This window comes from Luteimonas sp. BLCC-B24 (assembly GCF_028550595.1).
GTDB lineage: Bacteria > Pseudomonadota > Gammaproteobacteria > Xanthomonadales > Xanthomonadaceae > Luteimonas.
Map to the genome: position 1 here is coordinate 57,672 of NZ_JAQQGN010000008.1, position 98,060 is coordinate 155,731.

The window sequence follows — 98,060 nt, forward strand, 5'->3', positions numbered from 1 at the left end:
GAAGCTCTGGTCGATCTTCAGCGCCTGGATCGGAAACCGGTGCAGGTAGGACAGCGCGGAGAACCCCGTCCCGAAGTCATCCAGCAACGCCGTCACCCCGTGGCCGCGCAGGGTTTCCAGCATGCGCAGCGCGCGCGGCGCATCGTCGAGCAGCGCCACCTCGGTGATCTCGATGCGCAGCCGGCGCGGATCGGCGCCGGCGTCGTCGACCAGCGCGAGCAGCCGCTCGACGAAGTCGTCGGAGCGGAAGTGGCGCGGCGAGACGTTGATCGAGACGTAACCGCTGCTCGCATCGCCGGCCATGCGCCGGACCACTTTGCGGTACATCAGCCAGTCGACCTGCTCGATCAGGCCACTGTCCTCGCCGACACCGATGAACTCGGTCGGCGGCAGGATGCCGTGCACCTCGTGGCGCCAGCGCAGCAGCGCCTCGTGGCCGACCACGGCGCCGTCGGCCAGGCGCACGATCGGCTGGAACACCGGTTCGAACGCGTCCTGCAGGATCGCCCGGCGCAGATCGGCTTCGAGATCCAGCAGGCGCGTCGCCTCGGCGCGCATCGCCTCGTCGAAGCGTTCGCTGCGATCGCGGCCGCAGGCCTTGGCGCGGTACATCGCCGCATCGGCGTCGCGCAGCAGGCCGTGGCCGTCGACGTAATCGGGATGCGACATCGCGATGCCGATGCTGGCCGACGGGTACAGCTCACGCCCGGCCACCCAGATCGGCCGCGCCAGCGCTGCGAGCAAGGCGTCGGCGGTCGCTTCGGCGATCCCCGGATCGTCGACTCCCCCGAGCATGACGGCGAACTCGTCCCCCCCGAGCCGGGCGACGAGATCCTGCGGACCGAGCATGGCCGAGATCCGCTGCCCGATCTCGACCAGCATCGCATCGCCGGCCGCATGCCCGACGCTGTCGTTGACCAGCTTGAAGCGGTCCAGATCGAGAAACAGCACCGCGAACGGCGCGCGCGCGCCCTCGGTGTCCGGCTGCAGCGCGCGGGTGAGCCGCTCGAGCAGTTGCAGCCGGTTGGGCAGACCGGTCAGCGGGTCGTGGCGCGCCTGGTGGACCAGCCGCTGCTGGGCCCGGACGCGCTCGCCGATCTGCGCCCGCAGTTCGCGATTGGCGTCCTCGAGTTCGCGGGTGCGCGCCTCCACGCGGAATTCCAGCTCCGCATGCGCGGCCTTCAGCGCGTCCTGCGCGCGCTTGCGCTCGAGCGCGCTGTCGATGTGATGGGCCACGAAGGTCAGCAGGGCCTGGTCGCTGGGTGCGAACCCGATCTCGGGGTCGTAACTCTGCACGGCGATCACGCCGACGGGCCGGTCGTCGCGCGTCAACGGCACGCCGAGCCAGCATTGCGCGCGCGAGCCGCGACTGCGCACGTCGCCCCGGGTTTCCAGCAGCAGGATGCTCTCGCGCCGCGCGAGCAGTGGCTGGCCGCTGGCGATGACGTATTCGGTCAGGCCGTCGGCCAGCGGCCGGGTGCGCCGCACGGCGTCGCGTTCGTCGACCGAATACGGAAACTCGAGATGCTGCCCGTCCGCGCTGAGCATTGCGATGTAGAAGTTCCGCGCATACAGCAGCTCGCCGACGATGGCGTGCAGGTCGGCGTAGAACCGCTCCAGACTGCCGGCCGCGATCGACAGCTCGCTGATCCGGTACAGCGCACGCTGCAGGGTCTCGGCGCGTGCCCGCTCGGCGATCTGTGCCTGCAGGCCGTAGTTGGCCTCCTGCAGTTCGAGGGTGCGCGAGGCGACCCGGCGTTCGAGCTCGGCCTGGGCCTGCTTGCGATCGAGCGCGGTGAGGATGTGCTGGGCGACGAACTCGAGCAACGCACGGTCGTCGTCGGTGTAGCGGCCGGGCAGGTCGTAACTCTGGACGACGATCGCGCCGCAGACATGGCCGTCGCGGCGCAGCGGCACGCCCAGCCAGTCCGCGCTGTCGGGGCCGTTCAAGAATTCGGCGTCGCGCACGCCGTGGCGCCGGCGCAGTTCGGCCGACGGTCCGAGCATCGGCTGGCCCTCGCGCAGCAGCGCGGTCGTCAGGCTGTGCGGCATCGTCTCGAGCGCCAGCTCCTCGTCCGGATCCGCCGTCCACGGGTCGCGCTCGTCGACGAAATACAGGAAGCGCATCGTGTCGCGCAGATCGTCGTAGAGCACGATGTAGAAGTTCTCGGCCGTGGTCAGGCCGCCGACCACGCGGTGGATGCGGCGCAGCACCTCGTCCATTTCCAGCGTGGAACCGGCGAGATCGGCGATCTCGTAGAGCGCCTGCTGCAGGCGCTCGGAGCGACGCAGCTGGTCGAGGCGCAATTCCGCATGCAGCGTGTCCATGGCGCTGGCGGCCGCGTGCAGGACGAGCGCGAGCCAGGCCGCCTCCGCGGCGCCTTCGGCCGGCGCGTCGAGCGCGGCCGCCAGATACAGATCGTCCCGGCGCAGCACGCGCAGGCCGGGCGTGGCGTCGTCGCCCGCGGCCTCGTCGTCCGCGGACGCGACGCGCGCGTGCAGCGCGGGCGTGGCGGCCGCCGTGCCCAATGTGCCGCAGCCCAGCAGGGCGCATCGCCAGTACAGCGCCGCGGCGACGCCGGAGGGCGCAGTCTCGACGATCGGGCGCAGACGCGCGTCCACGTCGACGGGCGACTGCCGGACAGCCGTCGATAGGCGATGACGTGCGGACACGATATTCCCGGATCTCCCTTCCCCCGCGGCAGCATACCCAAATCCGGCACCCGCGCCGCGGCCGCGACCCCGTTCGCGCCGCCCGGACGTTGACCCGGACATGTCTGCGTCCGCGCCCCTGCCCCGGGTTCACCGAGCCCCCGAACGCGTCTTCCCGGCGCTCCGGCCAGCACGTACCCTGCCCGCCATGGACGATTCCGCCAGCGCACAGGCAACTCCCGGCGACGATGCCTTGATGCTGGCCTTCGCCGCGGGCGATGCAGCGGCGTTCGAGGTCCTGTACCACCGGCATCGCGACCGGCTCTACCGTTTCCTGGTGCACCAGTTGCGCAGCCCCGCGCTCGCCGACGATGTCTTCCAGGACGTCTGGCAACGCGTGATCGCCTCGCGTGAGAGCTGGCGTCCGGACGCACTGTTCACGACCTGGCTCTACCGCATCGCCCACAATCGCCTGGCCGATCACTGGCGCGCAGCGCGTCATCGCCCACCCGCACCGGACGATGCCGATGCCCGCACCGCGGCGATCGTCGATCCGGACACGCCCGAGCGTCAGGCGGATGCGTTCGAACAACGTCGACGCCTGCACCGCGCCCTCGACGCCCTGCCGGACGAACAGCGGGAAGTCGTGCTGCTTCGCCTCGAACAGGCGCTCTCGCTGGAGGAGATCGGCGAGATCACCGGCGCCGGGCGCGAGACCGTCAAATCGCGCCTGCGCTACGCCATGGACAAACTTCGCGCGATGCTGAACCCATGAGTCACCGTTCCCACACGCCTCTGGACTCCGACGAGCGCGCCCTCGCCGCGCGGCTGGCGGCCGACGCGACGGCGTCGCCGTCGCCGGCGGTCGATGCGTCGATCCTCGCGGCGGCACGGGCCGCGGTCGCACCCGAGACCGGCCCGCGCCCCGCAGTGGCCGATGTCGCGCCGCGGGCTGCGTCGTCGCAGCGGCGTCCGCATCGACGCTGGCCCGTCGGCGCCGGCGTGGCGGCGGCGCTGCTGGTCGCCGTCGGTGTCGCCTGGCAGCTGCGTCCCGCGCCGGACACGCGGCCGGAGCCGTGGTCGGAAGATCCGGCCCCTGCAGCCGCCCGCATCGCGCCGGCCCCGGCGGCAGATGTGCCCGCCTTCGCCGAGCCCGGCGCCGATCACTCCCCCACCTTCGACACCGCGTCGGTGGAATCGCCGGCAGCCGCGCCGCCGGGCGGCGCCGAAGCGGATGACGGGCACGCGCTCACCAGGGCCGCCGCCCCTGCACCGGCGCAGGCCGCGACGCAGGCGGATTCCGTGCCCGCCGCCGAGACTGCGCGCGTGACCGCATCCGGCGCCGATCCGGTTCCCGCGCCACCCGTGTCCGCCCGGGCGGACGCGGCGCCCGAGGCCGCGAGCGCCGCGCCCGCCGCGCCGCGCAGCGAGGCGACCCTGCGCCGCGCCGCGCCGTTGCACGAGGTCCACGACGCCCCCGATCACGACGAGCCGCCGGCCACAGCCGATTCGCCCCAGGTGCGCGCCGCATGGCTGGACCGCGTGCGCGAACTCCTCGACACCGGCGACATCGCCGCGGCGCGTGCCAGCCTGGCCGAGTTCCACCGCCGCCATCCGGACGCGGACCTGCCGCCCGACCTGCGCGCGCTGCTGGATTGACGCGCCCGTGCCGCTGGACACCCTGGCCGCGCCGGCCAGCCACATGCTCGAGATCAAGCACAGCCGCTTCGTCGCGCATGCCGCGCCGGTCGAGCACGAGGACGGCGCACTGGCGTTCCTCCGCGATGTCCACGTCGCGGACGCCACCCACAACTGCTGGGCATGGCGGGTCGGCGACCAGTACCGCTCGAGCGACGACGGCGAACCGGCCGGCACCGCGGGCCGGCCGATCCTCGCCGCGATCGACGGCCAGGGCTTCGATCGCATCGCCGTCGTCGTCGTGCGCTGGTACGGCGGCGTCAAACTCGGCGCGGGCGGCCTGGTGCGGGCCTACGGCGGCTGCGCGGCCGAGTGTCTGCGCACCGCCACGCGTCGGCCGTTGATCGAACTGGCGCGCCTCACGTTGCGCGCCCCCTTCGATGCGCTCGGCAGCGTGCACACCGCGTTCGCCGCGCTGCACGTGCGCAAACTCTCGGAGACCTTCGACGCCCGCGGCGCCGTGCTGGACATCGAACTGCCGCGCACGGACGTGGCGGACTTGAAAACGCGCCTGCGCGATGCCACTCGTGACCGGGTCGAGTTCGCTCCCGCCGCGGACGATGCCCCCTGATGGCCTTCCGATCTCCGCGTGCCCCCGATGCCGGTCAAGCCAAGGCGCCCGTCACCGCACTGAAGATGTTGTGGCCGTTCGTGATGCGCCAGCGCGGGCTGTTCGCCGCCTGGCTGATCGCGCTCGCGTTGTCGTCGGTGGCCACGCTGAGCCTGCCCGTCGCGGTGCGCGGCATGATCGACCAGGGTTTCGCCGATCCGGCGCGCATCGATGCGACCTTCGCCGTGCTGCTGCTGGTGGCGGTCGCGCTGGCGCTGTTCACCGCGGCGCGCTTCTTCTTCGTGTCGCTGCTGGGCGAACGTGTGGTGGCCGATCTGCGCACGCGGCTCTACGCGCATCTGCTCGACCTCGACCAGGCGTTCTTCGAGCGCAACCGCAGCGGCGATCTGGTCTCGCGCCTGAGCGCCGACACCGAACTGTTGCGCTCGGTGGTCGGCTCGACGATGTCGGTCGCACTGCGCAGCACGGTGATGGTACTGGGCAGCATGGCGATGCTGGTGGTCACCAGCCCGCGCCTGGCCGCCTTCACGCTGATCGGCATTCCGCTGTTCGTCCTGCCGCTGGTGCTGGGCGGCCGGCGCCTGGAGAAGATCTCGCGCCAGAGCCAGGACCGCATCGCGGATGCGAACGCGCTGGCCAACGAAACGCTGGGCGCCATCCGCACGGTGCAGGCGCACGCGCGCGAGCCCTACGAGCGTGACCGCTTCGGCGGTGCGGTCGCGGTGTCGGTGGCCACCGCGCGCCGGCGGATCGGCCTGCAGGCCATCATCACCGCGGTGGCGATCACGCTGATCTTCGGCGCGGTGACGGCCGTGTTGTGGTCGGGCGCGCACGACGTGATCAGCGGCGACATGACCGCCGGCACGCTGGGCCAGTTCGTGCTCTACGCGCTGTTCGGCGCCGGCTCGGTCGGCGCGCTGGCCGAGGTGTGGAACGAACTGCAGCGCGCGGCCGGCGGCATGGGCCGGATCTCCGAACTGCTGGTCGAAACGCCCGGCATTCGCGGCCCCTCGCAGCCCGGCACCGCGCTGGCGAAAGCCCGCGGCTCCCTGGCCTTCGAGGACGTCACTTTCCATTACCCCACGCGTCCCGACAGCCCGGCGCTGGATGGTTTCACCCTGCACGTCGCGCCCGGCGAGACGGTGGCGCTGGTCGGGCCGTCGGGCGCGGGCAAGAGCACGGTGCTGTCGCTGCTGCTGCGCTTCCACGACCCCGAACAGGGCGCCGTGGCGATCGACGGCATCGACCTGCGCTCGCTGCCCCCGGACGAGGTGCGTGCGCAGATCGCACTGGTCGCGCAGCAGCCGACCATCTTCGCGACCACGGCGCGCGACAACATCCGCTACGGCCGGCTCGACGCCAGCGACGCCGAAGTCGAAGCCGCCGCGCGGGCCGCGGAGGCGCATGCGTTTCTCGCTGCGCTCCCCGAGGGTTACGACGCGCAGCTCGGCGAACGCGGCGCCCGCCTGTCCGGCGGCCAGCAGCAGCGCATCGCGATCGCGCGGGCGCTGCTGCGCGACGCACCGATCCTGTTGCTCGACGAGGCCACCTCCGCGCTCGATGCCCAGAGCGAACACGCCGTGCAGCAGGCGCTGGCGCGACTGATGGAGGGACGCACCACGCTGGTGATCGCGCACCGTCTGGCGACCGTACTCAAGGCCGACCGTATCGTGGTGATGGATGCCGGCCGCATCATCGCGCAAGGCACGCACGCCGAACTGATCGCACAGGGCGGGCTCTACGCGGAACTCGCGCGGTTGCAGTTCATCGACTGAGCCTGCGTCGACCCTCGTAGGCGCGCGATGGGCGCTGTGGGCGACGCCGCTTCGCGCGCAAGCGCGCTCCTACACGTTGTCCTGGTCTTGGTCTTAGTTTTGGCTTTGGCTTTGGCTTTGGCGTTTGATTTGAATCGAGCCGTAAAGCGAGCCGAGCATCGCAGGGCGGCGGGGTCGAAGAGCAGCCCATGTCTGAGCGCAGCGAGTTTGGGCTGCGTGCCCCGCTACCCGAGAAGCGCAGGGAACCGCCGCGGCTGTATCGCGGCGGATCGCGTCCGGCGAAGGGACCTTTTGGTTCCTTTTGGGTCCATCCAAAAAGGGACTCGCACGCGCAGCGGGCGAAAGCCCTGCACTTGCTTTCGCTTCTTCGCTCGTCGCTTTGCGACTTTGATATTCGAAGCAAAAGATCAACCGCAGGAGCGAAGATCAAAGACAGGGCTTCCGCGCTGTCGCGCGGCTTACTTTTGTCTTGGCAAAAGTAAGCAAAACCGTCTTCGCCGGACGCGAGCCGATGCGATGAAGCCGCATCGGTTCCCTCCGCTCCTCGCCTGACGCGGCACGCAGCCCAAACTCGCTACGCTCAAACATGGGCTGCTCTTCGGCCACGCCAGGCTCCGGTGCTCGGCTCGCTTTACGGCTCTATTGAAGTCAAAAGCTGGAAGCCAAGGCCAGAGCCAGAGCCGAAGCGAACGCCGAAGCCGAAGCGGAAGCGGAAGCCGAAGCAAACGCCGAAGCCGAAAAACAAATCCAAAGCGGAAAGGCGGAAGCCTGAGCAACAACGAAAGCCAGGCAGAGGCGCGACTACTTCGTAGAAACCCCGGCCGTCCGAAACCCACCCAAGGCGTCCACAAACGCCGGCGCCAACGCCAGCGATCCGAACACGCCGTGCTGCGTGCCACTGAGCACCCGCAACATGTGCCCGCGCCCGCCCGGCAGACGGCCCATCGGTTGAAACGCGACATCGCGCGCCTTCGCGATCAGGTCGCGCTCGGACTGGAATACCGGCGTCAGCCAGCGGCTCCAGAACTGGTACATCGCGACGTGCCGGCGACGCACGCGGGCATACGTGGCCAACGCATCCGGAAGTGCTTCCGCGCGCAAGGCATCACGCAAGGCTTCGGCGTCGAGCAGGGCCATGTTGACGCCCTGTCCCAGCTGCGGGCTCATCGCGTGCGCAGCGTCACCGAGCAGCACCCAGCGGCCGCGGTGCCACTGGCCCAGCGAGACGTCGCGATACGTCGCGCCTGCCAGCTGGGCATGCGTGGTGGTCGTGGCGAGCAGCGCGGACGCTTCGGGCCAGAGGGACGTCACCGTGTCGCGCCAGTCCTCGAGCGCGGCTGCCTGCCAGCCGTCGAAGGCCGCGACCGGCAGGCTCCAGAAGAAGCTGAGCCGCGGCGTCGCGTCGCCCGGCCGCGTGCCGACGGGCAGCAGACCGATCATCCGGCGCGCGGCGACGTAGCGCTGGCGCAGTTCGGCGGGATGCGGCCAGTCGCGCGCGTCGAGCAGGCACCACAGCGCGCCCCACGGATACACCGCGTCGCGGCGCACGCGGCCGATCCGCGCGCGCAGACGTGAGGCCGCGCCGTCCGCCGCCAGGACCAGGTCGAACGGGCCGTACCGGGCACCACCGGTCGCGCGCAGCCAGCGATCGTCGGCGTCGTCCGGACCCTCGATGGTGACCCCGGCGTGCAACTGCACGGACTCGGCGCGCGCCTGATCGAGGATCGAGAACAGCGCGCCGCGCTGCATGCCGATGCCGCACAGGCGGGGGTCGAGACCCGCATAGCGCATGTCCATGACCGCACGGCCGCAAGGGGTGTCGCCGTAGAGCCGATCGACACGCGCGCCGTGCGACAGCACGGCGCCCAGCAATTCCATCCGCCACAGCACCTGCAGCCCGGTGGGCTGAAGCAGGAAACCGGCGCCGACCGGCCCCGGCTCGGGCGCGCGTTCGAAGACCTCGACCCGGTGTCCGTCGCGCGCGAGCAGCACGGCGGCGGCCTGGCCGGCCGTGCCGTAACCGACGATGGCGATACGCAGTGGCGTCATAGGGGCTCCCGGGCGGGGCGCCAGCATAGCGGCGATGCCGGGCGAGCCGCCGCGACCGGAGTGCGCGCCGCATGAAACGGGCCGCCCCGTGACCGGCGCGGCCCGCTTTACGTGGACGCGAGCGTGCTCAGTGCTGCGGACGCGCGTCCACCGCCGGCTCGCGGGGCGGCGCGTCGAGACCCAGCCGCGGATCCGGCCGGTCGAGCTTGTCACCCAGCATCCGTCGCACGATCACGAAGAACACCGGGATCATCAGCAGGCCCAGGAACGTCGCGAACAACATGCCGCCGATCACGCCGGTGGCGAGTGCGTGGCGGGCGTTCGCACCCGCACCGCTGGACAGCGCCATCGGCGTGACGCCCATGATGAAGGCGAACGAGGTCATCAGGATCGGCCGGAAACGCAGGTTCGCCGCCTCCACCGTGGCATCGCGCAGGGTCTTGCCCTCCTTGTACTGCTGCACGGCGAACTCGACGATCAGGATCGCGTTCTTCGCCGCCAGCCCGATCACCGTGACCATGCCGATCTTGAAGAAGATGTCGTTCGACAGACCCGGGCGCAGCATCGTGAAGAGCACCGCGCCGAGGATGCCCAGCGGCACCACCAGCAGCACCGCCACCGGGATCGACCAGCTCTCGTACAACGCCGCCAGACACAGGAACACCACCACCACCGACAGCACCAGCAGCAGCGTGGCCGCATTGCCGGCGATGATCTCCTGGTAGGACAGGCCCGCCCAGTCGTAGCCGAAGCCGGCCGGCAGATCGTTCTCCACGAACTGCTCCATCGCCGCCATCGCTTCGCCCGAACTGCGGCCCGGCGCCTGGGCGCCGACGATGTTCACCGCCGCATAGCCGTTGTACCGGGTCAGCGACGGCGTGCTGGCGCCCCACTCCGGGTTCACCACCGTGCTGAGCGGAATCATCGTCGGCGTGCCGTCGGCATTGGTCGACATCGCACTCGGGGTGTAGAAGCGGCCGATCGAGCCCGGATCGGTGCGGTACTGCGCGTCGGCCTGCATGTTGACGCGCTTGATGCGCCCTTCGGAGACGTAGTCGTTGACGTAGACCGGCGCCAGCATCAGCTGGATCGCGCTGTAGATGTCGGTCACCGACAGCCCCATCGACTGCGCCTGCACCCGGTCGACGTGCAGCCTGAGCTGGGGCGCATCCTCGAGCGTGTTCGGGCGCACGCCCTGCAGCACGTCCGGCTTCTGCGCGGCGAGGCCGAGCAGCTGGTTGCGCGCCTGCTGCAAGGCCGCGTGGCCGGCGCCGGTGCGGTCCTGCAGGTACATGTCGAAGCCGCCGAACTGGCCCAGTCCCTGCACCGTCGGCAGATTCACGACGAAGATCGTCGCGTCGCGGACGCCCTGCAGCGCGCCGTTGGCCTCGCCGAGGAAGCCGTTGATGTCGACGTCGCGCTCGGCCCAGTCCTTGAGCTTGATGAAGCCCATGCCGACGTTCTCGCCCTGGCCGACGAAGCTGAAACCGGCGACCTGCAGCATGCTCTCGTAGGCGGGGTTCTGTTCCAGGCGCGCGCGCACGTCCTCGAACACCGCGTTCGTGCGCTGCAGGGTGGACCCCGGCGGCAGCTGCACGATCGCCAGCGCGTAGCCCTGGTCTTCCTCGGGCAGGAAGCTGCCCGGCAGGCGCACGTAGAGGAACCCGCAGACGACCACCAGCACCACGAACACCGCCATCCAGCGTGGCGCATGCCGCACCGCGCTGCCGATGTGGCCGACATAGGTGCGGTTCACGCGTTCGTAGTATCTGTTGAACGTGCGCACCACCACGTTGTCGCGGCGTTCGCCCGGCGGTGCATGCTGCTTGAGGAAGGTCGCGCACAGCGCGGGCGTGAAGCCCAGTGCGAGGAACGCCGAGAACGCCATCGAGATCGCGATGGTGATCGCGAACTGCTTGTAGATCTCGCCCGAGGCCCCGCCCTGCAGCGCGCTGGGAATGAACACCGCCGCCAGCACGACGGTGATCGCGACCACCGCGCCGGTGATCTGCTCCATCGCCTTGATGGTCGCCTCGCGCGGCGGCAGATGCTCTTCGGCCATGATGCGCTCGACGTTCTCGATCACCACGATCGCGTCGTCGACCACGATGCCGATCGCCAGCACCATCGCGAACAGCGTGAGCTGGTTGACCGTGAAGCCGAGCAGGCTGAGGCCGAGGAACGTGCCCAGCAGCGCGATCGGAATGACCAGCGTGGGAATGATCGTCGCGCGCAGGTTCTGCAGGAACAGCAGCATCACCAGGAACACCAGGATCACCGCCTCGATCAGGGTCTTGACGACTTCCTGGATCGACAGCGTCACGAAGGTGGTGCTGTCGAACGGCGTGAACCACTCGATGTTGGAGGGAAACGAGGGCTGCAGCTCGTCCATGCGCGCGCGCACCGCCTCGGCCACGGTGAGGGCATTGGCGCCGGGCAGCAGCTGGATCGCGAACGCGCCGGTGGGCTGGCCGTTGTACTTGGTGTCGAAGCCGTAGCCGGACGCTCCGATCGCCACGCGCGCGACGTCCTTCAGGCGCACGGTGGCGCCGTCCTGATCGGCGCGCAGGATGATGTTCTCGAACTGCTCCGGCGTGCTGAAGCGCCCTTCGGCCGACACGGTGGCGGTGAAGCCCTGTCCCGCAGGCGCCGGGTCCGAGCCGATGGAGCCGGCGGCGAACTGCACGTTCTGGCCGCGCACCGCGGCCATCACCTGCGAGGCGGACATGCCGTAGCCCTGCAACTGGTCCGGATTGAGCCAGATGTTCATGGCGTACTCGGAACCGAACTGCTGGGTGCTGCCGACGCCCGGCACGCGCGCGATCTGCTCGAGCACGCGCGAGCCGATGAGGTCGTTGAGCTGGTTGCGGGTGACCGTGGGGTCGTCCGAGCGCAGGCCCACGACCATCAGGAAGCCGGCATTGGCCTTGGCGACGACGACGCCCTGCTGCACGACTTCACTGGGCAGGCGCGGCGTGGCCAGCGAGACCTTGTTCTGCACCTGCACCTGGGCGATGTCGGCGTCGGTACCGGTCTCGAACGTCAGAGTGACACTGGCGCGACCCGACGAACTGGAGGTCGAGCTGAAATACAGCAGGTTGTCGATGCCGGTGAGCTGCTGCTCGATGACCTGGGTGACCGCACGTTCGGTGGTGTCGGCGCTGGCGCCGGGATAGGTCGCCGAGACGGTGACCTGCGGCGGTGCGACGCTCGGGTAGGACTCCACGCCCATGTTCAGCAGCGCGATCACGCCCGAAAGCGAGATCAGAATGGAGACGACCCAGGCGAAGACCGGGTGGTTGATGAAGAACTTGGGCATGACGGTTCAGTCCTGCGCGTCGGTCGCTGCGGGGGCCTGACCTGCGGCGTCCTGCGTCGGGGCCTCGGGCACGTTCACGTCCGTCGCCGGCGCGCCGTTCCCGCCTGCAGGCGCGGCCCCGGCGGCTGCCGCTGGCGTGGCCTGGGCCTGCTCCGGCGCCCACGGCTTGGGCGCGACCACCGCATCGGGGCGCGCCTTGGGCACGCCGCTGACGATCACGCGGTCACCGGCGGCCAGGCCTTCGCTGATCACCCACTGCCCGTTCTGCGCACGGTCGGTGCGCACGTTCTTGCGCACGACGACGTCGCCATCGCCGGCCACCAGCACGTAGGCGGTGCTGGCATCCCGCAGCACGGCCGCCTGGGGCACCAGGAAGACGCCGCTCTGCTGCCCCATGTTCGCGCGCAGCGTGACGTAGACCCCCGGCAGCAGGCGCCGTCCGGGGTTGGGCAGCGTCGCGCGCAGCTGCACCGCGCCCGACGACGGGTCGACGATGTCGCCTGAGAAATCGAGCGTCGCGCGCTGGTCGTGAACCGTGCCGTCGGGCAGCACGATCTCGACTTCGCCGGCGCCGGCCGCGCGATCGAGCGGCATCGCGCGGATGCGGTTGAAGTCGGCCGCGCTCATCGAGAAATTGATGTAGAGCGGATCGATCTGGTCGACCGTGGTCAGCAGCGTGGCCTCGCCCTGCCCGACCAGCGCGCCCTCGGTGACCTGCTGCTTGCCGGCGCGGCCGCTGATCGGCGCGCGCACGGTCGCGTAGCCGAGGTTGATCTGCGCGGACTGGGTCGACGCGCGCGCGGCCTGCAGCGCGGCCTCGGCGCTGCGTTCGGCGGCGAGCGCGTTGTCGAGGTCCGACTTCGAGATGAAGTTGGTCGGTGCGAGCTGGCGGGCACGGTCGGCCGCGCTCTTGGCGTTGACGTAGTTCGCCTGGGCCTGGGCCTGGGCGCCCTGTGCGGTGCCCAGCGCCGCCTGCAACTGCGCCGGATCGATGCGGAACAGCACATCGCCTTCCTCGACGTCGCTGCCTTCCTGGTAGACACGACGCTCGAGCACGCCGGGGACGCGCGCGCGGACGTCGGCACTGCGGAACGGCGCGAGCCGTCCGACCAGTTCCTGCTCGAGCGCCACCTGCGTCGGCTGGACGGTGAGCACGCCCACTTCGGGCGGCTGTGGTGCGGCCTGTTCGGGTTGGGCGCTGCACGCGGAAAGCGCCGCGGCGAGCACGGCGAGAGTCAGGAATCGACGCATGGGAGAGGCCTGGAAAACGGGGGGAAAGGCGACACGGGGTATTTCTATACCGGCGAGTATAGCAAATTCAGTTTGGACCGGCCCCGTGAAGAAGGTCATGCCCCACGACCACGGACGAAACGGGTGTACGTGGCCTGCGAACCTTGCTCATCCCGTGAATCGGATTCATACTCGCGCCTCCTCCCTGTTCAGCCGACGCGATGTCCAGCGTTTCGACCGTCATCGCGCGCCGCCAGCGCGACATCGCCCGGCGCGAGCAGGCGATGCTCGATGCCGCCCAGGCCTTGATCCAGCGCGACGGCCTGCTGTCGCTGCAGATGGCGCGGGTGGCGGAGGAAAGCGGCTACGCGATCGGCACGCTGTACAAGCATTTCGCGAGCAAGGAAGACCTGCTGGTGACGCTGGCCACGCGCAACAGCCTCGACCGTGTGGAGCTGTTCGAACGCGCGGCCACCTGGTCCGGCGGCACGCGCGAGAAGATGCTCGCCGTGGTGCTGGCGGACCTGCTGATCATGCGCGAGCAGCCCGAGCACTTCCGCCTGGCCCAGTTCGTCTGGACGGAAGTCGTCTGGGGCGCCGCGTCCTCCGATTCCCGGCGTCGCGCGCTCGATGCCTGCCGGCCGCTGAGCGACCTGATCGAGGGCATCGCCCGCGAGGCCCGCGCGCGCGGTGACCTGCCCGCGGATTGCCGCCTCTCGCCCACCGCGCTGACGATGGGGCCGTGGCTGATGACCATCGGCATGCATACGCTGGCGCAGCAGCAGGGCATGCTGGATCCGAAACTGGTCCGGGACCCGTATCGCGAGCTCGTCCAGCAACTGCAGTACCTGCTCAACGGCTACGGCTGGCAGCCGCTGTTCGACACCAGCGACGAGGGCGCACTCGATCGCCTGGTGGCCCATGTCAGCCATGCCGTCTTCGGCACCGACTGGGCGAGCATCGCCCCGACCACTCCCGCTTTCCTACCCTGACGGAACTCCGATATGTCCCGGACGCCCCCTCCCGCGCGCAAGCCCCGCCCCGGCCTCCGCCTGCTCGTCGTACTGCTGATCACCGGCGTACTGTTCGGCGGCGTGTTCCTGGCCAAGGCCGTCATGAGCCGCGGCATGAACGAATTCTTCGACAACATGCCGCAGCCGCCGGTGGCGATCACCACCTTCGACGCCGAGGCCCAGGCGTGGTCGACGCCGCTGGATGCGGTGGGCACGCTGGTCGCGGTCAACGGCACCGACGTCACCACCGAGGCCGGCGGCGTCGTGCGCAGGCTGTCGTTCGAACCGGGCCAGCCCGTGCGCGCCGGCACCGTGCTCGCCGAGCTCAATACCGACAACGAGCTCGCCGTGCTGCGCGCCAGCGAAGCGGCGGCCAAGCTCGCGGCCGTGCAGCGGGACCGCTGGCAGGCGCTGGGCCGCGACCAGCTGGTCTCGCAGGCCGAGGTCGAGGAGCGCAGCACGCAGGCCGCCACCGCGCTGGCCGATGTCGAGGCGCAGCGTGCCCTGATCGCGCAGAAGACCATCCGCGCACCGTTCGACGGCGTGCTCGGCATCCGCAAGGTCAACCTGGGACAGTTCATTTCGCCCGGCACCGCCATCGTGAGCCTGCAGCAGCTCGATCCGATCTTCGTCGACTTCGCGCTGCCCGAGCAGCAGCTGCCGCTGGTCACCGACGGGGCCACGGTGCAGGTGACCATCGATGCCCTGCCCGATCGCCGCTTCGAGGGCCGCATCACCGCCATCGAACCGGCCGTCGACGCCGGCACGCGCAATTTCATGGTGCAGGCCACGCTCGCCAATCCCGACGGCGCACTGCGCCCCGGCGCGTTCGCGCGCGTGAACCTGGCCGTCGGCGGCGAGCAGCCGGTGGTGGTGATTCCGCAGACGGCGGTGAGCTTCAACCCCTACGGCAACGCGGTCTACGTGGTCAGCGAGCGCCCCGCCGATGCCGAAGGCGGCAACGCCACGGCCGAGGGCGAGAGCGACGGCCCGACCCTGATCGTGCGCCAGCGCTTCATCACCACCGGCGCGACGCGCGGCGACCTGATCGCGGTGACCGACGGCCTCAAGCCGGGCGAGCGCGTGGCCACCAGCGGGCTGCTCAAGCTCCGCAACGATGCCGTGGTCACCATCAACAACCGCGTGCAGCCGAGCGCCGACGACGCGCCGACCCCGCAGAACCGCTGACCGTCGCGCGTTTCTCGCGCCCCGCTCCCTGACCCGCGCCGCACGGCGCGGGGGAGACCGAGATGAAATTCACCGACATCTTCATCCGCAAACCGGTGCTGGCGATCGTCGTCAGCCTGTTCATCCTGCTGTTCGGCCTGCGCGCGTTCTCCGAGCTCAACGTGCGCCAGTATCCCGAGCTGCAGAACGCGGTCGTCAACGTCAGCACGACGTACTTCGGCGCCGACGCCGACCTGATCCAGGGCTTCATCACCACGCCGCTGGAACGCGAGGTCGCCAGCGCCGAGGGCATCGACTACATCACGTCCACCAGCTCTGCCGGCGTGAGCGTGATCCAGGCCTACATCCGCCTCGACTACGATCCCAACGAAGCGCTCACCCAGATCGCGGCCAAGGTCAACAAGCTGCGCAGCGAACTGCCGGCCGAGTCGGAAGATCCGGTCATCGACCTGCAGCAGGGCCAGCAGGTCGCGGCGATGTACGTCTCGTTCGCCAGCGAGCAGCTCAACGACAACCAGATCACCGACTACCTCACCCGTGCGGTCGAACCTCGGATCGCGACGATCCCCGGTGTGCAGCGCGCCGAGATCATGGGACCGGGCGCGTTCGCGATGCGGGTGTGGCTCAAGCCTGATCGCATGACCGCGCTCGGCGTGACCGCCAGCGACGTCTACGCCGCGCTGCAGTCCAACAACGTGCTCTCGGCACTCGGTTCGACCAAGGGCCAGATGGTGTCGGTGGATCTCACCGCACGCACCGACCTGCGCACGCCCGAGGAATTCCGCGCACTCGTCGTGCGCGAGGCCGATGGTGCGATCGTACGGCTGGGCGACATCGCCGACGTGGTGCTGGGCTCGGAGAACTACGGCTCGTCGGTGCGCATCAACGGCGATGCGGCGACCTTCATGGGCATCTTCGTCTCGCCCGACGCGAACTCGCTCGACGTCATCGCCGACGTGCGCCGCGTCTGGGACACCGAGATCGTGCCCCAGCTGCCCGAAGGCATCGAGGCGACGATTCCCTACGACAGCACCGAGTCGATCCAGGACGGCATCAACGAGGTGATCCGCACGATCGTCGAGGCGGTGATCATCGTGATCGTGGTGATCTACCTGTTCCTCGGCTCGTTCCGCAGCGTGCTGATCCCGGCGGTCACGGTGCCGCTGTCGCTGATCGGCGCGCTGTTCCTGATGCTGCTGATGGGCTTCACGATCAACCTGCTGACCCTGCTGGCGATGGTGCTGGCGATCGGCATCGTGGTCGACGACGCGATCATCGTGCTGGAGAACATCCACCGCCACATCGAGGAAGGCATGACGCCGTTCGATGCGGCGATCCGCGGTGCGCGCGAACTCGCGTGGCCGGTGGTCGCGATGACCACGACGCTGGTGGCGGTCTATCTGCCGATCGGCTTCCAGGGCGGCCTGACCGGCGTGCTGTTCACCGAGTTCGCCTTCACCCTGGCCGGTGCGGTGCTGTTGTCGGGTGTGATCGCACTGACGCTCACGCCGATGATGTGCGCGAAGATTCTCAAGCCGCACAGCGAGGCGAGCAAGAGCCGGCTCGAACTGTGGCTGGACCGCCGCTTCGACCGGCTGCAGCAGGGCTACCAGCGCCGGCTGCACGGCGCGCTGCAGACGCGCTGGGTGATCCTGGTGTTCGGCGCGATCGTGCTGGTGTCGTGCGTGTTCCTGTATGTCGGTGCGCCGCAGGAGCCCGCGCCGCCCGAGGACGAGGGCTTCGTGTTCGCGATCGGCAGCGCCGACGCGGCCAGTACGCTCGATTACGTCGAGCGCTACACCGAGGAGATGACCGCGGTCGTCGAGCAGATTCCCGAGATCAACGATTTCTTCCTGTTCAACGGCGGCTTCGGCGGCATGGGCGGCAGCAACAGCGCGATGGGCGGCTTCGTCATGAAGCCCTGGAGCCAGCGCGACCGCTCCACCAACCAGATCCTGCAGCAGGACCTGCAGCCCAAGCTCGCCGAGATCACCGGCCTGAACATCTTCGCGCTGGTGCCACCGTCCCTGCCCTCGGCCGGCGGTGACGGCGGCGGCGAGTTCCTGATCGGCGGCATCGGCTCGCTGGAACAGCTCAACGAGCTGGCCGACCAGGTGGTCGCGCGCGCGCAGGAGAGCCGGCGCTTCATCTTCCTCGACAAGGACCTGAAGATCGACAAGCCGCGGGTCGAGGTGCAGATCGACCGCGACAAGGCGGCGCTGCTCGGGATCGACATGCGCACCCTGGCCGCCGACATGAGCGCCCTGCTCGCCGGCGGCTACGTCAACCGGTTCGCGATGGAGAACCGCTCCTACCGGGTGATTCCGCAGGTCCAGCGCAGCGACCGGCTCAATCCCGAGCAGGTCGGCAACTACTACACCCGCACCCGCGACGGTGAGCTGATTCCGCTCTCCACCGTGGTCTCGTTCAAGGAGAGTGCGCAGCCGCAGTCGCTCAAGCGTTTCCAGCAGCTCAATGCCGTGGGCATCACTTTCGCGCCGCGCCCCGGCGTATCGAAGGGCGAGGCACTGCGGGTGCTCGACGAGATCGCCGCGGATGTTTTGCCGCAAGGCTACAGCGTCGACTACGCCGGCGAATCGCGCCAGTTCAAGCAGGAGGGCTCGACGATGCTGGTGACGCTGGCCTTCGCGCTGGTGATCATCTTCCTGGTGCTGGCCGCCCAGTTCGAGAGCTTCCGCGATGCGGTGATCATGCTGATGACCGTGCCGATGGCGATCAGCGGCGCGTTGCTGGTGCTCAATGCGCTGGCGCTGTTGTCGGGCGTTTTGCAGTTCGCCGGCATCGAGGCCTTCCCCGGCATGTCGATCAACATCTACACCCAGGTGGGTCTGGTGACACTGGTGGGCGTGATCTCCAAGCACGGCATCCTGATCGTGGAGTTCGCCAACAAGCTGCAGATCAACGAAGGCCTGTCGAAGGCCGAGGCGATCGAGCAGGCGGCGGCGATCCGTCTGCGCCCGGTGCTGATGACCACCGCGGCCCTGGTGTTCGCGATGGGTCCGCTGCTGATCGCCAGCGGCCCCGGCGCGGCGGCGCGGTTCTCGATGGGCCTGGTGATCGCCGCCGGCATGTCGCTGGGCACCTTGTTCACGCTGTTCGTCCTGCCGGCGTTCTATCTGCTGCTGGCACGTGACCACAGCCACGACCGGGATGCGATCGACGCGCGGGATGCGGGCGGCCACGGCGACGGGCTGGCGCCTGCACCGCAGGGGCATTGAGCCCGTCCTTCGCAATCTGAAAAGGCGCGGCGCGGGCCGCGCCTTTTTTTTTTCGGGCCGGGCAGCGCCCGGTCGGCTCAGAGCGCCGCGATCCAGTCCGGATCGAGCCGCAGGGCGTCGCGCGCGCCGACACCATCGGTCACGAACGGCAGCACGCCCACACACGGCGCCGGCAGCGCATCGGTCAGCAGGCCGACGTAGTCGTCCGCGCGCGCGAACGCCGGGTCGATCCGGTTGCCGATCCATCCGACGAGACGGCACCCGTCGGCGGCGATCGCACGTGCGGTCAGCCGCGCGTGGCTCAGGCAGCCCAGCCGCATGCCGACCACCAGCACCACGGCACCGCCGAGATGACGGGCGAGATCGCTGTGCTCCAGACCCTCGGCCAGCGGCGCGTCCCAGCCGCCGGCGCCTTCGACCAGCACGATGTCCGCAGCCGCCGCGAGGCGCGCGTGCGCGGCGTGCAGGGCTGCGATCTCCACCGTTACACCGGCCGCTCGCGCGGCCAGCGTCGGCGCCGTCGGCTCGGGCAACGCGACCGGATTGACGTCGTCGTAGGCGGGGCGTGGATCGCTGGCCGCCTGCAGCGCCAGCGCATCCTCGTTGCGCCAGCGGCCGTCGATCCGCTCGCAGCCGCTGGCGATCGGCTTCATGCCGATCGCGCGGTGGCCCTGCGCACGCAATGCGTGCAGCAGCGCGACACTGGCGTGGGTCTTGCCGATGCCGGTATCGGTCCCGGTGACCAGCAGGCTGCGCGCACTCACGGCGCCGACTCCGCGGCCCGCGCGCGCGCCAGCGCGCGTTCGCTGCGCACCGCATACCACGGCATCAACACCGCGAGGCTGCAGTAGACGATGCCCGGCATCCCCTGCCAGACGGTGCCGGCCGGCAGGGGCGCGAGCGCCAGCACGATTGAGGCCACGGTCGGGATCAGCAGCCAGGCCATGGCGCCGGCCTCCTGCTCCAGCACGCAGCGCTCGACCGCGTCCAGTGCGAGCGCGTCCGCACGCGCGAGCGCATGCCGGTTGAGCAGCCACAGGATGCTGCACATCGCGCCGAAACCGAGTCCGTAGATCACGTACAGACTGCGGAAGCCGCCCGCGCCCGCATCGATCGCCATCGGCAGCGGCGCCCATCCCGCCGTCACGAAATGCAGGGCGATGCCGGTGATCAGACGCAGCGGATAGACGTACAGCAGCGCGACCGCGATCAGCGCCAGTCCGAGCAGGGTGACCCGGGCGTCGAGCAGCCCGGTGCGGCGGCTGAAGCGATGATGGGTGACCCAGAACATCGCCAGAATCGCGAACCCCGCGAGAAACGCCGGCGCGCGGCGGAGGACGTCGTGCAGTTCCGGCACGCTGGCCGGCATCGCGTCGAACGACACCACCAGCAGCGTGACCGCGAACGCGAACGCGGCATCGACGAAGGTTTCCAGACGCGAGGCCTGCAGACCGCGCAGGCGGAACCCCAGGCCGTCCCGCGGCAGAGCATGCGGCCCGTCGGGCCCGTGCGGCGCCGCTGCTACACTGCGCGACATGTTCACGTCATCTCCCCTGACCGGCTCCAAGGCCGAACAGTATGCCGCCCTGACGGGCCAGGTCCGTGCCCTGTTGCACGGTGAAACCGACCGCATCGCCAATGCCGCCAACCTCTCGGCGCTGGTCTATCACGCACTGCCCGATCTGAACTGGGTGGGCTTCTATCTGTTCGACGGCACCGAGCTGGTCGTCGGCCCGTTCCAGGGCCTGCCCGCCTGCGTGCGCATCCCGCTCGACAAGGGCGTCTGCGGTGCCGCCGCGCGTACCCGGCAGACCCAGCGCGTCGATGACGTGCACGCGTTTCCCGGCCACATCGCCTGCGACGGCGCGTCCCGCTCGGAGCTGGTGGTGCCGCTGTTCGCAGGCGAGCGGCTGATCGGCGTGTTCGATCTCGACAGCCCCGTGCCGGCGCGCTTCGACGCCGACGACCAGGCGGGCCTGGAAGCCATCGCCGCGCTCTACGTCGAGAGCCTCGGGTGACCACGTCGGCGCTGCGCAACATCGGCCCGAAATCGGCCGCGTGGCTGCGCCAGGTGGGTCTGCGCACGCGCGAGGATCTCGAGGCCGTGGGTCCGCTGGAGGCCTTCATGCGCGTGCGTCGCGCGGGCTTCAAGCCCAGCCTCAATCTGCTGTATTCGCTGGAAGGGGCGCTGCGCGACTGCCACTGGCAGGACGTGCCCGAGGCCCGGCGCCAGGAACTCGTGGCAGCCGCCGAGGCGGCAATCGCGCAGCTGCCCGATCCGCGCGGGCGCCCGGCCGCCGGGCCGGTCACCACGACGCTGCACGCCGCCCCCGCGCCCGACGAGGCACCGGCCGACCGCCTCTTCGATCGCCAGGACGACTGAGCGCGGCGATGCCGCCCGTGCCGCCGGCACCCGCCGCCGTGATCCGCTCGGAGACCTGACGTACAATCGCGCCCGCTTCGAGGTGATCCCCGGCGTTCGTTCGGTGGATTGAAACGGGAAGCCGGTGACGACGGTCGCGACGCGACCTCCATTCCGGCACTGCCCCCGCAACGGTAAGCGTGTACAAGGCATCGCATCCGCCACTGTGCTCCGGCATGGGAAGGCGCGACGCCCGGGCCCCTGCGGCCCACGCGCGAGTCCGGAGACCGGCCCCGAAGTCCACTGATTGCGATGCGGCGGGCATCGCGGCGGCGTTCCGGGCATTGCGTGCCCGGTCGGCAGCCTGTGTCCGCCTGCGCGATCGTCCCGACCGAGCCGTCGCACGTGCGTGGGTGCACGTGCGGCAAGGAGACCGCAATGCCGTTCCGACCCCTCACCGTGGCGATCGTCGCCGCCCTCGCCTCGCCGCTGGCCCACGCGGCCACCGCCGCCGATGCGCGCGACCTCGACACCGTGCTCGTCACCGCCAACCGAAGCGCAAGCACGCTCGGTGACACCATCGCGCCCGCGCAGGTGATCGACCGCGCCGAGATCGAGCGCACCCAGCCGCGCGACCTGCCGGATCTGCTGCGCGGCCGCGCCGGCATCGAAATCGCCAACCAAGGCGGCCCGGGCAAGCTGACCTCGATCTTCATGCGCGGCACCGAGTCCGACCACGTGCTGGTGCTCGTCGACGGCATCCGGATCGGCACCGCGACGGCCGGCATTCCGGCAATCCAGGACATTCCGGTCGAACAGATCGAACGCATCGAGATCGTGCGCGGCCCGCGTTCGAGTCTCTACGGCTCGGATGCGATCGGCGGCGTGATCCAGATCTTCACCCGCCGGCACGACGGCGCGCCGAGCCCGCATGCGCGCATCGGCGTCGGCAGCCAGTCGCTGCGTGAAGCCAGCGCCGGCATCGGCGCACGCGCGGGCCGTGGCTGGTTCGGCGTGGATGCGGCGGTCCAGCGCACCGACGGCATCAATGCCTGTCGCGGCTCGGGCACGCTGTTCCAGGGCTGCTTCGTCGACGAACCCGACCGCGACGGCTATCGCAACCGCTCGTTCAACCTGCGCGGCGGCGTCGAACTCGCCGAAGGGCTCACCCTCGACGGCAACGTGCTGCACGCCGATGCGTTCAACGAATTCGACGGCAGCATCTTCGGCGGCAACGAGGCCGACATCGTGCAGCAGGTGGCCGGCGGCACCCTGGTCTATGCACCCTCGACCGATGTACGCCTGACCGCGCAGGCCGGACGCGCCTACGACAAGTCGACGACCTTCTTCCGCGATGCGGACAGCGGCACGCGCAGCGACGTCGGGCGGATCGACACGCGCCGCGACACCGCATCGCTGCAGGCGGACATGGGGCTCGCCGACGCCCAGACCCTGAGCCTCGGCTTCGACTGGCAGTCCGACAACGTCGAAAGCGCCACCGCGTACGCGCTGACCTCGCGCACCAACTTCGCCGTGTTCTCCGACTACCGCGCGCGCTTCGGGTCGCATCGCGTGCAGGCCGGCGTGCGCCACGACGACAACGAGCAGTTCGGCGGCCACACCACCGGCAGCCTCGGCTGGGGCGTCGACTTCGCGCACGGACTGCGCCTCAACGCCAGCGCCGGCACCAGCTTCAAGGCGCCGACGTTCAACGATCTCTACTTCCCCTACAGCGCCAATCCGGAGCTGGAGCCCGAGCGGGCGAAGACCGCGAATCTGGGCCTCGCGCAGTACGCCGACGCGTGGAGCTGGACACTGGACGTGTTCGAAAGCCGCATCGACGATCTGATTTTCCTCGATGCCGCGTTCGTGCCGCAGAACATCCAGCAGGCCCGCATCCGCGGCGCCGAATTCACCGCGTCGGTCACCCTCGCCGGCTGGGACCTGTCGACGCAGCTCAGCCACGTCGACCCGCGCGACCGCAGCGACAACGCGAATTTCGACAACCTGCTCGCGCGGCGGGCACGCAGCAGCGGGCGGCTGGACGTCGACCGCGCGTTCGGTGACGTGCGCATCGGCACCACGGTGCGCGGTGCCGGCAGCCGTTACGACAACGCGGCCAACACCGTGCGTGTCGCCGGCTACGGCACGGTGGACCTGCGCATGGCCTGGGCCTTCCACAGCGACTGGACGCTCGAAGCCCGGGCGACCAACGTCCTCGACAAGACCTACGAAACGGTCAACTGGTACACCCAGCCGGGCCGCGAATACGGGCTGGCGCTGCGCTGGCGGCCGGTGGCACGCTGATTCCATCCACGAAAAAGCCCCACTCGCGCGGGGCTTTTTCTTCGTTCTGCCGTGCCGGTGTCAGGCCGCCGGCGCCACGCCCGAAGCCTGGGCGCCCTTCGGCCCCTGGGTCACTTCGTAGCTCACACGCTGCCCCTCCTGCAGCGTGCGGAACCCCGACGAATTGATCGCCGAGTAATGCACGAACACGTCCGCGCTGCCGTCCTCGGGCGCGATGAATCCGAATCCCTTCGCATCGTTGAACCACTTCACTGTGCCGTATTGCATGAACGTCTGACCTCGTCTGGATACGTGATGGCCGGACATGCATGCAAGGTGCATGGCCGACCGCCCGAGTATGCAAAGCAATCCGCCCGCCGCGCAATCTAGCCGGCGAGCAGCGCATGCAGCAGCGGCGGAATTCCGGACGAGGCCGCCGCCACATTCCCGAGCACGTCCTCGAAGGTGATCACCTCGTCGACCTGCGGGCCGGCACCGGCCGCCCAGTTGGCCACGATCGCCAGGCACGCGTAGTCCAGCCCGAGCTCGCGTGCGAGACCGGCTTCGGGCATGCCGGTCATGCCGACCAGATCGCAGCCGTCGCGGCGCATGCGCGTGATTTCGGCGCGTGTTTCCAGGCGTGGCCCCTGGGTGGCGCCGTAGCAGCCGCCATCGACGAGCGCCACGCCGGCGACCGCCGCGGCGTCGAGCACACGCCGACGCAGCGCGGGCGTGTAGGGATCGCCGAAGTCGACGTGCAGCACCTCGGTCCCCGGCTCCTCGCAATAGGTCGACACCCGGCCCCAGGTGTAGTCGATCAGCTGGTCGGGACACGCCAGCACACGCGGACCGAAGCGTTCGGTGATACCGCCGACGGTGTTGAGCGCCAGTACCCGCGTCGCCCCCAGGGCCTGCAGCGCGGCGAGATTGGCGCGGTAGTTCACCAGGTGCGGCGGCACCGAGTGCCCCTCGCCGTGCCGGGCCAGGAATGCCACGCGTCTGCCCGCGAGCGTGCCCACACGCACCGGCCCCGACAAGGCACCGTAGCGCGTGACCGGCTGATGCGGTTCGGCGTCCTGCAGGTCGGCCAGCTGGTAGAGGCCGGTACCGCCGATGACGGCGAGATCGATGTCGAGATTCATGCAAGGGCTCGCAGTGGAAAACGGATGCGGACCGCCATTGTCCAACGCGGCGCCGTGAAAGGCAGCCTCCACGCCCGGCGCCCCGGCCCGCAACCCCGGGGGCGCGCTCGCACGCCCGGTACGGGAGCACGCTCGCGCAGGCGTGTCTGCGGGATCGCGATCGGGGCGACACGGCGCGGCGCTCGTGATCTCTCGTTTCGACTGCACCACCCCACGTGTCGCCGCGGCTGCGGCCACACCGCGCCGGCTGGACCGGGCATATCGGACCGGCGGCCGGCCACGTCCGATCGCGGGCGCATGCATGTGCGTGACGGCTCGCCGGAGCCGCCCGTTCGTGTGCGGGCGCGCCTTGCGAGCGGTCAATCGGCGGACGGGCGACGTCGCTGCGTGGTCAGTCGACGACCGACCGTTCCTTGCGGCGCCCCTAGTCCGCCAGCGCGTAGATCGCCGGCAGGTTGCGGCCCTGCTCGTGGAAATCCATTCCGTAGCCGAAGACATAGCGGTCCGGCACCTCGACGCCGACGTATTCGGCCTCGATGCCGTCGACACGGCGGTCATGGTCCTTGGTCGCCAGCACCGCGATGCGCACATCGGTCGCGCCCTGGTCCTCGCACCAGTGCTTGACGGCCTTCAGCGTATGGCCCTCGTCGAGAATGTCGTCGACCAGCAGGACGCGTCGGCCCTGCAACGGCGTCGCCGGGCGATGCAGCCAGGCCAGGCCCGAGCCGGTGGTGTTGCCGCGATAGCGCGTGGCGTGCAGGTAGTCCATCTCCACGTCGATCTCGTTCTCGCCCAGCGCGAACGCCAGCTGGGCGGCGAACGGCATCCCGCCGTGCATGATCGTCAGGAACACCGGCGGGCGCGCGTCGTCGCCGTAGTCGTCGGCGATCTCGTCGGCCATCGCCTCGATCGCATCCTCGAGCGCGTCGCGATCGAACAGCAGGTCGGCGGTGTCGAGCACATCGTCGAGGTCGGGCACGTTCATGCGATATCTCCTGTACGGGCAGCGGAGGTGCTGCCGGCGACCGCGCCGTCCCAGCCGAGCGGACCACGCCCGATCAGGCCGGCCAGCGCCATGGTGTTGAGCGTGCGGCCCTCGACCGCGGCCAGCGATTCGGCCACGAGTTCGGGGTGACAGACCAGCACGACGTCGCAGCCCGCGTCGAGATGCGCATCCACGCGCGCCTTCACCCCGCCGGCCGAGAACGCCGCGGCCATGCCGATGTCGTCGGAGAACACGACGCCGCGGAAGCCCATCTGCTCGCGCAGGATCGTGTTGATCCACAGCGGCGAATAGCCGGCCGGTTCCGGCGCCACCTGCGGATAGACCACGTGCGCGAGCATCACCGCATCGGCGCCGGCGTCGATACCGGCCACGAACGGCACCAGGTCGTGCGCGCGGATGTCGTCGAGACTGCGGTTGTCGACGGCGTCGTCGAAATGGGTGTCCTCGCGCACCGAGCCGTGACCCGGGAAGTGCTTGAGCGTGGCGGCCATGCCAGCCTCGTGCATGCCCTCGACGTAGGCGCGCGTCAGCGCCGCGACGACGTGCGGGTCTTCGGAAAACGAACGATCGCCGATCGCCAGGTTGCCGTGGCCGACATCGACGACCGGCGCGAAGCTCAGGTCCACACCGCTGGCGCGCACTTCCTGCGCCATCAGCTGCGCATGCGCGCGCGCTGCGGCGAGTGCGGCTTCAGGATCGGCGAGGTACTGCGCGCCGAAGCCCGACAGCGACGGCAAGGTGGTGTACCCGTCCTGGAAGCGCTGCACGCGTCCGCCTTCCTGGTCCACGCACACCAGCTGCGGGCGCGGCGCGGCGTCACGGATCGCGGCCGAAAGCTCGCCGATCTGTGCGCGCGAGGCGAAGTTGCGCTTGAACAGGATCACGCCGGCGCAGGCATTGTGCTGCAGCCAGTCGCGCTCCTGCGCGGTGAGTTCGGTGCCGGCTACGCCGATCACGAGCATTGCGAGCTCTCCAACATCGCACCGGACGGTGCGGACCGGCATTGTCGCAGAAGCCACGGGCGCGACGGCCGGCCGACGCGTGCCTGTTCATCGAGGGCGCGGTCCCTCCCACCTGCCATCGGGCAGGCGCGGCGGCCGGACGATGTCGACGCGGTCCACCGCCCCACCCGTGACCACGCTGATCGCTGCGCGGATGCCGGCAGAATCCACGTGCCGTCCGCCGAATACCTGCGTCCGCCTTTCAGCGCACGCCTGGTGCTTCCGGGCCGACGCGCGCGGTGCCGGCGCGCAGGCCTCAGCCGCGCTCCGACGCGCTCCAGTCGCGGAACGGGTGCGCGGCCAACGCCAGGTTGTAATAGCGCGAGTGCTCGGTGACCTCGGCCCCCAGCCAGTCGGGACGCGCGAACGGCGCATCCGCGGCATCGAGCTCGATCTCCGCCACCACCAGCCCGGCGTTGTCGCCGAGGAATTCGTCGACCTCCCAGAGGTGCCCGCCGTGATGCACCAGATGGCGGCGCTTCTCGACGCGCCCGCCGACGCACAGCGCCAGCAGCGCGTGGGCATCGTCCACCGGCAGGGGCAGTTCGAATTCCTGGCGCGAGGCCCCGAGCTCGCGTGACTTGATGTTGAGAAAGGCCACGTCGCCTTCGATCCGCACCCGCACCGACGCGTTCTGGGCACCGCTCTGCACGACCGCGAGATCGTTGAGATACCCCTGGGCCATCGGCACCACGCGATGCGCCGCGTCGCGCCACGCATCGGAGGTCACGAGAAACTTGCGTTCGATTTCAATGCCCATCGCCGTGGCTCCTCAGCGCTTCTCGAACAGCGCGATCGACTCGACGTGCGCGGTCTGCGGGAACATGTCCATCACACCGGCATCGGCCAGGGTCCAGCCGCGCTCGTTGACCAGATAGCCGGCATCGCGCGCCAGCGAGGCCGGATGACAGCTCACGTAGACGATGCGCCCGAAGCGCTCCAGCGGCAGCTGGCGCAACACGTCGATCGCGCCCGAGCGCGGCGGGTCGAGCAACAGCTTGTCGAAGCCCTGGCGCATCCAGGCGGCCCCGCGCTGGTCCTGGGTGAGATCGGCCGCATGAAACTGCGCATTCGCCAGGCCGTTGTGCACCGCGTTCTCCCTCGCGCGGGCGACCAGTCCGGCTTCGCCTTCCACCCCGACCACCTCGCGCACGCGGCGCGCCATCGGCAGGGTGAAATTACCGAGTCCGCAGAACAGATCGAGCACGCGATCCCCGGGCTGCAGATCCAGCAGATCGAACGTCCGCGCGATCATCGCCTCGTTGAGCCCGGCGTTGACCTGGATGAAGTCCAGCGGCCGGAACTTCAGTTCGACATCCCAGGGCGCGAGCCGGAACGCCAGCGCGGGCGCCTCGGGCCACAGCGGATGCACGCTGTCGTTGCCGCCGGGCTGCAGGAAGACCGCGATGCGATGCTGCTGCGCGAAGGCCAGCAGCGCCGTGGTATCGGTCGCGGACAGCGACTGGAGATGACGGAACACCAGCGCGACGCCATCGAAGTCCGGACGCGGATCGCCGGCGATGAACTCGATCTGCGGAATCGTGCTGCGCGCGTCCAGGCCGTCGACCAGGCGCGACAGCGCCGGAACGATCGCCGCGATCGGCGCGATCACCGTGTGGCATTCCTGCAGGTCGGCGACGAAGCGCGGATCGCGCTCGCGAAAGCCCACCAGGGTCTTGTCCTTCTTGTCCACGCGCTTGACCGAGAACCGGCCCTTGCGCCGGTAGCCCCAGGCGTGATCGACCAGCGGCGCCATCCAGCGCTTCGGCGTGACGTGGCCGATGCGCTCGAAGTTCTCGCGCAGCACGCGCGCCTTGGCGACGATCTGCTGTTCGGCATCGAGATGCTGCAGTACACAGCCGCCGCAGACCCCGAAGTGCGCGCAGCGCGGGGTGATGCGATGCGCGGATGCGCGCGACACCTCCAGCGTCACCGCCTCGTCGAAGCTGCGCGAGCGCGCGAAACGCTGGGCGACCACCTGCTCGCCCGGCAGCGCGCCGGACACGAACACGGCTTTTCCGTCGGGCAGGCGCGCGACGCCGCGGCCGTCGTGGGTGAGGTCGAGAATGTCGACCTGGAACGGAGTCTGATCGAGACGTTTACGGGCCACGTGGCGAACGCTGCGGGCGAAGGGCCGCACATTGTCGCAGAACCGCGCACGTGACCCGACCGCCCGGAATGCAACGGGCCGCCATGAGGCGGCCCGTCGAACGCGGCGATGCCGCGATTACTTCTGCTGCCAGCTGCCGCCCTGCTGATACCACCAGCCCGGCCGCGCACTGGCGATCCACTGCCGCGCGAACACGTCGCGGATCTGCGCCTCCCATTCGGGATGCCCGTTGGCGACCGCGATCTCGCGGTACACCGCCTGGCGATCGCGGTTGTCGTCGGCCACCGCGGCATTGATCGCGACCCGGTCCTTGATCGGCAACTGCGAGGCGTCGCGCACGACGATCTGGCCGTTGCCGCCGAAGCCCAGCGCCCCGGAATCGAAATGCGGCCGCAGCGTGCCGTTGAAGCGCTGCTCCATGCGCGACTGGATCGCCTGCACCGCCGGCGTGCGGATGGTGATGTCGGGCGTCTGCGCCTGTGCGCTGCCGATGCCCAGCAGCATCCAGGCATCGAACCGTGCACCGCGCTGGACCATGCCACCGCCCGGCACGCTCGCTGGCGGCGCCGTCTCGGCGGGCGCCTGCTCGCCGATGACGTTCTCGACGAACTCGCGCGCGGCTTCCTTGGCCTCCGCAGCCGGGAAATAGACATTGATCGTCACGCATGCGGTCAGCGCCAGCGCGGCGACGATCGGCAATCCGGTCCAACGGGTCATCGTGGATCTCCGTAAAAAAAAAAGTGGATCAGTCGAACACCGGCTCGACGTCGCCCCCGGCCACCGCGACCAGACGCGCCACCAGGGTGGGCCAGTCGACATCGCGGTTGTGGCCGACGACATTCAAGCGCGGCAGGCCGCTGCCGTCGACGATAGTAAAGGTCGAGGGTCCTGAACGCAGACCGCCCATCCTGCAGACCTCGTTGCGCAGGCGGCAGGACACGCCGATCGCGCGGTAGCCGAAATCATCGAACACGCCGATCAGCTGACCCTGCAGGCTGGTGACGAAGGACGCATCGCCGACGCTGGAGATGTTCTGCACCGCGCGCTGGCTGATGCGCTGGCGCACACCGCGCGCGCGCTCGGTGTGCAACTCGGCATCGAACGCGGTCGCGGTCCAGTCGACCAGCCGCAAACCGTCGATGCGGCCGTGGAGTCGCCCCTCGATGCTGCCGAAATCGAAGACGCTGGTCAGCGCGTGCAGGTCGATGCCGTGGAGCGCGAGATCGCTGGACACGGTGGGGGCGACGCCGAACGGTCGCTCGATCGACAGCTCGTCGACGTCGACGCGCCCGCCGAACAGATCCATGCTCAGGCCGCCGTCGAAGACGATGCGGTTGTCGGCATAACGCACCGTCGGAATCCGGCCTTCGAGCGTGCCCTCGAACGGTGGCCAGTCGAGCGCCTTGGCCAGCGTGCCGATGTCGAGGCCCTCCAGGCGCAGCGCGGTCTGCATGCGCAGGCTTTCGTCGCCCGCCGGCGGACGCAGCACCAGGGCCTCGAAGCCGATACGGCCACCGAGGAACGACAGCGCGACCGGATCGCGCAGCCGCAGCCGACCGTCGCCGCTGAGCAGGGTCCAGGCCGCGGCATCGAACGGCATGCCGTACAGCGCCCCGCCCGCCCACGCGAAGCTGCTCCGCACCGGTGCGTGGGTGGAATACCGCACGCCGCCGGTGAGGCCGTCGAAGCGGAAGCGATCGGCCGCGTCCCCGATGCCGAGACCGCGCAGGCGCAGACCGGCGTCGCGCAGCGCGCCGTCCTCGATCGACAGCCGCGTCGCCAGCCCGCCGTCGAGCGACAGGCCGGACAGCCCGGCCAGACCCAGCCAGCCCGACAGATAGCGCGCCGGCAGCGCTTGCGCCTCTCGGCTGTCGATCCCGATGTCGAGCATGTCGACCGCGAGATCCGGGCGCAGCCGGGCGCGACCGTCGATCTGCAGCGTGTCGCCATCGTCCCAGCGCAGCCGCGAGACGTCCCAGTCCTGGCCGTCGTCGCGGGCCAGCGTGAGGCCGAGCCCGATCGGCGTGTCCGGCAGCGCGAGGTAGGCCGTGCCGAACAGCAGTTCGCCGCCGCGTACGTGGCCGTCGAGGGTCAAGAGGGTGCGCCCGGCGGGCAGGCGCAGATCGAAGTCGAGGTCCGCGTCGAGCGCGTCGCCCGCCACGTCGCCGGTGTCGGACTCCAGGGCGACGCCGCGCAGCGCGAGATCCGCGGCAATCCGCAACGGCCGGTCCGGTGACGCGTCGATCCGCACCTCGCCGCCCAGGGTGCCCGCGCGCAGCTGGCCATCCGACCAGCCCTGCCGTACCAGGGCTTCGGCCCAGGCCGCCGGCACCGCCCGCAGATCGATGACCGTGCGGTCGGGCGTACGCGCCTCGCGGCGCAGGCCGAGTGCGCCGCCGCGGCCCGCGAGCGTGGCGGCGGTCCGCGTCGCATCCAGCGCGATCGCCAGACGCAGCGGTCCGCCCTGCGCACCGCGCACATCGCCGTCGCATTGCCATCCCGCGTCGCCACCAGGCGCCTGCGCACGGCGCAGCGGACACTGCCAGTCCACGCGCTCGAAGGCCCAGCCGAGTTCACCGGCATCGACGCGTCCCGCCTGCAGGCGCAGCCTGCCCTCGGGGGCGTCGGCCGGCCAGTCCAGGCGCAGCCGGACGTCCTCGAGCGTGGCCACCGGCGTGACCACGCGCGCGATCCGGGCATCCACGGACTGCGCCCGCGCCGGCGCCACACAGGCCAGCAACAGGGTTAGGATCGTCAACAGGCGGACGGACATCGCCGGAGCATACCCGCACTGCACGGAGCACCCATGACCCGATTGCTGCTGGTCGAAGACGATCCCACGAGCTGCGGCTTCCTGCATGCCGCCGCGGCCGCGCTGCCGGCCCGGGTCGACATTGCCGGTTCGGTCGCCGATGCACGGCGACTGGCGACGCACGCGCCCTACGACGCCTGGCTGATCGACGCCCATCTCCCCGACGGCAGCGGCGTCGCCCTGCTCGAGACCTTGCGTGCCGAGGGGTTCCGGACGCCCGCGCTCGCGCACACCGCCGCGCGCGAGCCCGAAGCGCTCGAGGCCCTGCGCGCGGCCGGCTTCGCGCTCGCGCTCAGCAAGCCGGTGTCGGCGGCGGCGTGGCAGGCGAGCATCCGCCAGATCACCGGCGCCGCCGGTGCGCGGCCGGACGCCCCGTCCGCGCCGCCCGGCGCGAAGGCCGGTCTGGTCTGGAACACCGCCTCCGCGCTGCGGGCCGTCGGAGGCGACGCCGGCAATGCGGCGGCCCTGCGCGAGTTGTTTCTCGGCGAACTGCCGGGCACGCGCGATGCGGTCGTGCGCGCGGCCGGCGCGGGCGAATCCGATGCCGTGCGTCAGGCGGTACATCGCCTGCGCGCGGGCTGCGGCTTCGTCGGGGCCGAGCGCATGGACGCGGCGGCGGCCGACCTGCATGCGGCGCCGCACTCGTCCGATGCCTTGCACGCGTTCCTCGCCGCCGTCGAGACCACGCTGGCACAGCGCTGAGCGACGCGTGTCACGGCGGGCGCGATCCGCGCCGCGGGGCGGGGACTAGCGGCCCGCGAGATCGCTGGCGAGTTCCCAGGATTTCAGACCGCGCGGTCCCAGGTGATACGCCAGCACGCCGCGCAATGCGCGGCGCAGGCCGGCGAGTCCGGCACCGTCCGGCGGCGCGCCGTCGGCGGCCAGCGCGAGCAGGCTGTCCCCGGTGGCCGCCGCGTTGCGGTCGTCGGCGCCGGTGTCGCGCTGGAGGCGCCTGGGACCGTGTTCCGGTTCGAGACGGTAGCGGGCCGCGGGATCGATCGGCGCGCCGTCCCCATCCTCATCGAGTGCGAAGCCCACGCCGAGCGCGTCGAGCAGGTCGCGCTCGAACCGGCGCAGCGTCCATGCGAGCCCGGCCGGCGTGCGCAGCCGCTCGCGCACGGTGGCGTAGGCGTCATAGAGCTCGGGCACGGGATCCTGGCGCGGCGCCAGGCGCAGCACCAGCTCGCTGACGTAGAAGCCGGCCAGCATCGCGTCGCCGGTCAGTCGCGGGGCCGCATCGAGCGCCTCGGCCGCACGCAGCTGGGCGAGTTCGCCGCGCAGCACCGCGGCCAGACGGATGTGCTGGAGCGGCTGCAGCGCCGCCCTGAGCACGTGGCGTTTCGGCCCCTGTACACCACGCGCGACGAGGCCGAGACGCCCATGGTCGCGGCTCAGCACCTCGACCAGCAGACTGGTCTCGCGCCAGGGGCGTGCGTGCAGCACGAAGGCGGGGGCGTCGTCGATGCGCATGGCGCGGGGTCCGCAGGCGGGCGCTCAGCCGGCCGTACCGACCCGGGCCAGGAACTCGGCTTCGGTCAGACGTTCGCGGCGGCCGGCGAACGCGTACCAGCCGGGCTGCGCATCGGTGAAGATTTCCGAATGCAGCCGGGCACCGGGTATCGCGTCGAACAGTCCGGCCGGCACGAACGCCTGGTCGTCGCCGGTGAGGCGGAAGAACAGGCCACTGCCGCAGACGGCGCAGAACGCGCGCTCGGCCCACGCCGACGACGGATACCGGCGTACCCGGTCGTCACCGGCCTCGATCCGCAGGTCACCGCCCGCGTGCAGCACCATCGCCGGGCCACCGTGCCAGCGACGGCAGGCGCCGCAGTGGCACACATCCACGTCGCGGGTATCGGCCGGCACGCTGAGCGATACGCCGCCGCACAGGCACCGCCCGCGCAGGCGGCCCGCGTCACCGTCCATGCCGATGCGTTCAGTCACCGTAGCCGAGCGCCTTGAGCGCCGCTTCGTCGTCCGACCAGCCCTCGCGCACGCGCACCCAGGTTTCGAGGAACACCTTGGCGTCGAACAGCCGCTCCATGCCCAGCCGGGCCTTGGTGCTGATCTCCTTGAGGCGGCTGCCGGCCTTGCCGATGACGATGGCCTTCTGGCCCTCGCGCTCGACCCAGATCACCGCGCCGATGCGCAGCATGCTGCCGTCGACGGTGAAGCTCTCGATCTCGACCGTCGTCGCATACGGCAGTTCGTTGCCGAGCTGACGCATCAGCTGCTCGCGCACCAGTTCGCCGGCGAGGAAGCGCTGGCTCTTGTCGGTGATCTCGTCCTCGCCGTAGAGGGCGTCCTGCGCCGGCACCAGCGGCAGCACGGTCGAGACGAGCTGCTCCAGGCCCTTGCGTTTCAGCGCCGACAGCGGCACCACGCCCGCGAACTCGCGGCCTTCGGTGACCGTCTGCAGGTAAGGGAGCAGCGTGGTCTTGTCCTTGATCCGGTCGACCTGGTTGACCACCAGCACCACCGGCACGCCGGCCTCGCGCAGCGCGTCGAACGCGAGACCGTCCTCCTCGTCCCAGCGGCCCGCGACCACGACCAGCAACGCGGCGTCGACGCCCTCGAGCGCGCCGCGCGCGGCGCGGTTCATGATCCGGTTCATCGCGCGCTTCTGCTCGCGGTGGATGCCGGGTGTGTCGACCAGCAGCAGCTGGCCCTCGGGAAACGTCGCGATGCCCAGCAGCCGGTGCCGCGTGGTCTGCGGCCGGTTGGAGACGATGCTCACCTTGGCGCCGACGAGTGCGTTGACCAGGGTGGACTTGCCGACGTTGGGTCGGCCGATGACGGCGACGAAGCCGGCGTGATGGGGCGTGGCGGAAGATTCGGTCATGCCGGCATTCTACGGAAATGCCGGTGTCCACGACGGCGCGGGCGGGTCCGCGACCGGAGACGGCTCAGGCGGCGCGCTCGATCATCCCGATGACCGCCTCGGCCGCCTGCTGTTCGGCTGCGCGGCGCGAACTCCCCTGCCCTTCGGCCGCGAGGCCGGCCTCGGCCAGGCTGCAGCGCACCAGAAAGATCTTGGCGTGTTCTTCCCCGCTCTCACCGAGCAGTTCGTAGTGCGGCAACGGCTGCTGCCGTGCCTGCAGCCATTCCTGCAGGCGGGTCTTGGCGTCCTTGGCGACACGACCGCTGGACAGCGCGACGATCGGCCGCTCGAACAGCGGCAACACGATCCGCCGGCAGGTCTCGATGTCCGAATCCAGGTACACCGCGGCGATCACCGCTTCCAGCGCATCGGACAGGATGGAATCGCGGCGGTGCCCGCCGGATTTCATTTCGCCCGGTCCGAGCACCAGCCGGGCACCGAGATCGAGTTCACGCGCGATCGCAGCCAGCGAGGATTCGCGCACCAGCTCCGCCCGGGCGCGCGTGAGCGTGCCCTCGTCGGCGGTCGGCCAGCGCGCGTAGAGCGCCTCGGCGATCAACGCACCGAGGATCGCATCGCCCAGGAACTCGAGGCGCTCGTTGTGCGGGGCGCCGGCGCTGCGATGCGTCAGGGCCTGCACCAGCAGCGCGGGATCGCGAAACGTATGTTCCGCAAACCGCCCCTGCTGTCGATCAAACGCCGTCGCCACCGCGGGTCAGCGTCTGCGTGGCGTGGAACTTGCCCACGACGTCGAGGTTGCCGATCAGCGGCCGGCGCACCTCGTACTGCACGTCGATCTGCCAGCCGTTGTCGGCGCGGCGGATCTTGACGTTCTGCGGCTTCACGTTTTCCGAGTAGCTTATGTACAGCCGACGGAAGAACAGGTCCTGGATGCGCGCCGGGTCCGACGCGGCGACGCCGGACTCGTTGGCCAGGCCCTTGAGGGCCGACTTGACGCTGTAGTACTCGGAATACATCGGAAACAGCTTCATGCCCACGTAGGCGAAGAAGCCGACCACTGCCAGCACGATGATGAAGCCCAGCAGGGTGATGCCGCGTTGCGTGCGTTTCATTTGGGACGTCCCCTCAGATGTCCAGCCCCGTTGCTCAGCGGATCGGGTTACCGATCCGTCCCCAGTCGACCCAGCCGGGCGCGGCGCTGTCGACGTTCATCCAGATCAGGAACGCCTTGCCGCGCAGCTGGGTCTCGGGAAGCGTACCCCAGAAGCGGCCGTCGTCGCTGCGGTCACGGTTGTCGCCCATGACGAAATAATGGCCCTGCGGCACGTGGAAGGTGCCCTCCCCCAGGTGGAAGGGCGCGGCCTGGTCGATGTGCAGGATCTCGTGACGGCGATCGGGCATCTGTTCGGCATAGAGCGAGGCACCGGTCATCTCGGCGCCGCGGCCCGCCCCCTCGTAGGTGCCCAGACGCTCGTAGCCGAACGGCGTGCCGTTGACGAACACCTGGTTGTCGCGGAATTCCACCGTATCGCCCGGCAGGCCGATGACGCGCTTGATCCAGTCCTGGTCGGGGTGCTGCGGCGGTCGGAACACCACCACGTCGCCGCGCGCGGGCTCGCCGATCTCGATCACCTTCTTGTTGGTGATCGGCAGGCGGATGCCGTAGCTGAACTTGTTGACCAGGATGAAGTCGCCGATCAGCAGCGTCGGCATCATCGAGCTCGACGGAATGCGGAAGGGCTCGGCGACGAAGCTGCGCAGGATCAACACCACGAACAGCACCGGGAAGAACGCCTTGGAGTAGTCGACCAGGACCGGTTCCTTGGCCTCGATCAGTCCACTGCGGCGCGCACGCGCCTTCGCCAGCACCAGCTTGTCGAGCAGCCAGATGACGCCCGTCAGCAGCGTCAACACGACCAGCGCGGTCTCGAACCATTTCATGCGGAAACCTCAGGAGCCGGGATCGGCGATTGGTGATTCGTGACGGGAAGAACCTGCAGTCCTTCAGCGTCACGCCCAAGAATAACGATGCATCTGCCCACGAACTTTACCGGCTGCGGCGCTCGCCGGTCTTTCGAATCACCAATCACGACTCACCGATCACGTCCTTACGACTCACGGCTCGTACTCAGCACCGCGAGGAAGGCTTCCTGCGGGATCTCCACGCGGCCGACCTGCTTCATGCGCTTCTTGCCTTCCTTCTGCTTCTCAAGCAGCTTCTTCTTGCGCGAGATGTCGCCGCCGTAGCACTTGGCCAGCACGTTCTTGCGCAGCGCCTTGACCGTGGTGCGGGCGATGATCTGCGCGCCGATCGCGGCCTGGATCGCCACGTCGAATTGCTGGCGCGGAATCAGGTCCTTCATCTTCTCGGTCAGCTCGCGGCCGCGACGCTCGGCGTGCGTGCGGTGCACGATCAGCGACAGCGCATCGACCTTGTCGCCGTTGATCAGCGTGTCCACGCGCACGAACGGACCGGCCTGGAAGCGCAGGAAGTGATAGTCGAGCGAGGCGTAACCGCGACTCACCGACTTGAGCTTGTCGAAGAAGTCCAGCACGACCTCGGCCATCGGCAGCTCGTAGCTGATCTGCACCTGGCTGGCCATGTAGGTGATGCCGATCTGCACGCCGCGCTTGTCCTCGCACAGCTTGATGATCGCGCCGATGTAGGCCTCCGGCGTGAGGATGTTGGCGCGGATGATGGGCTCGCGCACTTCCTCGATCAGGTTCGCCTGCGGCAGCTTGGCCGGATTGTCGAGCGGCATCACCTCGCCGTCGGTCTTGAGCACCTCGTAGATCACCGTCGGCGCGGTGCTGATCAGATCGAGGTCGTACTCGCGCTCCAGGCGCTCCTGCACGATTTCCATGTGCAGCATGCCGAGAAAGCCGCAGCGGAAGCCGAAGCCCATCGCCTCGGAACTCTCGGGTTCGAAGCGCAGCGCGGCATCGTTGAGGCGCAGCTTGTCCAGCGCTTCGCGCAGGTCCGGATAGTCCTCGGCATTGACCGGGAACAGACCGGCGAACACGCGCGGCTGCATCTCCTGGAAGCCGGGCAGCGGGGTGTCGGCCGGCTTGCCGGCGAGCGTGAGCGTGTCACCGACCGGCGCGCCGTGCACGTCCTTGATCGACGCGGTGATCCAGCCCACCTCGCCGGCCTTGAGCGCGGTCAGTTCCTTGCGCTTGGGCGTGAACACACCGACCTTGTCGACATCGTGGGTGCGCCCGGTCGACATCACCAGGATCTTGCTCTTGGGCGTGATTTCGCCCTGCATCACCCGCACCAGCGACACCACGCCGAGATAGTTGTCGAACCATGAATCGATGATCAGCGCCTGCAGGCGATCGGTGTCGCGCGGCTTCGGCGGCGGGATGCGGTGCACGATGGCCTCGAGCACCTCTTCCACGTTGAGGCCGGTCTTGGCGCTCACGGCCACGGCGTCCTCGGCGTCGATGCCGATCACCGCCTCGATCTCGGCCTTCGCCTTGTCGATGTCGGCCGTCGGCAGGTCGATCTTGTTGAGCACGGGCACCACTTCCAGGCCCTGCTCGACCGCGGTGTAGCAGTTGGCGACCGACTGCGCCTCCACGCCCTGCGCCGCATCGACGACCAGCAACGCGCCTTCGCACGCCGCCAGCGAACGGCTGACTTCGTAGCTGAAGTCGACGTGGCCGGGCGTGTCGATGAAATTCAGGTGATAGATCTGCCCGTCGCGCGCCTTGTACGGCAGCGAGACCGACTGGGCCTTGATCGTGATGCCGCGCTCGCGTTCGATCGGATTCGAATCGAGCACCTGCGCTTCCATCTCGCGGGCCTGGAGGCCGCCGCAGAGCTGGATGATGCGATCGGCAAGCGTCGACTTGCCGTGGTCGACGTGGGCGATGATGGAGAAGTTGCGGATGTTCCGCATCGGATCGTGGGTCATGGGCGGCGGCCGGGCCGTCGTCGAAAAGATAACGGGCGATTATCGCATAGCGCCCCGCCGCGGCGGGGCGGCGTCGCCCGGCCACCGGCCTCCTGCGCAAAACGGCCCGCGGGGCGAACCACCGCGGGCCGGATTGCGTTGCGCCGCAGCCTCAGCGGGCAGCGGCGTCCGGCACGGTCACCGCGCGGTACTGGGTGGCACCGCCACGGCCGCGCACCAGCAGCATCACCGTGTCGCCCGGCTGGATATCCCGCAGCGCCCGATCCAGTGCCGCCGCGCTGCCGACCGGCGTGCGACCCACCCGCAGGATCACGTCGCCCTGGACGATGCCCGCGCTCGCGGCCGGGCCGCGTCCGACGTTGCCGACCAGCACCCCTTCGTCGCTGCCGAGGCCGAACTGCCGGCGCTGGGCGGCATCGAGATCACGGCCGACCAGTCCCAGCGCGTTGCTGGCGCCGGCCGCCGCATCGGTCTGCGGCCGGTTCGTGCCGGTCGAGGCGACGCTGCCGCTGTCGAGCGCGGTCAGGGTCACGTCGTAGTCGCGCGTACGGCCTTCACGGAACACCTGCAGCTTGACCCGGGTGCCCGGCGCCTTGCCGCCGACCAGCGGCGGGAGTTCGCTCGAACTGTTGATCTGGGTGCCGTCGACGCTGCGGATCACGTCGCCCGGCTCGATGCCCGCCCGCTGCGCCGGGCTGCCCGGCAGCACTTCCTGCACCAGCGCGCCCCGGGTGTCGGGCAGGCGGAAGCCGGCGACGGCCTCCGGCGTGACGTTCGAGACCTGCACGCCCAGCGAGCCGCGCTGCACGCTCCCGGTCTTCTTGATCTGCTCGGCGACGTTCGCGGCGAGATCGATCGGAATCGCGAAGCTCACGCCCATGTAGCCGCCGGAGTTGCTGAAGATCTGGGAGTTGATGCCGATCACCTCACCCGACACGTTCAGCAGCGGCCCACCCGAGTTGCCCCGGTTGATCGGCACGTCGGTCTGGATGAACGGCACGTAGCGCTGGTTCGCGTACTGGTTGGAGCGCTGCACCGCACTGACGATGCCGGCCGTGACCGACTGTTCGAAGCCGAACGGCGAACCGATCGCGACCGCCCACTGGCCGGGCTTGACCGCGCCCGAGTCGCCGTAGCGCAGCATCGGCAGGCCGGTGGCCTCGATCTTCAGCACGGCGACATCGGATTCGGCGTCACTGCCGACCACGGTCGCGGTGAATTCGCGGCGATCGGACAGGCGCACCTTGACCTCGTCGGCGCCGTCGATGACGTGATGGTTGGTCAGCAGGTAGCCATCGGCGGAGATGATGAACCCGGTGCCCATGCCGCGCCCGCGCGGCGCATTGTCCGGAACGCCCTGACCGCCCGGGAACTCGAATCCCGGGCCGAAGAACCGGCGGAAGATCTCGGGAATCTGCGCATCGTCCGGCATCTGCTGGCCGCGGCCCTGGCGCGCGCCCATGGTCGTCTCGATGCTGACCACGGCCGGCCCCACACGTTCGACCAGACGGGTGAAGTCGGGCAGCCCGCTGACCAGCGGCGCCTGCGGCGTCGACGAGACGGTGGTCGCGCTGTCGGCCTGCGTGGCCTGGGCCGACTGCGCCGTGGCGGCCGGCAACACGAACGCGGTGGTCGCGGCCGACAGCACCGCAACCAGGGACACCGCGAGCAGGGATTTCTTCATCGACGTCATGAGCAACACTCGAAGTCAGTAAACGGGATGGATCGGGGACGGTGACCGGCGACGCGAGCCGCAGGACCCGCGGACATCATCGCGACGCTCAGGGCTGCACGCGCGCCGCCGGGCCCGCCGCGGTATCGCCCGGATCGACCGGAAACCTCGGCAGCACGGTGCTGTCGGGCGCGCGCTCGCTCCACGAGGGCTCCGGGAATGTTTCGCCGTAGCGGACCGAAAAACTGCTGTCGGCCGAGAGCATCGACGCGCGCGGCCACGGCCGCGCAACGCCGTCCACCGCCGGCAGGCCCGACGACGCCGGCGCAGACGCCAGCGTCGCCGCTGCATCGACGAGGACGGACGCGCCCGATGCCATCTGCGGAGATGCCGCCGCGACCTGCGACACGGTCTGCGGCCGCGTCACCGCCTGCCGCGCATTCGCCTCGCGCTCGGCCGTCGCACGACGCGGGCGCTCCGCTGCCGCCAGCGCCACGCCGGCGACCGCGAGGCCGGCTTCGGGCGCTGCGGCCGCCAGTGCGCTGGCGTCGGCACTGGCGTCCGAAACGGGCGCGTCCACCCCGACCGCAGCGAACGCCGGTGCCGGACGCGGATCGCCGTCGCCTTCGAGCGTACCGGGGCGCGTGACGAACAACGCCACGAGCGCGACCGATGCCGCGAGCGCGGCGCCGCCGCCCCACTGCAGCAGCCGGGGACGGCGCACGGGCGTCGCTGGCGCCACGGTCACGCCATCCTCGGCGATACCGCGGGCGATGCGCTCGGCGAAGTCTGCAGGCAGCAGGGAGACCTGGCGCCCGCGCAGCACGTCACCGCAGACCTGCCAGCGCTCGAAGCAGCCGGACAGTTCCGCATCGTGCTGCAGCCGGCGCCGCAGGAACCGCGCCTGATCCTGCGGCAGCTCGCCGTCGAGCATCGCCGAGAGTTGCTGGCGGTGGTACAGCTCGAGCTTGTCCGGATCGGGGCCGAGCTGGAGTGTGTCGAGTTCGTCGGCAGGGCTCATCGGGTCACGCGCTCCACAAGTCGTTCGTTGTCCATCAGGGGCCTGAGTTCGCGGTCGATCGCATCGCGTGCGCGGAAAATCCGCGATCGCACGGTGCCGATCGGGCAGCCCATGCGCTCGGCGATCTCCTCGTAACTGAGGCCGTCGACCTCGCGGAGATTGATCGCCACGCGCAGCTCCTCCGGCAGGGCTTCGACCGCGCGAACCACCGTTTGTTCCAGCTGCTGACGCATCAGCTCGCGTTCCGGCGTGTCGCTGTCGCGCAGGCGGATGCCGCTGTCGAACTGCCCGGCGTCATCGATGTCGATGTCGTCGGTCGGCGGACGGCGGTTGTGCGCCACCAGGTGGTTCTTCGCGGTGTTGACCGCGATGCGGTGCAGCCAGGTGTAGAACTGCGCATCGCCGCGGAAGTTCCCGATCGCCCGGTACGCCCGGATGAAGGTCTCCTGCGCGACATCCTGCACTTCGCTCCAGTCCGCGACGTAGCGCCCGATCAGCGCGGCGATGCGGTGCTGGTATTTGCGCACCAGCAGATCGAACGCCGCCACGTCACCGCGCTGCACGCGTCTGACCAGTTCCTCGTCCAGAGTCAGGCACTCCTGGCTGTCGTGTTCCTCGGCCATCGAGCCGGATCTCCTTCAGGGCCCGGCCTGGCACGGGCATTAGGACAGGCGTGTCGCGCGAAAAGTTCCGTCACGACCGGTGTGGCATCGTCGCCACGCCGTGATGCATTCCTTGGGGCGAGGCCTGCGTGCTGCAAGCAGGCCGTCCGGCCTCGGCCCGGTCCGGACTCAAACAGCGTTTTGAAGCGCTGATTTGACGGCGCCGAAGCAACCTCGGGATCATAGGCACATTCCCCATACCCTAACGGATGGTGCCGTATGTTCGCAGGCCTCGACGGGCTCCGCTTCAGTCACTGGCAAGCCGAGCCCCGCGACGACGGCGTGCTGGTGCTGTCGTTCGATCGCGCAGGCGAGTCGGTCAACACCTTCGCCCAGGACGTGCTGATCGAACTCGACGCACTGCTCGAGCGCCTCGCGCTGGACCCGCCGACGGCATTGGTGATCCGCTCGGCGAAAGAAAAAGGCTTCATCGCCGGCGCCGACATCCGCGAGTTCCAGGAGTTCGACGCCAAGGGCACGATCGGCGATTCGATCCGTCGCGGACAGATGGCATTCCAGCGGCTGGCCGAGCTTCCGTGTCCCACGGTCGCCGCGATCCACGGCTTCTGCATGGGCGGCGGCACCGAGATCGCACTGGCTTGCGACTACCGGGTGGCGAGCAACGATCCGTCGACGAAGATCGGCCTGCCCGAAGTCAAACTCGGGATCTATCCAGGCTGGGGTGGCAGCGTCCGTCTGCCGCGCCTCGTCGGTGCGCCGGCGGCGTTCGACATGATGCTCACCGGTCGCGCACTGTCGGCCAAGGCTGCGCGCGGAATCGGGCTCGTGGACAAGGTGGTCGAGCCGGCGCTCGTGGTCGACACGGCGATCGCGCTGGCGCGCCGCGGCACCACGCGGCCGTTCAAGCAGCGCGCCCTCGCCTGGGCGACGAACACCTGGCCGGCGCGCCAGGCGCTGGCGCCGGTGCTGCTCAAGCAGGTGGCGCGCAAGGCGAGGAAGGCGCATTACCCCGCGCCCTACGCGATGGTCGAGACCTGGAAGCGGGCCTCCGGCGATACCCGCGCGCTGCTGGCGGCGGAGCGCAAGGCGGTGGTCAAGCTCGCCGGCACGCCGACCGCACGCAATCTCACCCGCGTCTATTTCCTGATGGAGCGGCTCAAGGGACTGGCCGGAAAATCCGCGGGCCAGCTGGCGCCCATCCAGCGCGTGCACGTGGTCGGCGCCGGCGTGATGGGCGGCGACATCGCGGCCTGGGCGGCGTACAAGGGGCTCGACGTCACCCTGCAGGACCGCGAGCAGACCTTCATCGACAAGGCCCAGGCCCGCGCCGCCACCCTGTTCGAGAAGAAGGTCAAGGATGCCGCCAAGCGTCCGGCCGTGGCGGCGCGTCTGCGTTCGGATCTGGCCGGCGACGGCGTCGCGGACGCGGACCTGGTGATCGAGGCGATCATCGAGCGCGCCGATGCCAAGCGGGACCTCTACGCGTCGATCGAACCGCGGCTCAAGCCCGACGCCCTGCTGACGACCAACACCTCGTCGATCCCGCTCGACGAGCTGCGCGCGCACGTGCAGCGTTCGGCCCACTTCGCCGGGCTGCACTACTTCAACCCGGTCGCGTCGATGCCGCTGGTGGAAATCGTCCACCACGACGGCGTCTCCGACGAGACCGCGCGCCGGCTCGCCGCGTTCTGCAAGGCGATCGACAAGCTGCCGGTGCCGGTGGCGGGCACGCCGGGCTTCCTCGTCAACCGCTTGCTGTTTCCATACATGCTCGAAGCCGCCACCGCCTATGCCGAAGGCATCCCGGGCGCGGCGATCGACCGCGCCGCGGTCAACTTCGGCATGCCCATGGGGCCGATCGAATTGATCGACACCGTGGGCCTGGACATCGCGTCCGGCGTCGGTCAGGAACTCGCCCCGTTCCTCGGCCTGCAGATTCCGGCATCGCTGGCGACGCCACCCGAGGCCGGCAAGCGCGGCAAGAAGGACGGCCAGGGCCTGTACACGTGGCAGGACGGCAAGGCGGTCAAGCCCGAGGTGCCGAAGGATTACCGCGCGCCGGATGATCTCGAAGACCGCCTGGTGCTGCCGCTGCTCAACGAGGCCGTGGCCGCGCTGCACGACGGCGTGGTGGCCGACGCGGATCTGCTCGACGCGGGCGTGATCTTCGGCACCGGCTTCGCGCCGTTCCGGGGCGGTCCGATCCAGTACATCCGCGATACCGGTGTCGACGTCGTGCTGGAACGTCTGCGTGCGCTGCAGACGCGCCACGGCGAGCGTTTCGCACCGCGCCCGGGCTGGGACTCGCCGGCACTGCGTACCGAGGCTGCGCCGCGCTGACCTGCGGGCGCCGGGACTGCGCAGCCACGGCGCTCGATCAGACGCGCGCGGCGCGGTCCGCGTTCACTCCGGCGATCCGGTCCTGGCCGCAACCGCGGCGGCGCGCTCGCCCAGCGCCTGCATGAGCCGGTCGCGCTCGCCGTCATCGAGATCGAGCATCTCGAACGTGTCGCGGAAGAACAGGCCGTCGAGCGCCAACGTCACCAGCAGGCCCTCGATGAAGTCGGGGCCCAGCTGGCGCAGGCGCTCGGTGTGCGCATGGGCCCGCGCACGCGGCTGCTCGAGCAGATCGGGCGTATTGACGGCTGCGGCGATGAACGAGCGCGTGGTACCCGGCTGCTCGCGCTTGGCTGCCAGTTCCCCGCGTTGCGCGTGGACGAACGCCTGCAGATAGCCGCCCGGCGTGGCCGGGAACTGCGCCGTCGCGAGATCGAGGTCACGCTGGTGCTCGGCCATGTGGTGCTCGACGACGGCGCGCAGCAGCTGGTCCTTGCTGGCGAAGTGGTAGAGCAGCCCGCCTTTGCTGACGCCGGCGTCGGCGGCCACCGCATCGAGCGTGAGATTCGCCGCCCCGACCCGATCGGCCACGGCGAGCGCGGCGTCGAGGATGCGCGTGCGGGCATCGCTGCGAGGCTTGCGGATCATGGGAAGCCGAGGACGTTGACGGTGGGAGGCCGATTCTAGACTATACCGTCCAGACGGTTCATTCAGGTCCGAGGAGGCGAGCGTGGGCGGCGTGCACAATGAATCAGACGGTGCGGACGTGGGCGGCACGTCGGGCGCCTCGGACGCCTATGCGGCACTGGGGTGGATCGAGGAATTCTCGGAACTCGCGCGGCTGGCGATCGACGAGGAAGACGACGAAGCGCTCCGCCGCCGCTACGAGGACGAACTGCTGCGGCGCGCGAGCTACCTGCGCGCGGCCGGCCTGTTCGACGTGGTCGAAATCCGGCATCCCGGCCTGCGGGCGATGTTCGCCGATACGCGATGAGGGTCGCGCGCCCGACCGTCACATCGTGTGGGTCGGCTTCTCGGAGTTCAGGGTGCCGGCGAGCAGGGTCTCGATCCGGCCCTTGAGCGCGTCGCCTTCGGGTGTGTCGGCGAACTGCACGCCGACACCGGCGGTGCGATTGCCCTGGGCGCCGGCCGGCGTCACCCAGACCACCTTGCCGGCGGTCGGCAGGCGATCGGACGATTCGGGCAGCGTCAGCAGCAGGAACACCTCGTCGCCGAGGAAATAACGCTTCGGTGTGGGCACGAAGATGCCGCCGTGCTTGAGATAGGACATGTAGGCGTTGTACAGCGCCGCCTTGTCCTTGACCGCCAACGACAGGATGCCCTGCCGCGCGCCTGCTCCGGTTGCACTCATTGCGTCATTCCCAGCGTGTGAAGTCAGAGGCGCTTGGCGCTGTCACGCCAGGCCAGCAGCAGTTCGGTGATCGCCAGATCGGCGCGGACCGTCGTCCGGAGCAGGTCACGTGTGCGATTGGCCGCGTCGAACCACGCGGCCAGCTTCCAGATTCCCGCCGGATCGGTCAAGCCGGCCGCACGCGCGAGTGCGAGATCGGCCGCATGCCGCAGGCGCGACGCCGCGTGCGCGTCGCCGGCCCAGCGCTGCGCGGTCGCCACGGCCGCGAGGTCACCGCGCGCCAGGCCGGTGAGGTCCTTGTGCACCTCGCGCCGCAACTGCAGGCCGCCGGTGTCCAGCCAGTCGGCGGCGAGGCCGGGATGGCCTTGCGCCGCCTCGAGCGCCTCGCCGGCATCGGCCGCGGCGTGTCCGCGCGCCGCCAGCCAGGCCAGGGCTTCGTCACGCGGCGGCAGACGGAATTCGATGCGCTGGCAGCGGCTGCGGATCGTCGCCGGCAGACGTGCGGGATTGGCCGCCACCAGCCACAGATGCCGGCCGGGCTGCGGTTCCTCGAGCGTCTTGAGCAAGGCGTTGCACGCCGCGGTGTTGACCGCGTCGGCCGGATCCACGATCGCCACCTGGGCCCGTCCGTATTGCGGCGTCAGCGAGAGCTTTTGCGACAGCTCGCGGATCTGCTCGATGACGATTTCGCTGCGCAGCCTGGTGCCGTCCTTCGTGGGGATGAACGACACCCGGTGGAAATCCGGGTGGGTGCCCGCCGCGATCAGCTGCGCGACGCGGGAATCGGCCTCAGCGCCCAGAATGTGCGCAGCGAGCGCCTCGGCAACCGCGCGCTTGCCCAGCAGCGCCGGGCCGCAGAACAGCAGCGCATGGCCGAGGCGCTGGGCGTCCAGGGTCTCGCGGGTACGCGCCAGAATGCGCGCCTGCCAAGGTGCCAGTGCGGGCGAGGCCTCGCTCATGCCGGCACACGCAGGGACTGCACGGCGCGCACCGCGTCCGCCGCCACCACGTCGGCGGCGCGTGCGGCGTCGATGACGTGGACACGCGCGGGGTGGGCGGCGGCACGTTCGAGAAACGCCGCGCGTACCCGCTCGAAGAACGCGTCGTGCTCGGCCTCGATCCGGTCGGGCACCGCATCGCGCGCACGGGCGCGGTCACGGCCCTGGGCCACGCCGAGATCGAGCAGCAGGGTCAGCGCCGGCTCGATCCCGACATAGCCGTGTTCGAGCGCGGCGATGCGCTCGGCTGCGATCCCGCGGCCGCCGCCCTGGTAGGCGTAGCTCGAATCGGTGAAGCGGTCGCTGATGACCCAGGCGCCCCGCTCGAGCGCGGGGATGACGACCTCGCGCACATGCTGCGCGCGCGCGGCGAAGACCAGCAGCAGCTCGGTGTCGGCCGCCGCCGGTTCGTGGCCCGGATCGAGGAGCAGGCCGCGGATGCGCTCGGCCAGTGGCGTACCGCCCGGTTCCCGCGTGCACACCACCTCGCTCTCGCCCGCCAGAGCGTCGCGCAGTGCGTGCAGCACCGTGCTCTTGCCGGCCCCCTCGCCGCCCTCGATGGTGATGAAGCGCGGGTACGCGCGCAACGCACTCATTCGCCCGATGCCTCGGCGCCTGCGCCCACCGCGGCCTCGACCTCGGCCTCGTTCGGCGGCGCGGCATCGTCGGCCGCCGCGTCCGCGCCGGCGTTGCCGCCCGAGAACCGGGCGCGGTAGCGGCGCACGTACTCGCGCACCGCCGCGTTGTGCTCGGCATAGGTGCGCGAGAACACGTGGCGGCCACTGCCGTCGCCCAGGGCGACGAAGTACAGCGCGTCGCCATCGGCCGGATGCGTGGCGGCCTCGATCGCCGCCTTGCCGGCCATCGCGATCGGCGTCGGCGGCAAGCCGTCGCGGGTGTAGGTGTTGTACGGCGTATCGGTCTGCAGGTCGCGGCGGCGGATATTGCCGTCGTAGGCCGTGCCCATGCCGTAGATCACGGTGGGATCGGTCTGCAGGCGCATGCCCACCTGAAGGCGGCGGTTGAACACGCCCGAGATCTGCGGACGTTCGTCGGCGACGCCGGTTTCCTTTTCGATGATCGAGGCCATCACCAGCGCCTCTTCACGGTCCTTCAGCGCCAGGCCGTCGGCGCGCGTCTCCCAGGCATGATCGAGTGCGGCCTCCAGCGCGGTGTTCGCGCGGCGCAGCAGGTCGATGTCGCGATCGCCGCGCGTGTAGAGATAGGTCTCGGGCAGGAAACGACCTTCAGGATGCACGCCTTCGCGTCCCAGCGCGGACATCAGCGCGGCGTCATCCATGTCCTGCACCGTCTGCGCCAGCGGCTCGGCACGGGCCAGCGCCGCGCGCAGCTCGCGCATGTTCCAGCCCTCGACGATGGTGAAACGATGACGGATCACCCGGCCATCGCGCATGCGCACCAGCAGCTCGCGCGGCGTGACCGTGGGGTCGAGCGGATACTCGCCGACCTGGATGCGCGCATCGGCGCCGAGCTGCCGCGCCAGTGCGCGCCATTCGAGTTCGTGTCCTTCGACGATGCCGGCTTCGCGCAGCCGGCCGAGCACACGCTGGAAGGAATCCCCGCGCTCGACGACGAAGGTCTGTCCCGCCTGCACGCCCGCCAGCGGTGCGTCGGCGAAGCCGGTGTAGCGGTCGTGGAGCAGATAGGCGGCCACAGCGCCGAGCGCGAGCAGGCACAGCAGCAGGAACAGGCCGATGCGGCGGCCTCGGCGTTTCACGGGTTCGGTCATGGGCGGCGGTGGCCGTCTGGGATCGCGACAGGGCCCGCAGGATACCGTGGCGGCCGGGATGCGTCGCCAACGCGGCCTCGACGTCGCCCGGTATCAGCCATCGACGCCCAGCGCACGCAGCGTGCCGCGGGCCTTGGCGCGGGTCTCGTCGAGTTCGCGCTGCGGATCGGAGTCGGCGACGATGCCGGCGCCGGTGCGGAAACGCGCCTCGTGGCCCTCGACCTCGGCGCTGCGGATCAGGATGTTGAGATCCAGATCGCCGTCGCGGTTCAGCCAGCCCATCGCACCGGTGTAGGCGCCACGGCCCTGCCCCTCGAGCTCGGCGATGATCTGCATGCAGCGCACCTTGGGGCAGCCGGTGATGGTGCCACCGGGAAACACGGCGGCGATGACCTCGCCCGGCGTGACACCGTCGCGCAGCCGACCGCGGACATTGCTGACGATGTGGTGGACGTGGGCATAGCTCTCCACGCACATCAGCTCGTCGACCTCGACCGAACCCGGCGTGCAGACGCGCCCGAGGTCGTTGCGCTCCAGATCGACCAGCATCACGTGCTCGGCGCGCTCCTTGGGATGCCCGACCAGCTCACCGATGCGCGCCGCGTCGTCGTCGCCGTCGAAGCGCGCACGGGTGCCGGCGATCGGACGGGTCTCGACCACGTCGCCGCGGATGGATACGAGCCGTTCCGGCGACGCGCTGGCGACGGCCCAGCCATTACCCGCGAACAGGCCGGCGAACGGTGCCGGGTTGTGCTGGCGCAGCCGCGCGTACAGCGCCGCCGGATCCAGCGGCGCATCGAAACGTGCACGCCAGCCACGCGAGAGATTGGCCTGGAACACGTCGCCGGCCGCGAGATAGTCCAGCACCCGGCGCACGCCTTCGAGAAACCGTGTGTCGGGGTCTTCGTCGATCACCGACGGCGGCGTCCAGCCGGGCAGCGCGGCGCGGTCGGGCTCGGCGGCGTCGGCGAGCAGTTGCTCGAGCAGTGCTTCGTGATCGGCTTCCGCGACAGCGACGCACTCACCGCTGCCGTGGTCGCGCAGGATCGCTGCCGGACAGCGCCGCGCCACCGCGACCGGCAGGCCGCCCGGCGCGCCCGGCAGGTGCAGCACCGGTTCCACCTGGCCCGCGAGCTCGTAGCCCAGAAACAGCGCCCATCCGCCGCGGAACGGCCAGCGGGGCGCCTCGCGTTCGACACGTGCCGCCTGCCACGCGGCATCGAGCGCGGCGAGAAAGCCGCCCTCGACGACGTGCCCGTTCGCATCACGGGTCCGGCCGTCGGTGCCGAGCGCCAACTGCGCGCCGTCGGCTGCCAGCAGCAGATCCCAGCGCGCGTGCGCGGTGCCGTGGGCCACCGACTGCAGCAGCAGCGGATAGCGATCCGGCGCCGCGCGATGCAGCGCGAGCAGGTCGGTTTCGGCGGGCAGCGGACGGGTGATCAGCACGGCGCGCGCCCCGGCATCGCGCCCCTGCGTACAGGTCGGAGGTGGACCTCGTGCATACGCGCGCCTCAGGCGTCCAGTTCGGTCCAGCGCTGGTAGGCCGCATCGAGCGCCTCCTGCGTGGCCTGCAGCGAGGCGCCGTGCGCGGTGATCGCGGCCGCGTCGCGCTGGTAGAACGCGGGATCGTTCATGGCGGCGGTCAGCGTGGCGATCTCGGCCTCCAGCTGTTCGATCCGCGCCGGCAACTGCTCGAGTTCGCGCTGGTCCTTGTAGCTCAGTTTGCGCTTCGCCGCCGGCGGCTCGGAGGCCGCCGTCACGGGAGCGGCGGCCGGCGCGGCAGCAGGTTCGGGCCTGCGCATCCCCAGTGTCGCCGCCGGCAGCCCGGTGCCCGGCTCCGCGCGCTGGCGCAGCCAGTCCTCGTACCCGCCGATGTACTCGCCCACCCGGCCCTCGCCTTCCATCACCAGGGTCGAGGTGACCACATTGTCGAGGAAATCGCGGTCGTGGCTGACCAGCAACAGCGTGCCCGGATAGTCGGCCAGCAATTCCTCGAGCAGTTCCAGCGTCTCGACGTCGAGATCGTTGGTGGGTTCGTCCATCACCAGCAGGTTCGACGGCTGCGCGAACAGCTTGGCCAGCAACAGGCGGTTGCGCTCGCCGCCCGAGAGCCGGGTGATCGGCGCACGCGCGCGTTCGGGCGTGAACAGGAAATCCTGCAGATAGCCGATCACATGCTTGCGCGTGCCGTTGATCTCGACGAAATCCTGGCCTTCGGCGACGTTCTCCAGCGCATTCCAGTCTTCGCGCAAGGTGGCGCGGTACTGGTCGAAATAGGCGATCTGCAGTTGGGTGCCGGTCTTCACAGCCCCCGTCTGCGGCTGCAGCTCACCGAGCAGCAGCTTGAGCAGCGTGGTCTTGCCGGTGCCGTTGGCACCGATCAGACCGACGCGGTCGCCGCGAAAGATCGTCGTCGAGAAGCCGTCGATCAGACGCCGCTCGCCGAAGCGGAACGACACATCGTCCAGCTCGACGACCTTCTTGCCCGAGTTGCCGGCCGACGCGGCGGCCATGCGCACATTGCCAGTGAGATCGCGCCGCTGCGCGCGCTCGTTGCGCATCGCCTTGAGCCGGCGCACGCGGCCTTCGTCGCGGGTGCGCCGGGCCTTGATGCCCTGCCGGATCCACGCCTCTTCCTGGGCCAGCAGCTTGTCGAAACGCGCCTGCTCCTGCGCCTCGGCATTGAGCCGCTCTTCGCGGCGACGCACGTAGTTGTCCCAGTCGCCCGGCCACGACGTCAGCTGGCCCCGGTCGATTTCGACGATCCGGGTGGCCAGGGCACGCAGGAAGCGCCGATCGTGGGTGACGAACACGATGGCGCCCGCCCACTGCTTCAGAAAGCCCTCGAGCCAGTCGATCGCGGCGATGTCGAGGTGGTTGGTGGGCTCGTCGAGCAGCAGGATGTCCGGTGCCGACACCACCGCGCGTGCCAGCAGCACACGGCGCTTCATGCCGCCCGACAACGCCGAAAACACCGCGTCGCCGTCGAGCTGCAGGCGTTCGAGCACTTCGGTCACGCGCTGGTCGATGCGCCAGCCGTCGAGCGCCTCGATGCGCGCCTGCACGTCGGCCAGCGCGTCGTAGTCTTCGGCGTGCAGCAGGCGGTGGTATTCGGCCAGCGCCGCGCCCGCCTCGCCCAGTCCCTCGGCGACGACGTCGAAGACGCTGCCGCCCGCGCCGGCGGGCACTTCCTGTTCGAGCCGTGTGACGCGGACGCCCTGTTCGCGGCGGATGTCGCCGTCGTCGGGTTTCAGTTCACCGTCGATCAGACGCATCAGCGTGGACTTGCCGGCACCGTTGCGGCCGATCAGGGCCACCCGTTCGCCGCGTTCGATCGAAAACTCGACGCCGTCCAGCAGCAAGGGGCCGCCGACGCTGTAGTCGACGTCATTCAAAGTCAGGAGAGGCATCGGCGGATTCTACCGGCTGGTGCGAACGGGCAGGACGGCGGACGTTCACCGCGCGGGCCACAGGAACGGCGGAACCGTCCCCGTCGATGGGCCGACGCGGCCTTCGCACCGCATGCGGGCCTCCCCGCGCGGAACCGCAGGTGCCAGGCGGCACCGTGCGGCGGCTTCGACGCGGTCGACGCGACGGTTCGCACCGCACCGGGCGGTGCGATGCGAACGGATCAGGCGTCCGGCGACGGCGTGTCCGTGGCCGGCGCGGCATCGACCGCCGGCGGCGGCGCCATGCCGTCATCGACGACCTCGTCGTCGATCGAGCCGTCGACGCGCTCGATGCCCTGCAGGCGCTCGTCCTTGGACAGACGCATCAGGGTCACGCCCTGGGTGTTGCGGCCCACGCGCGCGATTTCGGACGCACGCGTACGCACCAGGGTGCCGCCGTTGGAGATCAGCAGCACTTCATCGTGATTGCGCAGCAGCACCGCGCCGACCAGCGGCCCGTTGCGCTCGGTGGTCTGGATGCCGATGACGCCCTGGGTGCCACGCCCCTTGCACGGATATTCCGACAGCGGCGTGCGCTTGCCGTAGCCGTTCTCGGTGGCGGTGAGGATGTACGGAATGTCGTCGCCGGCCCCGGTCTGGACCACCACGGCCTCGTCCCCGGTGTCGACCGCCACGTCCTCGCCGGCCTCGTCCGCGGTCTCGTCGTCCACCGCCCCGCCCGCACTGTCGGCCACGATCAGGCTCACCACCTGCTCGCCCGCCGCCAGACGGATGCCGCGCACGCCGCCGGCCGTACGGCCCATCGACCGCACGCGATCCTCGGCGAAGCGCACCGTCTTGCCGTTCGAGGCGAACAGCAGCACGTCCTTGTCGCCGTCGGTGAGGGCCACGCCGATCAGCGCATCGCCCTCGTCGAGGCGGATCGCGATCTTGCCGCGCGCCAGGCGATAGGCGAATTCGGTCAGCGGTGTCTTCTTGACCGTGCCCGCGCGCGTGGCGAAGAACACGTAGTGTCCGTCGACGTACTCGCGCACCGGCACCACGGCCTGCACCTTCTCGTCGGCTTCGAGCGGAATCCAGTTGATGATCGGCCGGCCGCGGGCGTTCGGGCCGGCGTCGGGCAGCTGATGCACCGGCAGCCAGAAGACGCGGCCGGCGCTGGTGAAGGTCAACAGCGTGTCGTGGGTGTTGACCAGCCACAGCTGCTCGATGAAGTCCTCGTCCTTGGTGGCCGCCGCATTGCGGCCCCGGCCGCCGCGCTTCTGCGCACGATACGCGCTGACCGGCTGGCGCTTGGCGTAGCCGGAATGCGACAGGGTGACCACCACGTCTTCCGGCGCGATGAGGTCGAGGATGTCGAGGTCCTCTTCGCTGGCGCGGATCTCGCTGCGGCGTTCGTCGCCGAATTCGTCCTTGACGTTGCGCAGCTCGGTGCGGATCACCTCGAGCAGCACGTCGGGATCCTCGAGGATCTCGATCAGCCCGCGGATGGTCTCCAGCAGCTGCTTGTATTCCTCGGTGAGACGGTCCTGCTCCAGCCCGGTCAGGCGGTGCAGACGCATCTCGAGGATCTGCTGGGCCTGGGTCTCGGTGAGCTGGTACATGCCCTCGATCAGGCCCACGCCCTCGGGCAGATCTTCCGGTCGCGACGCGTCCGCGCCGGCGGCGCCGAGCAGCGAGGCCACCAGGCCCGGTGCCCAGGTCCGCGCCAGCATGCGCTCGCGGGCTTCGTTCGGGTTCGCCGAGGTCTTGATCAGCTCGATCATCTCGTCGATGTTGGCGAGCGCGACCGTCAGGCCTTCGAGAATGTGCGCGCGGTTGCGCGCCTTGCGCAGCTCGAAGATCGTCCGCCGCGTCACCACTTCGCGGCGATGGCGGATGAAGGCCTCGAGGATCTGCTTGAGGTTCAGCAGCTGCGGGCGGCCGTCGACCAGTGCCACCATGTTGATGCCGAACACCGACTCCATCTGCGTCTGCGAATAGAGGTTGTTGAGCACCACCTCGGCCGATTCGCCGCGCTTGACCTCGATGTAGATGCGCATGCCGTCCTTGTCGGACTCGTCGCGCAGTTCGCTGATGCCTTCGAGCTTCTTTTCCTTCACCAGCTCGGCGATCTTCTCGATCAGCCGGGCCTTGTTGACCTGGTAGGGAATCTCGGTGACCGCGATCGCCTCGCGGCCGTTGTCGGCGACCTCGATCTCCGCGCGCGCACGCATGCGCACGCGGCCGCGACCGGTGCGATACGCCAGATGGATGCCACCGACGCCGTTGATGATGCCCGCGGTCGGGAAATCGGGGCCGGGGATGTAGTCCATCAGGCCGTCGATGTCGATCTCGGGGTTGTCGATCAGCGCGATCAGCGCATCGACGACCTCACCCAGATTGTGCGGCGGGATGTTGGTGGCCATGCCGACGGCGATGCCGGCCGAGCCATTGACCAGAAGATTCGGAAAGCGCGTCGGCATCACCGACGGCTCGAGTTCCTTCTCGTCGTAATTGGGCTGGAAATCGACGGTTTCCTTGTCGATGTCGGCCATCAGCTCGTGGGTGAGCCGCGCCATGCGCGCCTCGGTGTAACGCATCGCCGCCGCCGAATCGCCGTCGACCGAACCGAAGTTGCCCTGCCCGTCGACCAGCATGTAGCGCAGCGAGAACGGCTGGGCCATGCGCACCAGCGTGTCGTACACCGACTGGTCGCCGTGCGGGTGGTACTTGCCGATGACGTCGCCGACGATACGCGCCGACTTGAAGTACGGCTTGTTGCTGTGCGCGCCGAGCTCGTTCATCGCGAACAGCACACGGCGGTGCACGGGCTTGAGCCCGTCGCGGACGTCGGGGAGCGCACGACCCACGATCACGCTCATCGCGTAATCGAGGTAGCTCCTGCGCATCTCGTCTTCGAGGTTGACGGGGATGATTTCTTTCGCGGAATCGACCATCGAGTGGGCTTGCATCCTGTCTGCGCGGCGCGGTTTCCAGCCGCCGGCGACATCCGCCCGCGCTGCGCGTACCGGCCACCGGCGACGCGATCAAAACGACAGGAAATCATAGCACGAAGCGAGGCTCCGCCCCAAGGTTTCCAGCGCTAAAACAACCACTTGCGTATCTCGGCGCTGGGCTTTTCATGGGGTCGGGCGCTGTTTCGCGCCGGATCCCTGGACGCGACATGCGGGCACCGCCTTGCGGGCACACCGACCGGGGCGCCATGACGGGGTGCAGGCGGTACGTGCAGCAGCGACGAAGCCGCTCGCCCCCGGGGCGCTGCTTCAGCCGAACACGGCGCGCATCGCCTCGGTCGTCGGACGTTCGACCACGCCGCGCTCGGTCACGATCGCGTCGACCAGATCGCCGGGCGTGACGTCGAAGACCGGATTCCAGGCCTGGATGCCGTCGGCCACGGTGCGACTGCCGCCGACACCGAACAGCTCGCCGGGATCACGCTGCTCGATCTCGATCAAATCGCCCGAGGCGGTGTCCATGTCCACCGTCGACGACGGCGCGACGACCATGACCTTGACGCCGTGGTGTCGCGCGGCGATCGCGAGCTGATAGGTGCCGATCTTGTTGGCGGTGTCGCCGTTGGCGCAGATGCGGTCGGCGCCGACGACGATCCACTGCACCGCACCGGTCTTCATCAGGTGCGCGGCCGCGGAGTCCGCGATCAGTGTCGCATCGATGCCGTCCTGCTGCAGTTCCCACACCGTCAGGCGCGCGCCCTGCAGCCAGGGCCGGGTTTCGCCGGCGAACACCTTGCCGATGCGCCCCTGCGCCATGCCGGCGCGGATCACGCCCAGCGCGGTGCCGAAGCCGGCCGTGGCCAGCGAGCCGGTATTGCAATGGGTCAGCACGCCGCTGCCGGGTGCGATGAGATCCGCGCCGAGCGCGCCCATATGCCGGTTCGCAGCGAGGTCTTCCTCGGCGATCGCCTGCGCCTCGCGTTCCAGCGCCTCGCGCCAGTCCGCGCCCGATGTCGCCAGCACGCGCCGCATCCGCGCCAGCGCCCAGGCCAGATTCACCGCCGTCGGCCGCGCCGCATTGAGCCGCTGCAGCGCAGGCTCGAGCTTCATCAGCGCGGCGTCGCCGTCCTCGGCCTCGATCTCGCGCGCACCGAGCACCGCGCCCCAGGCCGCGGCGATCCCGATCGCCGGCGCGCCGCGCACGGTCAGGGCGTGGATCGCCTGCGCGACATCGTCGCTGGTGGTGCAACCGACGTGCTCGACGACGAACGGCAGCTTGCGCTGGTCCAGCAATTCGAGCGTGTCGCCGGTCCACAGGATCGGGCGGATGTGGTCGTAGCGGTCGAAGTCGAGGGGGGATGCGTTCATGGGGCAATTGTAGATCGGGGATGCTGGATTGCTGTTGATCGGAGATGAGGGCTAGCGGCTACATCGAAGATTCCTGCCCGGATTGGCGCGGTCAGAACGCGACGGCGCGCGGTCGCTTCTATGAAAAGCGGACGCCGGCCGCGTGTCCGCTTTCGGCTTGGGGTTCTGCGTCGGCCTTTCCTGCCTCCATACCCTGCCTTTGCCTGTGGCCTTTGCCTTCGCCCTTGGCCTTGGCCTTGGCCTTGGGTTTGGCTTGGCTTGGCTTCCAGCCTTTGAAGTTCGAGCCGTAAAGCGAGCCGAGCACCGCAGTCTGACGCGGCCGAAGAGCAGCCCATGTCTGAGCGCAGCGAGTTTGGGCTGCGGAACCGTAAAGGTCCCAATGTGCCGCGTCAGGCGAGGAGCACAGGGGACCGGCGCGGCGCAGCCGCGTCGGCTCGCGCCCGGCAAAGGCGGTTTTGCTTACTTTTGACAAGACAAAAGTAAGCCGCGCGAACAGCGCGAAAGCTCTGTTCTTCGCGGTTAGGCGCGGCCACGCAAGACAAGCAAACGAAGCAAGTGCACAGCTTTCGCCCGCTGCGCGTGCGAGTCCCTTTTTGAAGGACCAAAAAGGAACCAAAAAGTCCCTTCGCCGGACGCGATCCGCCGCATGAAGCCGCGGCGGGCCCCTGCGCTTCTCGGTCAGTGGGGCACGCAGCCCAAACTCGCTGCGCTCAGACATGGGCTGCTCTTCGGCCCCGCTGCCCTGCGATGCTCGGCTCGCTTTACGGCTCCAAAGATCAAAGGCGCAAAGCGAAACAAAGCCGAGCCAGAGCAGAAGCGAAAGCAAAGCAAAAGCACATGCGACGGAGCGAACGCCAGGCAGACCTGCGTGCCGGAATCTCCCTCTCCACCCGAGACCGCCCTGAGAAATTCCATTACGCCAGCGGATCCGATACGCGTTTCAACCATCTCGCGGCCGACCATCTCCGCCTTCAGACCTTCAAGCCCTCAGGCGCTGGATTCACGCCTTCGCGGGAATGACGGACAAAGACGGACCTGCCGGGACGGCCCTAGGCCCGCGCGAAATCGAACGCGACCACATCGGCAATCCGCCCGGTCCCCAGCATCGCCATCATCAACCGGTCGACTCCAAGCGCCACACCTGCGCAGTCCGGAAATCCCGCATCGAGCGCAGCGAGCAGCGCGTTGTCGATCGCGGGCAGATCGCCGCCGCGCGCGCGGCGCACCGCGTGATCCCGCTCGAAGCGCCCGCGCTGCTCCGCGCCGTCGGCCAGCTCGTGATAGCCGTTCGCGAGTTCCAGCGCGCCGAGATACAGCTCGAAGCGCTCGGCCACCGGCACGCCGTCGCGCTCGACGACGCGGGCGAGCATGCATTGCGAGGCCGGGTAGTCGTGGACGACGAGGATCCGGTCGGCGGGGTTCGCCGGCTGGAGGCGATGGGTCATCAGCAGATCGAGCCAGTCGTCGCGGGTCAGTCCCTCGGGATCGATCCGCACGTCGCCGAGTGCCGTCTGCAGATGGCCGTCGTCGGCCGTCACCGGATCGAGGCCCAGCACATCGCGATACAGGGCGCGATAGGTCGTCTGCACGACCTCGGCACGCCGGCCGACGAGGGCGAGCGCGGCCTGCACCAGCGCGACGGTTTCGTCGGCCAGCTGGAACTGGTCCCATCCCACGCGGTACCACTCGAGCATCGTGAACTCGGGATTGTGGCGGCCACCGGCCTCGCCGTCGCGGAACACGCGGCCGAGTTCGTAGCAGTCGCCGAAGCCCGCTGCGAGCAGCCGTTTGAGCGGAAACTCGGGCGACGTCCGCAGCCAGCGCGTGCGCGCACCGGCCGAGACGTGGCCACTGAAGACCGTGCTGAAGCTGGCGACGTTGGGATCGGTATTGCCGGCCTGCGAGAGCATCGGCGTCTCGACCTCCGGCACCGCCCGGCCGGCGAAGAATCCGCGCAGCGTGGCATTGAGACGTGCGCGCAGGCGCAAGGTGTCGAAGTGGGCCGAGGGCGCCGATGTGTCCTTCATGCCTGCGATTCGAGAAATGCGAGCAGCGCCGCCTCGTCCCAGATCTCGATGCCCAGTTCCTGCGCCTTCGTCAGCTTCGATCCCGCCGCTTCGCCGGCGACGACCAGCGACGTCTTCCTGGACACGCTGCCGGCGATCTTCGCGCCGAGCGCTTCGAGGCGTTCGCCCGCCTCGTCACGGGTCATCGCCTCCAGGCTGCCGGTCAGCACGACCGTCTTGCCGTCGAGCGGACCGGTCGCCTTGACGCGCTTCATGGGCGCCGCATCGAGCAGGCGACGCATCGCCGCGTCACTGGCACGCAGTGCGGCCAGCGCGTTCGCGTCGGCGAGAAACGCCGCGAGATTGTCCGCGCCCGCGCCGGACAGACCGGCGCCGGTCCAGCCACTCGTGTTCGCGCGGAGCAACGCCTCCAGCGTGCCGTAGGTGTCGGCCAGCCGCTCGGCGCTCTTGCCGCCGAGCTTGTCGACCGGCAATGCCGACAACAGGTGGGCGAGCCCGAGGCGCTCACGCAGCTCGGCCGAGGGCGCCGCCTCGTCGGTGAACGTGATGCCGGCCGCGAGCAACGCATCGACGACCTCGACATTGCCCGGCTGTTCGAAGAATGTCGCGATCGAACGCGCCACTTCTCCGCCGATGTCGGGCAGTGCCTGAAGCAATACGGCCGGCGTCGTGCGCACGAAATCGAGCGTGCCGAGCCACTGTGCGAGCAACTTGGCCGTCGTCTCGCCCAGATGCGGAATACCGAGTGCGAACAGGAAGCGCGGCAGCGTGGTGGTGCGCGCGGCATCGATGCCCGCGACGAGATTCTCGGCCCATTTCGTCGCGAGCTTGCCGCCGGTCACGACGCGCAGATGCGCGCGCAGGAACGCGGCGTCCTTCCACACCGGCGACTCCTGCGCCAGCACCTGCTCGCCTTCCGCATCGAGCACGAGCGCGCCCTTGCTGTCGGCGACCACCTGCACGAAGTCCGCCGCAGTCGCGGCATCGAGCGCGGTCTTCATCCGCACCAGATCCTCGACGGTGAGCGCGAACAGGTCCGCCGGCGAATGCACGAACCCGAACTCGACCAGCGCCTCGGCCTGCTTGTCGCCGAGCCCCTCGATGTCCATCGCGCGACGCGACGCGAAATGGCGCACGGCTTCCTTGCGCTGCGCCGGGCACGTGAGGCCGCCCGTGCAGCGCCAGGCTGCGGCGCCCTCCTCGCGCACCAGTTCGGAGCCGCAGACCGGACACGTCGCCGGCATGGTCCACTCGACCGTGCCTTCGGGGCGTCGCGCCTCGATCACGCGCACGATCTCGGGAATCACGTCGCCGGCGCGGCGCACGATCACCGTGTCGCCCTCGCGCACGTCGAGCCGGCGGATCTGGTCCTCGTTGTGCAGCGTGGCGTTGGTGACCGTGACGCCGGCGACCTGCACCGGCTCCAGCCGCGCGACCGGAGTGATCGCGCCGGTGCGGCCGACCTGCACCTCGATCGCGCGCAGCACCGTCGACTGCTCCTGCGCCGGGAACTTGTGCGCCAGTGCCCAGCGTGGCGCGCGCGAGACGAAGCCCATCGTCGCCTGCTGGTCGAAATCGTCGAGCTTGTAGACCACGCCGTCGATGTCGTAGGGCAACGTGTCGCGGGCCGCGCCGATGCGTCGGAAATACGCGATCAGACCGTCGAAGCCGGTGGCGGTGTCGACCTCGGGGGCGACCGGGAAGCCCAGCGCCCGCAGCATTGCGAGGGTCTGCGAGTGGGTTTCCGGCAGCTCCAGGCCGCGCACCTCGCCGACCGAGTAGGCGAAGAACGCCAGCGGCCTGCGCCGGGTGACCGCCGGGTCGAGCTGGCGCAGCGAACCGGCCGCGCCATTGCGCGGATTCGCAAGCAGCTTCTCGTTCGCCTCCAGCGCCTTCGCATTCCAGGCCTCGAAGGCCTTGCGCGGCATGTAGATCTCGCCGCGCACTTCCAGCACCGCAGGCGGCGGCGCACCGGTGTCGCGCAGCTTCAGCGGCACGGCGCGGACCTGGCGCAGGTTGGCAGTGACGTTTTCGCCGGTGGCGCCGTCACCGCGGGTCGCGCCCTGCACGAACACACCGTCCTCGTAGCGCAGGCTGATCGCGAGCCCATCCAGCTTGGGCTCGACCGAAAACACCGGCGACTCGATACCGAGCTTCTGCTCGATCCGGCGCTCGAAATCGGCGACTTCGGCGTAGCGGGTGCGGTCGTCGGCGTCGCTGCCGACGCCGGCGGTCTCGAAGGCGTTGGCCAGCGACAGCATCGGAATCGCGTGGGTGACTTCGGGAAAGCCGCCATCGGGACGCGTGCCCACCGTGCGGGTCGGCGAGTCGTCGCGGGCGAGCTCGGGATGTGCGATTTCCAGCGCCTCGAGTTCGCGCAACAGCGCGTCGTACTCGGCGTCGGGAATCGACGGGTCGTCGAGCACGTAATAGCGGTGGTTGGCGGTCTCGATCAGCGCGCGCAGCTCGGCAGCGCGGTCGGAAGGCGATGGCGTCGGCATGGGGGGGATTGTAGGCGGTCCGCCCGTACGTGCAGGCGCGCGCCGCGGCGGATCTACGAGGTCGCAGCGTAGGCGGCGAGACGCGCGTCGAGCGTGCCGGCGTGCAGTTCGAACAGGTGATTGTCGAAGTCGTGGAAGTACAGCGACTCGCCCTCGCCTTCGCTGCGCGGCCGCGGCGGACGGATCTCGACACCGAGCCGCTCGAGGCGAGTGCGGTAGCCGGGCAGATCCTCGGCATCCACCTGGAACGCCACGTGGCGGTAGCTGCGCTCGGCAGGCGGTTCGCCCTCCATCGCCACCAGCCAGACCCCACCGAGGACGAAGAACTTCTCGGGCGACAGCGAATGCGTGCGCTCGCCGCTGTCGTAGACCTCGCGCGCGCCGAGCCCGTCCACCAGCAGACGCGCCGTACGTTCGAGATCCCGTACCAGGAACGTCAGATGGCTGATGCCGGCGATCGCCATCGTGCCGGGCTCACCAGCGCGGGCTGCGCGTCACCGGCGGCACTTCGTGCTCGCGGTCCCAGCTGCGGAGTTCGTCACGCAGGCCGGCGATGCGCTGACGGCCGAGCGCGTTGCGCTGCTCGTCGAGCAACACGCCGTCGAGCAGTTCGGCCATGCGTTCGGCGGTGGGCAGCATCGCGTCCCAGGCATCGAGGGCGCGCACCGGCGCCGGCAGGGTGAGGAAGAATGCGATCGCCGGGGTTTCCAGGGTCTGGATTTCGGCCATCTCGAAGCTGCCGGGGCTGCGGATGTTGGCGACGCTGAAGATCGGACCGCGCTCGGGATGATTGTCGACGAGACGGTGGAACACGTTCATGTGGCCATAGGTCAGGCCGGTCTTTTCCGCGGCGACCACGATGTCCGGCCCGCGCAGCACGTTGCCGGCGCGCGCGGCGATGTAGAGGGTGACGATCTTGTCGAAGTCATCCGTGCTGCGCTTGCCCAGCTCGCTGTTGGGCGACACGGTGCCGACGGTGCGATCGAGCAGGTCCATCTCGGCCTGCATCTCCGGCGCGTCACCGGCTTCGCGTGCCACGCCGGCCTCGCCGAGATCCCGCTCGAGCTGCGCGCCGAGCGTCGGTTCGACCCGGGCATCGTCGTCGTGCACGACACGCCGGCCCTGTCCGCTGCGCGGCCGCGTTCCGAAGTACAGGATCGCCGCCAGCAGCAGTGCGCCGGCCACCGCAATCGCGATCCGTAGCATCGACTCGTCAGACATTCGCGGTGTTCTCCTCTGGGGCGGAATCAGGCAGCGCCGGCCAGACGCGTGGCTTCGGCGAGATCGACGGACACCAGGCGGCTCACGCCCGGCTCGCGCATGGTAACGCCGCTGAGCTGGGATGCGGCTTCCATCGTCGCCTTGTTGTGGCTGACGAACAGGAACTGCACCTGCTCGCTCATTTCCTTGACCATCGCCGTGAAGCGGCCGACGTTGGCCTCGTCGAGCGGCGCGTCCACCTCGTCGAGCAGACAGAACGGCGCCGGATTCAACTGGAAGATCGAGAACACCAGCGCCACCGCGGTCATCGCCTTCTCGCCGCCGGACAGCAGCGAGATGTTGGACACGCGCTTGCCCGGCGGCCGCGCCATGATCGCCACGCCGGTGTCGAGCAGATCGTCGCCGGTGAGTTCGAGGTAGGCGTGGCCGCCACCGAACAGGCGCGGGTACAGGCCCTGAACACCGGCATTGACCTTGTCGAAGGTGTCCTTGAAGCGCCCGCGGGTCTCGCGGTCGATCTTGCGGATCGCCTCCTCGAGCGTGTCGAGCGCCGACGTCAGATCGGCGTCCTGCGCGTCCAGGTATTCCTTGCGCTGCGCGGCCTCGGCATGCTCGGCGATCGCGGCGAGGTTCACCGGCTCCAGGCGGCGCAGGCGCGCGTCGAAATCGGTGACGGTCTTCTCCCAGTCCTTGGCGTTCGCGGTCTCGTCGAGCCCGTTCAACACGTCCTCGACGACGAAGCCGGCTTCGACCACCTGTGCAGCCAGCTGATCGGCCGCGATCACCAGGGCCTGCTGGTCCAAGCGCCGCTGGCCGATCGCCTCGCGCTGGGTGAGGGCCTGGGCGTCACGCTGCTGACGCACCTGCTCGAAGGTGCGCAGTTCGTTGTCGACGCCTTCCAGCGCGGAGCGCGCCTGGGCCAGCGCGCGCTCGGTGCGCACACGTTCCTCGAGCGCCACCTGGCGCTGCTGCTCGAGCGCATCGACCGGGGAATCACCGCTGGCCAGCTGCGCCGACAGTTCGCCCAGGCGGCTGTCGATCTGGCCGCGCTGGCCGCCCATGCGTGCCAGGGCCTGGGTCAACGACGTGATCTGGGCACGCTGCGATTCGAGCGTGAGCGCAAGCGCGTGCGCGGTATCGCGCGATTCGCGCGCCGCGGCGCGGGCCTGCTCGCGGGCCTCGACCAGGGTGCGGCGCTCGGCTTCGAGCGTGGCGCGCGCCGCTTCGAGTTCGGCCATGCGTTCGACCGCACCTTCCAGACGCACGCGGGCTTCGGAGGTCTGCTGCGCGGCGTCGTCGAGGGTCTCGTGCAATTGCGCGAGGTCGGCGTCGATACGCTCCAGTCGGGTGCGCGCCGCTTCGACGCGGCCCTGCTGGCTCTGCACCTGCCCGGCGAGTTCGGATACGGCGCGATGGGCGACGTACAGCGCCCGCTGCGCGTCCTCGCGTTGCTGCTCGACCGCGAGCAACTGTTCGCGTCCTTGCGCGATGCGCGTCTCGAGCGCCTGCTCCTGGTTCTGCAGCGTGGCGATCTCCCCGCGCAGCGACTGGATCTCGCGCTCGCGCAGCAGCGCGCCCTGTTTGGCCGCGCCCGAGCGCGAGACGCGCACCCAGCCGTCGCCGAGGCGCTCGCCGCTCCGGGTGATCACCGAATCGCCTTCGCCGAGTCGGGCCTGCAGCGCGCGCGCCTCGGCCAGCGTCTCGGCCACGTGCAGGCGGGCGAGCAGGCGGCGGATCGCCAGCGGACCCTGCACCTTCGTCGCCAGCGAGGTCGGTGCGAACGCCGCCTCGCCGGTCTCGGCCGAGACCAGCGCAAGCCGGCTTTCACCCAGCTCGCCCAGCGCGTCGACCAGGTCGGCCGGCACGCCGCTGCCTTCGACCAGGACGCCTTCGATCAGCTGTCCGAGCGCACTTTCGACGGCGAACTCCCAGCCCGATTCGACCCGCAGCGATTCGCCGACACGCGTGGCGGACTCGAGTCCGCGCTGGCGCAGCCACTCGACCGCGGCGCCCTGCTCCTGGCCCAGCGCGGCGTGCTGCAGTGTCTCCAGCGATGCCAGACGGCCGCGGGCCTCCTGCGCGCGCTTGCGTACGCCGGAGAGGTCCTCCTGCGCACCGCGCTGCGCATCCTGCAGTTCGACGGCCGCCGCTTTGCGCGCTTCGAGTTCCTCCCCGAGCGTGTCCAGCGCGGCCTTCTGCTCGTCGTGACGGATCTGCAGGTCGGTGAACGCCTCGCCCAGCGCGTCGAGGTCGAATCCGGCACGCTCGGCCTGCAGCTGCTGGCGGCGACGATCGGCTTCCAGCGCCTGGCGGTCGAGGTAGTCCACCCGGGTGCGCTCGACATCGCCGGCGCGGGCCGCTTCGCCCTGTTCGCGATTGTGGGCCTCCCAGCGCGACTGCCAGTCGCCGAGCGCCGTTTCCGCGTCGCGCAGTGCGTCCTGGCGCACCGCGTCCTCGTCCTGCAACTGCGCCAGACGCGGTTCGGCGTCGGCGATGCTCTCGTGCAACGTGTCCAGCCGCAGCTGGTCCTGGTCGATGTGCTGCCCGATCTCGGCCAGCTGCGCCTGTGCCTCGTCCCGGGCCTTGAGCAGGCGGGCGGAGAGTTCGCGCTGGTGCTGGATCTGCTGTTCCAGACGCGCCAGCAGACCGCTGACCTCGTAACTCTCGGCCTGCGCGCGGTTGAGGGCCTCGCTGGCCTCGTGACGCCGCTCGCGACCGGTCTCGAGCTCGCGCTCGGCCTCGCGCTGTTCGGCGATCAACTGCTCGAGCCGCGTTTCTTCCTGGGCCAGCCCCTCGCGCAGCGCGCGCAGCCGTGAATCCAGGGTGCGCCACTCCAGCGCCTTCCATTCGGCATCGCGGATGCGCCGTTCGGCCTGGATCGCGGTGTACTGCTCGGCCTGCTTGGCCTGCCGCGCCAGATGCTGCAGCTGCTTGCCCACTTCCTCGCGCAGGTCGCTCAGGCGGTCGAGGTTCTCGCGCGTGTGGCGGATGCGGGTCTCGGTCTCCTTGCGGCGCTCCTTGTACTTGGAGATGCCGGCCGCTTCCTCGAGGTAGACCCGCAGTTCCTCGGGCTTGGCGTCGATGACCTGCGAGATCATGCCCTGCTCGATGATCGAGTAGCTGCGCGGGCCCAGGCCCGTGCCCAGGAACAGGTCGGTGATGTCGCGGCGGCGGCACTTGGTGCCGTTGAGGTAGTAACCGCTCTGGCCGTCGCGGCTGACGGTGCGTTTGACCGAAATCTCGTTGAACGCGGCGTATTCGCCCTGGATGGTGTGGTCGCTGTTGTCGAAGATCAGCTCCACCATCGCCTGCGACACCGGCTTGCGCGCGGTGGAGCCGGCGAAGATCACGTCGGTCAGCGAATCACCGCGCAGCCGGCTGGCCGAGGATTCGCCCATCACCCAGCGCACCGCGTCGATGATGTTCGACTTGCCGCAGCCGTTGGGCCCCACCACGCCGGTCATGTTGGTCGGCAGGTGCAGGGTGGTCGGATCGACGAACGATTTGAAACCGGCGAGCTTGATCGTGGACAGGCGCATGCGGGCTTTGGTGGCCTCTTGGCGCCTGTACGGCGCGGTGGAAGACGAACGTCATGTCACGCACTACACGAACTCGTCATCGCAAGGGATTGATTCCAAAACGACGCGGGGCCGCCTGCGCGCGCAAGCGACCAGTATAGCGAGGCACGGGAGCAGCAGGACCGCCCTGCTGCGCACGCCCCCTATTCCACCGCCCCGCTCCGCGCGGCGACCGGGCCTCGTGACGCCTGGCGGCATCGGTGGAGCGAAACGGCCCCGCTGTCGCCCCGCGACCGCGGCGCTGGCCGGCGCGCGTGCCGCGCGGGCGGTACCGGGCGCAGGCCCGCGCCTGCAGCAGCCTCAACCGGCCGGCGTGATCAGCCGCTCGCCGGTTTCGATGTCGAATGCATGCGCGCGCCCCGCCGCGATCACCAGCGGCAGGGCCTCGCCCGGTACCGGCACGCGATCCGGCGGCAGGCGCGCGATCAGCGCGCTCGGCCCCAGGCGCAGGTTGACGAAGACCTCGCTGCCGACCGGCTCCACCACTTCGACCACCGGCGACAGCGCGGCACCGGCCCCGTCTGCCGGCAGCAGATGTTCGGGGCGGATGCCCAGATCGATCGTGCGGCCGTTCCAGTCGGCCGGAAAGCCGGCATCGCCGAGCGCGAGCGTGATGCCGCCGCCGGCATCGAGATGCCAGCCGTCCGCCGCCTGCGCCAGCGTACCGCGCAGGACGTTCATCGCCGGGCTGCCGAGGAAGGTGGCGACGAACAGGTTCGCCGGGCGCTCGTACAGCGCCATCGGCGTGTCGATCTGCTGGATGTGTCCGTCCTTGAGCACCACGATGCGCTGCCCCAGCGTCATCGCCTCGATCTGGTCGTGGGTGACGTAGATCATCGTCGTGCCGAGCTGACGATGCAGCCGCGCGATCTCCACGCGCATGCCGGCGCGCAGCTTGGCATCGAGGTTCGACAGCGGCTCGTCGAGCAGGAAGACCTGCGGCTGACGCACCAGCGCACGTCCCAGGGCGACGCGCTGGCGCTGGCCGCCGGAGAGCTGCACCGGCTTGCGGTCGAGCACCGTGTCCAGTTCGAGCATCCGCGCGGCGTCGTCCACGCGCGCGGCGATCGCGGCTTTCGACTGTCCGCGCAGCTTCAACCCGAACGCGAGGTTCTCGGCCACGCTCATGTGCGGATACAGGGCGTAGCTCTGGAACACCATCGCGATGTCGCGATCCTTCGGCGCCACATCGTTGACCACGCGCTCGCCGATGGTCAGCGTGCCGTCGCTGATCGCCTCGAGTCCGGCCACCATGCGCAGCAGTGTGGACTTGCCGCAGCCGGAAGGTCCGACGAGCACCAGCAACTCGCCGTCGGCGACCTCGAACGTGGCGCCGGCCACACCGACGTAGCCGTTCGGATACACCTTGCGCACCGCATCGAACCGCACCTTGGCCATGCCTTCTCCCGACTGACGCGTGGCGTGTGGGCATGCACACGCCGCCGAGCGGCCGCATGCACACGTGATCGGCTATTCTGCCATGTAACCGTTTTCAAGCGCAGCCGGATCCGGGCGTCGACGAGGAACGCGACGCATACGTATGTGACCACCGCGCAGGCCGCTCGCGATGCGCTTCGTCGGCGTCCGCGTGCGATCGGGCATTGCGGTCGAGGACCATCGCACGACACACTCCGTGATTCCCAATCCTGAACCCGAAGCGAATCCGGCGTCCATGCACGACTCCCTGCTGCTGTTCGGTGCCACTGGTGATCTGGCGCAACGCTATCTCTTTCCCTCGCTGCTGCATCTGCTGCGCGACCGGCTGCTCCCCGAGACGTTCCGGGTCATTGCGATCGCACGCAGCGAGCACGACGACGCCAGCTTCCAGGCGTGGCTGCGCGAGCGCCTGGGCGACGAGTACGACATCGCGCTGCTCGACGAGCTGCTGCGCCGCACGCATTACGTGCCCGTGGACCTGTCGGACGCCGACTCGATGGCCGCCGCGCTGTCGCGCTTCGCCGATCGCCCCGCGGTCAGCTATCTGTCGACGCCGCCGAACCTGTTCGCATCGGCCTGTCGCGGGCTGAAGGCCGCGGGCCTGCTCGAGGCGCCGTCACGGCTGGTGCTGGAGAAGCCGATCGGCCACGACCTGGCCAGCGCCCAGGACATCGATGCGACGCTGAAGGCGGCACTGAGCGAGTCGCAGATCTTCCGGATCGATCATTACCTCGGCAAGGCACCGGTGCAGAACCTGCTGGCGCTGCGCCTGGGCAACACGCTGTTCGAGGCGGTCTGGGAGCGGCGCTGGATCGAATCGGTCGACATCATCGTCGCCGAGACCGCCGGCGTGGACGGCCGCGAGGGCTACTACGCCGATTACGGCGCGCTGCGCGACATGGTCCAGAACCACATGCTGCAGCTGCTGGCGCTGATCGCGATGGAACCGCCGGCGGCGATGGACACCGACAGCATCCGTGACGAGAAGCGCAAGGTGCTGCGCGCCCTTCGGCCGATGACGCCGGCCGCGGCCGCGGCCGACAGCATCCGCGGCCGCTATCGTGACGGCGTCGTGGACGGCCGGGCGGTCCAGGGCTTCAAGCACGGCGGGCACGACGACGTGGAAACCTTCGTCGGCGTGCGCGCATGGATCGACAACTGGCGTTGGGCCGGTGTGCCGTTCCGTCTGGTGACGGGCAAGCGCATGCCGTCGCGCACCAGCGAGGTCGTCGTGACCTTCAAGCCGGTCACCCACTGGCTGTTCGGCGCCGACGAGCGCAAGCGCGCGCGGGCCAACCAGTTGCGCGTGCGCCTGCAGCCCGAGGAGACCATCGAACTCGGCCTGATGGGCAGCCTGGCCGCCTCGGAGTGGAGTGCGAACGAATTGCAGCCGATGTCGCTGGACCTGGCGATGCTGCCGCCCAAGCGGCGCATCGCCTACGAGCGACTGATGATCGACGCACTCAAGGGCGACCAGACCCTGTTCGTGCGCGACGACGAGGTGGAGGCCGCCTGGCGCTTCATCGACAGCATCAGCGCGGCCTGGCGCGAAGCGGGCACGCCCGTGCGCGACTATCCCGCCGGCAGCTGGGGGCCGGTCGAAGCGCAGCCCTTCCTGCCGCGCACGCTGACCACGCACAACGGACGTAAATCGTGAGCACGACGGGGGCGCTGGCCCTGCTCGCCGACATCGGCGGCACGAACGCCCGTTTCGCGCTGGCCGATACCGGCAGCGCCACGCCGCTGCGGCTCGACACCGTGCACGGATTCGCGGTCGCGGATTTTCCGTCGCTGGCCGAAGCCGCGCAGCACTATCTCGACACCACCGGGCACGGCGACGGCGCCACGATCCGGCGCGCGGTGTTCGCCGTCGCCGGCCGCGTCGACGGCGACGAGGCGCGCATCACCAATCATCCGTGGGTGATCTCGCGTCCGCGCACCCGGCAGCAGCTCGGCCTCGAGGACGTCGAGCTGGTCAACGATTTCGCGGCCCAGGCGATGGCGATCCCGCTGCTGCAGCCCGGGGACTACAGCGCCATCGGCGGCGTGCCGTGGGCCGTGCCGAAGGATGCAAATGGCCCCTGCACCTATGCGGTGATCGGCCCGGGCACCGGCCTCGGCGTCGGCGGCCTGGTGATCCGCGACGGCCAGCACCATCCGCTGGAAACCGAGGGCGGCCACGTGAGCTTCCCGCCGGGCACGCCCGAGGAGATCCGCATCCTGGAACACCTGTCGGCGCAGTTCGGACGGGTGTCGAACGAGCGGCTGATCTGCGGCCCCGGCCTGGTCAACATCCATCGCGCGCTGAGCGAGATCGCCGGCGTCGATCCCGGGCCGATGCGTCCGGCCGACATCACCGCGGGGGCCGCCGCCGGCGATCCGCGCTGCAGCCGCGCGGTCGATGTGTTCTGCGCGGTGTTCGGTGCGATCGCAGGTGACCTCGTGCTCACCCTCGGTGCGTGGAACGGTGTCTTCCTCACCGGCGGCCTGGTGCCGAAGATGCTCGATTCGATCCGCCATTCGGGCTTCCGCCAGCGCTTCGAACACAAGGGCCGGTTCTCGCCGACGATGGGCCAGGTGCCGAGCGTGGCCGTCACCCACCCCCATGCGGGTCTGCTGGGCGCGGCGGCGATCGCCTGCCGCAAGGCCGTCGCGTGAATACGTCCGCGGCGGCGGCCTTTGGCAATACCGCCGGAATCGGCGAGGATGCAAGCATGCATCTGCACGCTTACGAATCCGCCACCCAATGGACCTGGGGCGCGGCGATCGCGATTTCGTCCGCGATCGCCCGCGATCTGCAGCAGCGGCCGCGCGCGCGCCTGCTGCTCTCGGGAGGCAAGACACCCGGCCCGGTCTACGCCGCGCTGTCCAAGGCACCGCTCGACTGGGAGAAGGTCGATGTCGCCCTGGTCGACGAGCGCTGGCTGCTGCCCGAAGACCCCGACAGCAATGCGCGCCTGGTGCGCGAGACGCTGATCCAGAACAAGGCACAGAAGGCGCGGCTCGAGGCGATCACCCGCGCCGGACGGCCGTTCGACGAGGCGCTCGCCACGGCCAACCTGCACGCCAAGCAGCCGGCCGGTGTCGTCGTCCTGGGCATGGGCGACGACGGCCACACGGCGTCGCTGTTTCCGGGCATGCAGGACTTCGACCGCGCGGTCGCGGCCAGCACGCCGTACGTCGGCGTCGATGCCACAGGATGTCCGGGCGCGGGCCAGTGGCACCGGCGCATCAGTCTCACGCCGGCCGGGCTCGCCCCAGCGCACACCCGCATCCTGCTGGTGCGCGGCGAGAAGAAGCGCGCACTGCTCGACCGCCTCGTCGAGAGTGACGACATCCGTGAGCTTCCGGCGCGTCTGGCGCTGACCGTGCCCGGCGCCGCGCTGCACGTGCACTGGTGCCCCTGATCCGGCGCTGCCCGCGCCCCCCCTGCGCGCGGTGCACCCCCTCCCCCACGACTCGTAGCCGCCGCCCATGAGCCTGCATCCGACCGTCCAATCCGTCACCGAGCGCATCCGTCAACGCAGCGCCGCCTCGCGTCGCGCCTATCTGGACGGCATCGCACGCATGCGCGACGAAGGCCCGCTGCGCGGGCGGCTGAGCTGCGCGAATCTGGCCCACGGCTTCGCCGCCAGTGGTCCGGTCGACAAGCAGCGCCTGCGCGCCGAGCCGACCGCGAACATCGGCATCGTCACCGCGTACAACGACATGCTCTCGGCGCACCAGCCTTACGAGAGCTATCCGGAATTCATCCGCAATGCGGCGCGCGCCCTCGGTGCCACGGCGCAGGTGGCCGGCGGCGTGCCGGCGATGTGCGACGGCGTCACCCAGGGCCGCGCCGGCATGGAGCTGTCGCTGTTCTCGCGCGACGTCATCGCCCAGGCCACGGCGATCGCGCTGTCGCACGACATGTTCGACAGCAGCGTCTACCTGGGCATCTGCGACAAGATCGTGCCCGGCCTGCTGATCGGCGCCCTCGCCTACGGCCACCTGCCGGCGATCTTCGTGCCCGGCGGTCCGATGACGCCGGGCATCCCGAACAAGACCAAGGCGGCGGTGCGCGAGCGCTACGCCGCCGGCGAGGCCACGCGCGAGGAACTGCTGGAGGTCGAAGCGCAGTCCTACCACTCGGCCGGCACCTGCACGTTCTACGGCACCGCCAACTCCAACCAGACCATGCTCGAGGCGATGGGCGTGCAGCTGCCCAGCGCGGCGTTCATCAATCCCGGCACGCCGCTGCGCGAGGCACTGACCCGCGAGGCGGTCTCGCGCGCGGTCGCGATCAGCGCGCTCGGCAACGATTACCGTCCGCTCGGCGAACTCATCGACGAACGCGCGATCGTCAACGCGGTCGCGATGCTGATGGCCACCGGCGGCTCGACCAACCACACCATCCACTGGGTCGCCGTCGCCCGCGCGGCCGGCATCCTGCTCACCTGGGACGACATGGACGCGCTGTCGCAGGTGGTGCCGCTGCTGGCCCGCGTGTATCCCAACGGCGAGGCGGATGTGAACCGCTATCACGCCGCCGGCGGCAATGCGTTCGTGTTCCGCGAGCTGATGGACGCCGGCCTGATGCACGACGATCTGACGACCGTCGCCGACGGCGGCATGCGCGCCTACTGCAACGATCCCAAGCTGGACGGCGATCGCCTCGTCTACGTGCCCGGCGTCGAACACAGCGCCGACACCACCGTCCTGCGCCCCGCCTCCGATGCCTTCGAGGCGCAGGGCGGCCTGCGCCTGCTGCGCGGCAATCTCGGCCGCTCGCTGATCAAGCTCTCGGCGGTCAAGCCGGAATACCGCAGCATCGAGGCACCGGCCGTCGTCGTCGACACGCCGCAGGCGCTCAACCGCCTCCATGCGGCCGGTGCGTTGCCGCAGGATTTCGTGGCCGTGGTGCGCTACCAGGGCCCGCGGGCCAACGGCATGCCCGAACTGCATTCGCTGGCGCCGCTGCTGGGCATGCTGCAGAACCAGGGCCGGCGCGTCGCGCTGGTGACCGACGGACGCCTGTCGGGCGCATCGGGCAAGATTCCCGCCGCGATCCACGTCACCCCCGAAGCCGCGCGCGGCGGTCCGCTCGCCTACCTGCGCGAAGGCGACATGATCCGCCTCGACGGCGAGGCCGGCACGCTGGAAGCCCTGGTCGACGCCGACGACTGGGCGGCCCGCGAAGCCGCCGCCGACACCGCGCCGGCCCCCACCGACTACGGTCGCAACCTGTTCGGCTACAACCGCGCGAACGTCTCGCCCGCCGACCAGGGCGCGCTGTCGATCTCGTGCGGGCCGGCCACCACCGACAGCAGCGCGTGGGACTACGACGCCGAGTACGATCTCGGCGCCGATGCCGCCGCACTCGAAGCGCCGCACGACTCCAAGGATGCCTGATCCGATGACCTCGACCGCCTCCATGCAGGATCGCCAGTCCCACGCCGCGGAACTCCTGCGCAACGCCGGCGTGCTGCCGGTGATCACCGTCCACACCCTCGACGAGGCGCGCGCGATCGCCGACGCCCTGCTCGAAGGCGGCTTGAACACGCTCGAACTCACCCTGCGCACGCCGGTGGCCGTCGATGCGCTGGCGATGCTCAAGCGCGAACGGCCGGGCATCGTCATCGGCGCGGGCACGGTGCTCAACGCCGACAACATCCGTGCATCGGTCGATGCGGGCGCCGACTTCCTGGTGACGCCGGGCACGCCGGCTGCGCTCGCCGATGCGCTGGTCGACGCGGCGATCCCGGCCGTGCCGGGCGCGGCCACGCCGACCGAGTTCATGGCGCTGCGCGAGCGCGGTTTCCGCAACTGCAAACTGTTCCCGGCCAGCGCGGTCGGTGGCCTGGCGATGCTCAAGGGCCTGGCCGGTCCGCTGCACGACATGCGCTTCTGCCCGACCGGCGGCATTTCCGAATCCAACGCGGCCGAGTTCCTGGCGCAGCCGAACGTGCTCTGCATCGGCGGTTCGTGGATGCTGGACAAGGCCTGGATCGCCGCGGGTGACTGGACCCGCGTGCGCGAGACGGCGGCGCGTGCGGCGCAGATCGTGCGCGCGGCGCGGGCGGCCTGACCGGGACTTGCGCGCGCGTTCCGCGCCGCTGCTCCGCCCGGCGCTGCGGGTGACGTCGAATCGGTTGTAGACAGACCTCGGGCGGCGGTCGTCAGTCGCCGTCCAGGCAGTTGCGTTGGCGCGGCGAACATCCCGTATCGCAGCGCTCGCGCGCGATGCGACGTTGCCGGACGCAGCCCGTCGCGCGCGAGCGCGCTTCGACGCGTGGTCAGCGCGACACCTCGCGATCATCAGACGCGTGTCGCCACCGCCGGCGGGCGAACGCCTGCGATCACGATCGCAGGCGGCCGTCAGTCCAGTCTGCGCAGCTCGGGAAGGCTCCCGTGAGACGACCCCGGCCGGAGCCGCGCAAACGCGTGATCGACGCGCTGTGACAGCTGCTCGCGCGCGCACCTGCGCGGGTTGGGGGCGGAGCAACCGGTGCGCGCCTATCGAGTCCGCCGCCGTGGCATCGCGTCGTGACGGGCCGGTCCAGGGCCGATCATCGTCGGCCCGCAGTCCGGATGGCGATGGCCGGCCAGGGCGGGCGCGTCGATTGGCGGCCGCCGTCGCAACGGCGCACGCGCCATCGGACGACCCGCAGGCGGCGAGCGCAGCCCGCGTCTGCGCACCCGCCCGGCCCACGACGGCCCCGCGCGCCGCTGGCGCGGGGTGCGAGCGGCGTTCGCGGCCCACCCGCGTCGGCGTGGACCGTGTCGACTCGGGGCTCAGCCCGCGCCTTCGACCCGCACGCGCGCGCCGGCGCGTTCGATGCGCAGTTCGTTGCCGGACCACTGCACCGCGCGGCCGTCGATCGTCGTCGCACCGGGGACGCTGGCGTACGGCCACTGCAGCACGAGGCCGCCCGGCGGCAGGCCACTGCCGGCATCGACGTCGAGCAGCAGCGCGCTCCCGTCGCGGCGCAGGCGATAGCCCACGCGGCCCTGCGGCGTGCGCATGCCACGCAGCGCGACACCCTCGCCGTCCAGCCACTCGGCCGGCACACCGGCCGCGAGCACGAGGCTGTCGTCGACCTCGCGGACGTAGGCGAACATGTCCAGCGCCGAGCGGACGAAATCCGAGCCCACCCACGCGTGCGGCAGGTCGCCGAGGAAGAACGGCGTGCGCGGGGTCGGCGTGACCACTTCGCCCCACTGGTTCCAGGCCAGCGGCGCGCGGTGGTCGAAGAACCACTCGCGCACCTCGTTCGCACGCTCACGCCAGCCCAGGCGCACGAACGCGGCGACGTTGCGCCACTCGTAGGGCGTGTAGTCCTTCCACGGCTCGCGGCCGTCGCGGCGATCGGTGAACTTGGTCCAATAGCGCTCGAAGGTATTGGTCAGCAGCGGCTCGGGCAGACGGCCCTGTTCGCCGCCCGGAGCGAGCGCGATGGTCGTCGATGTGGCATCGAAATCCCCGAGTTCGGCGGCGCCGGGCAGGAAATCGATGCCGTGGATCCGCGCTGCCGCACGCAGCGACGCATCGAGGTCCACGCGGAACTCGTCGCGCGCGGCGATCATGCGAGCGCTGTCCTCGGTCTTGCCCAGCGCCTCGGCGACCTCGACCGCGTCCTTGTAGCCGCGCAGCGCCCAGAAGTTGTCCCAGTACGAATGCATCGGCTTGGCCGAATAGCCCTCGTGGCTGATCGACGCCGGCATCATGCCGTAGAAGGCTTCGTTGACCGCCCGGTTGGCCTCGGTGCGCTCGCTGGCGCGCAGCACTTCCATGTAGTCGAACGCGCCGAGCACGTGCGGCCACATCGCGGCGAGAAACGCATCGTCATTCGTGTAGCGCCAGTACTCGGCGATGTTGAAGATCAACTCGCCGTGGCTGTCGTTCTCGGGCACCGGATCGCTGCCGCGATCGTCGACGCAGCACGGCACCATGCCGTTGTCGAACTGGTAGGGCGCGTACCACTCGACGTATTCCTTCACGACTTCCGGCCGGCCCATGCGCAGCAGGCCTTCGGAGATCATCGCGCCGTCACGGATCCAGCTGCGCGCATACGACCGCGTGCCCGGCTGCAGGCGCGGTCCGATACGCGAGATCAGCATGTGCGCGAGCGAGGTGCGCAGCGTGTCGGCGAGCGCCTTGCCGGCCTCGGGCACTTCGATGCCGACCTCGCCCAGCTTGGTGCGCCAGTCGTTGGCCACCGCGTCCTGCCAGGCCTGCGGATTCCAGCCGCTCGTCGCCGGCGCGGCACCCGTCATCGGCACCAGCAGGTCGAACTCGCGCGACTGGCCGGGCTCCAGACGCATGCTGTAGAGCAGCGCACCCGACGCGAAGGCCTGCGGATCGTCGACCTCGGTGGTCGCCGGCACGCGGCCGGCCGCGATGTGCTCGATCTCCATGCCGGCGTCGAACGTGGTCGCGAACGCCGCCTGCGCCGGCTCGCGTGCGAACACGCGCGGCATGCCGTCCACGCTGACCCGGTCCGGGGTCACCGACACCGCGCGCAGCGGGCTCACCCCGCCGATGATGTTGAGGAACTGGCTCGGTGGATTGACCTGCAGCGGTCGCACCGCGAGTGCGAGCGTGTAGTCGCGCGCCTGTGCACCGGTGTTCTCCAGGCGATACCGCGCGACCAGCTGCGACGTCTCGGGCGTGCCGCGGGCGAAACCGGTCACGCGCAGCGCGAGCGCGTCGTGGCGCCAGTCGACACTGGGAATCGGCAGGTAATCGTCCTGCAGCGATTGCGTGGCTTCGACATCGGCCCAGGTCACCAGCGCGTCGTCGACGCGCACGAAGGGTTCGATCGAGAACCCGCCGGCGGCGACCTCGATCGCGCCGTCCTCGCCGATCAGGCCCTGCTGGGTGCCGCCGTCGAGGCCGAGGATCGTCCAGTAGGGCTGCTCGCCGCTGAAGCCACGCGGGAACCGGCCGCGCGGATGGTCGGCGGCGACCGCCTTGATGAAGTCGTTGGGATGCTCGGTGACGGCGACCGGATGCGCGGCCACCTCCGCCAGTGCGAAGCCCTCGCCGGGCCCCGCCTGCAGCGCGAGCCCGATGTAGCGCGCTTCCGATTCCGGCAGCGACAGCCAGTCGACACCGCCGTTGCCGTCGACGACCGTGCGCACCTCGTTCCAGGTCTGGCCGTCATCGGACAGCGAGACCGCATAGGCCGATGCCTCGCGCCCCTCGGCCCACTGCAGGCGCAGGCCGCCGAACTCGCGCACCGAGCCGAGGTCGAGCACCAGCGTCTGTGGGCCGGCACCGGTGGTCCATGCGGTCTCCGGGTTGCCATCGGTCGCATGGGCCACGCCCTCCGGCGTGCTCTGCGAGGACGCCGCGAGCGTCAGCGGCGAGGTGTCGTCGGCCGGCAGTGGTTCGAACGTCAGCGTGTCGAAACACACCGAGCCCGCGCCGCCGGCGTTGTTGTAGATCGTGAACTCGATCTTCTGGCTGGACCGCAGGGTCTTGTCGGGATCCGGTCCCCAGGCCTTGTCGATGTGCCGGGTGCGGTAGCGCACCGGGGTCCAGTCTTCGGGGTAGTCGTATTTCGGCCGGTTCACCCACCAGACGTTGTCGCCACTGGCATCGACCAGCTTGAACTGGAGATCGTTGGCCGGCGATTCGCCGCGCAGCTGGAAGCCGAAGCGGAAGTTCTCGGGATATTCGAGCGGCAACTCGCGCTGGATGCCGACATGGCCGGACACGCCGTTGAAATCGTAGTCGAGGCACAGCGCCGCGCCGTCGACACCGTCGACGGCGCGCAGCGCGCCGCTGACCTGGTTGGAGGTCACTACCTGCCAGAGCGACGGATCGTCGAAGCCATCGAGCAGGCGGACACCCTCGCCCGCCGACGCGGCCCCTTCGCCCGACGGCGTGGGTGAGACGTTGCAGGCAGCCAGGGCAGCGGCGAGTGCAGCGATGCCGAAGACGCGTGCGATGCGCGCCAGGCGCAGAGGACCGGACGACGCGGCGGTGTCGGCAGCCCGCATCATGTCGGGTTCGGCAGGCGCGCGCATGGCGCGGGTGTCGAGAATCTTCATGCGGGGCATTGGCTCCTTGGTTCGACTCCGGATTTCTGTAGGGAGCGCTCGCGCGCGCGATGGGGCTACTCAGGGAACGCCACATCGCGCGCAAGCGCGCTCCTACACTCGCACGGGCGCTGCACGCCATGGCGTGGGCGCCCGCGCTCTGCGGCCGCAAGCGCGCGGCCTCATCCCTTGACGCTGCCGAGCAGCAATCCCTGGATGTAGTAGCGCTGCAAGGCGATGAACAGCAGCAGCACCGGAATCACCGTGACCACGGCACTGGCCATCATCATCTCGACGTCCTGGATGTGCTCGCGCGACAACGCGGCGATCGCCACCGGCAGCGTGTAGTTGCTCTGGTCGGTCAGCACGATCAGCGGCCACATGAAATCGTTCCACGCGGCCATGAAGGTGAAAATGGTCAGCGTCACCAGCACCGGCTTGAGCATCGGCAGCACGATCTGGAAGAAGATCCGCAGCTCGCCGGCGCCGTCGATGCGCGCGGCTTCCAGCAGCTCGTCGGGAATCGAGCGCGCGTACTGGCGCACCAGGAAGATGCCGAACACCGTCGCCAGCGCCGGGATGATCACCGCGCCGAAGCTGTTGACCAGCCCCATGCCCTTCATCATCAGGAACAGCGGCAGCATCGCGACCTGGGCCGGAATCACCAGTGCGCCCAGCAGGACCTGGAACAGCCGTTCGCGGCCGCGGAAGCGCAGCTTGGCGAAGGCATAGCCCGCCATGGTGTTGACCAGCAGCGCGCCCAGGGTGATCGCCCCCGAGACCACGAGACTGTTGACGAAGTACCGGCCCATGCCGGCGCGTGCGAACAGTTGCCGGTAGTTGTCGAAGGTCAGCGCCGACGGCAGCAGCGGCGGCGGAAAACCGCTGGCTTCGCCGGTCGGCATGAAGGACACCGACAGCATCCACGCCAGCGGTGCCAGCGCGACGATCGCCAGCAGCCCCAGCGCGCCATTGACCGTCCACGCCGTCCAGCGCGACGCACCGACTTCGCGGGGCACGAGCGCGGCGCGGTTCATACCATCTCCCGGCGGCGGCCCGCGCGCAGCAACAGCGTGGTCACGCCGAGGATGATCAGGAACAGCAGGAACGCCACCGCCGACGCGCGGCCGAGGTTCCACCACATGAAGCCTTCCTCGTACATGAAGTACAGCACGCTGACCGTGCTCTGCAGCGGATCACCGCGGGTCATCACATACGGCTCGGCGAACAGCTGGAAGTACCCCGAGACCGTGATCACCGCGACCACCAGCAACACCGGCCCGAGCATCGGCAGCGTGACGTGGACGAACTGCTGCCAGCGCGAGGCGCCGTCGATGCGCGCGGCCTCGTAGAGGTCTTCGGGAATCGCGGCGAGACCGGCGATGAAGATCACCATGTTGTAGCCGAAGTTCTTCCACACCGCGAACAGGATGATCGTCGGCATTGCCCAGGCCGGATCGCCCAGCCAGTCCACCGGCGCGATGCCGACGTGGCCCAGCGCCCAGTTCACGAGGCCGTAGCTGGTGTGGAAGAGGTAGCGCCAGATCACCGCGACCGCGACCAGCGTCGTCACCACCGGCGCGAACAGCGCGGTGCGGAACAGGCCCTTGAAGCGCGCGACCTTGGCGTTGAGCAGCAGCGCCGCGCCCAGCGACACCGCGATCGACAGCGGCACGCCGATGACGACGAAGTACGCGGTGTTGCCGAGCGATTTCCAGAACAGCGGCGTGCGCAGCAGATCGACGTAGTTGCCGAGCGCGACGAAGCGCAGGTTCGACATGTCGGCCAGCGCGTAGAGGTCGAAGTCGGTCAGGCTGAGCAACAGCGCCGACGCGACCGGAATCGCGAAGAACACGCCCAGCACGATCAGTGCGGGGCCGGCGAAGATCCAGCCGGCGGTACTAGTGCGCATGGCCGGCTCCCGCACGGTGCGCGCGCGGCGGGTCGTCGATCGAGGCGGCTGCGCGCGACGCCAGATGGCCTGCAGCGCCGTTCGCACGCGAGCGCACGCCCACGGACGCCGCGTCGTCCTGCTGTTCGCGCACCCAGCGTCGCTTCTCCAGCAGCGTGTCGACGCGTGCATCGAGGTCACGCACGGCCTGGTCCTGCGACATGCCGCCACGGACCACGCGTTCACTGGCCAGGCGCATCTCCTGCACGATGCGTTCCCACTCGAGCACCTGCGGCGTGGGCTGCACGCGTTCGAGCTGGTCGCGGAACGCCTGCGCATACGGGTCCTCGCGCAGTTGCGGGAAGTCCCAGGTACTGCGGCGTGGCGGCAGGTTGCCGATCATCGCGTGGAAGCGTTGCTGGATGTCGGGACGCGACAGGAACTCCATCAGCTTCCAGCTCGCGTCCTTGTTGGGCGAATCGCGGAACATCACCAGCGACGTTCCGCCCGCGATGCCGGCGCCGGGACCGTCAGGACCCGGCAACGGCGCCGTCCCCCACTGGTCCTGCAGCGCCGCGGGCATCCGGTTGCGGAATTCGCGGATGTTCCAGGGACCGGAGACGTAGAACGAGAAGAAGCCGCGGCCGAACTCGTCCCAGACATTGGAAATCTGGGTCTCGGACATCCGCGGCGCCCAGCCCTGTTCGAACATGTTGGCGTAGAAGCCGAGCGCGCGGCGGAAACCGGGGCTGGAGAAGTTTCCGCGCCCGTCGTCGTCGCGCAGCAGCGGATCGCCGGCCTGCAGACCGAACGACAGCAGCTGCTCGAACTCGTTGAGCGGCAGCATCACCGCGTAACGCGACGGCCCGACGTGCTGCTTGACGGCCGCCATCGCGGCCTCCCATTCGGCCCACGTCGTCGGCAGCGCGTCGACGCCGGCGGCGGCGAGGATGTCGCGCCGGTAGAAGATCAGCCGCGTGTCGACGTACCACGGCACGCCGAGCAGCGTGCCGTCGACGACGTTCGTGCGCCAGATGCCCGGAAAATAATCGTCCTCGTCGATCACCGCCGACGCATCGATGCGCGCCTGCACCGGTTCCAGCGCGCCCAGCACCGCGAACTCCGGCACCCAGGTGTTGCCGAGCTGGCAGATGTCGGGCAGCGCATCGGCCGCGAAGGCGGTCAGGAGCTTCTCGTGCGCCGAGGTCCACGGAATCTGCTGGATCTCGACGCGGATGCCCGGGTTGTCGCCCTCGAATTCGCGCACCAGCTCGGCCACCACCTCGGCCTCGCGGCCCATCGCCCAGAAACGGATGACCGTGTCGCCCTCATGGCGCGCACACCCGGCCAGCACCAGCACCATCCACAGCAGTGCGGACGCGGTGCCCGGCGCAGGCATGCGGCGGGCACCGGGCCGGGGGCGTGCGGGCCGCATCCGTCTACTCCACCGGGACCGGTTCCGACGCGCGCGCCGGCGCAGGTGCCGGTGCGCGCGCATCGTTGTCACGGGTCTGGTTGGCGGCGCGCGACTCGGCGATGCCGATCGCCCGCGCGGTCGCCGCGTCCACGTCCGCCGGACCGGAATCCTGCGGCTCGTCCTCGCCGGCGAGCCAGCCTCCGGTGAAGCCCGCACGCTCGAGACCGCGGCGGATGTGCTCGTTCTTCTTCATCACGTCCCAGACGAAGTTGTTCCGGTAGTTCGCGATCATCGCCAGGATCGGTCCCTGGTCGATGGCGATGTAGTCGCTGGCGACCCAACCGCGGCCCGGGATCAGCCGCCCCGTCTTCAGCGGCACGTCTTCGTAGGTGAAGCTGGGGTTGAACGCATCGAGGAACCCGTAGCTCGAATACAGGTAGTCGCCGTAGCGGCGATGCATCTCCTCGGTCGCCGGAATCACCAGTTCGGGCGCGAACGCGATCGAGGCCACGGCCGCGGTCGGCGCAATCGTGCCGTCGTCGAACGCCACGTCCAGGCCCGCGCCGCGCGCGCTGTAGTGCCGGAACTCGCGCTGCTCGCCGTTGTAGTCCTGCGTGGTGCGCTGCGGTCCGTCGCTGGCGGTCAGGCCCCAGACGTTTTCGCCGTATTCCTTCCAGCCCATCGGATTGTCGATCGCGTACTGGCGCTGGGCGTAGGTCGCGCGGCGGCTGTTCTCGAAATAGTCGATCCCCCGGCGGCGCATGTAGTCGTCGCGGATGCCGCGGAAGTCGATCCACACATGGGTGTACTGGTGACCGAAGTGCGGCGCGAAACTCAGGTATTCCTGGCCACGGAACACGCCCCAGGAGCGGTCGTAGGTGCGCGTCCACACCTCCCAGGCATCGGGCTCGACCGGATGCGTGGGCGAGCCCAGCGCAAGGATGTAGACCAGCATCGCTTCGTCGTAGCCGGTCCAGTCGTGCTCGATGAAGCCGCTTTCGGGATACCAGCCCATCGAGATCAGCGGCTTGCGCTGCTGCAGGAACGGCCAGCGCACGTTGCGGTAGAGCTGGTCGGCGATCTTGCGGATCTCCGCCTCGCGCGGGTCGTCACGGTCGTAATACGACTGCGCGAACAGCACGCCCATCATCATCAGGCCGGTGTCCACGCTGGACAGTTCCACCCACGGCTCGAAGCGGTGCCCCTTGTCCATGTCGACGAAATGGTAGAAGAAGCCCTGGTGGCCGCCGGTGCCGGTCGCCTGCGGCCCCATGCGCACGTCGCGGAAGAAGCGCAGCGTGGTGAGCGTGCGATCCACGGCTTGGGTGCGGCTCACCCAGCCGCGTTCGATGCCGATCGGATACGCGGTCAACGCATAGCCCACCGCGGCGACGCTCGAGAACGGACGCGACGGGAAGCGGTCCGGGGTCAGGCCGTTGACCTCGTTGGTGGTATCCCAGAAGAACTGGAACGTGCGCCGCTCGATGTCGGCGAACAACGGCGGCAACTCCGGCGGCCCCGCCTCCTCGGGTTCCGGCTCGGGCTCGGGCACCTGCGCGATCGGCCCCGGTTTGGGCGCCGGCACAGCCGGTTCGGCCGGTTCCTGGCGACCGCAACCGGCGATCAGGAGCGCGACGAGCGCGGTGAGGATCAGAACCTGGGCGGCACGCAGACGGGAGTGCATCGTGACGGAAACCTCGCGCTGAAATCGTTTTCAACAGACAGTATAAAACTGCCGGCGCCCGTACGGGGGCCGGCAGCGTCTCGTTACCAGTTGATGCCGAAGGTGAGCTTGAACGTGCGAGGCGGGAATGCCGTCGCAAAGCTGTCGGGGTTGCGCCGACCGAAGTTCGCATTCGGGTTGGCGACGCTTCCGGGCACGTTCGGATCACGACCGTCGCCCCGGAAATCGATGTAGTCCGTCCAGTTGTACCAGTTGAAGACGTTGAGTACGTCGGCACGGACACGCAGGCGGATATCCGTCCCTGTGTCCCACTCCTTCTGCAACGCGATGTCGAACTGCTTGAAGCCGACACTCGTCTCCGGATAGTAGGAATCGAAGAAGCAGTTCAAGGTGTCGATGGCGACACAATTCAGCGATTCACGCGCAGCAGGTGATGAGATCTCGAACTTGCCTGACAGCGTGAAGCCCCAGCCGATGTCGTAAATACCAGTCGTCACAAGACGGTGACGGGGAATTCCAATTGCCCGCGTAAACGCGACGTCATCCAGATCACGATAGTCGAACGAGAACGTGTCGCTGTTGTTTCGGTTCTCCTTCGCGTCGCTGTACGTGTACGCGATGGTCGTACCCCAGCCGGAATCGCTGGTGAACGGCTTGTCCAGCGACAGCAACACCGAGTTGAGACGGGTCTCTACAGCATTGCGGCCGATCAGCAGACGCCCGAAACCCGGCAGGTTCGCCGGCGGAATGCCGCCGAAGGTACGGCCCGGCTCGTAGAACGAGCCGTCGTCACGCCGGTTGCCTGCGGTGAACAGGATGCCGTCGTGGCTCAGCACGTGCAGCAGCGTCGCCGACGAGTTCCACGACTGGCCGCCCATCTCGAACACGTTGCGGACGCCAAGGCTGAACTGGTCGGAATACGGCGTCTTCAGATCGTTGTCGATCAGGAACACTTCGCTGCCGACGTTCGGAGCGGCCGCGGCCAGCTGGTCCAGCGTCGCCTGATCGAAATAGCTCGGATCCCAGTCCAGACAGCTCTGCGGCGACGATGTGCGGCATTCGTGGCCGGGCTGGTTGAACTGGTAGGTGTAGCGCTGGAAGGCCAGGCCGTATTGCTCGCGTGCCAGATAGTCGAACTGGTTACGGTTGTACGAGCGCCCTGCCCCGCCGAACAGGACGAAGCTCTCATCGCCGCTGAAGTCGTACGAGAAGCCGACGCGCGGCTGGAAATTGCCTTTGGTCGCGCTGCGTTCGCGGCCGGTGCTGACGAACTGCCGGTAGTCGTAGTCCACTCCGGGTGCGTTGAGACCGGGCGATGCGGCCAGTGCGTCGACCACCGCCTGTGGTGTTACATGATCCTCGTAGCTCGGCGTCGTTTCGTAATCCCAGCGCACACCGAGGTTCACGGTCAACCGATCGGTAACGTCCCAGTCGTCCTGGATGTAGAGGCCCAGCTGCTTGTTTTCCGACAGCACCGGCTCGGCCGTACCCAGACCCGATGCCGTGAACTGCACCTGATAGGGCACATCGAGATTCCGGCTGAGATCGAACGAGTACTGCGGGTTCGGCGGGCTGCGCTGCAGCGCGCTCACGTCGATCTGCTTGTACTTGATGCCCGCTTTGATGGTGTGGCCTTCGAAGCCGAACCAGGTGAAGTCGTTCTGGAATCCCAGTCCCTTCTGCCCCTTGTCCTGCTGGTCCGGGCCGCCACCAATGTTGAGAATGGCGCTCATGTTGGGATTGTTGACGGTCTCCTGACCTTCTGCCGGCGTCAGCAGGCGAAGCCCTGGCGCGATCGTGAGCGGCAAGGGGCCGAAGCTCGCATCTTCATAGGTGATGTGTGCGTCGTTGAGCCAGTTCTCGGTGCTGTACTGATAACGCAGATCGAGGCGTGTCTCCTCGCCCGCACGCGTGGTGCCGTACTGGAATGTGTTGATTCCATCGACGCCGACAATATCGTCCTCCTGCCGGTACTTCGCGGTGAACTCGATCAGGTGCGCATCGCCCGGCGTCCAGCTCAACTTTCCGAAGAACAGGTCTTCCTTGAAAGGCGAGCCCGTTGTCGCGAGTGCGGCCTCACGGTATGGCGGCGGCAGAGCATCGATCGGGATATTGCGACCAGGCGTGATCGACGCCACGCGCTCGATTTCCTTCGCCTCATACGTCACGAAGTAGTGCAGACGATCCATGAGGATGGGACCGCCGATCGCGACGCCGTAGTGCTCAGTACCGGACCGCACCTTGTCACGCCCGCGAAAATTTTCATCAGCGGTCTTGGCCCGGAAGTCCTGCGCGGTGTAGTCCCAGAAGAACTGGCCTTCGAACTCGTTCGTGCCCGACTTTGTCACTGCCGTGATGCCCGCGCTCGAGAGCTGGTCGTACTCGGCCTTGTAGTTCGAACTGATGACCTTGTACTCGGCGATACCCAACTGAGGGAATGGATTTCCCGGTGTCGAGTCCTGCCCCGTTATGCCGCCCCTGAGCACGTAATCCTTCTGGCCGACGCCGTCGATGAAGACGTTGACCGCATTCGAAACCTGCGCGCCGCTCCTGATAGACGCCCCCGTGGGCGAGTTGGTCACCGTCACACCCGGAACGATGTCGGCAAAGGACAGGAAGTTTCGCGAGTTCTGCGGCAGCGAGTCGATCTGCTTCTGGGAAATATAGGTCGCGATCTCGGATGTCTTGGTTTCCACCAGTGCCTCCGCCGTCACCCGCACCGTGTCGAGGTCCTGGGCCTCGCCCGCCGGCGCGCTTTCCGCGACGCCGCCGACGCCGAGATTCAATGTCGCGGTCTGGCCCACGGCCACGGTCACGGTCTGCGATGTGCTCTGCCCGTTCGCGTCCACCTGCAGGCGGTAGGTGCCCGGCGGCAGGCCCGCGAGGTTGTAGTTGCCGTTCGCGCTGACGCCGACACTGCGGCTCAGGCCGGTGGCGGTATTGATCGCGGTCACGCGTGCATCGGTGGCGGGTGAGGAGTCGACCATCACCTGGCCGCGGATCGTCGCGGCCGTGGACTGGGCCAGCGCGGCGGGTGCAGCGAAGGCGATACAGGTGCCGAGCGCCACGCTCAGGAGCGAGCGCGACAGCGGGCGGGAACGCAGCGGGATGTACGTCATGGGTGTTCTCACTGGAATCGGAAAGACGATGAAAGACCGGGCCGGTCGGACGGCGCTGCATCCTGCGGCGCACGGCGCTCCGACCGGGCCCGCGATGCGGGAACGGATCGGGAGCAGCGGACATCGGGGCGACTGCGATCCGCGTCTGCCGGAGGCGACGCGATCGAGTCAGGGAACGGGGCAACGGGTGCAGTGGGGGCACGGAAGCAACGCGGCCGGGCGTCCGAACAGACGCCGCGGCCGGCGCGCGGCCGCCGCAGCGACGCGCACGCGACACCAGGTGACTCGATCCTCATCCAGATCCCCTCCCAAGGCTCCAGGTGTCGTGCAGTGATGTCAGCGCGGCGCTCGCGCTCCGTCGGCGCGGCGTGCGCCGCAGGAATCGCGAACCACCAGTGCCGGCTGCAGCCCCCGGGTGGACCCCGGTGTGATCTGTTGTCCGGCTTCAGGATCGAGCAGCGCGCGCAGTGCGCGTGCCCCCAGTTCAGCGATGTCGACGCGCATCGTCGTTAGCGCGGGGTGAACGTAGCGTGCAAGCGGAATGTCGTCGAAACCGACGACGGCAATCTCGTCCGGCGTGCGCACGCCGCCGCGACCGAGTGCGTAGAGGCAGGCGATCGCCATGGTGTCGTTGGCCGCGAATACGGCATCGGGACGCGTGTCCAGCGCCAGCAGGGCCTGGCCGGCTTGGTGACCCGAATCCTCGTCGAACCGCCCGGGCAGCTCCCAGGGCTCGAGACCGGCGTCCGCCGCCGCCAGGCCGTCGCGATACCCGCGCAGACGCTCGCGCGCGTCGTCGTTGTCCTCGGGCCCGCCGAGGAACGCGATGCGACGGTGACCGGCCTCGACCAGATGCCGCACCATGTCGCGCGCGCCGCCGTAGTTGTCGATGCCGATCGACACCCGGTCCACCGGACCGGCCGAGTTCATCAGTACCAGCGGCAGGCTGGCGTCGACGTTCTGGGCGAGGAAATCGGCGTCGTGCACGTAGGGCGACAACAGCAGCAGGCCATCCACCCGCCCGCGCATCGCGCGCAAGGCGGCGCCCTGCTCCACCGGATTGCCGTGGTAACTGGACACGAGGACGTGCAATCCCTGGGTCCGTGCCACCTGGTCGATCCCGCGCATCAGTTCGGAGAAGAATTCACCGTGCAGGTCCGGCAGGACGACGCCGACCGTCTGCGTGCGCCGGCTGCTGAGACTGCGCGCGGCATGATGCGGGCTGTAGCGGAGGGCCGCCGCGGCCTCGAGCACCCGGGCGCGGACGGCTTCGGCCACGTTCTGGTGACCATTGAGGGCGCGCGACACCGTCGCCACCGACACGCTGGCGGCTTTCGCGACATCCTTGATGGTCACACCCATTCCAATACCCCGCTCACAGCGAACGGCGCGAATGTAAGCGTTTCCAGGTCACTTCTGCAAACTTTGCGTCACATCTGTATGCGCTGCAGCGCAGCATTGCGCGGGGATCAAGAACGCGTCGCCGCGGCCCCTCGATTCGACGCGGACCGCACCCCCGTGCAGCGGCGCGTGAGCCTTGCGGCCCTCAGGGAAGAACAGGCCGGAACGGCCGCACGTCCACTCGCACGTAGACGCCGGCGTCCACGTACGGATCGGCATCCGCCCAGGCGCGCGCCGCATCGAGGGAGTCGAACTCCGCGACGACGATGCTGCCGGTGAAGCCCGCTGCGCCCGGATCCTCGGCGTCGATCGCCGGGCACGGCCCGGCCAGCAGCAGCCGCCCGGCATCACGCAACGCGAGCAGACGCTCGAGATGCGCGGGCCGCGCTGCCAGGCGTCGCTCGAGCACGTCGGCGCCGTCGTATCCCTCGATCGCGTACCACATCGTCCAGACCCCTTCGAAACAGCGGCGGCAAGTGTAGGACGTTCGCGAGTGCACAGCGCGCGTCGACTGCGCTGGACAGCGCCCCGGCGCTGCGCGTACCCTGTGCCACAGTATTCCGGCCAGTTATCCGCAGCGGTGCGCACCAGCGCCCTCCGAATCGCGGTCACCCCACCGGCCCGGCCCGACGCCTTCCGATCTCCGCGCTGCATCCGCAGTCGCGTGTCGTGTACGGCATCCGGCCGAAGACGTCCCGCAACACCGCCGTATCCGCGCCGGCCCGCGCCGCGCACCGATCCGGACCCGTGCCCAGCGCCCGCTGTCCCGTCATGCCAGTCAGCAGTGATGCCTCACCCGTGATCCCGTTCCCGAGCGTGCCCGCAGGGCCGCGAACCGAATGAACCAGCCCGCCTCCGACGCCAGCGCGCCGGCACCTGCTGCTGCGCTTTCGCCGCAGCAGCAGGAGATGCGCCTGGCGCTGGTGCACGGCCAGCCGGTGCTGCAGATCCCGCAGGATCTGTACATCCCGCCGGACGCGCTGGAAGTGATCCTGGAGGCCTTTGAAGGCCCGCTCGATCTGCTGCTGTACCTGATCCGCCGGCAGAACCTCGACATCCTGGACATTCCGGTCGCCGACATCACCCGGCAGTACGTCGACTACATCGGCGTGATGCAGGAGCTGCGCTTCGAGCTGGCCGCCGAGTACCTGGTGATGGCCGCGATCCTGGCCGAGATCAAATCGCGGATGCTGCTGCCGCGGCCGCCGGCCGAGGAAGGCGAGGAAGGCGACCCGCGTGCCGAACTGGTCCGCCGGCTGCAGGAGTACGAACGCTTCAAGCAGGCGGCCGAGGATCTCGATCGCCTGCCCCGCCAGGACCGCGACACCGCACCGGCGCAGGCCGCGTTGCCGGATCACGACGTGGTGCGCGAGCCGCCGCCGGTCGACCTGCGCGAGATGCTGCTGGCGCTGCACGACGTGCTCAAGCGGGCCGAGCTGTTCACCGGCCATGCCATCCGGCGCGACGCGCTGAGCGTTCGCCAGCGCATGGGCGAAGTGTTGACCCGGCTCGCAGGTGGGCATTTCCACCGCTTCGAGACCCTGTTCGATCCCGAGGAGGGACGCCTTGGCGTGGTGGTGACCTTTCTGTCGATCCTCGAGCTGACCAAGGAACGCCTGCTGGACATCGTGCAGGAAGCCCCGCTGGCACCGATCTACATCAAGTCCCTGGCCGATGCCGAGGGCGGCGCGCCACCCAGCGCGTTCTCGAGCGAGTTCGACGACGACGTACCCGAATCGCCATGACCCGCCGCCGTTCCGTTTTCTGAGGCCCGAGCCCGGACATCCGATGGACCAGACCTTCATCAACCGCATCGTCGAAGCCGCCCTGCTCGCCTCGTCGCAGCCGCTCAGCGTGGCCCAGCTCGGCGCGCTGTTCACGCTGGACGATCCCGCGCCCGACGGCAGCATCCGCCAGGCGCTGGACGAGTTGCAGGCCGCATGCGCCGACCGCGGCGTCGAACTGGTCGAGCTGGCCTCGGGCTGGCGCTACCAGGTGCGCAGCGACGTGCACGTCTGGGTGAGCCGGCTGTGGACCGAGCGCCAGACCCGCTACACCCGCGCCACGCTCGAAACGCTGGCGCTGATCGCCTACCGCCAGCCGATCACCCGCGGCGAGATCGAGCAGGTCCGCGGGGTGGCCACCAACAGCAACATCATCAAGGCGCTGGAAGAGCGCGAGTGGATCCGTGTCGTCGGCCATCGCGACATGCCCGGTCGCCCCGAACTGCTGGGCACGACCAAGGGCTTCCTCGACTACTTCGGCCTCAAGCGTCTCGACGATCTGCCGCCATTGTCGGAACTCAAGGATTTCGCCGAACTCGATCCCCAGTTGCGCCTGGCCGGCAGCGACGCCGCGGCCGACGCTGCACGACCGGACGGTGACGACCGCACCGTCGGTGGCATCGCCACCGATGGCGACGACACCGGCGCCGGTCGCGACCCGCAGCACGACGCGGACGCGGGCGATGCCGTTGCCGCACCGACCGACGAACCGGCGCACGACGCCGCCGGACACCCCATCCACCCTGACACGGACGCCGATGCCGGCGCCCCGGATCCCGAACCACACACCGCCCTCGCCGCAGACGGCGACAGCGACCGGAGTACTTCATGACGCACCCTCGCAACACCCCCGACAAGCCCACCCGTTCGCCGCTGTCGCTCAAGCGCGGCGAGGCCCCGGCCACCGACGCGGCGCCCAAGCTCGAGGAACGCCTGCACAAGGTGCTGGCCCAGGCGGGGCTCGGCTCGCGCCGGGCGCTCGAGCAGCGCATCGCCGACGGCCTGGTCAAGGTCAACGGCGAACCCGCCTTGACCGGCATGTCGATCAAGGGCGGCGACCGGGTCGAGCTCGATGGCAAGGTCTTCGTCGCCAGCGCGCTCACCGAACCGGCGCGCGTGCTGATCTACAACAAGCCCGAGGGCGAGGTCACCACGCGCGAGGATCCCGAAGGCCGCCCGACGATCTTCGACGCCCTGCCCGCGCTCAAGGGCGCGCGCTGGATCGCGATCGGCCGTCTCGACATCAACACCACCGGCCTGCTGCTGCTGACCACCGACGGCGAGCTCGCCAACGCGATGATGCATCCCTCCTACGAGGTCGAGCGCGAGTATGTCTGTCGCGTGCGCGCGCCGGAAGGCGAGGACACGGTATCGGACAAGATCGTCGACCGCCTCCGTCGCGGCGTCGCACTCGAGGACGGCCCGGCGAAGTTCGACGAGATCGAGCGCATCGGCGGCACCGATTCGCACGACTGGTACCAGGTGCTGCTCAAGGAAGGCCGCAACCGCGAAGTGCGCCGCCTGTGGGAATCGCAGGGCTGCCAGGTCAGCCGCCTCAAGCGCGTGCGCTACGGCAACGTTGTTTTGCCGCAGCCGCTGCTGCGCGGCCAGTCGCAGGAACTGCCGGAGGCGCAGGTCGAAAGCCTGCGCAAGGAACTCAAGCTCGAGGAAGGGCCGCCCCCGGCGCTGACGCTGCAGCCGGTGATCGGCCAGCGCAAGGCCGGCAAGTCGACGGTGCATCTCGGCAAGGGCGGCACCGGCAAGGCCTACGTCAACGGGCACAACAGCGGCGCCGATGAAGGCCGTGAGCTGCGTCGCTTCGACAACGTGCGCGAGGACCGCGGCCGGGGCCGCGGCGGTCCGCGCAAGGCGCACGGTGGCCTGACCGTCAGCGGCGATGCCGCGGCCAAGCAGTCGCAGAAGCCCTTCAAGCAGCGCGCCGACAAGGGCGCGCGCGGCCTGCCCGAGGGCAACCCGGCTGCGTTCCGCACCTGGTATGTGCCGGACGGCGTGGAGACCGGCCCAAGCGGCCACCGCAATGCCGATGGCCGTGGCCCGAAGAAGCCCTTCGGCGGCCCGGGCGGTGCGAAGAAGCGTGGCCCCGGTGGTCCTGGCGGCGGCGGACAGGGTCCGCGCGGCGCGGGTGGCGGTGGCGCGCGCGGCGCGAGCGCCGGCCAGGGGCCGTGGGCCTCGCGTCCGGCGGGTGGCGGTGGCGGCGCAGGCCGCCCCCGTGCGCCCTACGGGCACCCCGACAGTGCGCCGAACTTCCCGTCCGACCACGCCAACCCGGGCAGCTTCAATCCCAACGCCGGCCCGCGCGGCCCGCGTCCGGGCGGCAACCGCGGCCCCAAGGGCAGCCCGGGCGGACGTGGACCAGGTGGCAACCGCGGTCCGGGCGGCGCGCCGGGCGGCCAGCGCGGCCCCGGTGGACGTCCCGGCGGCGGCAACCGTGGCCCACGCGGCGGCAATCGCTGAGGCATGTCCAGCCCCGGATTGAGCTCTGTACAGGCGAACCAGCTTGCGGCGGCCGTCAGGCTGCTGCACGAGGGGCATTTCCCGCGCGCGCTCGCTATTGCCGAGGCGCTCGCCCGGGAGGCGCCTTTCGTATCGGAGGCGCAGCAGCTCTTGGGCATGGCACGCTCCGAAGTCGGCGACCTTTCTGGCGCGGAGCGAGCGCTTCGCGCGGCGGTAGCCATCTCGCCGCACAACGAGCCTTTGCTATTGCATGTCGCCACTTGGCTATCGGCGCATGTGGGTCTGCCGGCGGCGCGGGACCTCCTCGTGACAGCTCCCGCCACGGCAGCCGTTCTGACGCGGCTTGGTCTGATCCAACTGCAACTGGATGAGCCCGCCAAAGCAAGACACGCGCTCGAACGCGCGTTGGCGATCGACCCGACGTCCACGAACGCTTGGCACGGCCTCGGAAACGCCCTTCGGTCTCTCGACGATATCGATGCGGCCGTGGACGCCTACCGGCGAGCGACCCAGCTTGCGCCGGCTGCTCCGAATGCATGGGTCAATCTCGGTGTCGCACATCGGCTGCGAGGGCAGAGCACCGAGGCGCTGGAATGCCTGTATCGGGCGCAGAAGCTGGGCTACCGCGGGCCGGACCTTTCGGATGTCATCAACGGCGTCTTGGCCGACGCTGGGCAGATTGACGACGCTATCGCGGGTGCGCTTCATCTTGTGGAGTCGCATCCGGATTTCGCGCAGGCACATGAGACTCTCGCGCATATCTGGCTTGAGCATGGACGCAGCGACATCCCGGACGGCGACCCCTTCGAACACTTCAAGCAGGCAGCGGACGCGCAGCCGGGCAACCGTGAGCTCCAGTTCCGCTTTCTCAAGATGCTGCTGGCTGCGGGCAGACCGCAGGACGTGCTGATGCGGATCGAACGGGCGACTGCATCAGTTGAAGGAGACCCCGTCGTGGAATGGTTCGCGGGCGAAGCATTGGATCTGATCGGCGAACACGCGGCGGCCGGTTCGAGGTTCGCGAGCGCGCATCTGTCGTTAGGCGACAGTCCGGAATTTCTCAATGCCTATGCTCGTCATGCCTTCAGGTCAGGGCGCTTCGACAGCGCAGGAGAATTCGCCCAGCGCGCGGTCGAGCTCGATCCGGCCAACCAGGAAGCCTGGAGCCATCTCGGCACTTACTGGCGCCTCATCGGAGACGAGCGGGAGCACTGGTTGTTCGACTATGAAGGACTCGTTGGCGACGTCGAGCTGGACACTCCGCCGGGCTTCCCGGATCAGCACTCGTTTCTCGACGCACTTAAGGCCGTGCTTGACGACATGCACGCCAAGAGTCGCCAGCGCGTCCACCAGAGTGTCCGCAACGGCTCGCAGACCGCTGGACAATTGTTCGGCACGGATAACGCAGTCATCGAGGCATGCGAAGGCGTGATCAGGGAGGCAGTCCAGCGTTGGATATCCGCTCTGCCACAGGATCCGACTCATCCATTCCTGTCGCGCAGAAGCAACAGGTTCCGCTTCGCCGGCTCCTGGTCGGTTCGACTCAAGTCCTCGGGGCGGCATACAAACCACACCCACAGCCAAGGCTGGATGAGCTCGGCTTGCTACGTGTCGTTGCCGGCAGTCATGCAGACGCAGAGCGAGGAGCGGGCCGGCTGGCTCCAGTTCGGGCAACCGGCGCAAGAACTCGGACTCGAATTGGCGCCACGCCGCATGATTCAACCGAAGGCCGGCAGGGTCGTGCTGTTTCCTTCGTACATGTGGCATGGCACGCAACCGTTTACCGATTCGGGATCTCGATTGACGATCGCCTTCGACGTCCGGCCTCTTTGATGCCGGACGCCGACATTGGCGGCGCACGGTCTATCTCAGCTCGAAACGATCCGCGTCCAGCATCGCCGGAAACCGCTCGCGGTGGGCAGCCAGTTCGGCGGCCTGCAGCGTGGTCGTGGTCACGGCCTCGGCGTCGGTGCACGCGCTGAGCGGTTGTCCCAGGAAATCGAGCACGGCGCTGTCGCCGGAATAGGCGATGCCGTTGCCGTCGGTGCCGACGCGGTTCACGCCGACGACGAAGCACAGGTTCTCGATCGCGCGCGCGCGCAGCAGGGTCTTCCACGCATACGCGCGCGCGGCCGGCCAGTTGGCGACGAACAGCTGCAGATCGAAGTCCAGATGGCCGGCACGCTCCACGTCGTAGCGGTTGCGGCAGAACACCGGGAAGCGCAGGTCGTAGCAGACCTGCGGATTGATCCGCCACCCCCTCCATTCCACCGTCAGCCGATCGCGTCCGGCGGCGTAGCGCTTGTGCTCGTTGGCGTATCGGAACAGGTGGCGCTTGTCGTAGTGCTCCACGCGGCCGTCAGGCGTGGCCCACAGCATGCGGTTGTAGACGGCCTCGCCATCGCGCAGCTGCACGCTGCCGGTGACCGCGGCATCGAGGGCGGCGGCCTGTTCGCGCATCCAGGCGACCGTCGGGCCACGCATGTCCTCGGCGCGGTCGATGGCGTCGTTGCTGAAGCCGCTGGTGAAGGTTTCCGGCAGCACCACGAGATCGGTCGCGCCGCGCAGCGGCGCGATGAGTCCACCGTAGTAGGCGCGGTTGGCGTCCGGGTCGTGCCAGACGGTGGCGCCCTGGACGATGGACACGCGGAGGTTCTGCATGGACGTTTCCACAAGGGCCGCTGCGGGCCGATGTTCCGATTCTCGGTGTTCCAGCGCTTCCGCTCAACGACGCGGGCGACGCGTCGAACGGCGCGGGCGCGTTCGACCATCCGAGCACGCCGTTGCGGGTGCCGGGACGCCGCCCGCGCGCGGGGGAAGGCGCCCGGCCCGCGTGTGCGCCCCGCCCAGTCTCGACAGGCCGGCGCGCGGTGCGCCGGCCGGACCGGGAGGCGGCCACGCAGGGCGCGAACCCCACGTCGCGGGGCGTTGACCCCGGGCCCGCGGGCCGAGCGCCGCCGCCGGCTCCCGGCAGCGCGTGTCAGCGGTCGACCGTGCCCGCTGCCTTCTGTTCGGCGATGAAGCGCCGCACGTCCTCTTCCAGCACCGGCAACGGCACCGAGCCCAGGTCGAGGATCGTGTCGTGGAACGGACGTTGATCGAAGCGCGTGCCGAGCTCGCGCTCGGCCTCGGCACGCAGGTCGAGGATGGTCTTGTAGCCGATGTAGTACGACAGCGCCTGGCCCGGCCACGAGATGTACCGGTCGACCTCGGTCACCACGTCGTGGCGCGCGAGCGCGGTATGGCCGGCGAGATAGTCGATCGCCTGCTGCCGGCTCCAGCCGTACTCGTGCAGTCCGGTGTCGATGACCAGGCGCGCCGCGCGCCACATCTCGAACGTGAGCCGGCCGAACTCCTCGTACGGCGTTTCGTAGATGCCCATGCGCGTACCGAGCCACTCGGTGTACAGGCCCCAGCCTTCGCCGTAGCCGGAAAAGTACGTCTGCTGGCGGAAATCCGGGCGCGCCGGTGCTTCGAGCGCGAGCGCGGCCTGGAAGCTGTGGCCGGGCGCGCATTCGTGCGCGACCAGCGCCGGCAGGTTGTACAGCGGGCGCGACGGCAGGTCGTAGGTGTTGAAGAAGCAGGCCTCCAGCCCACCGCGGCCCGCGGTGTAGATCGGCGCGATGTCGTCGGCGACCGGCAGGATCGTGAAGCGGTAACGCGGCAGCGTGCCCACGACGTGCTTGAGCTCGCCGTCGATCTTCTTCGCGATCCACGCGGTGTGCGACAGCAGCTGCTGCGGCGTGGTCGCGTAGAACTGCGGGTCGGTGCGCAGGTATTCGAGGAACGCCTCGAACGTGCCTGTGAAGCCGGCCCGCGTCATCACCTCGCGCATGTCGGCGGAAATGCGCGCCACCTCCCTCAGGCCGAGATCGTGGATCTCGCGCGGACTCATGTCGCGGGTCACGTACTCGCGGATCTGCGACCGGTAGAACGCGCGGCCGTCGGGCAGATCGCGCGCGGCGATCGTCGTGCGCGTGCGCGGGAAATAGTCGTCGCGGAGGAAGCGCAGCAATTCGCCGTACGCCGGCACCGTCTGCTCGAGCACGACGCGGCGGCCCGCGTCGCGCAACTGCGTGCGCACGGGCTCGGGGATCGACACCGGAATGCGCTCGAAGGTCGCCAGCAAGGGGTTGTCCTCGCCGACCTGTGTATACGGCACCAGCGTGGTGTCGCGCCCGTCCAGCGTCACCCGCGGCACGCTCCAGCCGCGATCGAGACCGCTACGCATGTTCGCGATCTGTTCGTCGAAGTAACGCGGCACATCGCCGAGTCGCGCGATGAAGCGGCGCCAGTCGGCTTCGGTCTGGTAGGGCTGGCGGGGATTGATGCCGCCCCAGAAGAAGCTGTCGCTGTTGAACGGCGCCTCGAAGGTGCGCCAGTCCGCATTGGCCACGCTGGCCTCGAGCGAGGTGCGGAACACCTCGGCATTGATGCGCTCCTCGCGGCCCAGAGCGTCGAGCGGGATCGCATCGAGCTTCGCCAGCGTGTCCCTCCAGTACGCGGCGCGGCGGGCCCAGGCCTCGGGCGTCACCGTCGGCATGCGCGCCCCCGCCTGCCAGCGGCCGTCGATGCGCACGCGGTCGAACTCGGCCTGCCGCCAGTCCCATTCGGCGGTGTAGAGCGCGCGCAGCGCCGATTCGGCGGCATTCGCCGGTGGTGCCGGCACCGCGATCGGCGGCTCCTGCGCACCTGCCGGCGACACCGGGCCGACGGCAAGGGACAACGACAGGGCGAGTGCGGACAGCGTCGCGCGGCGACGCGGTGCGATGGACATCGGCAGCTCCTGGATTGGCAATGGACTCGACCGCGGCCTCCCTGCCCGCACGATGCGCACTGTGCACCCTGCCCCCCGATCGATCGCCAAGCATGCCCGTATCGGACGCCCGCTGCATGTGCGGAACGTGGCGGCTGCCTCAGCCGTCGGTCATCGCCTCGGCCAGGAACGGCGCGGTGCGACTGCGCGCATCACGCGCCACGAGGTCGGGAGGCCCCGCCACGACGACCTGTCCGCCGGCGTCGCCGGCGCCCGGGCCCATGTCGATGATCCAGTCACTGGCGGCGGCAACGCGCATGTCGTGTTCGACCACGACCACCGTACTGCCCGCCTCCACCAGGGCCTGCAGCTGCAGCATCAGGGTGTCGACATCGGACGGGTGCAGGCCGGTCGTGGGTTCGTCGAGCACGTAGACGCTGCCCGCGCGCTGCGCACGTTGGAGTTCGCTGGCGAGCTTGATGCGCTGGGCCTCGCCGCCCGAAAACTCGGTGGCCGGTTGGCCCAGGCGCAGGTAACCCAGACCGACCTCCAGCAGCACCGACAACGGCCGCGCCACCGCGGCATCGTCGGCGAAGAACGTCGAGGCCTCGGCCACGGTCATGTCCAGCACGTCGGCGATGGTCTTGCCGCGCAGCGTGACCTCCAGCGTCTGCGCGTTGTAACGCCGGCCGTGGCAGGTCGGGCACGGCGCGTAGACGCTGGGCATGAACAGCAGTTCCACGCTGACGAAACCCTCGCCGTCGCAGGTGGCGCAGCGGCCCTTGGCGACGTTGAACGAGAACCGGCCGGCATCGTAGCGCCGGCGCTTCGCCATCGGCGTGGCTGCGAACCGCTTGCGCACGTGGTCGAACAGGCCGGTGTACGTGGCGAGATTGGAGCGCGGTGTCCGCCCGATCGGTTTCTGGTCGACCCGCACCAGACGCCGCACCGCATCGAGACCCTCGTCGATGCGTCCGCCGACCGCGGTATCGACATCGCGCTCGAGCGGATCCAGCGGTGTGTCGTCCTCGCCGTCCCGCTGCGTGCCGACGTGCGCAGCCAGCAGTTCCACCAGCGCCTGGCTGATCAACGACGACTTGCCCGAGCCACTGACGCCGGTGACCGTCGTGAACACGCCGAGCGGAATGTCGACGTCCAGCCCCCGCACGTTGTGGCGCTGGATGTCGCGCAGTGCCAGCCATGCCGTGGGGGTGCGCCCGTAGCGCGTGATCGGCGCATGACCCGCGAACAGGTAACGCCGCGTGGCCGACGCCTCGACCTTCGCAAGACCCGGTGGCGGGCCGCTGTAGAGCACCTGCCCGCCTTGCTCTCCCGCCCTGGGGCCGACATCGACGATCCAGTCGGCATGGCGGATCACGTCGATCTCGTGCTCGACCACGAACAACGAGTTGCCGGCGGCGCGCAGCTGGTCCAGCGCGCGCAGCAGCGCCTGCGCATCGGCCGGATGCAGGCCCGCCGAAGGCTCGTCCATCACGTAGACCACGCCGAACAGCTGCGAGCGGATCTGCGTGCCGAGGCGCAGGCGCTGCAGCTCACCCTGCGACAGTGTGGGCGTGGACCGGGCCAGCGCCAGGTGGCCGAGCCCCAGATCCTGCAGTACCTGGATGCGCGCGCGCAGATCCTGGGCGATGCGCTGCGCGGCGAGCGCCTGCTCCGGGTGCGACTTCGCATGCGTCTTCCCCGCCGCTGCCGGCGCGAGCAGCGACGCCAGCGCGTCGAGCGGCTGCTGCGAGAACTCCGCGATATCGAGCCCGGCGAACGTCACCGACAGGGCCTCGCGCCGCAGGCGCTTGCCGTGGCATTCGGGACAGTCGGCGCCCACCAGGTACTGCGCCGCACGCTTCTTCTGCTGCGCGCTCTGGGTGTTGGCGAAGGTGTGCAGCACGTGCCGGCGCGCGCTGGTGAAGGTGCCCATGTAAGCGGGTTCGGTCTTGCGTTTGAGCGCGCGCTTCACTTCGGCGAGATCGAAGCCGGGATAGACCGGCACCACCGGTTGCTCGTCGGTGAACAGGATCCAGTCGCGCGTCTTCTTCGGCAGTTCCGCCCAGGGCACGTCGACGTCGATGCCCAACGTGGTGAGGATGTCGCGCTGGTTCTGTCCGTGCCAGGCGCCCGGCCAGGCGGCCACCGCGCGCTCGCGGATCGTCAGCGTGCGGTCGGGCACCATCGAGGCTTCGGTCGCGTCGTAGATGCGGCCGAGGCCGTGGCAGGTGGGACACGCGCCGGCCGGCGTATTCGGCGAAAATCCATCGGCATAGATGATGGCTTGCCCGCGCGGATAGTCGCCGGCGCGCGAATACAGCATGCGCAGCGAATTGGAGATCGTCGTTAGGCTGCCGACCGACGAGCGCGCGGTCGGCGTGCCGCGCGCCTGCTGCAGCGCCACCGCCGGCGGCAGGCCTTCGATCGAATCGACCTGCGGCACGCCGGCCTGGTCGATCAATCGCCGCGCATACGGCGAGATCGAATCCAGATACCGCCGTTGCGCCTCGGCGAACAGCGTGCCGAACGCCAGCGACGACTTGCCCGAGCCCGACACCCCGGTGAACACCACCAGCGCATCGCGCGGGATGTCGACATCGACATCCTTGAGATTGTGCTCTCGCGCGCCGCGGACGCGGACGCAATCGGCCGGGGCGATGGATTTCGGCTTCGATTTTACGCTCGGCTTCGACATGCTGAGGCACTCGGGGGATGCGGGCGCATTATCCGCGCCGGCACGTGACGGGTGTGGCGGTGCCGCCGCCCGCTTCATCCCGGTGCCGACCGCGCCTCGACGCCATCGCCTGCTGCTCTTGCGGTTGCTTTTGCTGTTGCTCTTGCGGCTGCTTTTGCTTTTGGGGTTGCTGTTGCTCTCGCGGTTGCTCTCGCTCTGGCATTTGCCGTTGCTCCCAGCGCTTGATCTTGCGAGCCGTTTAGCGGGCCGAGCACCGGAGCCTGGCGCGGCCGTAGAGGCGCCCATGTCTGAGCGAAGCGAGTTTGGGCGCCGTGCCGCGTCA

General features: G+C 69.5%; 73 protein-coding genes, 1 pseudogene and 1 riboswitch (1 of these 75 only partly in view). Of the genes and pseudogenes, 23 read left to right on the top strand and 51 right to left on the bottom strand.

Going from position 1 to position 98,060, the window contains the following annotated elements; all coding sequences use genetic code 11:
* Window positions 1-2,622, bottom strand: partial view of an EAL domain-containing protein gene (locus PQS31_RS14590; protein WP_272763479.1) — the 5' portion only. Its footprint begins 213 nt before the window's first position; only the first 2,622 of its 2,835 coding nucleotides appear in the window; its start codon is at window positions 2,620-2,622; its stop codon lies beyond the left edge, outside the window.
* A gap of 238 nt (window positions 2,623-2,860) precedes the next feature.
* Here PQS31_RS14590 and PQS31_RS14595 point away from each other — a divergent pair, with 238 nt between their 5' ends.
* Genes PQS31_RS14595 through PQS31_RS14610 form a run of 4 tightly spaced genes read left to right on the top strand, consistent with a single transcriptional unit; the run spans window position 2,861 to window position 6,696 of the window.
* Window positions 2,861-3,427: an RNA polymerase sigma factor gene (locus tag PQS31_RS14595; protein WP_272763480.1), complete on the top strand. Its 567-nt coding sequence runs from the start codon at window positions 2,861-2,863 to the stop codon at window positions 3,425-3,427.
* On the top strand, window positions 3,424-4,311 hold the full coding sequence (locus PQS31_RS14600) for a hypothetical protein (RefSeq protein ID WP_272763481.1): 888 nt from the start codon (window positions 3,424-3,426) through the stop codon (window positions 4,309-4,311). The genes PQS31_RS14595 and PQS31_RS14600 overlap by 4 nt, the downstream gene beginning before the upstream one ends.
* A gap of 7 nt (window positions 4,312-4,318) precedes the next feature.
* Window positions 4,319-4,921: a YigZ family protein gene (locus PQS31_RS14605; protein ID WP_272763482.1), complete on the top strand. Its 603-nt coding sequence runs from the start codon at window positions 4,319-4,321 to the stop codon at window positions 4,919-4,921.
* Window positions 4,921-6,696, top strand: coding sequence for an ABC transporter transmembrane domain-containing protein (locus PQS31_RS14610; RefSeq protein ID WP_272763483.1), 1,776 nt, complete (start codon window positions 4,921-4,923; stop codon window positions 6,694-6,696). Before PQS31_RS14605 ends, PQS31_RS14610 begins: the two co-directional genes overlap by 1 nt.
* 801 nt (window positions 6,697-7,497) lie before the next feature.
* Here PQS31_RS14610 and PQS31_RS14615 read toward each other — a convergent pair.
* From PQS31_RS14615 to PQS31_RS14625, 3 genes are all read right to left on the bottom strand, one after another.
* Window positions 7,498-8,745, bottom strand: a complete 1,248-nt coding sequence (locus PQS31_RS14615; RefSeq protein ID WP_272763484.1) for an NAD(P)/FAD-dependent oxidoreductase — start codon at window positions 8,743-8,745, stop codon at window positions 7,498-7,500.
* A gap of 127 nt (window positions 8,746-8,872) precedes the next feature.
* The gene (locus tag PQS31_RS14620) at window positions 8,873-12,064 is read right to left on the bottom strand and encodes a multidrug efflux RND transporter permease subunit (RefSeq protein ID WP_272763485.1); all 3,192 of its coding nucleotides are present in this window, start codon (window positions 12,062-12,064) and stop codon (window positions 8,873-8,875) included.
* 6 nt (window positions 12,065-12,070) lie between these two features.
* Window positions 12,071-13,315: an efflux RND transporter periplasmic adaptor subunit gene (locus tag PQS31_RS14625; RefSeq protein ID WP_272763486.1), complete on the bottom strand. Its 1,245-nt coding sequence runs from the start codon at window positions 13,313-13,315 to the stop codon at window positions 12,071-12,073.
* 200 nt (window positions 13,316-13,515) lie between these two features.
* On the opposite strand from PQS31_RS14625, the gene PQS31_RS14630 reads away from it, so the two are divergent.
* From PQS31_RS14630 to PQS31_RS14640, 3 genes are all read left to right on the top strand, one after another.
* The gene (locus tag PQS31_RS14630) at window positions 13,516-14,286 is read left to right on the top strand and encodes a TetR/AcrR family transcriptional regulator (RefSeq protein ID WP_272763487.1); all 771 of its coding nucleotides are present in this window, start codon (window positions 13,516-13,518) and stop codon (window positions 14,284-14,286) included.
* Window positions 14,287-14,298: 12 nt separating this feature from the next.
* Window positions 14,299-15,495, top strand: coding sequence for an efflux RND transporter periplasmic adaptor subunit (locus PQS31_RS14635; protein ID WP_272763488.1), 1,197 nt, complete (start codon window positions 14,299-14,301; stop codon window positions 15,493-15,495).
* Window positions 15,496-15,557: 62 nt separating this feature from the next.
* Entirely contained in the window at window positions 15,558-18,734 is a 3,177-nt protein-coding gene (locus PQS31_RS14640; protein WP_272763489.1) for an efflux RND transporter permease subunit, read from the top strand.
* 77 nt (window positions 18,735-18,811) lie between these two features.
* Here the strand turns inward: PQS31_RS14640 and bioD are convergent, their stop codons facing one another.
* Window positions 18,812-19,498, bottom strand: a complete 687-nt coding sequence (bioD, locus tag PQS31_RS14645) for a dethiobiotin synthase (RefSeq protein ID WP_272763490.1) — start codon at window positions 19,496-19,498, stop codon at window positions 18,812-18,814.
* Window positions 19,495-20,271: a TMEM175 family protein gene (locus tag PQS31_RS14650; protein WP_272763491.1), complete on the bottom strand. Its 777-nt coding sequence runs from the start codon at window positions 20,269-20,271 to the stop codon at window positions 19,495-19,497. The genes bioD and PQS31_RS14650 overlap by 4 nt, the downstream gene beginning before the upstream one ends.
* Between PQS31_RS14650 and PQS31_RS14655 the strand changes: the two genes are divergently transcribed.
* The 3 genes from PQS31_RS14655 to btuB all read left to right on the top strand — a co-directional run bounded on the left by PQS31_RS14655 (window position 20,270) and on the right by btuB (window position 23,403).
* The gene (locus tag PQS31_RS14655) at window positions 20,270-20,752 is read left to right on the top strand and encodes a GAF domain-containing protein (protein WP_272763492.1); all 483 of its coding nucleotides are present in this window, start codon (window positions 20,270-20,272) and stop codon (window positions 20,750-20,752) included. The genes PQS31_RS14650 and PQS31_RS14655 overlap by 2 nt on opposite strands.
* Window positions 20,749-21,117 (top strand): TfoX/Sxy family protein, encoded by a 369-nt coding sequence (locus tag PQS31_RS14660; RefSeq protein WP_272763493.1) that lies wholly within the window; start codon window positions 20,749-20,751, stop codon window positions 21,115-21,117. The genes PQS31_RS14655 and PQS31_RS14660 overlap by 4 nt, the downstream gene beginning before the upstream one ends.
* 63 nt (window positions 21,118-21,180) lie before the next feature.
* Window positions 21,181-21,407, top strand: a riboswitch (cobalamin riboswitch).
* A gap of 127 nt (window positions 21,408-21,534) precedes the next feature.
* The gene (btuB, locus tag PQS31_RS14665) at window positions 21,535-23,403 is read left to right on the top strand and encodes a TonB-dependent vitamin B12 receptor (RefSeq protein ID WP_272763494.1); all 1,869 of its coding nucleotides are present in this window, start codon (window positions 21,535-21,537) and stop codon (window positions 23,401-23,403) included.
* 60 nt (window positions 23,404-23,463) lie between these two features.
* Here btuB and PQS31_RS14670 read toward each other — a convergent pair whose 3' ends face one another.
* The 8 genes from PQS31_RS14670 to PQS31_RS14705 form a co-directional block, all read right to left on the bottom strand.
* Window positions 23,464-23,670 (bottom strand): cold-shock protein, encoded by a 207-nt coding sequence (locus tag PQS31_RS14670; RefSeq protein WP_272763495.1) that lies wholly within the window; start codon window positions 23,668-23,670, stop codon window positions 23,464-23,466.
* A gap of 98 nt (window positions 23,671-23,768) precedes the next feature.
* Window positions 23,769-24,524, bottom strand: a complete 756-nt coding sequence (locus PQS31_RS14675; RefSeq protein ID WP_272763496.1) for an S-methyl-5'-thioinosine phosphorylase — start codon at window positions 24,522-24,524, stop codon at window positions 23,769-23,771.
* Between the two features lie 424 nt (window positions 24,525-24,948).
* The gene (locus PQS31_RS14680; RefSeq protein WP_272763497.1) at window positions 24,949-25,509 is read right to left on the bottom strand and encodes a hypoxanthine-guanine phosphoribosyltransferase; all 561 of its coding nucleotides are present in this window, start codon (window positions 25,507-25,509) and stop codon (window positions 24,949-24,951) included.
* Window positions 25,506-26,534, bottom strand: coding sequence for a beta-N-acetylhexosaminidase (gene nagZ, locus PQS31_RS14685; protein WP_272763498.1), 1,029 nt, complete (start codon window positions 26,532-26,534; stop codon window positions 25,506-25,508). The genes PQS31_RS14680 and nagZ overlap by 4 nt, the downstream gene beginning before the upstream one ends.
* Window positions 26,535-26,787: 253 nt before the next feature.
* On the bottom strand, window positions 26,788-27,291 hold the full coding sequence (locus PQS31_RS14690) for a CYTH domain-containing protein (protein ID WP_272763499.1): 504 nt from the start codon (window positions 27,289-27,291) through the stop codon (window positions 26,788-26,790).
* A gap of 12 nt (window positions 27,292-27,303) precedes the next feature.
* The gene (gene rlmD / locus PQS31_RS14695; RefSeq protein ID WP_272763500.1) at window positions 27,304-28,641 is read right to left on the bottom strand and encodes a 23S rRNA (uracil(1939)-C(5))-methyltransferase RlmD; all 1,338 of its coding nucleotides are present in this window, start codon (window positions 28,639-28,641) and stop codon (window positions 27,304-27,306) included.
* A gap of 117 nt (window positions 28,642-28,758) precedes the next feature.
* Entirely contained in the window at window positions 28,759-29,358 is a 600-nt protein-coding gene (locus PQS31_RS14700; RefSeq protein WP_272763501.1) for a YdbL family protein, read from the bottom strand.
* A 28-nt stretch (window positions 29,359-29,386) separates the two neighbouring features.
* Window positions 29,387-31,414: a hypothetical protein gene (locus PQS31_RS14705; RefSeq protein WP_272763502.1), complete on the bottom strand. Its 2,028-nt coding sequence runs from the start codon at window positions 31,412-31,414 to the stop codon at window positions 29,387-29,389.
* 33 nt (window positions 31,415-31,447) lie between these two features.
* On the opposite strand from PQS31_RS14705, the gene PQS31_RS14710 reads away from it, so the two are divergent.
* Window positions 31,448-32,155 (top strand): response regulator, encoded by a 708-nt coding sequence (locus PQS31_RS14710; RefSeq protein WP_272763503.1) that lies wholly within the window; start codon window positions 31,448-31,450, stop codon window positions 32,153-32,155.
* 45 nt (window positions 32,156-32,200) lie between these two features.
* Here the strand turns inward: PQS31_RS14710 and recO are convergent, their stop codons facing one another.
* The 10 genes from recO to rpoE all read right to left on the bottom strand — a co-directional run bounded on the left by recO (window position 32,201) and on the right by rpoE (window position 41,531).
* Complete coding sequence (gene recO, locus PQS31_RS14715) at window positions 32,201-32,923, bottom strand: DNA repair protein RecO (protein ID WP_272763504.1); 723 nt, start codon at window positions 32,921-32,923, stop codon at window positions 32,201-32,203.
* 24 nt (window positions 32,924-32,947) lie between these two features.
* Window positions 32,948-33,397 (bottom strand): GFA family protein, encoded by a 450-nt coding sequence (locus tag PQS31_RS14720; protein WP_272763505.1) that lies wholly within the window; start codon window positions 33,395-33,397, stop codon window positions 32,948-32,950.
* On the bottom strand, window positions 33,390-34,295 hold the full coding sequence (gene era / locus PQS31_RS14725) for a GTPase Era (RefSeq protein ID WP_272763506.1): 906 nt from the start codon (window positions 34,293-34,295) through the stop codon (window positions 33,390-33,392). The genes PQS31_RS14720 and era overlap by 8 nt, the downstream gene beginning before the upstream one ends.
* 64 nt (window positions 34,296-34,359) lie before the next feature.
* Window positions 34,360-35,043: a ribonuclease III gene (gene rnc, locus PQS31_RS14730; RefSeq protein WP_272763507.1), complete on the bottom strand. Its 684-nt coding sequence runs from the start codon at window positions 35,041-35,043 to the stop codon at window positions 34,360-34,362.
* Window positions 35,027-35,407 carry a DUF4845 domain-containing protein gene (locus PQS31_RS14735; RefSeq protein WP_272763508.1) on the bottom strand — a complete coding sequence of 127 codons (381 nt, stop codon included), beginning with the start codon at window positions 35,405-35,407 and terminating at the stop codon, window positions 35,027-35,029. Before PQS31_RS14735 ends, rnc begins: the two co-directional genes overlap by 17 nt.
* Before the next feature lie 34 nt (window positions 35,408-35,441).
* Entirely contained in the window at window positions 35,442-36,236 is a 795-nt protein-coding gene (gene lepB, locus PQS31_RS14740) for a signal peptidase I (RefSeq protein WP_272763509.1), read from the bottom strand.
* A gap of 167 nt (window positions 36,237-36,403) precedes the next feature.
* Window positions 36,404-38,200, bottom strand: a complete 1,797-nt coding sequence (gene lepA / locus PQS31_RS14745) for a translation elongation factor 4 (protein ID WP_272763551.1) — start codon at window positions 38,198-38,200, stop codon at window positions 36,404-36,406.
* A 166-nt stretch (window positions 38,201-38,366) separates the two neighbouring features.
* Complete coding sequence (locus PQS31_RS14750) at window positions 38,367-39,899, bottom strand: DegQ family serine endoprotease (protein ID WP_272763552.1); 1,533 nt, start codon at window positions 39,897-39,899, stop codon at window positions 38,367-38,369.
* A gap of 97 nt (window positions 39,900-39,996) precedes the next feature.
* Entirely contained in the window at window positions 39,997-40,908 is a 912-nt protein-coding gene (locus PQS31_RS14755) for a sigma-E factor negative regulatory protein (RefSeq protein WP_272763510.1), read from the bottom strand.
* Window positions 40,905-41,531: an RNA polymerase sigma factor RpoE gene (gene rpoE / locus PQS31_RS14760; RefSeq protein WP_272763511.1), complete on the bottom strand. Its 627-nt coding sequence runs from the start codon at window positions 41,529-41,531 to the stop codon at window positions 40,905-40,907. Before rpoE ends, PQS31_RS14755 begins: the two co-directional genes overlap by 4 nt.
* Window positions 41,532-41,789: 258 nt before the next feature.
* On the opposite strand from rpoE, the gene PQS31_RS14765 reads away from it, so the two are divergent.
* A complete protein-coding gene (locus tag PQS31_RS14765; RefSeq protein WP_272763512.1) occupies window positions 41,790-43,871 on the top strand; it encodes a 3-hydroxyacyl-CoA dehydrogenase NAD-binding domain-containing protein in 2,082 nt (693 codons plus the stop codon).
* 63 nt (window positions 43,872-43,934) lie between these two features.
* On the opposite strand, the gene PQS31_RS14770 is transcribed toward PQS31_RS14765, so the two are convergent.
* Window positions 43,935-44,516, bottom strand: coding sequence for a TetR/AcrR family transcriptional regulator (locus PQS31_RS14770; protein ID WP_272763513.1), 582 nt, complete (start codon window positions 44,514-44,516; stop codon window positions 43,935-43,937).
* A 91-nt stretch (window positions 44,517-44,607) separates the two neighbouring features.
* Between PQS31_RS14770 and PQS31_RS14775 the strand changes: the two genes are divergently transcribed.
* Window positions 44,608-44,862, top strand: a complete 255-nt coding sequence (locus PQS31_RS14775; RefSeq protein WP_272763514.1) for a hypothetical protein — start codon at window positions 44,608-44,610, stop codon at window positions 44,860-44,862.
* 18 nt (window positions 44,863-44,880) lie between these two features.
* On the opposite strand, the gene PQS31_RS14780 is transcribed toward PQS31_RS14775, so the two are convergent.
* From PQS31_RS14780 to ugpC, 15 genes are all read right to left on the bottom strand, one after another.
* Window positions 44,881-45,240, bottom strand: a complete 360-nt coding sequence (locus tag PQS31_RS14780; RefSeq protein WP_272763515.1) for a PilZ domain-containing protein — start codon at window positions 45,238-45,240, stop codon at window positions 44,881-44,883.
* A 23-nt stretch (window positions 45,241-45,263) separates the two neighbouring features.
* The gene (locus PQS31_RS14785) at window positions 45,264-46,199 is read right to left on the bottom strand and encodes a DNA polymerase III subunit delta' (protein ID WP_272763516.1); all 936 of its coding nucleotides are present in this window, start codon (window positions 46,197-46,199) and stop codon (window positions 45,264-45,266) included.
* The gene (gene tmk / locus PQS31_RS14790; protein WP_272763517.1) at window positions 46,196-46,834 is read right to left on the bottom strand and encodes a dTMP kinase; all 639 of its coding nucleotides are present in this window, start codon (window positions 46,832-46,834) and stop codon (window positions 46,196-46,198) included. Before tmk ends, PQS31_RS14785 begins: the two co-directional genes overlap by 4 nt.
* Entirely contained in the window at window positions 46,831-47,988 is a 1,158-nt protein-coding gene (gene mltG / locus PQS31_RS14795; protein WP_272763518.1) for an endolytic transglycosylase MltG, read from the bottom strand. Before mltG ends, tmk begins: the two co-directional genes overlap by 4 nt.
* A gap of 93 nt (window positions 47,989-48,081) precedes the next feature.
* A complete protein-coding gene (locus PQS31_RS14800; RefSeq protein WP_272763519.1) occupies window positions 48,082-49,434 on the bottom strand; it encodes an aminodeoxychorismate synthase component I in 1,353 nt (450 codons plus the stop codon).
* A 65-nt stretch (window positions 49,435-49,499) separates the two neighbouring features.
* Window positions 49,500-51,398 carry an ATP-binding cassette domain-containing protein gene (locus tag PQS31_RS14805; RefSeq protein WP_272763520.1) on the bottom strand — a complete coding sequence of 633 codons (1,899 nt, stop codon included), beginning with the start codon at window positions 51,396-51,398 and terminating at the stop codon, window positions 49,500-49,502.
* Between the two features lie 221 nt (window positions 51,399-51,619).
* Window positions 51,620-54,337, bottom strand: a complete 2,718-nt coding sequence (gene gyrA, locus PQS31_RS14810) for a DNA gyrase subunit A (protein WP_272763553.1) — start codon at window positions 54,335-54,337, stop codon at window positions 51,620-51,622.
* Window positions 54,338-54,664: 327 nt separating this feature from the next.
* Window positions 54,665-55,723, bottom strand: a complete 1,059-nt coding sequence (gene mtnA / locus PQS31_RS14815) for an S-methyl-5-thioribose-1-phosphate isomerase (protein WP_272763521.1) — start codon at window positions 55,721-55,723, stop codon at window positions 54,665-54,667.
* A 118-nt stretch (window positions 55,724-55,841) separates the two neighbouring features.
* Window positions 55,842-56,441 (bottom strand): hypothetical protein, encoded by a 600-nt coding sequence (locus PQS31_RS14820; protein WP_272763522.1) that lies wholly within the window; start codon window positions 56,439-56,441, stop codon window positions 55,842-55,844.
* Between the two features lie 331 nt (window positions 56,442-56,772).
* Window positions 56,773-57,750, bottom strand: coding sequence for an EF-P lysine aminoacylase EpmA (epmA, locus tag PQS31_RS14825; protein WP_272763523.1), 978 nt, complete (start codon window positions 57,748-57,750; stop codon window positions 56,773-56,775).
* On the bottom strand, window positions 57,747-60,251 hold the full coding sequence (ligA, locus tag PQS31_RS14830) for an NAD-dependent DNA ligase LigA (protein ID WP_272763524.1): 2,505 nt from the start codon (window positions 60,249-60,251) through the stop codon (window positions 57,747-57,749). The genes epmA and ligA overlap by 4 nt, the downstream gene beginning before the upstream one ends.
* A 53-nt stretch (window positions 60,252-60,304) precedes the next feature.
* Window positions 60,305-60,715, bottom strand: coding sequence for a FosX/FosE/FosI family fosfomycin resistance hydrolase (fosX, locus tag PQS31_RS14835; protein WP_272763525.1), 411 nt, complete (start codon window positions 60,713-60,715; stop codon window positions 60,305-60,307).
* A gap of 10 nt (window positions 60,716-60,725) precedes the next feature.
* Window positions 60,726-61,472 carry a cell division protein ZipA gene (zipA, locus tag PQS31_RS14840; protein WP_272763526.1) on the bottom strand — a complete coding sequence of 249 codons (747 nt, stop codon included), beginning with the start codon at window positions 61,470-61,472 and terminating at the stop codon, window positions 60,726-60,728.
* Between the two features lie 26 nt (window positions 61,473-61,498).
* Window positions 61,499-65,011 carry a chromosome segregation protein SMC gene (smc, locus tag PQS31_RS14845; RefSeq protein ID WP_272763527.1) on the bottom strand — a complete coding sequence of 1,171 codons (3,513 nt, stop codon included), beginning with the start codon at window positions 65,009-65,011 and terminating at the stop codon, window positions 61,499-61,501.
* Between the two features lie 339 nt (window positions 65,012-65,350).
* A complete protein-coding gene (ugpC, locus tag PQS31_RS14850) occupies window positions 65,351-66,448 on the bottom strand; it encodes a sn-glycerol-3-phosphate ABC transporter ATP-binding protein UgpC (protein ID WP_272763528.1) in 1,098 nt (365 codons plus the stop codon).
* 274 nt (window positions 66,449-66,722) lie between these two features.
* Between ugpC and zwf the strand changes: the two genes are divergently transcribed.
* The 5 genes from zwf to eda all read left to right on the top strand — a co-directional run bounded on the left by zwf (window position 66,723) and on the right by eda (window position 72,554).
* Entirely contained in the window at window positions 66,723-68,144 is a 1,422-nt protein-coding gene (zwf, locus tag PQS31_RS14855) for a glucose-6-phosphate dehydrogenase (RefSeq protein ID WP_272763529.1), read from the top strand.
* Window positions 68,141-69,145, top strand: coding sequence for a glucokinase (gene glk, locus PQS31_RS14860; protein WP_272763530.1), 1,005 nt, complete (start codon window positions 68,141-68,143; stop codon window positions 69,143-69,145). Before zwf ends, glk begins: the two co-directional genes overlap by 4 nt.
* 56 nt (window positions 69,146-69,201) lie before the next feature.
* Window positions 69,202-69,894 (top strand): 6-phosphogluconolactonase, encoded by a 693-nt coding sequence (gene pgl / locus PQS31_RS14865; RefSeq protein WP_272763531.1) that lies wholly within the window; start codon window positions 69,202-69,204, stop codon window positions 69,892-69,894.
* 67 nt (window positions 69,895-69,961) lie between these two features.
* Entirely contained in the window at window positions 69,962-71,878 is a 1,917-nt protein-coding gene (gene edd / locus PQS31_RS14870) for a phosphogluconate dehydratase (RefSeq protein WP_272763532.1), read from the top strand.
* A 22-nt stretch (window positions 71,879-71,900) separates the two neighbouring features.
* On the top strand, window positions 71,901-72,554 hold the full coding sequence (gene eda / locus PQS31_RS14875; RefSeq protein WP_272763554.1) for a bifunctional 4-hydroxy-2-oxoglutarate aldolase/2-dehydro-3-deoxy-phosphogluconate aldolase: 654 nt from the start codon (window positions 71,901-71,903) through the stop codon (window positions 72,552-72,554).
* 707 nt (window positions 72,555-73,261) lie between these two features.
* Here the strand turns inward: eda and PQS31_RS14880 are convergent.
* The 8 genes from PQS31_RS14880 to PQS31_RS14915 all read right to left on the bottom strand — a co-directional run bounded on the left by PQS31_RS14880 (window position 73,262) and on the right by PQS31_RS14915 (window position 86,470).
* A complete protein-coding gene (locus tag PQS31_RS14880; RefSeq protein WP_272763533.1) occupies window positions 73,262-76,525 on the bottom strand; it encodes a discoidin domain-containing protein in 3,264 nt (1,087 codons plus the stop codon).
* A gap of 170 nt (window positions 76,526-76,695) precedes the next feature.
* The gene (locus PQS31_RS14885; protein ID WP_272763555.1) at window positions 76,696-77,532 is read right to left on the bottom strand and encodes a carbohydrate ABC transporter permease; all 837 of its coding nucleotides are present in this window, start codon (window positions 77,530-77,532) and stop codon (window positions 76,696-76,698) included.
* A gap of 14 nt (window positions 77,533-77,546) precedes the next feature.
* On the bottom strand, window positions 77,547-78,425 hold the full coding sequence (locus tag PQS31_RS14890) for a sugar ABC transporter permease (protein ID WP_272763534.1): 879 nt from the start codon (window positions 78,423-78,425) through the stop codon (window positions 77,547-77,549).
* Complete coding sequence (locus PQS31_RS14895; protein ID WP_272763535.1) at window positions 78,415-79,803, bottom strand: sugar ABC transporter substrate-binding protein; 1,389 nt, start codon at window positions 79,801-79,803, stop codon at window positions 78,415-78,417. Before PQS31_RS14895 ends, PQS31_RS14890 begins: the two co-directional genes overlap by 11 nt.
* 40 nt (window positions 79,804-79,843) lie before the next feature.
* Window positions 79,844-81,505, bottom strand: a complete 1,662-nt coding sequence (locus PQS31_RS14900) for a glucoamylase family protein (RefSeq protein ID WP_272763536.1) — start codon at window positions 81,503-81,505, stop codon at window positions 79,844-79,846.
* A gap of 83 nt (window positions 81,506-81,588) precedes the next feature.
* On the bottom strand, window positions 81,589-84,624 hold the full coding sequence (locus PQS31_RS14905; RefSeq protein WP_272763537.1) for a TonB-dependent receptor: 3,036 nt from the start codon (window positions 84,622-84,624) through the stop codon (window positions 81,589-81,591).
* Between the two features lie 336 nt (window positions 84,625-84,960).
* Window positions 84,961-85,980, bottom strand: a complete 1,020-nt coding sequence (locus PQS31_RS14910) for a LacI family DNA-binding transcriptional regulator (RefSeq protein ID WP_272763538.1) — start codon at window positions 85,978-85,980, stop codon at window positions 84,961-84,963.
* A 190-nt stretch (window positions 85,981-86,170) separates the two neighbouring features.
* A complete protein-coding gene (locus tag PQS31_RS14915; protein ID WP_272763539.1) occupies window positions 86,171-86,470 on the bottom strand; it encodes a YciI family protein in 300 nt (99 codons plus the stop codon).
* Between the two features lie 394 nt (window positions 86,471-86,864).
* On the opposite strand from PQS31_RS14915, the gene PQS31_RS14920 reads away from it, so the two are divergent.
* From PQS31_RS14920 to PQS31_RS14935, 4 genes and pseudogenes are all read left to right on the top strand, one after another.
* Window positions 86,865-87,770: a ScpA family protein gene (locus tag PQS31_RS14920; protein ID WP_272763540.1), complete on the top strand. Its 906-nt coding sequence runs from the start codon at window positions 86,865-86,867 to the stop codon at window positions 87,768-87,770.
* Window positions 87,771-87,813: 43 nt separating this feature from the next.
* A pseudogene (scpB, locus tag PQS31_RS14925) lies at window positions 87,814-88,578 on the top strand (SMC-Scp complex subunit ScpB); the annotation flags it as partial.
* Window positions 88,579-88,637: 59 nt separating this feature from the next.
* Complete coding sequence (locus PQS31_RS14930; RefSeq protein WP_272763541.1) at window positions 88,638-90,284, top strand: pseudouridine synthase; 1,647 nt, start codon at window positions 88,638-88,640, stop codon at window positions 90,282-90,284.
* 3 nt (window positions 90,285-90,287) lie between these two features.
* On the top strand, window positions 90,288-92,117 hold the full coding sequence (locus PQS31_RS14935) for a putative 2OG-Fe(II) oxygenase (protein WP_272763542.1): 1,830 nt from the start codon (window positions 90,288-90,290) through the stop codon (window positions 92,115-92,117).
* 30 nt (window positions 92,118-92,147) lie between these two features.
* Here the strand turns inward: PQS31_RS14935 and PQS31_RS14940 are convergent, their stop codons facing one another.
* The 3 genes from PQS31_RS14940 to PQS31_RS14950 all read right to left on the bottom strand — a co-directional run bounded on the left by PQS31_RS14940 (window position 92,148) and on the right by PQS31_RS14950 (window position 97,738).
* Window positions 92,148-92,945, bottom strand: coding sequence for an amidohydrolase (locus tag PQS31_RS14940; protein ID WP_272763543.1), 798 nt, complete (start codon window positions 92,943-92,945; stop codon window positions 92,148-92,150).
* A 319-nt stretch (window positions 92,946-93,264) separates the two neighbouring features.
* Window positions 93,265-95,061, bottom strand: a complete 1,797-nt coding sequence (locus PQS31_RS14945) for a DUF885 family protein (RefSeq protein ID WP_272763544.1) — start codon at window positions 95,059-95,061, stop codon at window positions 93,265-93,267.
* Between the two features lie 139 nt (window positions 95,062-95,200).
* Window positions 95,201-97,738: an excinuclease ABC subunit UvrA gene (locus PQS31_RS14950; protein ID WP_272763545.1), complete on the bottom strand. Its 2,538-nt coding sequence runs from the start codon at window positions 97,736-97,738 to the stop codon at window positions 95,201-95,203.
* Here PQS31_RS14950 and PQS31_RS14955 point away from each other — a divergent pair.
* The coding region (locus PQS31_RS14955) for a hypothetical protein (protein ID WP_272763546.1) at window positions 97,701-98,060 on the top strand (360 nt) is incomplete at its 3' end. The genes PQS31_RS14950 and PQS31_RS14955 overlap by 38 nt on opposite strands.

Excerpts from the sequence above, each read along its gene's own strand:
- PQS31_RS14735 (WP_272763508.1), bottom strand. The coding sequence starts at position 35,407 with ATGAAACGCACGCAACGCGGCATCACCCTGCTGGGCTTCATCATCGTG.
- PQS31_RS14945 (WP_272763544.1), bottom strand. The coding sequence starts at position 95,061 with ATGTCCATCGCACCGCGTCGCCGCGCGACGCTGTCCGCACTCGCCCTG.
- PQS31_RS14755 (WP_272763510.1), bottom strand. The coding sequence starts at position 40,908 with ATGAGCCCTGCCGACGAACTCGACACACTCCAGCTCGGCCCCGATCCG.
- PQS31_RS14905 (WP_272763537.1), bottom strand. The coding sequence starts at position 84,624 with ATGACGTACATCCCGCTGCGTTCCCGCCCGCTGTCGCGCTCGCTCCTG.
- PQS31_RS14675 (WP_272763496.1), bottom strand. The coding sequence starts at position 24,524 with ATGAATCTCGACATCGATCTCGCCGTCATCGGCGGTACCGGCCTCTAC.
- era (WP_272763506.1), bottom strand. The coding sequence starts at position 34,295 with ATGACCGAATCTTCCGCCACGCCCCATCACGCCGGCTTCGTCGCCGTC.
- lepA (WP_272763551.1), bottom strand. The coding sequence starts at position 38,200 with ATGCGGAACATCCGCAACTTCTCCATCATCGCCCACGTCGACCACGGC.
- PQS31_RS14625 (WP_272763486.1), bottom strand. The coding sequence starts at position 13,315 with ATGCGTCGATTCCTGACTCTCGCCGTGCTCGCCGCGGCGCTTTCCGCG.
- PQS31_RS14890 (WP_272763534.1), bottom strand. The coding sequence starts at position 78,425 with ATGCGCACTAGTACCGCCGGCTGGATCTTCGCCGGCCCCGCACTGATC.
- PQS31_RS14880 (WP_272763533.1), bottom strand. The coding sequence starts at position 76,525 with ATGAAGATTCTCGACACCCGCGCCATGCGCGCGCCTGCCGAACCCGAC.
- PQS31_RS14600 (WP_272763481.1), top strand. The coding sequence starts at position 3,424 with ATGAGTCACCGTTCCCACACGCCTCTGGACTCCGACGAGCGCGCCCTC.
- smc (WP_272763527.1), bottom strand. The coding sequence starts at position 65,011 with ATGCGCCTGTCCACGATCAAGCTCGCCGGTTTCAAATCGTTCGTCGAT.
- PQS31_RS14670 (WP_272763495.1), bottom strand. The coding sequence starts at position 23,670 with ATGCAATACGGCACAGTGAAGTGGTTCAACGATGCGAAGGGATTCGGA.
- PQS31_RS14640 (WP_272763489.1), top strand. The coding sequence starts at position 15,558 with ATGAAATTCACCGACATCTTCATCCGCAAACCGGTGCTGGCGATCGTC.
- lepB (WP_272763509.1), bottom strand. The coding sequence starts at position 36,236 with ATGAAATGGTTCGAGACCGCGCTGGTCGTGTTGACGCTGCTGACGGGC.
- PQS31_RS14940 (WP_272763543.1), bottom strand. The coding sequence starts at position 92,945 with ATGCAGAACCTCCGCGTGTCCATCGTCCAGGGCGCCACCGTCTGGCAC.
- PQS31_RS14635 (WP_272763488.1), top strand. The coding sequence starts at position 14,299 with ATGTCCCGGACGCCCCCTCCCGCGCGCAAGCCCCGCCCCGGCCTCCGC.
- PQS31_RS14820 (WP_272763522.1), bottom strand. The coding sequence starts at position 56,441 with ATGTCTGAGCGCAGCGAGTTTGGGCTGCGTGCCCCACTGACCGAGAAG.
- edd (WP_272763532.1), top strand. The coding sequence starts at position 69,962 with ATGAGCCTGCATCCGACCGTCCAATCCGTCACCGAGCGCATCCGTCAA.
- recO (WP_272763504.1), bottom strand. The coding sequence starts at position 32,923 with ATGCGCATCGACGACGCCCCCGCCTTCGTGCTGCACGCACGCCCCTGG.
- rpoE (WP_272763511.1), bottom strand. The coding sequence starts at position 41,531 with ATGGCCGAGGAACACGACAGCCAGGAGTGCCTGACTCTGGACGAGGAA.
- PQS31_RS14750 (WP_272763552.1), bottom strand. The coding sequence starts at position 39,899 with ATGAAGAAATCCCTGCTCGCGGTGTCCCTGGTTGCGGTGCTGTCGGCC.
- PQS31_RS14710 (WP_272763503.1), top strand. The coding sequence starts at position 31,448 with ATGACCCGATTGCTGCTGGTCGAAGACGATCCCACGAGCTGCGGCTTC.
- PQS31_RS14920 (WP_272763540.1), top strand. The coding sequence starts at position 86,865 with ATGAACCAGCCCGCCTCCGACGCCAGCGCGCCGGCACCTGCTGCTGCG.
- PQS31_RS14630 (WP_272763487.1), top strand. The coding sequence starts at position 13,516 with ATGTCCAGCGTTTCGACCGTCATCGCGCGCCGCCAGCGCGACATCGCC.
- PQS31_RS14700 (WP_272763501.1), bottom strand. The coding sequence starts at position 29,358 with ATGACCCGTTGGACCGGATTGCCGATCGTCGCCGCGCTGGCGCTGACC.
- mtnA (WP_272763521.1), bottom strand. The coding sequence starts at position 55,723 with ATGAACGCATCCCCCCTCGACTTCGACCGCTACGACCACATCCGCCCG.
- fosX (WP_272763525.1), bottom strand. The coding sequence starts at position 60,715 with ATGGCGATCGCCGGCATCAGCCATCTGACGTTCCTGGTACGGGATCTC.
- pgl (WP_272763531.1), top strand. The coding sequence starts at position 69,202 with ATGCATCTGCACGCTTACGAATCCGCCACCCAATGGACCTGGGGCGCG.
- PQS31_RS14690 (WP_272763499.1), bottom strand. The coding sequence starts at position 27,291 with ATGGGCATTGAAATCGAACGCAAGTTTCTCGTGACCTCCGATGCGTGG.
- PQS31_RS14610 (WP_272763483.1), top strand. The coding sequence starts at position 4,921 with ATGGCCTTCCGATCTCCGCGTGCCCCCGATGCCGGTCAAGCCAAGGCG.
- PQS31_RS14900 (WP_272763536.1), bottom strand. The coding sequence starts at position 81,505 with ATGCACTCCCGTCTGCGTGCCGCCCAGGTTCTGATCCTCACCGCGCTC.
- nagZ (WP_272763498.1), bottom strand. The coding sequence starts at position 26,534 with ATGCCGGTCCGCACCGTCCGGTGCGATGTTGGAGAGCTCGCAATGCTC.
- PQS31_RS14915 (WP_272763539.1), bottom strand. The coding sequence starts at position 86,470 with ATGTGGTACGCGATCGAGGGATACGACGGCGCCGACGTGCTCGAGCGA.
- PQS31_RS14935 (WP_272763542.1), top strand. The coding sequence starts at position 90,288 with ATGTCCAGCCCCGGATTGAGCTCTGTACAGGCGAACCAGCTTGCGGCG.
- gyrA (WP_272763553.1), bottom strand. The coding sequence starts at position 54,337 with ATGGTCGATTCCGCGAAAGAAATCATCCCCGTCAACCTCGAAGACGAG.
- PQS31_RS14705 (WP_272763502.1), bottom strand. The coding sequence starts at position 31,414 with ATGTCCGTCCGCCTGTTGACGATCCTAACCCTGTTGCTGGCCTGTGTG.
- PQS31_RS14615 (WP_272763484.1), bottom strand. The coding sequence starts at position 8,745 with ATGACGCCACTGCGTATCGCCATCGTCGGTTACGGCACGGCCGGCCAG.
- PQS31_RS14780 (WP_272763515.1), bottom strand. The coding sequence starts at position 45,240 with ATGAGTGCAACCGGAGCAGGCGCGCGGCAGGGCATCCTGTCGTTGGCG.
- ligA (WP_272763524.1), bottom strand. The coding sequence starts at position 60,251 with ATGCCGACGCCATCGCCTTCCGACCGCGCTGCCGAGCTGCGCGCGCTG.
- PQS31_RS14895 (WP_272763535.1), bottom strand. The coding sequence starts at position 79,803 with ATGCCTGCGCCGGGCACCGCGTCCGCACTGCTGTGGATGGTGCTGGTG.
- PQS31_RS14595 (WP_272763480.1), top strand. The coding sequence starts at position 2,861 with ATGGACGATTCCGCCAGCGCACAGGCAACTCCCGGCGACGATGCCTTG.
- PQS31_RS14805 (WP_272763520.1), bottom strand. The coding sequence starts at position 51,398 with ATGCCTCTCCTGACTTTGAATGACGTCGACTACAGCGTCGGCGGCCCC.
- zwf (WP_272763529.1), top strand. The coding sequence starts at position 66,723 with ATGCACGACTCCCTGCTGCTGTTCGGTGCCACTGGTGATCTGGCGCAA.
- PQS31_RS14770 (WP_272763513.1), bottom strand. The coding sequence starts at position 44,516 with ATGATCCGCAAGCCTCGCAGCGATGCCCGCACGCGCATCCTCGACGCC.
- PQS31_RS14785 (WP_272763516.1), bottom strand. The coding sequence starts at position 46,199 with ATGAGCGAGGCCTCGCCCGCACTGGCACCTTGGCAGGCGCGCATTCTG.
- PQS31_RS14655 (WP_272763492.1), top strand. The coding sequence starts at position 20,270 with ATGTTCACGTCATCTCCCCTGACCGGCTCCAAGGCCGAACAGTATGCC.
- PQS31_RS14680 (WP_272763497.1), bottom strand. The coding sequence starts at position 25,509 with ATGAACGTGCCCGACCTCGACGATGTGCTCGACACCGCCGACCTGCTG.
- btuB (WP_272763494.1), top strand. The coding sequence starts at position 21,535 with ATGCCGTTCCGACCCCTCACCGTGGCGATCGTCGCCGCCCTCGCCTCG.
- PQS31_RS14950 (WP_272763545.1), bottom strand. The coding sequence starts at position 97,738 with ATGTCGAAGCCGAGCGTAAAATCGAAGCCGAAATCCATCGCCCCGGCC.
- tmk (WP_272763517.1), bottom strand. The coding sequence starts at position 46,834 with ATGAGTGCGTTGCGCGCGTACCCGCGCTTCATCACCATCGAGGGCGGC.
- PQS31_RS14765 (WP_272763512.1), top strand. The coding sequence starts at position 41,790 with ATGTTCGCAGGCCTCGACGGGCTCCGCTTCAGTCACTGGCAAGCCGAG.
- eda (WP_272763554.1), top strand. The coding sequence starts at position 71,901 with ATGCAGGATCGCCAGTCCCACGCCGCGGAACTCCTGCGCAACGCCGGC.
- PQS31_RS14650 (WP_272763491.1), bottom strand. The coding sequence starts at position 20,271 with ATGTCGCGCAGTGTAGCAGCGGCGCCGCACGGGCCCGACGGGCCGCAT.
- ugpC (WP_272763528.1), bottom strand. The coding sequence starts at position 66,448 with ATGGCCAAGGTGCGGTTCGATGCGGTGCGCAAGGTGTATCCGAACGGC.
- epmA (WP_272763523.1), bottom strand. The coding sequence starts at position 57,750 with ATGAAGGACACATCGGCGCCCTCGGCCCACTTCGACACCTTGCGCCTG.
- PQS31_RS14930 (WP_272763541.1), top strand. The coding sequence starts at position 88,638 with ATGACGCACCCTCGCAACACCCCCGACAAGCCCACCCGTTCGCCGCTG.
- mltG (WP_272763518.1), bottom strand. The coding sequence starts at position 47,988 with ATGACCGAACCCGTGAAACGCCGAGGCCGCCGCATCGGCCTGTTCCTG.
- zipA (WP_272763526.1), bottom strand. The coding sequence starts at position 61,472 with ATGTCTGACGAGTCGATGCTACGGATCGCGATTGCGGTGGCCGGCGCA.
- PQS31_RS14620 (WP_272763485.1), bottom strand. The coding sequence starts at position 12,064 with ATGCCCAAGTTCTTCATCAACCACCCGGTCTTCGCCTGGGTCGTCTCC.